101 protein-coding genes (2 of these 101 cut by a window edge) are annotated in these 115343 nt (G+C 64.8%); 65 read left to right on the top strand and 36 right to left on the bottom strand.

Annotated features, from left to right (window positions below; genetic code table 11):
• Nucleotides 1–854: the 3' portion of an efflux RND transporter permease subunit gene (locus CSQ91_RS08300; protein WP_099387949.1), read on the top strand. The gene continues 2224 nt to the left of window position 1, outside the view; only the last 854 of its 3078 coding nucleotides appear in the window; its start codon lies off the left edge, out of view; its stop codon occupies nucleotides 852–854.
• A 211-nt stretch (nucleotides 855–1065) separates the two neighbouring features.
• Here CSQ91_RS08300 and CSQ91_RS08295 read toward each other — a convergent pair whose 3' ends face one another.
• Entirely contained in the window at nucleotides 1066–2103 is a 1038-nt protein-coding gene (locus tag CSQ91_RS08295; RefSeq protein ID WP_070256960.1) for a helix-turn-helix transcriptional regulator, read from the bottom strand.
• Nucleotides 2104–2311: 208 nt separating this feature from the next.
• Here CSQ91_RS08295 and CSQ91_RS08290 point away from each other — a divergent pair, with 208 nt between their 5' ends.
• A complete protein-coding gene (locus CSQ91_RS08290) occupies nucleotides 2312–4321 on the top strand; it encodes a glycoside hydrolase family 3 protein (protein ID WP_099387948.1) in 2010 nt (669 codons plus the stop codon).
• A 14-nt stretch (nucleotides 4322–4335) separates the two neighbouring features.
• Here the strand turns inward: CSQ91_RS08290 and CSQ91_RS08285 are convergent, their stop codons facing one another.
• Nucleotides 4336–5454, bottom strand: a complete 1119-nt coding sequence (locus CSQ91_RS08285; RefSeq protein ID WP_099387947.1) for a Gfo/Idh/MocA family protein — start codon at nucleotides 5452–5454, stop codon at nucleotides 4336–4338.
• A 33-nt stretch (nucleotides 5455–5487) separates the two neighbouring features.
• Entirely contained in the window at nucleotides 5488–6681 is a 1194-nt protein-coding gene (locus CSQ91_RS08280) for a phytanoyl-CoA dioxygenase family protein (protein WP_099387946.1), read from the bottom strand.
• Between the two features lie 105 nt (nucleotides 6682–6786).
• On the opposite strand from CSQ91_RS08280, the gene CSQ91_RS08275 reads away from it, so the two are divergent.
• The 9 genes from CSQ91_RS08275 to CSQ91_RS08235 all read left to right on the top strand — a co-directional run bounded on the left by CSQ91_RS08275 (nucleotide 6787) and on the right by CSQ91_RS08235 (nucleotide 16942).
• Complete coding sequence (locus CSQ91_RS08275; protein ID WP_099387945.1) at nucleotides 6787–7830, top strand: LacI family DNA-binding transcriptional regulator; 1044 nt, start codon at nucleotides 6787–6789, stop codon at nucleotides 7828–7830.
• A 66-nt stretch (nucleotides 7831–7896) separates the two neighbouring features.
• Nucleotides 7897–9705, top strand: a complete 1809-nt coding sequence (locus tag CSQ91_RS08270; RefSeq protein WP_099387944.1) for a DUF885 domain-containing protein — start codon at nucleotides 7897–7899, stop codon at nucleotides 9703–9705.
• 108 nt (nucleotides 9706–9813) lie between these two features.
• The gene (gene hpaR, locus CSQ91_RS08265) at nucleotides 9814–10305 is read left to right on the top strand and encodes a homoprotocatechuate degradation operon regulator HpaR (RefSeq protein WP_240317709.1); all 492 of its coding nucleotides are present in this window, start codon (nucleotides 9814–9816) and stop codon (nucleotides 10303–10305) included.
• A gap of 337 nt (nucleotides 10306–10642) precedes the next feature.
• Nucleotides 10643–11809 carry a porin gene (locus tag CSQ91_RS08260; RefSeq protein ID WP_306508573.1) on the top strand — a complete coding sequence of 389 codons (1167 nt, stop codon included), beginning with the start codon at nucleotides 10643–10645 and terminating at the stop codon, nucleotides 11807–11809.
• 28 nt (nucleotides 11810–11837) lie between these two features.
• Nucleotides 11838–12362: a sorbitol dehydrogenase family protein gene (locus CSQ91_RS08255; protein WP_257217260.1), complete on the top strand. Its 525-nt coding sequence runs from the start codon at nucleotides 11838–11840 to the stop codon at nucleotides 12360–12362.
• 9 nt (nucleotides 12363–12371) lie between these two features.
• A complete protein-coding gene (locus CSQ91_RS08250; protein WP_099387942.1) occupies nucleotides 12372–13982 on the top strand; it encodes a GMC family oxidoreductase in 1611 nt (536 codons plus the stop codon).
• A complete protein-coding gene (locus CSQ91_RS08245; RefSeq protein WP_052140489.1) occupies nucleotides 13979–15379 on the top strand; it encodes a cytochrome c in 1401 nt (466 codons plus the stop codon). Before CSQ91_RS08250 ends, CSQ91_RS08245 begins: the two co-directional genes overlap by 4 nt.
• Nucleotides 15380–15492: 113 nt before the next feature.
• A complete protein-coding gene (locus CSQ91_RS08240) occupies nucleotides 15493–15945 on the top strand; it encodes an RrF2 family transcriptional regulator (RefSeq protein WP_034786412.1) in 453 nt (150 codons plus the stop codon).
• Nucleotides 15932–16942, top strand: a complete 1011-nt coding sequence (locus tag CSQ91_RS08235; protein ID WP_099387941.1) for an NAD(P)/FAD-dependent oxidoreductase — start codon at nucleotides 15932–15934, stop codon at nucleotides 16940–16942. The genes CSQ91_RS08240 and CSQ91_RS08235 overlap by 14 nt, the downstream gene beginning before the upstream one ends.
• Here the strand turns inward: CSQ91_RS08235 and CSQ91_RS08230 are convergent.
• Nucleotides 16870–17637 (bottom strand): SDR family oxidoreductase, encoded by a 768-nt coding sequence (locus tag CSQ91_RS08230; protein WP_099387940.1) that lies wholly within the window; start codon nucleotides 17635–17637, stop codon nucleotides 16870–16872. The two genes, CSQ91_RS08235 and CSQ91_RS08230, sit on opposite strands and share 73 nt — an antisense overlap.
• 123 nt (nucleotides 17638–17760) lie before the next feature.
• Here CSQ91_RS08230 and CSQ91_RS08225 point away from each other — a divergent pair, with 123 nt between their 5' ends.
• Both CSQ91_RS08225 and CSQ91_RS08220 read left to right on the top strand, forming a co-directional pair.
• On the top strand, nucleotides 17761–18684 hold the full coding sequence (locus CSQ91_RS08225) for a LysR family transcriptional regulator (protein ID WP_099387939.1): 924 nt from the start codon (nucleotides 17761–17763) through the stop codon (nucleotides 18682–18684).
• A 16-nt stretch (nucleotides 18685–18700) separates the two neighbouring features.
• Nucleotides 18701–19453: a DUF4303 domain-containing protein gene (locus CSQ91_RS08220; RefSeq protein WP_099387938.1), complete on the top strand. Its 753-nt coding sequence runs from the start codon at nucleotides 18701–18703 to the stop codon at nucleotides 19451–19453.
• 3 nt (nucleotides 19454–19456) lie between these two features.
• On the opposite strand, the gene CSQ91_RS08215 is transcribed toward CSQ91_RS08220, so the two are convergent.
• The 7 genes from CSQ91_RS08215 to CSQ91_RS08185 form a co-directional block, all read right to left on the bottom strand.
• Nucleotides 19457–20578 carry a metallophosphoesterase gene (locus CSQ91_RS08215; RefSeq protein ID WP_099387937.1) on the bottom strand — a complete coding sequence of 374 codons (1122 nt, stop codon included), beginning with the start codon at nucleotides 20576–20578 and terminating at the stop codon, nucleotides 19457–19459.
• Nucleotides 20579–20649: 71 nt separating this feature from the next.
• Nucleotides 20650–22164 (bottom strand): ATP-binding response regulator, encoded by a 1515-nt coding sequence (locus tag CSQ91_RS08210; RefSeq protein ID WP_092606810.1) that lies wholly within the window; start codon nucleotides 22162–22164, stop codon nucleotides 20650–20652.
• Complete coding sequence (locus tag CSQ91_RS08205) at nucleotides 22151–23974, bottom strand: ATP-binding protein (protein ID WP_099387936.1); 1824 nt, start codon at nucleotides 23972–23974, stop codon at nucleotides 22151–22153. The genes CSQ91_RS08210 and CSQ91_RS08205 overlap by 14 nt, the downstream gene beginning before the upstream one ends.
• A complete protein-coding gene (locus CSQ91_RS08200; protein WP_225317332.1) occupies nucleotides 23971–25065 on the bottom strand; it encodes an ATP-binding SpoIIE family protein phosphatase in 1095 nt (364 codons plus the stop codon). The genes CSQ91_RS08205 and CSQ91_RS08200 overlap by 4 nt, the downstream gene beginning before the upstream one ends.
• A complete protein-coding gene (locus CSQ91_RS08195; protein ID WP_244965231.1) occupies nucleotides 25062–25484 on the bottom strand; it encodes an ATP-binding protein in 423 nt (140 codons plus the stop codon). Before CSQ91_RS08195 ends, CSQ91_RS08200 begins: the two co-directional genes overlap by 4 nt.
• Before the next feature lie 10 nt (nucleotides 25485–25494).
• Entirely contained in the window at nucleotides 25495–25857 is a 363-nt protein-coding gene (locus tag CSQ91_RS08190; RefSeq protein WP_099387935.1) for an STAS domain-containing protein, read from the bottom strand.
• A 7-nt stretch (nucleotides 25858–25864) separates the two neighbouring features.
• Nucleotides 25865–26743, bottom strand: coding sequence for an STAS domain-containing protein (locus tag CSQ91_RS08185; RefSeq protein ID WP_070257095.1), 879 nt, complete (start codon nucleotides 26741–26743; stop codon nucleotides 25865–25867).
• A gap of 227 nt (nucleotides 26744–26970) precedes the next feature.
• Between CSQ91_RS08185 and CSQ91_RS08180 the strand changes: the two genes are divergently transcribed.
• The 5 genes from CSQ91_RS08180 to CSQ91_RS08160 all read left to right on the top strand — a co-directional run bounded on the left by CSQ91_RS08180 (nucleotide 26971) and on the right by CSQ91_RS08160 (nucleotide 32680).
• The gene (locus tag CSQ91_RS08180) at nucleotides 26971–27384 is read left to right on the top strand and encodes a hemerythrin domain-containing protein (RefSeq protein ID WP_034785752.1); all 414 of its coding nucleotides are present in this window, start codon (nucleotides 26971–26973) and stop codon (nucleotides 27382–27384) included.
• 31 nt (nucleotides 27385–27415) lie between these two features.
• The gene (hmpA, locus tag CSQ91_RS08175) at nucleotides 27416–28597 is read left to right on the top strand and encodes an NO-inducible flavohemoprotein (protein ID WP_070280586.1); all 1182 of its coding nucleotides are present in this window, start codon (nucleotides 27416–27418) and stop codon (nucleotides 28595–28597) included.
• Nucleotides 28598–28725: 128 nt separating this feature from the next.
• Nucleotides 28726–29034: a DUF485 domain-containing protein gene (locus CSQ91_RS08170; RefSeq protein WP_034755744.1), complete on the top strand. Its 309-nt coding sequence runs from the start codon at nucleotides 28726–28728 to the stop codon at nucleotides 29032–29034.
• Nucleotides 29031–30713: a cation acetate symporter gene (locus tag CSQ91_RS08165; RefSeq protein ID WP_180278372.1), complete on the top strand. Its 1683-nt coding sequence runs from the start codon at nucleotides 29031–29033 to the stop codon at nucleotides 30711–30713. Before CSQ91_RS08170 ends, CSQ91_RS08165 begins: the two co-directional genes overlap by 4 nt.
• 146 nt (nucleotides 30714–30859) lie before the next feature.
• Nucleotides 30860–32680, top strand: coding sequence for a hypothetical protein (locus CSQ91_RS08160; protein ID WP_099387934.1), 1821 nt, complete (start codon nucleotides 30860–30862; stop codon nucleotides 32678–32680).
• A gap of 97 nt (nucleotides 32681–32777) precedes the next feature.
• On the opposite strand, the gene CSQ91_RS08155 is transcribed toward CSQ91_RS08160, so the two are convergent.
• On the bottom strand, nucleotides 32778–33236 hold the full coding sequence (locus tag CSQ91_RS08155; protein ID WP_034785762.1) for an RrF2 family transcriptional regulator: 459 nt from the start codon (nucleotides 33234–33236) through the stop codon (nucleotides 32778–32780).
• Nucleotides 33237–33576: 340 nt separating this feature from the next.
• On the opposite strand from CSQ91_RS08155, the gene ppc reads away from it, so the two are divergent.
• The 14 genes from ppc to CSQ91_RS08085 all read left to right on the top strand — a co-directional run bounded on the left by ppc (nucleotide 33577) and on the right by CSQ91_RS08085 (nucleotide 52302).
• Nucleotides 33577–36330 carry a phosphoenolpyruvate carboxylase gene (gene ppc / locus CSQ91_RS08150; RefSeq protein WP_218963722.1) on the top strand — a complete coding sequence of 918 codons (2754 nt, stop codon included), beginning with the start codon at nucleotides 33577–33579 and terminating at the stop codon, nucleotides 36328–36330.
• Nucleotides 36331–36495: 165 nt separating this feature from the next.
• Complete coding sequence (gap, locus tag CSQ91_RS08145; protein WP_099387933.1) at nucleotides 36496–37506, top strand: type I glyceraldehyde-3-phosphate dehydrogenase; 1011 nt, start codon at nucleotides 36496–36498, stop codon at nucleotides 37504–37506.
• Between the two features lie 91 nt (nucleotides 37507–37597).
• On the top strand, nucleotides 37598–39058 hold the full coding sequence (gene pyk, locus CSQ91_RS08140; RefSeq protein ID WP_080698726.1) for a pyruvate kinase: 1461 nt from the start codon (nucleotides 37598–37600) through the stop codon (nucleotides 39056–39058).
• 165 nt (nucleotides 39059–39223) lie between these two features.
• Nucleotides 39224–40021, top strand: a complete 798-nt coding sequence (locus CSQ91_RS08135; RefSeq protein WP_083299767.1) for a heparin lyase I family protein — start codon at nucleotides 39224–39226, stop codon at nucleotides 40019–40021.
• Nucleotides 40022–40046: 25 nt separating this feature from the next.
• Complete coding sequence (locus CSQ91_RS08130) at nucleotides 40047–40955, top strand: heparin lyase I family protein (RefSeq protein WP_180278371.1); 909 nt, start codon at nucleotides 40047–40049, stop codon at nucleotides 40953–40955.
• 68 nt (nucleotides 40956–41023) lie between these two features.
• Nucleotides 41024–41281: a hypothetical protein gene (locus tag CSQ91_RS08125; protein ID WP_099387931.1), complete on the top strand. Its 258-nt coding sequence runs from the start codon at nucleotides 41024–41026 to the stop codon at nucleotides 41279–41281.
• Nucleotides 41282–41370: 89 nt separating this feature from the next.
• Nucleotides 41371–41853: a DUF3617 domain-containing protein gene (locus CSQ91_RS08120; RefSeq protein WP_099388613.1), complete on the top strand. Its 483-nt coding sequence runs from the start codon at nucleotides 41371–41373 to the stop codon at nucleotides 41851–41853.
• 135 nt (nucleotides 41854–41988) lie between these two features.
• Nucleotides 41989–42495, top strand: coding sequence for a sigma-70 family RNA polymerase sigma factor (locus CSQ91_RS08115; RefSeq protein WP_034788871.1), 507 nt, complete (start codon nucleotides 41989–41991; stop codon nucleotides 42493–42495).
• Nucleotides 42492–43469 (top strand): FecR domain-containing protein, encoded by a 978-nt coding sequence (locus CSQ91_RS08110; RefSeq protein WP_099387930.1) that lies wholly within the window; start codon nucleotides 42492–42494, stop codon nucleotides 43467–43469. The genes CSQ91_RS08115 and CSQ91_RS08110 overlap by 4 nt, the downstream gene beginning before the upstream one ends.
• A 197-nt stretch (nucleotides 43470–43666) precedes the next feature.
• A complete protein-coding gene (locus tag CSQ91_RS08105; RefSeq protein WP_257217257.1) occupies nucleotides 43667–46126 on the top strand; it encodes a TonB-dependent siderophore receptor in 2460 nt (819 codons plus the stop codon).
• A 75-nt stretch (nucleotides 46127–46201) separates the two neighbouring features.
• Nucleotides 46202–46570 (top strand): hypothetical protein, encoded by a 369-nt coding sequence (locus tag CSQ91_RS08100; protein ID WP_070280560.1) that lies wholly within the window; start codon nucleotides 46202–46204, stop codon nucleotides 46568–46570.
• Complete coding sequence (locus CSQ91_RS08095; protein ID WP_070280558.1) at nucleotides 46567–47223, top strand: hypothetical protein; 657 nt, start codon at nucleotides 46567–46569, stop codon at nucleotides 47221–47223. Before CSQ91_RS08100 ends, CSQ91_RS08095 begins: the two co-directional genes overlap by 4 nt.
• 362 nt (nucleotides 47224–47585) lie before the next feature.
• On the top strand, nucleotides 47586–51293 hold the full coding sequence (locus CSQ91_RS08090) for a PAS domain S-box protein (protein WP_099387928.1): 3708 nt from the start codon (nucleotides 47586–47588) through the stop codon (nucleotides 51291–51293).
• 13 nt (nucleotides 51294–51306) lie between these two features.
• The gene (locus CSQ91_RS08085) at nucleotides 51307–52302 is read left to right on the top strand and encodes a response regulator (RefSeq protein ID WP_070280554.1); all 996 of its coding nucleotides are present in this window, start codon (nucleotides 51307–51309) and stop codon (nucleotides 52300–52302) included.
• An 11-nt stretch (nucleotides 52303–52313) separates the two neighbouring features.
• Here the strand turns inward: CSQ91_RS08085 and CSQ91_RS08080 are convergent, their stop codons facing one another.
• The 4 genes from CSQ91_RS08080 to CSQ91_RS08065 all read right to left on the bottom strand — a co-directional run bounded on the left by CSQ91_RS08080 (nucleotide 52314) and on the right by CSQ91_RS08065 (nucleotide 56557).
• The gene (locus CSQ91_RS08080) at nucleotides 52314–52994 is read right to left on the bottom strand and encodes an RES family NAD+ phosphorylase (protein WP_143450979.1); all 681 of its coding nucleotides are present in this window, start codon (nucleotides 52992–52994) and stop codon (nucleotides 52314–52316) included.
• Between the two features lie 6 nt (nucleotides 52995–53000).
• Nucleotides 53001–53774, bottom strand: a complete 774-nt coding sequence (locus tag CSQ91_RS29155; RefSeq protein WP_257217256.1) for a hypothetical protein — start codon at nucleotides 53772–53774, stop codon at nucleotides 53001–53003.
• 118 nt (nucleotides 53775–53892) lie between these two features.
• Nucleotides 53893–55767, bottom strand: coding sequence for an esterase/lipase family protein (locus CSQ91_RS08070; protein ID WP_099387926.1), 1875 nt, complete (start codon nucleotides 55765–55767; stop codon nucleotides 53893–53895).
• 13 nt (nucleotides 55768–55780) lie between these two features.
• Nucleotides 55781–56557 carry a DUF481 domain-containing protein gene (locus tag CSQ91_RS08065; protein ID WP_034785793.1) on the bottom strand — a complete coding sequence of 259 codons (777 nt, stop codon included), beginning with the start codon at nucleotides 56555–56557 and terminating at the stop codon, nucleotides 55781–55783.
• Between the two features lie 255 nt (nucleotides 56558–56812).
• Between CSQ91_RS08065 and CSQ91_RS08060 the strand changes: the two genes are divergently transcribed.
• The 12 genes from CSQ91_RS08060 to hmgA all read left to right on the top strand — a co-directional run bounded on the left by CSQ91_RS08060 (nucleotide 56813) and on the right by hmgA (nucleotide 69172).
• Nucleotides 56813–57499 (top strand): winged helix-turn-helix domain-containing protein, encoded by a 687-nt coding sequence (locus tag CSQ91_RS08060; RefSeq protein WP_034785794.1) that lies wholly within the window; start codon nucleotides 56813–56815, stop codon nucleotides 57497–57499.
• A complete protein-coding gene (locus CSQ91_RS08055) occupies nucleotides 57492–58844 on the top strand; it encodes a sensor histidine kinase (RefSeq protein WP_099387925.1) in 1353 nt (450 codons plus the stop codon). The genes CSQ91_RS08060 and CSQ91_RS08055 overlap by 8 nt, the downstream gene beginning before the upstream one ends.
• Nucleotides 58845–59009: 165 nt before the next feature.
• Nucleotides 59010–59924 carry a VirK/YbjX family protein gene (locus CSQ91_RS08050; RefSeq protein ID WP_099387924.1) on the top strand — a complete coding sequence of 305 codons (915 nt, stop codon included), beginning with the start codon at nucleotides 59010–59012 and terminating at the stop codon, nucleotides 59922–59924.
• Between the two features lie 112 nt (nucleotides 59925–60036).
• Nucleotides 60037–61011 (top strand): porphobilinogen synthase, encoded by a 975-nt coding sequence (gene hemB, locus CSQ91_RS08045; protein ID WP_034785799.1) that lies wholly within the window; start codon nucleotides 60037–60039, stop codon nucleotides 61009–61011.
• 115 nt (nucleotides 61012–61126) lie between these two features.
• On the top strand, nucleotides 61127–62470 hold the full coding sequence (locus CSQ91_RS08040) for an MBL fold metallo-hydrolase (protein ID WP_099387923.1): 1344 nt from the start codon (nucleotides 61127–61129) through the stop codon (nucleotides 62468–62470).
• Between the two features lie 56 nt (nucleotides 62471–62526).
• The gene (gene msrA / locus CSQ91_RS08035) at nucleotides 62527–63036 is read left to right on the top strand and encodes a peptide-methionine (S)-S-oxide reductase MsrA (RefSeq protein ID WP_034785801.1); all 510 of its coding nucleotides are present in this window, start codon (nucleotides 62527–62529) and stop codon (nucleotides 63034–63036) included.
• A gap of 24 nt (nucleotides 63037–63060) precedes the next feature.
• Nucleotides 63061–63870 (top strand): helix-turn-helix transcriptional regulator, encoded by an 810-nt coding sequence (locus tag CSQ91_RS08030; protein ID WP_099387922.1) that lies wholly within the window; start codon nucleotides 63061–63063, stop codon nucleotides 63868–63870.
• A 224-nt stretch (nucleotides 63871–64094) separates the two neighbouring features.
• Entirely contained in the window at nucleotides 64095–64493 is a 399-nt protein-coding gene (locus CSQ91_RS08025) for a DUF1842 domain-containing protein (protein ID WP_034785805.1), read from the top strand.
• Between the two features lie 140 nt (nucleotides 64494–64633).
• Complete coding sequence (locus tag CSQ91_RS08020; protein WP_257217255.1) at nucleotides 64634–65977, top strand: MFS transporter; 1344 nt, start codon at nucleotides 64634–64636, stop codon at nucleotides 65975–65977.
• 16 nt (nucleotides 65978–65993) lie between these two features.
• On the top strand, nucleotides 65994–67673 hold the full coding sequence (locus tag CSQ91_RS08015; RefSeq protein WP_099387920.1) for an FAD-dependent oxidoreductase: 1680 nt from the start codon (nucleotides 65994–65996) through the stop codon (nucleotides 67671–67673).
• Between the two features lie 12 nt (nucleotides 67674–67685).
• Nucleotides 67686–67871, top strand: coding sequence for a DUF2783 domain-containing protein (locus CSQ91_RS08010; RefSeq protein ID WP_034785812.1), 186 nt, complete (start codon nucleotides 67686–67688; stop codon nucleotides 67869–67871).
• Nucleotides 67868–69172 (top strand): homogentisate 1,2-dioxygenase, encoded by a 1305-nt coding sequence (hmgA, locus tag CSQ91_RS08005; RefSeq protein WP_099387919.1) that lies wholly within the window; start codon nucleotides 67868–67870, stop codon nucleotides 69170–69172. Before CSQ91_RS08010 ends, hmgA begins: the two co-directional genes overlap by 4 nt.
• A gap of 3 nt (nucleotides 69173–69175) precedes the next feature.
• Here hmgA and CSQ91_RS08000 read toward each other — a convergent pair whose 3' ends face one another.
• The gene (locus CSQ91_RS08000; protein WP_099387918.1) at nucleotides 69176–70513 is read right to left on the bottom strand and encodes an LLM class flavin-dependent oxidoreductase; all 1338 of its coding nucleotides are present in this window, start codon (nucleotides 70511–70513) and stop codon (nucleotides 69176–69178) included.
• A gap of 158 nt (nucleotides 70514–70671) precedes the next feature.
• Between CSQ91_RS08000 and CSQ91_RS07995 the strand changes: the two genes are divergently transcribed.
• The 4 genes from CSQ91_RS07995 to CSQ91_RS07980 all read left to right on the top strand — a co-directional run bounded on the left by CSQ91_RS07995 (nucleotide 70672) and on the right by CSQ91_RS07980 (nucleotide 76973).
• Nucleotides 70672–71865 (top strand): sigma-54 interaction domain-containing protein, encoded by a 1194-nt coding sequence (locus CSQ91_RS07995; protein WP_099387917.1) that lies wholly within the window; start codon nucleotides 70672–70674, stop codon nucleotides 71863–71865.
• Nucleotides 71866–72109: 244 nt separating this feature from the next.
• Nucleotides 72110–73189 (top strand): LLM class flavin-dependent oxidoreductase, encoded by a 1080-nt coding sequence (locus CSQ91_RS07990; RefSeq protein WP_099387916.1) that lies wholly within the window; start codon nucleotides 72110–72112, stop codon nucleotides 73187–73189.
• Between the two features lie 34 nt (nucleotides 73190–73223).
• A complete protein-coding gene (locus CSQ91_RS07985) occupies nucleotides 73224–74378 on the top strand; it encodes an LLM class flavin-dependent oxidoreductase (protein ID WP_099387915.1) in 1155 nt (384 codons plus the stop codon).
• A gap of 222 nt (nucleotides 74379–74600) precedes the next feature.
• Nucleotides 74601–76973, top strand: a complete 2373-nt coding sequence (locus CSQ91_RS07980) for a TonB-dependent receptor (protein ID WP_099387914.1) — start codon at nucleotides 74601–74603, stop codon at nucleotides 76971–76973.
• Between the two features lie 50 nt (nucleotides 76974–77023).
• On the opposite strand, the gene CSQ91_RS07975 is transcribed toward CSQ91_RS07980, so the two are convergent.
• Entirely contained in the window at nucleotides 77024–78076 is a 1053-nt protein-coding gene (locus tag CSQ91_RS07975; RefSeq protein ID WP_099387913.1) for an ABC transporter substrate-binding protein, read from the bottom strand.
• 225 nt (nucleotides 78077–78301) lie between these two features.
• Between CSQ91_RS07975 and CSQ91_RS07970 the strand changes: the two genes are divergently transcribed.
• Genes CSQ91_RS07970 through CSQ91_RS07935 form a run of 8 tightly spaced genes read left to right on the top strand, consistent with a single transcriptional unit; the run spans nucleotide 78302 to nucleotide 86088 of the window.
• A complete protein-coding gene (locus CSQ91_RS07970) occupies nucleotides 78302–79051 on the top strand; it encodes a class II aldolase/adducin family protein (protein WP_099388611.1) in 750 nt (249 codons plus the stop codon).
• Nucleotides 79052–79073: 22 nt separating this feature from the next.
• Nucleotides 79074–80147 carry an ABC transporter substrate-binding protein gene (locus CSQ91_RS07965; RefSeq protein ID WP_099387912.1) on the top strand — a complete coding sequence of 358 codons (1074 nt, stop codon included), beginning with the start codon at nucleotides 79074–79076 and terminating at the stop codon, nucleotides 80145–80147.
• Nucleotides 80144–80992, top strand: coding sequence for an ABC transporter permease (locus CSQ91_RS07960; protein ID WP_099387911.1), 849 nt, complete (start codon nucleotides 80144–80146; stop codon nucleotides 80990–80992). Before CSQ91_RS07965 ends, CSQ91_RS07960 begins: the two co-directional genes overlap by 4 nt.
• Nucleotides 80989–81753, top strand: a complete 765-nt coding sequence (locus tag CSQ91_RS07955; protein WP_099387910.1) for an ABC transporter permease — start codon at nucleotides 80989–80991, stop codon at nucleotides 81751–81753. Before CSQ91_RS07960 ends, CSQ91_RS07955 begins: the two co-directional genes overlap by 4 nt.
• The gene (locus tag CSQ91_RS07950; RefSeq protein WP_099387909.1) at nucleotides 81746–83011 is read left to right on the top strand and encodes an MFS transporter; all 1266 of its coding nucleotides are present in this window, start codon (nucleotides 81746–81748) and stop codon (nucleotides 83009–83011) included. The genes CSQ91_RS07955 and CSQ91_RS07950 overlap by 8 nt, the downstream gene beginning before the upstream one ends.
• Nucleotides 83008–83889: an ABC transporter ATP-binding protein gene (locus CSQ91_RS07945; RefSeq protein ID WP_092605058.1), complete on the top strand. Its 882-nt coding sequence runs from the start codon at nucleotides 83008–83010 to the stop codon at nucleotides 83887–83889. The genes CSQ91_RS07950 and CSQ91_RS07945 overlap by 4 nt, the downstream gene beginning before the upstream one ends.
• Nucleotides 83890–83928: 39 nt before the next feature.
• Nucleotides 83929–84987: an ABC transporter substrate-binding protein gene (locus CSQ91_RS07940; protein WP_099387908.1), complete on the top strand. Its 1059-nt coding sequence runs from the start codon at nucleotides 83929–83931 to the stop codon at nucleotides 84985–84987.
• A 48-nt stretch (nucleotides 84988–85035) separates the two neighbouring features.
• Complete coding sequence (locus tag CSQ91_RS07935) at nucleotides 85036–86088, top strand: ABC transporter substrate-binding protein (protein ID WP_180278370.1); 1053 nt, start codon at nucleotides 85036–85038, stop codon at nucleotides 86086–86088.
• A gap of 19 nt (nucleotides 86089–86107) precedes the next feature.
• Here the strand turns inward: CSQ91_RS07935 and CSQ91_RS29150 are convergent, their stop codons facing one another.
• Nucleotides 86108–86233, bottom strand: coding sequence for a hypothetical protein (locus tag CSQ91_RS29150; RefSeq protein ID WP_256608825.1), 126 nt, complete (start codon nucleotides 86231–86233; stop codon nucleotides 86108–86110).
• 161 nt (nucleotides 86234–86394) lie between these two features.
• Between CSQ91_RS29150 and CSQ91_RS07930 the strand changes: the two genes are divergently transcribed.
• Nucleotides 86395–89088 (top strand): polysaccharide deacetylase family protein, encoded by a 2694-nt coding sequence (locus tag CSQ91_RS07930; RefSeq protein WP_099387906.1) that lies wholly within the window; start codon nucleotides 86395–86397, stop codon nucleotides 89086–89088.
• A gap of 2 nt (nucleotides 89089–89090) precedes the next feature.
• Nucleotides 89091–89471 (top strand): immunity 22 family protein, encoded by a 381-nt coding sequence (locus CSQ91_RS07925; RefSeq protein WP_143450978.1) that lies wholly within the window; start codon nucleotides 89091–89093, stop codon nucleotides 89469–89471.
• On the opposite strand, the gene CSQ91_RS07920 is transcribed toward CSQ91_RS07925, so the two are convergent.
• The 5 genes from CSQ91_RS07920 to CSQ91_RS07900 all read right to left on the bottom strand — a co-directional run bounded on the left by CSQ91_RS07920 (nucleotide 89456) and on the right by CSQ91_RS07900 (nucleotide 95504).
• A complete protein-coding gene (locus CSQ91_RS07920) occupies nucleotides 89456–90676 on the bottom strand; it encodes a response regulator (protein WP_180278369.1) in 1221 nt (406 codons plus the stop codon). The genes CSQ91_RS07925 and CSQ91_RS07920 overlap by 16 nt on opposite strands.
• 116 nt (nucleotides 90677–90792) lie before the next feature.
• The gene (locus CSQ91_RS07915; protein ID WP_034782363.1) at nucleotides 90793–91815 is read right to left on the bottom strand and encodes a hypothetical protein; all 1023 of its coding nucleotides are present in this window, start codon (nucleotides 91813–91815) and stop codon (nucleotides 90793–90795) included.
• Complete coding sequence (locus tag CSQ91_RS07910) at nucleotides 91812–92831, bottom strand: hypothetical protein (RefSeq protein WP_099387903.1); 1020 nt, start codon at nucleotides 92829–92831, stop codon at nucleotides 91812–91814. Before CSQ91_RS07910 ends, CSQ91_RS07915 begins: the two co-directional genes overlap by 4 nt.
• A 72-nt stretch (nucleotides 92832–92903) precedes the next feature.
• Complete coding sequence (locus CSQ91_RS07905; RefSeq protein ID WP_034782366.1) at nucleotides 92904–94160, bottom strand: alpha-xenorhabdolysin family binary toxin subunit A; 1257 nt, start codon at nucleotides 94158–94160, stop codon at nucleotides 92904–92906.
• 69 nt (nucleotides 94161–94229) lie between these two features.
• Nucleotides 94230–95504, bottom strand: coding sequence for an alpha-xenorhabdolysin family binary toxin subunit A (locus CSQ91_RS07900; RefSeq protein ID WP_099387902.1), 1275 nt, complete (start codon nucleotides 95502–95504; stop codon nucleotides 94230–94232).
• A 431-nt stretch (nucleotides 95505–95935) separates the two neighbouring features.
• On the opposite strand from CSQ91_RS07900, the gene CSQ91_RS07895 reads away from it, so the two are divergent.
• On the top strand, nucleotides 95936–98008 hold the full coding sequence (locus CSQ91_RS07895) for a TonB-dependent receptor (RefSeq protein WP_099387901.1): 2073 nt from the start codon (nucleotides 95936–95938) through the stop codon (nucleotides 98006–98008).
• Between the two features lie 17 nt (nucleotides 98009–98025).
• Nucleotides 98026–98571, top strand: coding sequence for an RNA 2'-phosphotransferase (locus tag CSQ91_RS07890; protein WP_099387900.1), 546 nt, complete (start codon nucleotides 98026–98028; stop codon nucleotides 98569–98571).
• On the opposite strand, the gene CSQ91_RS07885 is transcribed toward CSQ91_RS07890, so the two are convergent.
• From CSQ91_RS07885 to CSQ91_RS07830, 12 genes are all read right to left on the bottom strand, one after another.
• Complete coding sequence (locus CSQ91_RS07885; protein WP_099387899.1) at nucleotides 98558–99685, bottom strand: aldo/keto reductase; 1128 nt, start codon at nucleotides 99683–99685, stop codon at nucleotides 98558–98560. The genes CSQ91_RS07890 and CSQ91_RS07885 overlap by 14 nt on opposite strands.
• Nucleotides 99686–99697: 12 nt before the next feature.
• Entirely contained in the window at nucleotides 99698–100549 is an 852-nt protein-coding gene (locus CSQ91_RS07880) for an aldo/keto reductase (protein ID WP_099387898.1), read from the bottom strand.
• 92 nt (nucleotides 100550–100641) lie between these two features.
• Entirely contained in the window at nucleotides 100642–101856 is a 1215-nt protein-coding gene (locus CSQ91_RS07875; RefSeq protein WP_099387897.1) for a PepSY-associated TM helix domain-containing protein, read from the bottom strand.
• On the bottom strand, nucleotides 101856–104318 hold the full coding sequence (locus CSQ91_RS07870) for a TonB-dependent siderophore receptor (protein ID WP_099387896.1): 2463 nt from the start codon (nucleotides 104316–104318) through the stop codon (nucleotides 101856–101858). Before CSQ91_RS07870 ends, CSQ91_RS07875 begins: the two co-directional genes overlap by 1 nt.
• A 93-nt stretch (nucleotides 104319–104411) precedes the next feature.
• Nucleotides 104412–105404, bottom strand: a complete 993-nt coding sequence (locus CSQ91_RS07865) for a FecR family protein (RefSeq protein ID WP_218963721.1) — start codon at nucleotides 105402–105404, stop codon at nucleotides 104412–104414.
• A complete protein-coding gene (locus tag CSQ91_RS07860) occupies nucleotides 105401–105910 on the bottom strand; it encodes a sigma-70 family RNA polymerase sigma factor (RefSeq protein WP_099387894.1) in 510 nt (169 codons plus the stop codon). The genes CSQ91_RS07865 and CSQ91_RS07860 overlap by 4 nt, the downstream gene beginning before the upstream one ends.
• A 118-nt stretch (nucleotides 105911–106028) precedes the next feature.
• Nucleotides 106029–107144, bottom strand: a complete 1116-nt coding sequence (locus CSQ91_RS07855; RefSeq protein ID WP_099387893.1) for a HupE/UreJ family protein — start codon at nucleotides 107142–107144, stop codon at nucleotides 106029–106031.
• Nucleotides 107145–107152: 8 nt separating this feature from the next.
• Nucleotides 107153–108364: a hypothetical protein gene (locus CSQ91_RS07850; RefSeq protein ID WP_099387892.1), complete on the bottom strand. Its 1212-nt coding sequence runs from the start codon at nucleotides 108362–108364 to the stop codon at nucleotides 107153–107155.
• Between the two features lie 87 nt (nucleotides 108365–108451).
• Nucleotides 108452–108694 carry a hypothetical protein gene (locus CSQ91_RS07845; protein ID WP_092605044.1) on the bottom strand — a complete coding sequence of 81 codons (243 nt, stop codon included), beginning with the start codon at nucleotides 108692–108694 and terminating at the stop codon, nucleotides 108452–108454.
• A 13-nt stretch (nucleotides 108695–108707) separates the two neighbouring features.
• Nucleotides 108708–110207 (bottom strand): DUF4331 domain-containing protein, encoded by a 1500-nt coding sequence (locus CSQ91_RS07840; protein WP_099387891.1) that lies wholly within the window; start codon nucleotides 110205–110207, stop codon nucleotides 108708–108710.
• A 118-nt stretch (nucleotides 110208–110325) separates the two neighbouring features.
• A complete protein-coding gene (locus tag CSQ91_RS07835; RefSeq protein ID WP_099387890.1) occupies nucleotides 110326–110973 on the bottom strand; it encodes an NrsF family protein in 648 nt (215 codons plus the stop codon).
• Nucleotides 110970–111566 carry a sigma-70 family RNA polymerase sigma factor gene (locus CSQ91_RS07830; RefSeq protein WP_070279775.1) on the bottom strand — a complete coding sequence of 199 codons (597 nt, stop codon included), beginning with the start codon at nucleotides 111564–111566 and terminating at the stop codon, nucleotides 110970–110972. The genes CSQ91_RS07835 and CSQ91_RS07830 overlap by 4 nt, the downstream gene beginning before the upstream one ends.
• A gap of 131 nt (nucleotides 111567–111697) precedes the next feature.
• Here CSQ91_RS07830 and CSQ91_RS07825 point away from each other — a divergent pair, with 131 nt between their 5' ends.
• The 5 genes from CSQ91_RS07825 to CSQ91_RS07805 form a co-directional block, all read left to right on the top strand.
• Nucleotides 111698–112504: a DUF1223 domain-containing protein gene (locus CSQ91_RS07825; protein WP_257217254.1), complete on the top strand. Its 807-nt coding sequence runs from the start codon at nucleotides 111698–111700 to the stop codon at nucleotides 112502–112504.
• A complete protein-coding gene (locus CSQ91_RS07820) occupies nucleotides 112504–113100 on the top strand; it encodes a cytochrome b/b6 domain-containing protein (protein WP_099387889.1) in 597 nt (198 codons plus the stop codon). Before CSQ91_RS07825 ends, CSQ91_RS07820 begins: the two co-directional genes overlap by 1 nt.
• Nucleotides 113101–113111: 11 nt before the next feature.
• Nucleotides 113112–113882: a molybdopterin-dependent oxidoreductase gene (locus CSQ91_RS07815; RefSeq protein ID WP_099387888.1), complete on the top strand. Its 771-nt coding sequence runs from the start codon at nucleotides 113112–113114 to the stop codon at nucleotides 113880–113882.
• A gap of 188 nt (nucleotides 113883–114070) precedes the next feature.
• Entirely contained in the window at nucleotides 114071–114382 is a 312-nt protein-coding gene (locus tag CSQ91_RS07810; RefSeq protein WP_070279771.1) for a pentapeptide MXKDX repeat protein, read from the top strand.
• A 168-nt stretch (nucleotides 114383–114550) separates the two neighbouring features.
• Nucleotides 114551–115343, top strand: the 5' portion of a protein-coding gene (locus CSQ91_RS07805) for an MFS transporter (protein WP_070279770.1). Its footprint extends 428 nt past the window's final position; only the first 793 of its 1221 coding nucleotides appear in the window; the start codon lies at nucleotides 114551–114553; its stop codon lies beyond the right edge, outside the window.

Below are 115343 nucleotides of genomic sequence, written 5' to 3'. Positions count from 1 at the left end.
TGCCAGTCACCGCCGTGCGCGAAGATATCCGCACGGTGCAGGTGGTGGCGCGCGCGGCCGGCGACGTGCGGCTGGATCCGGCGCGCATCGCCGACCTGACCCTGGCCGGCGCGAATGGCGAACGCATCGCGCTGTCGCAGGTGGGGACAGTGGAGGTGCGCTCGGAAGAACCCGTGATGCGCCGGCGCGACCGCCAGCCGACCATCACCGTGCGCGGCGACATCGCCGACGGCCTGCAGCCGCCGGACGTTTCGGGCGCCATTTCGACCCGGCTGCAAGCCGTCATCGACAAGCTGCCAGCCGGCTACCGCATCGAGCAGGCCGGGTCCATCGAGGAATCGGCCAAGGCAATGCAAGCCATGCTGCCGCTGTTTCCCATCATGCTGGCGCTGACCCTGCTGATGATCATCCTGCAGGTGCGTTCGATCTCGGCGATGGTCATGGTGCTCCTCACCAGTCCCCTGGGCCTGATCGGCGTGGTGCCCACCTTGCTGCTGTTCCAGCAGCCGTTCGGCATCAATGCGCTGGTCGGCCTGATCGCGCTGTCGGGCATTTTGATGCGCAATACCCTGATCCTGATCGGCCAGATCCACCAGAACGAAGTGGCCGGCCTGGCGCCGTTCGATGCCGTGGTTGAAGCGACCGTGCAGCGCGCGCGTCCCGTGATCCTCACGGCACTGGCGGCCATCCTGGCGTTTATCCCGCTGACACATTCGGTTTTCTGGGGCACCTTGGCCTACACCCTGATCGGCGGTACGTTTGCCGGCACGGTATTGACCCTGGTGTTTCTGCCCGCCATGTATGCGATCTGGTTCCGGATACGGCCGCAGGTAAAGGTGGTGGCGCAGCCCTAAGGGTGTAGAGCTTGAAACAGCGGGCCGGAGACGCGGGCCTGAGAAAATGCCGATGGCGGGTACATGCGTACTGTCTGCGTCGCTGCGCCTTGCCCTCGACATTTTTCAGGCCCGCTTGGCCCGGGGAGCCTGTCTCCCTGACTTGGGCCGTTTCGTGGTTTGCAGGTTTTCTTGTTTCTTGTTTCTTGTTGCTTGCCACTTGTCTCTTTCTCTAGGCGCCGGCGGCATCCTGCCGGTAGCGCGCCGGCGGCAATTCGAACTGGTTCTTGAAGAAACGGGTGAACGCGCTTTGCGAGGAAAAGCCCAGGCGCTCGCCGATTTCCACCACGCTCAGGCTCGTTTCGCGCAGCAGCCGGCGCGATTCGCGGCTCTTGGCGCGCAGTTCCAGCGCGCGGAACGACGTCTGCTCCTGCTGCAGCTGGCGCTGCAAGGTCCAGCGGTTCATCGCCAGGCCGTCGCACAGGGCCGGCAGCAGCGAGGCGCCGTCGGCATCTCCTGCACCTTGCCGGCCCAGCAAATCGATGATGGCTTGCTCCACGCGGGCCGAGAACAGCTGCGCGCCTTGCAGCTGCTGCAATTGCCCCTGCGCGTGCCGCAGCGCGTGCGGCGCCAGCATGGCGTTGAACTGGGCGAAAGGCCGGTCCAGCAGCGGCGCGTCAAACGTCAGCGTGTTGCGTGCCTGGCCGAAGGTGGCGGCGGCGCCGAAGCACTCGGAAATGGCCGGCGCGAACCACGGCGCCTTGCCCTGGAAGCCGGCATGGAAGGCGGTGGGCGCGCCATCGTCGTAGGCGCGCGCCACCAGCGACAGCATGCGGAAATTGGCCAGCGCCTGCATGGCGCCGCCTGCCGGGCAGAACTCGGACAGGTATTCGATCTCGATGCGCGTGCCATTCTCGCTCATCAGCATGAAGTCGAATTCGCCGATCAGGCCCCGCAAGTGCAGCAGCTCGTGCAGCGCGCTGCGCAGGGTGGGGCGGTTGAAGCAGACGTGGGCGATGCCGGAGTAATGCGCGAACCAGTGCGTCACGTCGAGGTCGAGAAGGGCCCGGTGCTGCGGCAGTTGCTGGGCGTAGGCCGTCATGCGGCGGTGCCGCTCGGCGTTGATGCGCCCGCCAGGTTCCGTAAGCTGCGCCGGCGTGATGCCCGTTTGCTGAAAAAAGTCGGCGGGATCGTGTCCATCGGCCTGCATGGCGCGCGCGCATTGCTGCGCGATCCGGTTCGAAACCGTGCGCGTATCGGGTTTGTGCAAGGGTGTCTCCTGCTTGTTGTAGTAATTTTTCACAAATATTAGCACTTTGTAGGAGATTGTTGGTTGTCGTGCCGTCTAACCAAAAATTGTTCTCGCGGGTATAAAACGCGTGCTGCGCGGTCAAGAAACTCACGCATTCTCACGCTATATTGTTTTCGGCCGGCCTTGCTGCCGCGCCTTGATACCTACAAAAACAGTCTTGGAGATAATGATGAATTGCACTTTGAAACCGATGGCCCGCATGGTCGCCGGCTGCGTCGCCACGCTTGCCCTGGCCGCCTGCGGCAACGACACCGTCAGCGAGGAATACAAGCAGCCCGTGTTCGGCGCCACCACCTACGCCCAGCTCAAGGTCGACGGCTATGCCTTCAAGGACATGAACCGCAACGGCAAGATCGACCCGTACGAAGACTGGCGCCTGTCGGCCGAGGCGCGCGCCGACGACCTGCTGTCGCGCATGAGCCTTGATGAAAAAGCGGGCCTGATGATGCACGGCACCGCGCCCACCGTGGCCGACCCCACCGGCATCGGCCAGGGCGGCGCGTACGACTTGACGGCCCTGCAGGACCTGATCGTCAAGCAGTACGTCAACACCTTCATCACGCGCATGGCGGGCGACGCGGCCAACATGGCGACCCAGTACAACAAGGTGCAAGCCCTGAGCGAAACGTCGCGCCACGGCATTCCCGTCTCCATCAGCACGGATCCGCGCCACCATTTCCAGTACACGGTGGGCGCCAGCGCCGGCACCAAGGGGTTCTCGCAGTGGCCGGAAACCCTGGGCCTGGCCGCCATCGGCGACGATGCGCTGGTGCGCCGTTTCGGCGATATCGCGCGCCAGGAATACCTGGCCGTCGGCATCACGCAGGCGCTGTCGCCGCAGGCCGACCTGGCCACGGAGCCGCGCTGGTCGCGCATCAACGGCACCTTTGGCGAAGACGCGGACCTGGCCAAGCGCATGGTGCAGCACTATATCGAGGGCTTCCAGGATGGGAACACGGGCTTGCACGATGGCAGCGTGGTGGCCGTCGTCAAGCACTGGGTCGGCTACGGCGCCACGAAAGAGGGCTTCGACGGCCACAATTACTATGGCCGCTACATGACCTACCCGGGCAACAACTTCGCCTACCACGTGAAACCTTTCGAGGGCGCCTTCACGGCCAAGGCGGCCTCCGTCATGCCGACCTACGCTCTGCCTGATGGGAACATCACCATCGACGGCATCACCCTGGAACAGGTGGCGGCCGGTTTCAGCAAGACCATGCTGACGGATCTGCTGCGCGGCAAATACGGTTTTGACGGCGTGATCCTGTCCGACTGGGGCATCACGTCGGACTGCGACGCCAATTGCCGCAACGGCACGGCGCCTGGCGTGGCGCCGTCCTTCATCGGCTTCGGTACGCCGTGGGGCATGGAGGACGCCACCAAGGCCGAGCGCTATGTCAAGGCCGTGACGGCGGGGATGGACCAGTTTGGCGGCGTGACGGAAGCGCCGTACCTGACGCAAGCCGTGCAGCGGGGCCAGTTGACGGAAGCGCGCATCAACGCCTCGGCGCGCCGCATCCTGGTGCAGAAATTCAAACAGGGCCTGTTCGAGCATCCGTTCGTCGATGCGGCTGCGGCGGCCACCACCGTGGGCAAGACGGACTTCATCGAGGCGGGCCTGGATGCCCAGCGCCGCTCGCTGGTCCTGCTGGAAAACAAGGACAAGGTCTTGCCGCTGGCGGCCAGTGTCAAGAAGGTCTACCTGTACGGCATCGATGCGGCCGTGGCGAAGCAGTATGGCTACACGGTGGTCGCCACGCCCCAGGAAGCGGACGTGGCTCTGCTGCGCGTGGCCGCGCCATTCGAGATACTGCACCCGAACTACATCTTCGGCAGCATGCAGCACGAGGGGCGCCTGAACTACGCCGATGGCGATGCGGACTACGAGGCGATCAAGAACGCGGCGAAGTACGCGCCGAAGACGGTGGTCACCGTGTATCTGGACCGCCCGGCCATCCTCGGCAACGTGCAGGACAAGGCCAGCGCCATCCTCGCCAACTTTGGCGTGAGCGACGGCGCGCTGTTCGACGTCCTGACGGGCAAGGCCAAGCCGCAAGGCAAGCTGCCGTTCGAACTGCCATCGTCGATGGCCGAAGTGCAGGTGCAGAAATCGGACGTGCCGTATGACACGGCCCATCCGCTGTACAAGTTCGGTTACGGCCTGGCGTACTGATAACGCTCCTGCTGTCAGCGCAGCGTGATCCAGCTGCGTTCCTGCACGGAACGCAGCGCCGCGTCGATCAACCGGTCCACCTCGTAGCCGTCGCGGAAGGTGGGCCAGACCGGCTGGCCGCTGGCGATCGCCTGCAGAAAATCGCGCGCTTCGATGACGATTTGCTCGTTGTAACCGGTGCCGTGCCCGGCGCCCTGGCTGAATGCCAGGTAGTCGGGGTGGGCCGGTCCCATCAGCAGGCGCTGGAAACCTTGGCGCTGCGCGGGGCGGCTGGCGTCGTACAGCCATAGTTCATTCTGGTTTTCCTGGTCGAAGGCGATCGCGCCTTTCGTCCCCGTGATGCGGTAGGTGTAACCCATCTTGCGCCCGGCCGCCACGCGGCTGAAGGTCAGGGCGCCCAGCGCGCCGCTGGCAAAGCGCAGCATCACATTCCCCTGGTCGTCATTTTCCACCGCCTCCATGCCGTCCGGCCCTTGCCGTTGCGCGTGCACGGTGTTCATGTCCGCCACCAGCGAGTCGACGGGGCCGCCCAGGCGCAGGGCCAGGTTGAGCAGGTGCGAGCCCACGTCGGCCAGCGCGCCGGCCCTGGTCGCCGTAGCTTCGCGCGTGCGCCACGAGGCGGGGGCGCGCGGATCATGCAGGTAGTCTTCCACGTGTTCGGCGGCGACATGGATGATCTCGCCGATTTCGCCCGACTCGATGATCTGTCGCGCCAGCTGGCTGGCCGGTGTGCGGATGTAGTTATAGCCGACCATGTTGGCCACGCCCGCTGCTTCCGCCGCCTGCGCCAGTAACAGGGATTCGGCGGCCGTCATGCCCAGCGGCTTTTCGCAAAATACGGGTTTGCCCAGGGCCAGCGCCGCCAGCACGATCTCCTTGTGCGTGGCCGGCGGCGTGGCGACGACGATGGCGCCGATGGCGGGATCGGCCACTAGCGCGCGCCAGTCCCCCGTGGAACGCTGCCAGCCCAGTTCCTGAGCGCTGCGGGCAGCGCCTGCTTCGCTGCTGGTGCTGATGCAGGCGCACACGGGGTTCAGTGACGTGTGAAAAATGCTGCGCACGGCTTTATATGCGATGGTATGGGCCTTGCCCATGTAGCCGGCGCCGATCAGGCCGATGTTGAGGTCTTGCATATGAGCTTGCTCCGGAAGTGACGGGGGATGGGATCAGGCTTGCTGGCGCCAGGCATGGCTGTCCAGGGCATCGAGGAAGCGGGCAGCGGGCCAGTGTTGTCCCAGCGCTTCGTGCATGAGCTGCTGCTGCGTGGGCGGCGCCATGCCGCCGATGGGCTGGTCGCGGTCCAGGTTGCTGGGGAAGGCATAGCCCTCGGCGCAGGCGGCGATCGCGTGGCTGGCGCCACGCTCATCCAAGTCGCCCTGCGCGCGCAGCGCCTGCAGCGCAGGGTATAGCGCTGCGCTCATGGCGCGGCGGTCCAGCGCTTCCATGGCGCGCCCGAATGGCGACGATACCTGCAGCAGGTTGGCCATGCGCCGGATATCGGACGAGCGGTTGTGGCCTGCCGCATGGAATAGGGCGGGGTTGAAGAAGACGGCGTCGCCTTGGGACAGCGGCAGCTGCACGCAATGCTGTGCGAAGTAATCGCGGAAAGGCTGCTGCTGCCAGGCGAGAAAGCCGGCCGGGTAGCGCTGCGAATAGGGCAGGTACAGGGTGGGCCCCGATTCGAGCGGCATGTCGCAGTGGGCGACGGCGCCCTGCAAGGTCAAGAGGGCCGACATCTGGTGCACGGGCGCGGGATAGGCGGCGCAGCTGGCCCCGCTCTGGAAACCCAGGTGGTAGTCGCGGTGCGGCGCCTGGGCCGCTCCGCCGGGATTGACGACGTTCACTTGCGCCGTCATCTGGTAGGCGGGCCCCAGCCAGGCCTCGGCTATCCAGGCGAAGACGGGATTGGCGTAGTAGCGCGCGAATGCCTCGGGCGCGCGCAGACACAGTTTTTGCTGGGCGTTCCAGATGCGGTCATTCGCGCCCGGTTTGGCGAAGTGGTCGCCGCCCGCCTGGCCGCTGGCATGCTGTTCGGCGATCAGCGCGCGAAACACGCCGCTGACCTGTTCCAGAGTCGCCTTGTCGTCGACGGCGTGTTGGAGCACGATGACGCCGGGACCATCCATCAGCGCCTTGCCCCATTCTGCCTGCAGCGCGCGCAGCGACGCCGCACTGGCGGCCAGCGCACGCACGGCGTCGCAGTCGTAGACGAGGATATTCGCATCGACCGACGCGGCGTGCGGATAGTCGGCCAGCGCCGTGCGTTGGCTGACGGTACGGATGAAATCATCGAGCCGGCAGTCTTGCTGCGACAGCCAGAAGGGGCTGGGCGGTGCTGAGCCGGCGTTTGTGGTGGGCATGCGGTGTCTCCTGATGTTGTATGTTGTAGTATCAGTATAGGGATGAAAATCCGCATTTTTCATCAAGAAATCCATCAAAAAACCATCAATTAGATTGGACATGGCATGACGCATCCGTTTCCCGTCAAGGTCGTGGCGCTGCAGGCCGGCGTCAGCGTGGCCACGGTCGACCGCGTGATCAAGCAGCGCGGCGGCGTGCACGCCAATACCGTGCGCCGCGTGATGCAGGCGCTCGATGAGCTGGCGCGGCAAAGCACGCAGGTGGGGCTGGCCGGCAGAAAATTCATGCTCGACGTGCTGATGGTGGCGCCGCAGCGCTTTACGCACGCCGTGCGCGTGGCGCTGGAAACGGAACTGCCATCCTTGCATCCGGCCGTGCTGCGTTCCCGCTTTCACCTGCATGAAACGCTGGACGTGGATAGCATCGTCGAACTGCTGGAACGCATCCGCAAGAACGGCAGCCACGGCGTACTGCTGAAAGCGCCGGACTTGCCGCCGGTGGCCGAGGCGGTGAGCCGGCTGGCGGCGGCCGGCATTCCCGTGGTGACCCTGGTGACGGACTTGCCAGCTTCCGCGCGCCGCAGCTATGTGGGCATGGATAACCGCGCGGCGGGCGAAACGGCCGCCTGCCTGATCGGCCAGTGGCTGGGCGCGGGCAAGCGGCAGCAGCAAGTGCTGGTGACCCTGAGCAGCAACCGTTTTCATGGCGAGGAAGAGCGCGAGATCGGCTTTCGCCGCGCGCTGCGCGAACGGCACCGCCATTTGAACATCGTCGAAGTGAGCGAAGGCCATGGCATCGATGGCGCCACGGGCGCGCTGGTGCGGCAAGCCCTGGCAGATCATCCGGATATCGCCGCCGTGTATTCCATCGGCGGCGGCAATGCCGCCATCGTGCAGGCATTCGCGCAGGCGGACCGGCCTTGCCAGGTCTTCATCGGTCATGACCTGGACGCGGACAACGTGGCGCTGCTCAAATCGGGCGCCATCCAGGCCGTGCTGCACCATGACCTGGGCCAGGACATGCGCCGCGCCTGCCAGGAAATCCTGCGGGCGCAAGGCGCGCTGCCGGCATTGGCGCAGGTGCCGCCATTGTCCGCGATCCAGATCGTTACGCCGTGGAACCTGCCCGCGCTGAACGGCCTGAATTGACAGGCATGCGAGGCTGGCCGATACTCGCCGCTTCGCTCATCGCTCACCTCAGGAAGGAATCCCCCGATGTCCGTCACTCCGCAATTGACCACGACCGTGCTGGTAGCCGCACTTTCCGTCTCGTTTGCCATGCCCGCCATGGCCGCCGCCCCTGCAACTGCCAGCGCTTCATCGGCCTGGGTGGAAGCGAGCAACCGCAACGCGGCCATCGTGCTGGCGGCCCAGGCGCAGTTCTCGCCCGAAGACGCCTCCGACACGGGCCTGGCCCAGTACGACGGCCTGGCCGCCGACCTGGGGCCGAACATCACCGAGCGCCATGTGGCGGCCATGCAGAAGGCGCGCGCGCAATTGCAGCAAAAGCTGGAACTGGAACGCGACGAGCGCATCCGCCAGGATCTGGAAATCTTGATTGGCGCTGTCGACCAGGAAATCACGGACACCCGGCTGGAAGCCAAGTACACATTGCCGTGGGTCGATGTGCCGCAAATGGTCTTTGGCAGCATGCAAAGCCTGCTGCAGGAACAGCGCCCGGCCGCGCGCCGCGCCAAGGCGCTCGAACGCCTGCAGCGCTATGTGGGCCAGTTCCCGGGCAGCACGCCGATCACGCAGCAGGCCAAGGCGCGCTTCACGGAACAAATCGGCCAGCCTGGCCTGGCGGGACCCGTGCGGCTGCAGGTGGAGCAGTCGCTGGAAAACGTGCCGACGTATATCGCCGGCATCCGCAAGCTGTTCGCCGACATGAAAATCACTGGCGCCGGGCCTGCGCTGGCGGCCATGGAGCTGCAGTTGAACGAGTACGCGGCGTGGGAAAAGCAAGTGGTGCTGCCCCTGTCGCGCACGGATTTCCGCATGGCGCCCGAGCTGTACGCATTCCGCCTGAAGCAGGTGGGCATCGATATCGAGCCGCGCACGCTTGTCGAACGGGCGCAGGTGGCTTACCTGGAAACGCGCGCCGCCATGCAGGCGCTGGCGCCCGTGGTGGCGGCCAAGCTGGCCTTGAAGGGCGTCGACGGCAGTGATTACCGCCAGGTGCTGCGCGCGCTGAAGGCCGATTCCATCCCCAACGAGCAGCTCGAGGCGCACTACAAGGGCGTCAATACGCAGCTGGAGCAGCGCATCGCCCGGCAGCGCGTGGTCGATATTCCTGCGCGCGCCATGACTATGCGCCTGGCATCCGCCGCCGAATCGGCGGCCCAGCCGGCGCCGCATATGCGTCCGCCTCCGCTGATCGGCAATATGGGCGAGCACGGCCAGTTCGTCCTCCCCGTCAGCAATCCGGCTGCCAGCGGCAAGGGCGAAGCCTATGACGATTTCAATTTCGCCGGCGCCGCCTGGACCCTGAGCGCGCACGAAGGCCGCCCTGGCCACGAGCTGCAGTTCAGCGCCATGGTGGAGCGGGGCGTGTCGCAGGCGCGCAGCCTGTACGCGTTCAACAGCGTCAACGTGGAAGGCTGGGCGCTGTACGCGGAGGCGGAGATGATTCCCTACGAACCGGCCGAAGGCCAGTTCATCGCGCTGCAGTTCCGCATGCTGCGCGCGGCGCGCGCCATGCTCGATCCGATGCTGAACCTGGGGCAAGTCACGCGCGAAGAGGCGGGCCGTATCCTGACGGAAGAAGTGATGCTGTCGAAACCGATGGCGCGCCAGGAGCTGGACCGCTACACCTTCAATGCGCCGGGCCAGGCGGGCAGCTATTTCTATGGCTACACGCGCATCCTGCAGCTGCGCGCGGAAACGGAGCTGGCGCTGGGAGACAGATTCGACCGCCTGGCATTCAATAATTTCCTGCTGGGGCAGGGCTTGCTGCCGCCGGACTTGCTGGCCAAGGCCGTGCGCGAACACTTCATCCCGGAGCAGAGAAAAGCCAGGGGCTGACGCGATGGCAGGGGATGGCACGCCGCATGCCAGCGGCGAACGGCGCGCGCCATCCGGAGCGGCATGGAGGGGGAATTTTGCCGCTATTGTCCCCGGGCGAGTCGTATAATGACGCTCATTGTGCTGGCCACCCAGGAGTTCCACTTGCAGCTACCGATCCGTTATCCGAACATGCCGCAACTGCTGCTGAAGGCCCGCGACAGCCTGCTGCAGCATTTCCGACCCATCCTCAATCACTTCGGCGTGACGGAGCAGCAGTGGCGCATCATGCGCGCGCTGAATGAAAGCCCGACCCTGGAACCGCGCGAGCTGTGCGAGATCTGCCAGATTTCCAGTCCCAGCATGAGCGGCATCCTGGCGCGGATGGAAGAAATCGGCCTGATCGGGCGCAGCAAGTTCGAAGGCGACCAGCGCCGCCGCAAGGTGCACCTGTCGGAAGCGGGCGCCAGTTTGCTGATGCAGATGGGGAAACTCATCGACCTGCAATATGCCCACCTGGAAGCGGCGTATGGCAAGCAGGTGTTCGAAGACATGCGCCGCACCCTGGAAGCCTTCATTGCCCTCGAAACCCTGCCGGTGGCGCCCGCCATCCTGCGCTGACCTTCCCGGTTCCCCCGTTTTTCTGCCCGCCTGACTATCCACCGGGGGCGTGTTTTCCGACACGCGCCGCCGCTGCTTTCCCCATATCTGTTCCCCGCATTTCCGCGCGTTGCGGGGCATGCGGCCGTACTCCTGCCGATTTTGCTATAAGACACAAGAAAGTTTTGCTATAAGACTATGCCTTACAGTCAATCACTTACATGTGAGTAAATAAGCGTATAATTTGCCTCACTTGATCCAAATCAAGAAGAACAGCGGACGCCCGTATCGATGGATGGGGCGGCAACGGGCGCCACGCCCGTATTTCGCCAGATAAAACAGGAAAGTCAGGAAAAAAATGAACACTACATGCATGCGCGCTGCGGCGCTGGCCGTCTCCACGCTCATCGGCGCAAACGTTTGCGCTCAAAGCAACGTCACCATTTATGGCGTGGTCGACGCGGCCACCGCGTACGCGAGCAACCAGGGCGGCAATTCGAATACCTACATGCGCAGCGGCAGCTTGTCTGCCAGCAAAATCGGTTTCCAGGGCGTGGAAGACCTGGGCGGCGACCTGAAGGCGCTGTTCCTGCTGGAAAACGGCTTTGAAAGCGACACGGGCGCGCAAAGTTCGGCCAGCTCCCTGTTCAACCGCCAGGCTTACGTGGGCTTGCAATCGACCGCCTACGGCACTGTGACGGCCGGACGCCAGTACACGCCGTACTACCTGCTCGTGGGTTCCCTGGCGTCGAGCAATGTCTTGACGGGCGCGACCGGCGCCCACCCGGGCGATATCGACGGCCTCGATACGACCGTGCGCATCAGCAATTCCGTCACTTACAGCATGCCCGCATGGCGCGGCCTGCAGGCCAGCGCGCAATACGGCTTTGGCGAGGCGGCCGACGGCAATGCCGCGGGCAGCAGCTTCAGCGCCGCCGTCAAGTACAGCACCGCGCCAGCCGAATTCGCGCTCGGCTACCTGAAACTGAAAAATGGACAGAATGGCGCCGGCTGGAGCGACAACGCTTCGGGCAGCTTCGGCATCTCCGCCATCAACCAGGGCTATGCCTCGGCGGAAAGCATAACGTTCATCGCCGCCAGCGCGCGCTACACCATGGGCAAGTGGATGGTGGGCGCCAATGCCAGCAACGTGCAGTACCAGGCGGGCAGCCGCTCGGCCTTCCGCGACACGGCCATCTTCAACACGGCCGGCCTGATCTCCAGCTACCAGCTGACGCCGCAGTGGTTCCTGTCCGCCGGCTACAGCGACACCTTCGCCAGCCACGCCAACGGCGTGTCGGACCGCGCGCGCTACCGCCAGCTGTCGTTCGAACAGAATTACGCGCTGTCGAAGCGCACGGCGATCTACCTGATCGAAGCGCGCCAGCTGGCGCGCGGCCAGACCCTGGGCCAGGACGGCGGCATCGTCAACGCCGTCGCCTCGGTCGGCGATTCGCAAAACGGCACGCCGTCGTCGAACGGCGGCCAGACGGTGGTGATGGTCGGTCTCAAGCATTCTTTCTGAACGGTTGCTGAACTCACGGGAGCTTCAATTGGACGCTACACACAATAAGGAGGGCTGCGGCCCTCTGAATCCCGGCCGCCGCATGGTGCTGGCCGGTTTGCTGTCGGCTTCGGCCGCGGCGCTGATCCCCTGGGCGCTGGCCGAACCGGTCGCCAGTGCGGAGCAGGGCGCATTCCTGGGCGTGTCGGCCATGCTGGTGGGGCGCCAGGTGCTTGACCCCGTGCTGGCCAGGCGTCTGTATGACGCGCTGGTGGCGCAGGACGCGGCCTTCCCCGTGAATGTGCGCGCGCTGCTGGCCCTGATCAATGCGCAGGGCTTGCAGGCGGCCGGCCTGCAGGAAGCGCTCGACGGACTCGATCCGGCCCAGTCGCCGCTGGCGGCCTTGCCGCGCCAGATCGCCAGCGCCTGGTACCTGGGCATCGTCGGCACGGGCGAGGCGGCCGTCTGCGTCGCCTACGAGCAGGCATTGAACGCGGCCGTCGTGGCCGACGTGCTCAAGCCTCCCACGTATTCCTACGGCGCCTACGGCAGCTGGGCCAGAAAACCAATTTAAGGAGCCATCATGGCTGAAGAACTCTCCGCCGATTACCTCGTGATCGGCTCCGGCATCATCGGCTCGCTGGCCGCGCGCAAGCTGGCGCTGGCCGGCGCCTCGGTGCTGATCCTGGAAGCGGGGCCACGCGTGTCGCGCGGCGAAATCGTCGCCCGCTTCCGCAACACGACGCGCCGCAGCGACTGGATGTCGCCGTATCCCTCTGTGGCCACGGCGCCGCACCCGATCTACCAGCCGAAGGATAACGGCTACCTGGTGCAGGCCGGCCCGTATCCGTACCCGGCCGAATACATCCGCCAGTTTGGCGGCACCTCGTGGCACTGGGCCGCGCAGGCGTGGCGCAATGTGCCAAACGACTTCCGCATCCATACCCTGTACGGCGTGGGCGTCGACTGGCCCATCAGCTACGCAGACCTGGAGCCGTTCTACCAGGAAGCGGAAGACATCATGGGCGTTTCCGGTGCGGACAATACGGGTTCGCCGCGCAAGCAGGCCTTCCCGATGGACCCCGTGACGGAGCCGTACGCCATGCGCCGCATCCGCGAACGCCTCGATCCCACTTTCAAGGTGGTCGGCAACACGGTAGCGCGCAACAGCGTCAGCTACGATGGCCGTCCGGCCTGCTGCGGCAACAACAGTTGCCAGCCGATCTGCCCCATCGATGCGCAATACCACGGCGGCATCGCCGCGCGGCAGGCCGAAGACGCGGGCGTGAAGATCGTCTGCAATGCCAACGTCTACAAGCTGGAGCACGACGCGCAGGGCCGCATCACGGCCGCCCTGTACTACGACGTCGACAAGAAGAGCCACCGCGTCACGGCCAAGACCTTTATTTTGGCGGCCAACGGTATCGAAAGCCCCCGTCTGCTGCTCGTTTCCGCCTCGGACAAATACCCGAACGGCCTGGCCAACAGCAGCGACATGGTGGGCCGCAACCTGATGGACCACCCGAGCACCTCGATCACCTTCGACGCCGATGAAGACCTGTGGCTGGGCCGGGGCCCGCAAAGCCCCAACTCCATCAACACCATGCGCGACGGCGACTTCCGCAGCCAGCACTCGCCGTACCGCCTGGATTTCACGAACATCTCGCGCGTCGACGGGGCCACCAAGGAACTCATCGGCAAGGGCGTGTTTGGCGAGGAATTCGAGCAGCAACTGCGTTTCCGCTCGGCCCGCGAAATGAGTTTGAAAAACGTGCTGGAAGTGCTGCCGAACCCGGAAAACCGCATCGCCCTCAGCAGCGAAAAGGATGCCATGGGCATTCCCAAGCCGCAGGCGCACTATGCGATCGACCAGTACACCAAGCGGGGCCACGAGCGCTCGAAGCAGGATTTCGAGCAGATTGCCAAGCTGATGGGCGGCACCAATCTGCGCCACAGCAAGGAAGGCGTGTTCGCCAACAACCAGCACATCTGCGGCACCCTGTCGATGGGTTCCGATCCCGCCAAGGCCGTGTGCGACCAGTGGGGCCGCACCTTCGATCACGCCAACCTGTTCCTGTGCAGCACCGGCGTGCTGCCCACGTCCGGCACCTGCAATTCGACGGAAAACGGACTGGCCGTGGCACTGCGCACCGTCAAGCACATCCTCGACGAACAAGAGGGAGGCACAGCATGATGGCAGCCTTCAGACTGGCGGCCGGCGCCGCCTTGCTGTCCCTCGCGGCCTTGCCGGTGCTGGCGGCGCAAGCCCCTGGCGCGGACGTGCAGGCGATCGAACGTGGCCGCTACCTGGCCACGGCAGGCGACTGCATCGCCTGCCATAGCGTGCCTGGCGGCAAGCCGATGGCGGGCGGCCTGGCGCTGGCGACACCGCTGGGCGCCATCGTCGCCACCAATATCACGCCGTCGACAACGCATGGCATCGGCAATTACACGCTGGCGCAGTTCTCCGCCGCCGTGCGCCATGGCGTGCGGGCCGACGGCGCGCGCCTGTACCCGGCCATGCCCTACACGGCCTACGCCAAGGTGACGGATGACGACACGGCCGCCCTGTACGCCTACTTCATGCATGGCGTGGCGGCGGTGGACACGGCGCCGGCGCAAAAGACGGACTTGCCATTCCCGTTCAATATCCGCCTGTCGATGGCGGGCTGGAATCTGCTCTTCCTCGACAAGAAACCGTTTGTGGCAGATACATCGAAAAGCATGGAGTGGAACCGCGGCGCCTACCTGGCGCAGGGGCTGGCCCACTGCAGCACTTGCCACACGCCGCGCAACGCGCTGATGGCGGAACAGCTGTCGAAGGAACTGGGCGGCGCTGACCTGGGCACCTGGCATGCGCCGAACATCACGTCGGACGTCAACAGCGGCATCGGCGGCTGGAGCCAGCAGGAACTGGCCGGCTACCTGCGCACGGGCCGCGCGGCCAACAAGGCGCAGGCGGCCGGACCGATGGCCGAAGCCATCGACCATAGCCTGAAGCATCTGAGCGACGCGGACTTGAACGCCATCGCGCATTACATCAAGAGCGTACCCGCCATCCGCGGCAAGGCGGACGTGAAACCGGTGACGCAATGGGGCCAGGCGGGCGACGAGCTGAACGCCATCCGTGGCGTGCCGCTGCCGCAAAACCTGAACCAGATGTCGGGCGCGCAGCTGTACGATGCGCAGTGCGCCAGCTGCCACCAGGCCAGGGGCGAGGGCAGTTTCGACGGCAGCTTGCCGCCGCTGTTCCATAACTCGGTGACGGGCCGCAGCAACAGCAACAACCTGGTGATGGCAATCCTCGATGGCGTGGAGCGGCAGGATGGCAGGGGTGCCCATGCGGGTCATTTGATGCCTGCCTTCCGCCAGACCCTGTCGGACGAACAGATCGTCACCCTCGGCAATTACGTGCAGAAGATGTACGGCAATCCCGCCATCAAGGTGACGGCGGAACAGGTGACGACCTTGCGCAATGGCGGCGCGCCGTCAAACCTGATCGGCCTGGCCCGCGCGGGCATCATCGTCGGCGTGCTGGTGCTGCTGGCCTTGCTGGTATGGTGGCGGGGACGGCGGCGCAAGCCGGTGTAAGCGTGAATTGATCGCATAAGCTGGGGCCAGGCCGCAAGGTCTGGCCCTTTTTTTATGCCGCAAAAATTGCAACTCAATTGCATCTGCGCAGATTATGTACTATCATTAGTTACATGAGACGCGACAGCAAACTATCATCGATCCTCCATGTGCTGCTGCACATGGCCCATGCGGGACGCCCGATGACGTCCGAGGAACTCTCCGGCTACCTGGACACCAACCCCGTGCTGGTGCGGCGCGTGATGGCAGGCTTGCGCGAGCGCGGCTACGTGGCGTCGGGCAAGGGCCATGGCGGTGGCTGGCGCATCGTTTGCGACCTGCACCGCGTGACCCTGCAAGACATCTACGTGGCCGTGGGTTCGCCCACCATCTTCGCCATGGGAAACCGCGTCGACCAGCCGGGCTGCCTGGTCGAGCAAGTGGTCAACCAGTCGCTGGCCGGCGCCTTCGACGAAGCCGAAGCGCTGCTGATCCAGCGCTTTGGCGCCGTCACCCTGGCCGACCTGGCCGACCGTTTCAGCCAACAATACGCCAACCACAGAGGAGCACCGCATGCACATTCCTGAATTCCAAGGCGCGGGCAGCGGCACGCCTGCCGCCCCGTTCGACGCCATCATCGTCGGCGGCAGCTACGCCGGCCTGTCCGCCGCCACGCAACTGGCACGTGCCCGCCGCCGCGTGCTGGTGCTCGACGGCGGCCAGCGCCGCAACCGCTACGCCAGCCATTCCCACGGTTTCCTGACCCAGGACGGCAGCGGGACGGCCGCCATCGCGGCCGAAGGCAAGGCGCAGCTGCTGGCGTATGCCACCGTCACCTGGCTGGACGGCACGGCCACGCAGGCAGCCGCCAGCAGCGATGGCGATGGCTTCGGCGTGACCCTGGCGGACGGCAGTGTCGTTCACGGCCGCCGCCTGGTGCTGGCCACCGGCGTGATCGATGAACTGCCGCCCGTCGATGGACTGGCCGAACGCTGGGGCGGCAGCGTCTTTCACTGCCCGTATTGCCACGGCTATGAACTGGAGCAGGGCGCCATCGGCGTGCTGGCCACCGGCCCCCTGTCCATGCACCATGCCCTGATGCTGCCCGACTGGGGCACGGTCACTTTTTTCCTGAATGGCGCATTCGAACCCGATGCGGCGCAGTTGGTGCAACTGGCCGCGCGGGGCGTGACGGTGGTGCGCGCGTCCGTGGCGCGGATCGACGGCGTGGCCGACGTGGTCATGGCGGACGGCAGCCGCCACGTCATGGCCGGCCTGTTCGTGGCGACCCGCACCCGCCTGGCCAGTTCCCTGGCCGGCGAATTGGGCTGCTTGCTGGAAGACGGTGCCATGGGACCGTTCGTGCGCACCGACGAGCAAAAGGCCAGCAGCGTGCCCGGCGTCTTTTGCTGCGGTGACGCGGGCCGCATGGCTGGCAGCGTGGCGTTCGCGGTGGCCGATGGCGCCATGGCAGGCGTGGCAACACACCGCTCGCTGATGTTCGGACTGGATCAGGCGGCAAAACCACCATCGATCTTCAGTCCGGCACCCGTGACGAACGCCGCTTCCGGGCTGGCCAGGTAAGCCACCATGCCGGCGATTTCATCGGCCGTGCCGTGGCGGGGCAGGGCCATCAGGCCGTGCATCAGGTCGGCGAAGTCGCCCGTGGGCGGATTCATGTCCGTGGCGACGGGGCCCGGTTCCACATTGTTGATGGTGATGCCGCGCGGGCCCAGGTCGCGCGACAGGCCTTGCGTCAGGCCGCTCAGCGCCGATTTGCTCATGGCGTAGGCAGCCGCGCCGCCGAACGGCATGCGGTGCGCATTCGTGCTGCCGATATTGATGATGCGCCCGCCCGTCTGCATGTGCGCCACGGCTGCCTTGATGGCGACGAAGACGGCGCGCACGTTGACGTTCAAGGTCTTGTCGAAGTCTTCCAGCGAAAAATCATCGATGGTGCCGGGCAGAAACACGCCCGCATTGTTGACGAGGATGTCGATGCCGCCAAACTGCGCCGCCACCTTGTCGATGGCCTCCGTCAGGGCCGTGGCATCGGCCGCATCGGCTTGCACGCCCAGGGCCTTGCCGCCTGCGGCCTCCACCTTGCCGGCCAGCGCCTGCGCTTCGGCGGCGGAGCTTTGATAGGTGAAGACGACGTTGGCGCCCTGGCTGGCCAGGCGGCGCACGATGGCGGCGCCGATGCCGCGCGAGCCGCCCGTCACAAACGCGATCTTGTCTTGCAGTGGCAAAGAGGTGCTGGTGGTGGCTGAGGTTTGCATGATGTGCTTTCTAAGTGAGGAGTCGAGGAGTTCAGTATCTGCCTTTCATTCCTGCCGCGCTAGCCATGAATCGCTACAATTACTTTCAACCATTACTATCAGATGAGCGGGTAGAATAGGCGCATGGACGCTCTCAATCACTTGCAATCCTTCGTGCTGTCTGCCGAGCTGGGCAGTTTTTCGGCCGCCGCGCGCCGCCTGGGGCTGACGCCGGCCGCCGTCAGCAAGAACGTGGCGCGCCTGGAAGCGAGCCTGGGATTGCGGCTGTTCCAGCGCAGCACGCGCCGCCTGACCCTGACGGAAGGGGGCGAGCGCTTCCTGCAGCAGATAGGCGGCGCCCTGTCCACCTTGCGCGAGGCGATCGCCGGCGTGGCCGAAGAGGGCGGCCAGCCGGCCGGCATACTGAAAATCAGCATGGCGCCGTCGTTCGGACGCAGCTATGTGGTGCCGCTGCTGGGCGACTTCATCGCCCGCTACCCGGGCGTCATTCCCGACTGCCATTTCGATAACCGGCAAGTGGACCTGATCGGCGAAGGGTTTGACGTGGCCATCGGCGGCGGCATCGAGCTGACGCCGGGCGTGGTGGCGCGCGAACTGGGCCACGCCCACATCGTCGCCACGGCGTCGCCGGCCTTCATGCAGGGCAAGGCCATGCCCGTGCATCCGTCGGACCTGGCCCACTTCGACGGCGTGGCGCGCCGCTCGGCCGGCAGCGGCAGATTGCGCAGCTGGATACTGCGCGACGGTTCCGGCGGCGAAGGCGTGGCCGAATGCCGGCCGCGCGCCATCTTCGACGATCCGGAAGCGATGGCGCAGGCGGCCATCCTCGGCATCGGCGTGGCGCTGCTGCCCATGCCGCACGCGCTGGCCCATCTGCGCAGCGGCGCCCTGGTCCGGCTGCTGCCTGGCTGGCATGCCGATTCCGGTCCCCTGTCCGTGTACTATCCCAGCAAGAAGCTCTTGCCCGCGAAGACGCGCGTGTTCGTCGATTTCCTGCTGGAGCAGTTCCGCCAGCGCGATTTCGCCGCGCAGATACGGCCCGATTAAACGATGAACAATTCCCATGCATAGTAACTACAGCCTGTTTTACACCTTTGACGGCGATCAGCCGGCCCGCTTCCGGGAAGCGCGCCTATTCGGCACGAGCGTCTGGACGGCCAGCGGCGCGGCCATGACCTGGGGCGCGGAGACGCGCAACGACTATGCCAGCGAGGCGCAGGCGCACGCCGGCTACCTGGCCCACTGCCATGCAGCGCTGGCCGACGGTTATGCCGTGGCGCGCGCCATGCTGATCGACCCGGCCGTCTTCGATTTCGCGCTGCTGCAAACCCTGGTGGCGGATGCCGCGCGCCTGGCTGTCGAAGCCGCGCGCCGCGCCCATCCGGACCAGCACATCGACGCCTTCGCCCTCGTGAGCGACGACAGCGCCATGACCATCGGCCCCATGGCCAACAGCCGCGAAGCGCTGGCTGCCTCGGAATACGGCGAAGAGATGCTGTGGAACCCGGCCGAATGGGCGTTCGACGAAGGTGGCGCGTACTTCGATAGCGCCTACCGCTTGCTGCTGCAGGCGCACCGCGACTTGCCGTTTGACGTGGATTTCGCCACCTTTCGCAGTGGCGTGTTTGACGCCTGCATCGCGGCGCTGGCGCAGCTGGACGCCGAAGGCATATTCGGTGCGGGTGCCCGGCGCGACGGGAGCGTGCTGCTGTTCGAGGTCAGCGACAGCGAAGCAGTGGACGGCGCCATGGCGCGCTTGAATCCGCCGGCGGTGGTGGCGCGTTTCGCGGCGTGGATGGCCAGTTGGGCCGACTAGGTGCTATGCCGCCACCAGCCTGAGTAGCGTAATCTCCGCCGGCGCGCCGATGCGTTTCGGCGGCCCCCAGTAGCCGGTGCCGCGGCTGACGTAAATCCACAGCCGGCCTTGCCGGTGCAATCCCGCGACATAGGGCTGCTGCAGCGGCACGAACAGGTTCCATGGCCAGAACTGGCCCCCGTGCGTGTGGCCCGACAGTTGCAGGTCGTAGCCAGCCGCTTCGGCCTCGGGCGCGCTGCGCGGCTGGTGCGCCAGCAGGATGCGGGCGATGTCGGCCGGTGCCCCGGCGATGGCGGCCTGCGGGTCGCTTTTCTGGGCAGGGTCGAAGGCGGCGGCATTGAAATCGGTCACGCCGGCCAGCGCCAGGCGCGCGCCGTCGTGCTCGAGCACCGCATGTTCGTTCATCAGCACGCGCAAGCCCAGGCGGCGAAATTCCGCCACCCACGGCGCGGCGCCCGAATAGTATTCATGGTTGCCGGTGACGAGGAAGACGCCATGGCGCGCGCGCAGCTCGCCCAGCGGCGCCGTATGGCTGCCCAGTTGCGCCACCGTGCCGTCGACGACGTCGCCTGTGATGGCGATGATGTCGGGCTGCAGGCCATTGGCGCGCGCGACGATGGCCTGCACGTAGGCGCGCTTGATGGTGGCGCCCACGTGGATGTCGCTCAGCTGCACGATGGTCAAGCCCTGCAAGGCGGCCGGCAGGCCGGCGATGGGCACGTCGACTTCGCGCACGCGCGCCACGCGGCGGGCATTGATGAAGCCGACGACGGTGGCCAGCAGGGCCAGGAGCAGCACGGCCACGGCGGACGCCTGCGCGTGCTGGCGGGCGGCGGGAATCAGCAAGGTGAGTTCGCGCAGCACGGTGAGCACGAACAGCGAGGAAAAAAAGCCCATGCACAGCGAGCCGGCCCAGATCAGGCGGTCGGCCAGGCGCGCATCGTTGGTGACGGCGCGGGCGAAGATCGTCATCGGCATGAGCATGGTCGACGCCAGCAAGACCAGGCCGCCCAGCAGCCAGCCGGCCAGGCCGACGGGCAGCGAAGGCAACAGCAGCCAGCCCAGCAGGGCGTGCAGGGCGCCCAGTATCATGGTGATGCGCAGCAGCGGCGTGCGGGTGGTCATGTCATGGTTCCAGAGGTGAGGCGGCCGCCGATTATAGCCGACGCCTTGGCCGCAGGCAGCCGCCACCCTGTTCAGGGGGCGATATGCAATCCCAGCATGGCCAGCTTGCCGAAATCGACAGGCTTGGCGAAGTGCTCGTTGAAACCGGCCTGCAGGGCCGCCTGGCGGTCGTGTTCCTGGCCGTAGCCGGTCAGCGCGACGAGCAGGAATTGCTGCGGTATCGGCAACTGGCGCAGTTTGACGGCCACGTCGTAGCCGCTCATGTCGGGCAGGCCGATGTCGAGAAAGACGATGTCGGGCTTGAATTCCAGGGTGCGCTCGGTGGCTTGTATCCCCGTGTAGGCCGTGCGCACCGTGTGGCCGTACATTTCCAGCAATTCGGCCAGGGTGTCGGCCGCATCGCAGTTGTCGTCGACGACGAGGATGCGCTGGCTGCCGCCGGTGGCCGCCTCCGGCACTGGCGCGGCCGGCAGCGGCACGTTGGCGTCGAGCGGAAGGATGACTTCGAAGGTGCTGCCCAGTCCCACGCCGGGGCTGTGCACGCTGACCTGGCCGCCGTGCAAGGTCACCAGGTTGCGCACCAGCGACAGGCCGATGCCCAGGCCATCCTGCACCCGGTCGGGCGAATGGCCGCTTTGCTCGAACAGGCCGAAGATGCTGTCGATGCTGGCGGCGGCGATGCCGATGCCGTTGTCGCTCAGGCGGATGCGCACGTTGTCGCCTTCGCGCCCGGCGCTAATGGCGATGCGCCCGCCCGGCGCCGTGAACTTGGCCGCGTTGAGCAGCAGGTTGGCGACGATCTGCGACAGGCGCACGGCGTCGCCGCAGACCCACAGTTCTTCCTGGGGCAGGTTCACGTCCAGCGCATGGCCGCGCGCCTCGACGCTGTGCGAACTCGTTTCCAGCGCGCTGCGGATGACGCTGGCCAGGCTTACGCTTTCCCATTGCAGCGAGATTTTGCCCTGTGAAATGCGCGACACGTCGAGCAGGTCGTCGACCAGGCGCACCAGGTGGTCCGTGTGGCGGCCGATGGTGCGGCGCGCATTGTCCTGCACGGCCGGCACGACGGGATCGAGCTTGCACAGCAGGGCCAGCGCCGTGCGGATGGGGCCCAGCGGGTTGCGCAATTCGTGCGCGAGCGTGGCCAGGAATTCATCCTTGCGGCGGTCCACGTCGCGCAGCGCGCGCTCGACCCGTCCCAGGCGCAGCAGCGCCTTGACGTTGGCGATCAGTTCATCGGCCTCGATCGGCTCGACCAGGTAATTGTCGGCGCCGCCGTCGAGGGCGCGGATCTTGTCGGCCGAGCCGATGCAGGAAGCGGACGTCTGCAGCACCAGGATGGTGTTCGTCTCGGTGCCGCCCTTCAATTGGCGGCATACTTCCAGGCCGTTGATGTCGGGCAGCTTGACGTCGAGGAGGATCAGGTTGGGGCGGTCCTGGCGGGCGCGCAGCAGTGCGTCTCCCCCGTTCGAGGCTTCGATGACCTTGAAGCCGGCGCGTTTGAGGATGCGCGACTTGGCGTAGCGTGCGCCGTCGCTGTCATCGACGTTCAGGATCAGAGCATCGCTGTTGTTATCCGGTAGCATGCGCATTGTCCCAGGTGGTTGTGCCTTGCGGCGGAACCGGCTCTTGCCGGTGGTGTGGGTTGCCAATCAGCGCGCGCAGGGTTGCCAGCAATTGCTGGCGCGACAGCGGCTTGACGTAGTAGGCGTCGGCGCCCAGGGCCAGGCCCTTGCGCACGTCGTCGATCTCGGTGGCGACGATGACGGGCACCTGGCGCCGCAGCGGGTCGTTTTTCAGCTCGGCCAGCCAGTGCCAGGCCGTTTCGCCGTGCAGCATGATGTCGAGGATGACGGCGGCCGGGCGCTGCTGCTCCCAGCGCTCCTGCGCTTCGCGCACGCTGCGCGCGGGGACCACGCGAAATTCGCTGCCGGCCAAAAATTTTTCATACAGCAGGCGCACGGGTGGATTGTCTTCCACCACCAGCACGCCGATGCGCTGGTCGTTGCCGTTATCGTTGGCTGGCGCGCTCGGCGGCAGGCTGCCTTCGGGCGCATGGTAGCTGGCGGGCAGGACGACGGAAAACAGCGAGCCCTCTCCCGGCGTGCTTTCCACGCTCACCGTGCCATTGAGCAGGGTGGCCAGGTTGCGGCACAGGGGCAGGCCCAGGCCCGTGCCCTTGACCTTGCGCTGCATGTGGTTTTCCACCTGGCTGAATTCTTCGAAGATCAGCTGCACGTCTTCGGCGGCGATGCCCAGGCCCGTGTCGGAGACGGAAAAGCGGATGGCATCCTGCTCCGGCAAGGGCGTGGCGCTGACGATGATGGCGCCCGCTTCCGTAAACTTCAGGGCGTTGGCGATGAAGTTGCGCAGGATTTGCGACAGCTTGCCTTCATCCGTGTGAATGTGCAGTGCCGGGTCGGGGTCGATGAAGGTCAAGGTCAGCGACTCGGACACCAGCAGCGGACGCAGCATGCCGCGCAGGGCGCTGAACAGGTCGGCCACCTGGAAACTGTTGGCATGCACGTCGACCTTGCCGGCCTCGATCTTGGCCAGGTCCAGCAGGTCATTGACCAGCTCGCTCAGGCTGACGGCGCTTTGCAGGATGAACCGCACCTGCTTTTCCTGTTCCTCCGACAGCTCGCCGTCGATGCGGTCGAGGAGCAGCTTGGACAGGGCGCGGATGGAACTGAGCGGGGTGCGGAATTCATGGCTCATGTTGGACAGGAAGCGCGATTTCATCTGGTCGGCGCGGCGCAGGTGGTCGGCTTTCTCGTCCAGTTCCGCGAATAGCGCCACCACGCCCCGATTGGTGTCTTCCAGTTCGCGCGTCAGCTGCAGCAGGTCGTCCTGGCGCGTCTTCAGTTCGGCCAGGGTGCTCAGGAGTTCGCGGTTCTGCTGCTGCACTTCGGACAGCGTGATATCCGGCGGCAGCGCCTGCAGGCTGCCGGACAGCACGCCGATCGTGGCGCCGTCGAGCAGGGGCGCGTCGCGGGGGAACAGCTTGTGCAAGGTGATCTGCGTGCCGTCGCCCGGCGTGCTGTGGATATGGCAGCGGTCCATCAGGCGCTGGGCGCCCAGGATGCCCAGGCCCATGCCTGTCGGCGAGCGGTAGGTGCCGGCCAGTATCTTGTCGAGCTGCGCGATGCCGGGGCCCTGGTCCTCGATGCGGATGCTGAGCACCTGCGGCGCCGTCTGGCCATCGATGGCGAAATGCACCTTGCCGCTGCCGGCGTAGTTGTAGACGTTGCGCGCCAGTTCCGATACGGCCGTGGCGATGCGCACCTGGTCCTGCACGCCGAAGCCGCACAGGGCGGCGATCTGCCGTGCGCGCTGGCGCGCACCCACCACATCGAGTTCGCTGCCGATATGGGCTGTCAATATGCGTTGTGTCATGCCGCACCTGTCCCTTCCGCTGTTTCAGCTGTTACAGCCTGGTGTTCCTCATGTTCGCGCAGCACCACCACCGTGACGTCGTCGCGCCCGCGCGCAAAATCGCGGTACAGCACGGCGGCGACGAGGCTGGGGTGGCATTGCGCCAGGCCCGGATAACGTTCCAGGTCCCAGCGCGTGTGCAAGCCGTCCGAATGCATGATCAGTGTCGTGGCCTGCTGCCATGGAAAGCAGAACTCCTGCACCTTGCGCAGATTGCTGCCGACGATGCCGTTATGCGACAGCAGATGCCGGCGCTGCTGCGCATCGAAGGCGCAGGCGGCGATATTGCCCACGCCGGCGTAGCGCAATTCGCGGCGTGCGCTGTCGATATGCGCCACCGCCAGGGCTGCACCGCGCGTGGCACGCAGGGCGCCGTGGGCCAGTTCGATGAAGGAGGCGGGCAGGGGCGGCAAGCCGGGCGTGCTGTGTTCCAGCAGGGCGCTGGCGCATTCCGAAGCGCGCGCCGCCAGCGGGCCGTGGCCCAGGCCATCGGCCACCATCAGGCTCAGTTCATGGCCTTCGCAGACGACGTTCCAGGCGTCGCCGCACACCTGTTCCGAGGCCAGCGGCAGGCATACGGCGCCGATCTGCCAGTTCGGACTGGCAGGAATGGCGCTGCTGGCGTGCTGTCCCCATACCACCATCATCAGCACCGTGCCCTTGCCGGGCGCCGTGTACAGGTCGAATTCCTGGCTCAGGCGGCGTATCGCGCCCAGCCCCACGCCGTAGGTGCCCGTGGTGGAATGACCGTCCTGCATGTGCTGGCGCACGTTGGCCATGCCGGGACCGTTGTCGATGGCCAGCACTTCGATGCCGCTGGTACCGCCGCGCAGCACCTTGCGCAGCAGGATTTCGCCGCGCTGCGCGTGCTTGACGATGTTGGTCGCCGCCTCGCTGATGATGATGGCCAGCTGGCCCGTGCGCACGTCGTCGAAGCCGATGCGGCGCGCCAGTTCGTTGCCGGCGCGGCGGGCCGCGGCGATCTCGCTCGGTTCGCCGATGGGAAAACTGCGTTGCCTGGCAATGTCAGGGGCTTGGTCGAGGTGGTTCAAAACAGCTTCCATTTCGCGATGGTGACAGTGGTGCCCGCGCCGGGCGCCGTGTCGATGTGAAATGCGTCGGCCAGGCGCTTGGCGCCGCCCAGCCCCAGTCCCAGCCCGCCGCCGCTGGTATAGCCATCGGTCAGCGCCAGGGGAATATCTTCGATGCCCGGTCCCGCATCGACAAAGCGCAGCTCCAGTCCCTGGCGCGCGCCATCGCTGACGCGCGCGATGCGCGCTTCGCCCCCGCCGCCGTAGCGCAGGGTATTGCGCGCCAGTTCGCTCGCCGCCGTGATGATCTTGGTCTGTTCGATCAGGCCAAAACCCATGGCGACCATGCTGTCGCGTACCTGCTTGCGCAACCGTACGACGTCTTCGTCGCTGTGCAGGGGCAGGATCTGCGCGCTCTCGTGTGCCTGCGCGCCTAGCACGGCGCCCCCGTCATGCGCATGCGCCGCCCCGTTCCAGCAGCTTGATGCCCAGCTCCACGTTGAGCGCCGTGCTCACGCCTTCCAGCGTCAGCCCCAGTTCCACGAGGGTGATGGCGACGGCTGGCTGCATGCCGACGACGACGGTGCGCACGTCGAGGATTTTCGCCATCGCCGCCGTATTGCTGATCATGCGGCCGATGAAGGAGTCGACGATGTCGAGCGCGGAAATGTCGATCAGCACGCCCGTGGCGCGGTCCGTCACGATGCGGGTGGTCAGGTCATCCTGCAAGGTCATCGCCAGGCGGTCATGCATGTCCACCTGGATCGTCACTAGCAGCAGCCGGCCCATGCGTAAAATGGGGATTCTTTCCATAGGCGCCTCAGTGTTGTTGCTGCTGGTAGGTGATGCTGGACCCCGTGCGTTTCAGGGCCACGACGAATGCGTCGGCCAGCGTGGCCTTGGTCATCACGTCTTCCAGGTTGACGCCCAGGTGCACGATGGTTTGTGCGATCTGCGGGCGGATGCCGCTGATGATGCAGTCGGCGCCCATCAGGCGCGCGGCGGCGATGGTTTTCAGCAGATGCTGCGCCACCAGGGTGTCGACGGTAGGCACGCCCGTGATATCGATGATGGCGATCAGGGCGCCCGTGTCGACGATCTTTTGCAGCAGGCTTTCCATCACCACCTGCGTGCGCGCGCTGTCGAGGGTGCCGATCAGGGGCAGGGCCAGCACGTTTTGCCACAGCTGCACCACGGGCGTTGAGAGCTCCAGCAATTCCTGCTGCTGGCGCAAAATCACCTGTTCGCGCGCTTTCTGGTAGATGGCGATGGTCAGCAGGCCCAGTTCATCGAACAGCTTGCTGGTGCTGACGATGGCGTCGCCCAGTTGCTCCGGATGCGCCGTGATTGCCTTGCGCAGGTAGGCGAACAGCGGCTCCTTGAGGGCAAACATGAAGCTGGCCGTGTCGATCGGCGAATAGCCCTGGCGCACGCGCGACTGCGATATCTCCGCGATCAGCTGGCGCGTATCGTCCCAGGCGCCGCCTTCGATGTCGAACGAGTCGCCGCTTTCCAGCGCGCCCGCCAGCAGCGGCAGGAATTGCGATGCCTGCTGGCGCAGCTCGTTCTCGGCGATCTTGTCGCGCCGCACCAGGCGGGCGATCAGGCCGGCCATCCAGCCGTCCAGCAGGTCCGTGTGGTGCTCGTTGATGATGCCTGCCAGTTGCTGCGCCTGGCCCGTGCCCGTCTTGTTTTTCATGCTCATCCTTGGCTGGAGTGGAGGGTGCGGCACGGCCGCAAACGGGCCTGTGCTGTGATAAATAAATTATAGGCAGACATGGCCGTAGCTTGTGTTCTCTGGCGCACATAGTGGCGCATGTCGTTTCAGATTCCTTCAGGAAACACTTATGCATTTAAAGATGCATGTAATTTGCATGTTTAAGCGAGTTCCGCTACACTGGGAACACTCAACAAGAGAAACACGCCATGAATATCGACAAATTCAAACAGCAGCACCTGGACATCCTGGCCGCCATTGACGACTTGCGCCGGCTGGCGCGCGGCGGTGTGGCTGCGCAGGCGCAAGCCATTGCCGAACAGATCATTGCCATGAGCGGCTTGATCAAGCTGCACCTGGCCGTCGAGCAGCGCTACCTGTATCCGGCTGCGCAAGCGTCCGGCGTAGCCAAGGTGGCACAACTGGGACGCCGGTACGAAAACGAAATGCAAGGCATCGCCGGCGCCTACCTGGATTTCGCCGGCCGCTGGAATACGCCCGTGCGCCTGGAAGCCGAACCGGAAGCCTTCCGCAGCGAAGCCAATACCGTGCTGCACGCGCTGTTCCAGCGCATGCGGCGCGAAGACCACGAGTTATATCCAGCCGTTGAAACGCTGGCCTGAGACCGCTTACACATATACACAGGAGTTTTACATGCTGACCCAAGAACAACGCGCCATCATCACGGCCACCGTCCCCATCCTCGAGCAGGGCGGCGAAGCGCTGACGCGCCACTTCTACAAGAATCTGTTCCGCGACCATCCCGAAGTGCTGCCGTACTTTAACCAGGCGCACCAGCACAGCGGCGACCAGCAGCGGGCGCTGGCCAATGGCGTGCTGATGTATGCCAAAAATATCGACAAGCTTGCGGCGCTGGGCGACCTGGTGGCCACCATCGTCAACAAGCACGTGGCCCTGCAGATCCGCGCCGAGCACTATCCGCTGGTGGGCGCCAGCCTGCTGCAAGCGATACGCGAAGTGCTGGGCGCAGAGGTCGCCAGCGATGCCGTCATCGACGCCTGGGGCGCGGCGTATGGCCAGCTGGCCGACATCCTGGCCGGCGAAGAAGGGCGCATCTACAAGGCGCAGGCCGCCGCACCGGGCGGCTGGAGCGGCGCGCGCGATTTTTTAGTGCGCAGCAAGACGGTGGAAAGCGGCGAGATCACGTCCTTCCTGATGGCGCCCGCCGATGGCCAGGCCGTGCTCGACTTTGCGCCAGGCCAGTATATCGGCGTGCTGGCCACCGTCGATGGCGTGCCCATGCGCCGCCAGTATTCCTTGTCTGCCGCCAGCAATGGCCAGACGTACCGCATCAGCGTCAAGCGCGAAGAGGGCGGCAAGGTGTCGAATTTCTTCCACGATCACGTGCAGGCGGGCGACACCGTGCAGCTGACGCCGCCCTCGGGCGACTTCGTGCTGACGGATAGCGACAAGCCGCTTGTGCTGATCAGCGGCGGCGTGGGCATCACGCCGACCCTGGCCATGCTGACGGCGGCCCTGCGCGGCAAGCGTCCCGTGCATTTCATCCACGCGGCGCGCAACCAGGGCGTGCATGCATTCCGCGCGCAGATCGACGCACTGGCCGCGCAGCACCCGCAGCTGCAGCGCTATTACTGCTACGCGGAACATGGCGGCGAACAGGATGCGCCGGACGCCGTCGGCTTGCTGAATAAGGAGCAGCTCGGTCACTGGCTGCCGGTTTCGCGCGACGTCGACGCCTACTTCCTGGGACCGCAGCCATTCATGCGCGCTATCAAGCAGTACTTGCGCGAGCTGGGCGTGCCGGAACAGCAGACGCACCACGAGTTCTTCGGACCGGCGGCCGCACTGAATTGATTTTTTTCTGCATTGTGTTGTCCCCGCGAGAAAAAACACTGCCGTAAGGGGCGGGTAAGCCTCGCACTGTACTGTGAATCCAAGCTCGAAAACAAAAGAGCAGCTTTTACATAACAGGAGGCAACACAATGCATGACGATCTGGTTCAAAAAATCAAGAGCGACCCCAGCTATCATCAGCTGGTCAAGGTGCGTTCCCGCTTCGGCTGGGCGCTGACGGGCCTGATGATGCTGGTGTACTACGGCTACATCCTGCTCATCGCCTTCAACAAGGAATTCCTTGCCACTAAAACGGGCGCCGGCGTGATGACCTGGGGCATGCCGATCGGCCTGTTCGTCATCGTGTTTACCGTGCTGGTCACCGGCATCTATGTGCGCCGCGCCAACAAGCAGTTCGACGACCTGAGCAACGCCATCCAGGCACGGGTGCAAGCATGAGCGCCGCCAAGCATGCGCTGCGCGGCCTGTCTTGCCTGAGTGCCCTGACGCTGCTGGGTGCCAGCAATGCCGCGTTCGCGGCCGGCGCCGACCTGGGGCAGGCAGTCAAGCAGCCGACCAACTGGACGGCGATCATCATGTTTGCCGCCTTCGTTATTTTTACATTGTTCGTCACCAAGTGGGCGGCCAAGAAGACCAAGTCGGCCTCCGATTTCTACACGGCCGGCGGCGGTATCACAGGTTTCCAGAATGGCCTGGCCATCGCGGGCGACTATATGTCGGCCGCCTCCTTCCTCGGTATTTCCGCGGCCGTCTTTTTGAACGGCTATGATGGCCTGATCTACGCCATCGGCTTTCTCGTCGGCTGGCCCATCATTACCTTTTTGATGGCCGAGCGCTTGCGCAACCTGGGACGCTTTACCTTTGCCGACGTGGCCGCCTACCGCTTCAAGCAGGCGCCGATCCGCATCTTTTCGGCTTCCGGCACCCTGGTCGTCGTGGCCTTTTATCTGATCGCGCAGATGGTGGGCGCGGGCCAGCTGATCAAGCTGCTGTTCGGCCTCGAATACTGGATCGCCGTCGTCCTGGTCGGTACATTGATGATGATCTATGTGCTGTTTGGCGGCATGACGGCCACCACCTGGGTGCAGATCATCAAGGCGGTGATGCTGCTGGGCGGCGCCACCTTCATGGCCGTGGCCGTGCTGGCGCAATTCAACTTCAGCCCGGAAGCGCTGTTCGCCAAGTCGGTGGACGTGCACGCGACCAAGGAAGCCATCATGGGGCCCGGTTCTTTCATCAAGGATCCGATCTCGGCCATCTCGTTCGGCATGGCGCTGATGTTCGGTACGGCCGGCTTGCCGCACATCCTGATGCGTTTCTTCACGGTGCCGAGCGCCAAGGAAGCGCGCAAATCCGTGTTCTGGGCCACCACCTGGATCGCTTACTTCTATGTGTTGACTTTCATCATCGGCTTTGGCGCCATCGTGCTGGTGAGCACCAATCCCGAGTTCAAGGATGCTGCCGGCAAGCTGCTGGGTGGTAACAACATGGCGGCCGTGCACCTGGCCAAGGCCGTGGGCGGCAACGTCTTCCTCGGTTTCATGTCGGCGGTCGCGTTTGCCACCATCCTGGCCGTCGTGGCGGGCTTGACCCTGTCGGGCGCGTCGGCCGTGTCGCACGATCTGTATGCCACCGTCATCAAGAAAGGCAAGGCCACGGGCGCCAACGAATTGAAAGTGTCGCGCGTGACGACGGTCGTGCTGGGCATCATCGCCGTGGTGCTGGGCATCGCCTTTGAAAAGCAGAACATCGCCTTCATGGTCTCGCTGGCATTCGCCATCGCCGCCTCGGCCAACTTCCCCGTGCTGTTCATGTCGGTGCTGTGGAAGGATTGCACCACGCGGGGCGCCACCATCGGCGGCTTCCTGGGCTTGACCACGGCTGTCGCGCTGACGGTGGTGTCGAAGTCCGTATGGGTCGACGTGCTCGGCCATGGCGAAGCGCTGTTCCCTTACGCGTCGCCGGCGCTGTTCTCGATGACGGCCGGCTTCGTTGGCATCTGGCTGTTTTCCGTGCTCGACAAGAGCCCCCGCGCGCGCATCGACCGCGCCGGCTACGAAGCGCAGCAAATGCGTTCGGAAACGGGTATCGGCGCGGCTGGAGCCAGCGCGCATTGAGCATTTGAATCGCTCTACACCTTGAACACCCCTTTCGCAGGGGTGTTTTTTTGTCTGCGATTTGCACGATCTGGCCGGCCGGTGTACTCTCGCGCAGAGAAGGTCCGCTTGTTGTTACTTATAGTAAGTGCAACTTGAAAGAGCCAATGAAGCACACATACGCGGTAAAAAAACAGGAACGCCAGGATCGTTTCGTCGCGCCCGGCGCTGGCAGCGGGGCAGGGCAGCTGGCCGCGGCATTCCGTTCCGGCAGTGAGCGGCCGCAAGCCACAGGCTCGCGTAAATGGCCGGGCATGGTGGATGGGGCTGGCGGTGCGGGCAGCCATGCCATGCATGGCACGGCCGATCCATCCCGCGTGCACGATATGCTGGCCAGGGCCCGGCAAGGCAGGCTGCGCGATGGCGAGGTGGAAATGACGCAGCGGCCCGACGTCGGTGCCATGCACCTGCGCGATCTCGCGCAATCGCTGGAAGCGACGGCCACTGCGCCTGGCAGGCCGGTGGCGGACGCCTTGCAATCGGGCTCGGCCAGCATCGGCAATGGACGGGTGCGGATGCCGGGCATCGGCGGCGCAGGCAATCCGGCGGCGATCGCCCATCAACTGGGCGTGCTGCGTCCGCAGGCAACGCGCATCGTGCCTGTGCCAAACGGGCGCTTCGAGGTCCAGGCAAAACTCAACCCGTGGGTGTCCGTGGCGACGGGACGCGCATTGCCGGAATTGGACGAAAACCCCAATATGATCGGCCCGCAGATGCAGTACAAGGATGGCGATCAACATCCGATCGAGCTGGGCGTGGAATGGCGTAGCGTGGCTCCCCAGCACCAGCCGTTGCAACCGTACCATTCCGAAGACACGTATGGTGAATTCATGCAGGCGCTTGCCGCGGTCGATGGGTCGAACATGGAGGCAGAGCAAAAACAGGCGAAGAAAGTGCGCCTGCTGTCTGATTTTTATCATCAATTGAAAAGCTTGTCAGCAGCGCAATTGGAGGAACTTGGAAGCCTGCTTGAAAAAGATATCGATAAGCATGAGGCTAGCGATACGCTTGACAAGGCATTTGAAGAAACCCGGCTTGTCTACAGAACCTGGCATGCGCCAAAACATATTTCCGTCTCAACCGGCCTGGGGGTGTCACAGGCCGACGGGAGGGAACTTGTTGGCGCCGATAATCTCAACACCGTGCTCGACCCCGAGAAATTCAGGCATTACAAGGAGCAAAGCAAATTGCCAGGGTCGGTACTGCCGTCGCTTGGCGCTTCTCCTTCGTCATTGCTTTACCCTGATGCTGATCAACCTAATATTGTATTTTTAAAGGAACGCGGTACAGCAGCAGCCCTTTTGCCCGAGAATCTGAATGCCGGCTTCGCCGCTTACAATGAGGCATCCAAATCCTTGCTTCGCGGGAAGACAAGCGAAGAATTGGCAGGTGAATTCAGCAAACTTCATTATCATGCCAAGAAAATGCGGTCCAGCGTAACGCGGCCGCTATTTTTTAATAGCGACGATCTTCAATCGAATACGGATGCTTTCATACACCCGGACAAACCCGGTGACCGCCCCCACGTCCGTAAAATCCATAATGGGCTGCATGAGGAGCACAACCCATTAAGGCAAAGCTTCGATCGTAAGCTGGCAGACCCGTTCCGCACCAACGCCATTTTCTACCAGACATTCTCTCAGCATTCAAAACCAGACACTTATGCCGAGCAATGGAATGAGATGGTGGTCAAATACCGGCAAAAAGGGCATATGGCAGGCCTTTTCAAAGAGATCAGGGATTGGGTGCCCGAGTTGAAGGATTATCCAGGGATTGTGGATGAGTTAATAGATAGCGGGAAATTTAATGCGGATTTTGCGAAGGCGATTGCCGGGAAGAAGGAACCCGCCACCAGTGCCAAGAGCAGCGGTTCAAAAACAAAGTCGAAAAAGCAGACAAAACAGGCAAAGCAGAAAAGTAAAAAATAGCAGGCATGCTCTGATGCGCAGCCCCCTCACCACGATGCAGCGTGGCGCACATCGCGCCTATCGCCCATCCGGACTGCCTGCCTGGTCCTGACAATTATCAGGTATTTTCCACGTGGAGGCGGATCACGCCTGCCATCGGCGCTGGCGCGCCCGGCGTCGCTTCGAGTATCGATGCCAGGGTCACCGTGTCGAGCACGGCCAGGAAGGCGGCCGTGGCCTGGCCCAGCTTGGCCTTCAGCAGGCAATCAGGCGTCAGCGGGCAAGTGTTGTTTTCCTTGTTAAAACATTCCGCCATGAAAAAATCGCTTTCCGTCTCGCGCACGACGGTGCCGATATTGATCTCGGCCGGGTCGCGCGCCAGGCGCAGGCCGCCATTTCTCCCACGTACCGTTTCCACGATGCCTGACAGGCCCAGCTGATGCACCACCTTCATCAGGTGATTCTTCGAGATGGAATGCAGGTCGGCGATGTCCTGGATGGTCACGAGGCGGTCGCGGTGCACGCCCAAGTACATCAGGGTGCGCAGGGTGTAGTCGGTATAGGCAGTCAGTCGCATGGGTATCATTCATAAGATGTGGATTACATCCTTGTTTGAACCGCAGCATACAGGAGAGCGCCGGCCCTGTGTGTTGCGCCGTCACTTTTCAGCCTCGAAAGACAAAAGTTGATTGCCTTTCGCTCAAATGCGTAGTAAATTTTCATATTGTTGCCGTGGCAAACAGCTCGTTAGCCCTTGCCTGCCCTTTGGGTGGGATTTTTGTTGATGGAAATCAAGAGGATGGTGAAGCAATAAGGTAAATTTACTACAAATTGGACGATGGGCGTTTCCCGGGCCGGGAAGCGCGTACTACGCAATCTGTGCGGTGCCGCCGTGGCCGCCCCAGGAAATGAATACCATGCAAATGAATGAAGTGAAAGACGAGCTGCTGAGCAGCGATATCCGCCAGCTGGGCCGTCTGCTGGGCGACGCCATCCGCAACCACCTGGGCGACCCCGCCTTCGAACGCATCGAACATGTGCGCCAGCTGGCCATCCGTTTCCGCCGCGACAATGATGAAGCGGCGCGCGCGCAGCTGTCGGACGCGCTGCAAGCGCTGTCGCAGGAAGAAACCACGCAGTTGACGCGCGCTTTCAGCTATTTCTCGCTGCTGGCCAATATTGCAGAAGACCAACATCACATCCGCCGCACGCGCGCCCATCTGATCGCCGGCTCGCCGCCGCGCCAGGGTAGCCTCAGCCATGCCGTCGGCAACGTGTTTGACGCCGGCAAGGCCGATGCGCTGGAAACGTTCTTTGAAGATGCGTTTGTCAGCCCCGTCTTCACGGCGCATCCGACGGAAGTGCAGCGCAAGAGTATCCAGAATTGCCAGATGGCCATCGCCCGCCTGTTGAGTGAGCGCGACCGCGTGCAAATGACGCCGGAAGAGGCCGAGCAAAACGAAGAAGCGCTGGGCCGTGGCATCGTCACCCTATGGCAGACGCGTCTGCTGCGCACCAGCAAGCTGTCCGTCATGGATGAAGTGGCCAATGGCCTGTCGTTCTACGACCATACGATCCTGCGTGAACTGCCGAAATTGTATTCCTCGCTGGAAACCATGCTGGCCCAGCGCGATGCCCGCTGGGAAGATGCGGAATTACCCAATTTCATGAAAGTCGGCAGCTGGATAGGCGGCGACCGCGACGGCAACCCGTTTGTCACGGCCGACATCCTGCGCAGTACCCTGCAAACGCAGGCTGACAAGGTACTCGATTTTTACCTCGGTGAATTGCGCAAGCTCGCTTCGCAACTGTCGCTGGCGCAAATACTGAACGCGTGCAGCGAGCCGCTGCGCGCGCTGGCCGAGCGTTCGGCCGATGCGTCGCCGCACCGGGTCGACGAACCGTACCGCCGCGCCCTGCACGGCATCCATGCACGCCTGGACGCCACGCGCGTGGTGCTATCCGGCAAGGGCAAGCAGGCAGACGGCGTGCAGCCCTACGCTGCCGCTGTTGAACTGCTGGCTGACCTGGACGTCGTTCAGCATTCGCTGGTCAGCAATGGCTTGCGTGCGCTGGCGCGCGGCCGGCTGCGCCAGCTGCGCCGCGCCGTCAAGGTCTTCGGCTTTTCGCTGGCGCCACTCGACTTGCGCCAGAATTCCGACGTGCATGAGCGCGTCGTGGGCGAACTGTTCGCGGGTGCCCAGCCGGGCCTCGTCTACCTGGACCTCGATGAAGAGCAGCGCATCAGCTTGCTGCTGGCCGAGCTGGAGTCGCCACGCCTGCTGACCTCGCCGTATGCGCACTACTCGGAAGAAACGACGTCCGAACTTGACATCTTCCGCGCCGTGCGCGAGGCCCATGTCAAATATGGCAAGGAATCGGTACCGAACTGCATCATCTCGAAGGCGGCCAGCGTCTCGGACTTGCTGGAAGTGGCCTTGCTGCTCAAGGAAGTAGGCTTGCTGCGCCAGGATAGCCGCGAAGTCGATGTCAACATCATTCCCCTGTTCGAAACCATCGACGACTTGCGCGCGGGCCCCGCCATCATGGCGCGCGCCTTCGGCTTGCCGTTCTACCGCGGATTGCTCGCGTCGCGCGCCGACCAGCAGGAAGTCATGCTTGGTTACTCGGACAGCAACAAGGACGGCGGCTTCTTGACCTCCGGCTGGGAACTCTACAAGGCCGAGATCGAGCTGGTGACGGTGTTCAAGCAATACCAGATCAAGCTGCGATTGTTCCACGGCCGCGGCGGTTCCGTCGGCCGTGGCGGCGGACCCAGCTACGAAGCCATTCTGGCCCAGCCGGCCGGCGCCGTGCAGGGACAGATCCGTTTGACGGAGCAAGGCGAAGTCATCACGGCCAAGTATGCGAACCCGGAAGTAGGGCGCCGCAACCTGGAAGTGCTGGTGGCGGCCACCATCCAGTCGACCCTGCTGCCGCAGGCGCAGCTGCAACCGAAGGCCTCGGCTGGCGCGGGCCATCTGGCCGCGATGGAAGAGCTTTCGGGCACGGCCCTGAACGCCTACCGCGACCTCGTCTACGGCACGGAGGGCTTTGAACAGTATTTCTGGGAATCGACGGTGATCGCGGAGATTGCCGCCCTGAATATCGGCAGCCGTCCCGCCTCGCGCAAGAAATCCACGTCCATCGAGGATTTGCGCGCCATTCCCTGGGTCCTGAGCTGGGCGCAATGCCGTTTGATGCTGCCGGGCTGGTTCGGTTTCGGTTCTGCCGTGCAAGCCTACCTGGCGGCCCATCCTGCCGATGGCGCGGACGTGCTGCGCGGCATGTACACGGACTGGCCATTCTTCACGTCCTTGCTGTCGAACATGGATATGGTCCTGGCCAAGAGCGATATCGCCATTGCCGGCAAGTATGCGGAACTGGTCAAGGACAAGGCCTTGCGCGACGCCATTTTCACGCGCATCCGCGCCGAATACGCGGCCACCCTCGACGCCTTGAAACTGATCACGGGCCAGGAAGAGTTGCAACAAGCCAATCCGCTGATGCAGCGTTCGATACGCAACCGTTTCCCGTATATCGATCCGCTCAACCACGTGCAGGTGGAGCTGCTGAAACGCTTCCGCGAGGGTAAGCAGGACGCGGCGGCGCGCACGGGCATCCATTTGTCGATCAACGGTATTGCGGCGGGGTTGCGCAACAGCGGTTAGATGGCACCGAACCAAACCTACTGCGCGTCGTGATTTGCGGCCTGCGATGCTCACTGTGCTCAAGCACAGTTCCGCTTCTCAGCCACAACTCCCTTCCGCTCGCTACGGTTTTGTTCGGCGCTGTACGTATCAGGTGAATCATTTAAATAATATCAAGGAGACAGCATGACCATCAAAGTTGCTATCAATGGCTATGGCCGCATCGGCCGCAATGTCTTGCGCGCGTTTTATGAAGGCGGCAAGCAGCAGGATATCGAAATCGTCGCCATCAACGACCTGGGCGACGCCAAGTCGAATGCACACCTGACGCGCTACGACACGGTACACGGCAAGTTTCCCGGCGTCGTCACCATCGACGGCGAGAACATGATCGTCAATGGCGACCGCATCCGCGTCTTCGCGCAGCGCGACCCGGCCCTGATACCGTGGGGCGAACTCGGCGTCGACGTGGTGCTCGAATGCACGGGCTTCTTCACGACCAAGGAAAAAGCCTCGGCCCACCTGAAGGGCGGGGCGAAAAAGGTCATCATTTCCGCGCCGGGTGGCAAGGACGTGGACGCCACCATCGTGTTCGGCGTCAACCAGCATGTGCTGAAAGCCTCGGACACGGTCATCTCGAATGCCTCGTGTACGACGAATTGCCTCGCGCCATTGGTGAAGCCCCTCAACGACGCCATCGGCATCGAATCGGGCCTGATGACCACCGTGCACGCCTACACGAACGACCAGGTATTGAGCGACGTGATGCATGAAGACTTGCGCCGCGCCCGTTCGGCCACGCATTCGATGATCCCCACCAAGACGGGCGCCGCCGCCGCCGTCGGCCTGGTCTTGCCGGAACTGAATGGCAAGCTGGACGGTTTTGCCGTGCGCGTGCCGACGATTAACGTCTCGCTGGTTGACCTGTCCTTCATTGCCAAGCGCGATACCAGCGTCGAGGAAGTCAATGCCTTGCTGAAAACGGCGTCGGAAGGCGCCCTGAAAGGTATCTTGACGTACCAGACGGAACCGCTCGTCTCCATCGATTTCAACCATAACCCCGCTTCGTCGAACTTCGATTCGACCCTGACCAAGGTCTCGGGCCGCCTCGTGAAAGTGTCGTCGTGGTACGACAACGAGTGGGGCTTCTCGAACCGCATGCTCGACACGACGGTCGCCCTGATGGCGGCCAAGTAAGAACGTAGTACCGCTGATCCAGCGCACCAGGACGGCCGGCCCACAAGGCCGGCCCTTGTAGCAGCACGAACTTTATAGAAAGCAGCACACCATGACCATGCAAGTACAGCAACGCGCCACCAAGATCGTTTCCACCATCGGCCCCGCTTCCAACGATATCGATACTCTGGTCCGCATGTTCAAGGCCGGCGTCGACGTCGTGCGCCTGAACTTTTCGCATGGCAAGGCGCAAGACCATATCGACCGCGCCCGCATGGTGCGCGAAGCGGCTGCCCTGTGCGGCCGCGAAGTGGCCATCATGGCCGACTTGCAAGGCCCGAAAATTCGCGTCGGCAAGTTTGAAGAAGGCAAGATTTTCCTGGAAAACGGCGCCAAGTTCATCCTCGACGCGAAATGGGGAGAAAACGGCGAATTGGGCAATATCGAGCGCTGCGGCCTCGACTACAAGGAATTGCCGCGCGACTTGCGCACGGCCGACGTGCTGCTGCTGAATGACGGCCTGATCGTCTTGACTGTGGACAAGGTCGTCGGCAGCGAAATCCACACCACCGTCAAGATCGGCGGCGAATTGTCGAACAACAAGGGCATCAACCGCCAGGGCGGCGGCCTGTCCGCTCCGGCCCTGACGGCGAAAGACATGGAAGACGTGAAAACGGCGATGAGCTTCCAGGCCGATTACGTGGCTGTGTCCTTCCCGAAAAACGCCACCGACATGGTCATGGCGCGCCAGTTGGCGAATATCGCCGGCGAAGCGTGGGACCACAAGCCGATGATGATCGCCAAGATAGAGCGTGCGGAAGCTATTCCTGCGCTGCAAGAAATTCTCGACGCGTCCGATGGCATCATGGTGGCCCGTGGCGACCTGGCCGTGGAAGTGGGCAACGCGGCCGTACCGGCCTTGCAAAAGCGCATGATCAAGATGGCGCGCGCCTCGAACAAGCTGGCCATCACGGCCACGCAGATGATGGAATCGATGATCGTCAACGCCGTGCCGACCCGCGCGGAAGTGTCCGACGTGGCCAATGCCGTGCTCGATGGCACGGATGCCGTCATGACGTCGGCGGAAACGGCCTCGGGCCGTTATCCGATCGAAACGGTGGAAGCGATGGCCGCCATCTGCCTGGACGCGGAGAAATGGGACACCTGCAAGCTGGACGCCGATTTCCTCAACGCCACGTTCTCGCGCATCGACCAGTCGATCGCGTATGGCGCGCTGTTTACGGCCCATCACCTGCGCGTGAAAGCGATTGCCACCCTGACGGAATCGGGTTCCACGGCACTGTGGATGAGCCGTTGCAATATCGACATCCCGATCGTGGCCCTGACCCCGAGCGTGGGCACGCGCCGCAAGCTGGCCCTGTACCGCAACGTCAGCACCCTGGAACTGACGTCCGGCACGGACCGCGACAAGGTCTTGCAGCAGGCGGAAGATTTGCTGGTGGAACATAAGGTCGTGGCCAAGGGCGACACCGTCGTGCTGACCTGGGGCGAGCCGATGGGCAAGGTCGGCGGCACGAACGCGCTGAAAATCATGAAGATCGGCCAGCACTAAATCGTCCACTGGTGCCGGTTCCCGCCTGGCGGACCCGGCATCATCCTGCTTTGCCCCGTATATCCAGTAATATTGTAAAAATATATTTATTAATTGTGAAAATCAATAGATTTAAATACAATTGCATGCATCGTGTTTTCGATAGCCCATCCATAAAGGCTTTGCATGCAGTTATTCCGTCTTGCCGCCATCTCCTTGTTGACTGCTGCTGGCTTGCCGGCCCATGCCGTGGCGGCCGTCTTTCCTGCTGCTGCGGCGGCGGACATCGCACAGCATTTCACTGATTACTATGGCGTGCGCCAGCATGCGCAGCAGCGTGTCCAGGTGATGACGGCGACGCTGGGCGGCGTCACGCGGCCGGTGGTGCGCGCGGACTGGTACAGCACGGACGCCACGCCGCACAGCGATGCCTATCTGTTCAGCGAACAGCATCCCGTGCAATCGACGCGGCGCTGGTATGCCATGAGCGTCTTCCTGCCCGCCGACTGGATCACCACCAGCGTGCCCGTCACCGTGGCGCAGGTCGACAACGGCAGCGGGGCAGGTGCATTGGCGCCGCCGCTTGCACTGCAGATACGTGGCGACCAGCTGATGCTGAACATGAATTTCAATCATCGGACGAGCGATATCACGCCCGCCAATTCCGCGCGCCGCACGGTGCTGGCCGGGCCGGCAACCCTGGGCAGCTGGCATTGCATGGTGGTGCGCGCCGACTGGTCTGCGGTGGCCGGCACCGGTGAATTGCGGGTGTACATGGATGGCAGTGCGAAGGAAACTTTCTTTGCCCGCTCAAGCCACAACAGCTATGCGGGCGCGCTGCATGTGCCGCGCGTGGGCTTGAGCGTGCCGGAGGGAGCTGCGCCCGGGCATCGCGTGATGTATGCCGACTTTATATGGGTGGGCGATGCCGCCGCATCACTCAATGACTTGACGCAAAAGACGCCTTGCCATGCGGCGCCCTGAGCAATCCCTGAAACAAAGGTTTCCCATGCGCTCATCTATCGCCACCGCCATGCTGGCATTGCTGGCTGCCACGCCGCTGCACGCGCAGGTCGTCAACAGCATCGGCGGACCCGTGACCACCATGGCGCCGACCAGCCTGCCCAGGCCCGCCAGTTTCGACAATGTGACAACACGCTATTTCAGCTGGCTGTACGGCATCAGCGCCGGCAATCCTGCCGGAGTGGAATTGGTGGGTGATCCTGCGGTGACGCAAGGCGTTGAGACGCGCAAGGTATTTCGCATGACGGTCAATGCCAGCGATCCTGACGAGTATGGCAAGCGCACAGAGGTAACGCCATCGTATGAGCGCATGCCCAAGGGGCGCCGCTGGTATGCGGGCGGCGTGTATTTTCCCGCCGACTGGGATTTGACGGGCAAGGATGGCTGGATCGTCGTCTTCCAGGTGCACAGCGCCAGGGGCATCGTCGTGACGTCGCCGCCGTTCTCGATCATCGCCGATGGACCCGACTTGGTGATGGAGACGCGGGCCAATCACCGCGATACCTACACGCTGAAGGACGGCGTGATGGTGGCTGATGCGACCGCGAACAACACGGTGCAGCAACGTCTGATGTTGGGAAAAATTGAACGTGAGAAATGGTATTGCGTGGTGCTCGATGCGGATTGGCAGCATGCCTCAGGCACGGGCGCATCGCGCCTTTGGCTCAATGGCAAGTTGGTGTATGAGGGAAGCAATTTCCCGACCCACTATATGAATGTGGACTTGCCGTCGCGCGGCAATTATCCGAAGACGGGCGCCTACCTGGGCGGATTTCACGACACGCTGCAGGGCAAGCGTGTCCTGTACACGGATTTCATCCATCTGGGCGGCGGCGCCAGTACCTATGCGCAAATGGCCGCTGAGACGCCATGCCCCGTGCCGCCGGCAACGTAGTCAGGGCAATGAACTGCAGTCTTAAGAATGGCTGAAAAAAACGTGCTCAGCGGCGCATTGCGTGGCAGATGCCCAATCAGCCATTGCCGTGGCCACATTTCCGTGTCAGCATGGTTTTCCTGCCTTCCAAGGCGCATCCGGAGTTCATGATGACTGCATACTTGCCTGCCTTGCTCTGGTCTTTGTCGGCCTTTGCCTGCATGTGCATTGCCAAGCGCCGCCAGATCAGGACAACGGCCGTCCGGGCCGTCCTGGTGACCTTTTTGGGGCCGTTTGCCATCCCCTTCGTGCTGGCCGCAAAGCCCGGGAAACCCTATCCGGCGTAAATCCACGCGGCCGTCATGCACGGCTAAGCGTGTGGCCTGCGGGCATTTCTCTTTGCTATATTCAAGTTTTTAGCCGAAAGAGCATGCCCATGAAGCGCCGCGCGACCTTGTTTCTGATAACCATCCTTCCCCTGTGCGCGGTCACGTTCGCCTCGGCGGCCGAGCCGGTGCAGCGCTTGCAGCGCGCCACGGGGCTGTGGAAGGTGACGCCCGCCACCTCGCCATTTTCCTGGGAAATCTGCGTCGACCAGCCGCGCGACCGCTTGATCGACGACGATCTGTGGTCCGGTTTCGAGCAGGAATGCAAGATCGAGTCGCAAAGCCGCCAGGGCGACAGTTATCAATTCGAGGCCGCCTGCCCGGACGCTAGGCTGGCTGGTGTCTTCAAGGGCGACCTGGCCAAGGCATATACCCTGAGCGCCGACACCACCGTGCAAGTCAATGGCAAGAACGAAGTGCAGCACACGGAACTGGCAGCCGTGTTCCAGGGCGCTTGTCCGGCAGGGCTGGCGCCGGGCGCGAAGAAAATGCGCGGCGGTATGGTGATGAAGAGCCTGTACATCAAGCGCTAGAGGATTGCGGCCGCGTTGAAACAACAGTTTCCACGGATAGGCAGGCGCCGGCATTGACGGCGGAGGCAATGATTTGTGATAATGAGAATTATTATCAATTGGCCGCGCCTTGCCTTGTGCGCATCGGAGTCCCTAGTGAACATTGCGCAGTCCAGCGAGTCGATAGCCGGCATCTACAGCAGCCACCACGGCTGGCTGATGCGCTGGCTGCGCGCCAAGCTGCAGTGCGCCGACCATGCGGCCGACCTGGCGCAGGATACCTTCGTGCGCCTGCTGACGGCGCCGCCTGAGGGCCGGCAAACCTTGCACGAGCCGCGCGCCTATCTGACGACCGTGGCGCAGCGCCTGCTGATCGACCATTACCGGCGCCTGTCGCTGGAACAAGCCTGGCTGGAAACCCTGGCGCAGCAGCCCGATCTGCTGATGCAGTCGCCGGAAGAGCGTTTGCTGGTGCGCGAAGCCCTGCAGCGCATCGATGCCATGCTCGACGGCTTGCCGCCGCCGGTGCGCAGCGCCTTCCTGCTGGCGCATGTCGATGGTCTCGCGTATGGGGAAATCGCCCGGCGCCTGGCCGTGAGCGAGCGCAGCATCAAGCGCTACATGGTGCAGGCGTTTGAGCGCTGCATCCTGCTGATCCTGTGAGTGCCAGCACGGCTGCCATCGATCCCCGTGCCGCGCGGGCGGCGGCGCAATGGCTGGTGCGCCTGCACGGGGGCGCCTTGACTCCAGGCGAGCAGCAAGCGTTCCAGGCCTGGCGCGCCAGCGATCCCGCGCACGAAGCGGCCTGGCAGCGTGCCGAACTCGTGTGCAGTACCCTGGCCAGCGTGCCGTCCGCGCTGCGCCAGACGGCGGACGCGGCGCCGCAGTCGCCGCACCGGCGTGCCGTGCTCTACGGCCTGGCCGGGCTGATCGCGGCCGGGCCGGCGCTGTGGCTGGCCAGCCAGTCGGCGCCGTGGCAGGCGTGGCGCGCCGCCATCCGCACGGCGAGGGGGGAAATCCGCCACATGACCTTACCTGACGGCACGCGACTGGTGCTTAACACGGACACGGCCATCGATGTGCATTTTGACGGCGCGGCGCGGCTGCTCGTGCTGCATGCAGGGGAAATCCATGTCGGCACGGCGCACGACGGGGCCGTGCCGGCGCGCCCCTTCCTCGTGCGCAGCAGCAATGGTGCCGTGCGTGCGCTGGGCACGCATTTCAGCGTGCGCCACGCTGGCAGCGTGCTGGCGCCGCGCACCGAGGTGAGCGTCAGCGAAGGCGCCGTCGAGATACAGCCACGGGACGCTCCCGACGCCTTGCGCAGGATCGATGCGGGCCGGCAGGGCAGTTTCGACGACCGTGCCGTTTCTGCCTTGACGCCGCTGGCGCCGCGCGCTGCCGGCTGGCTGCAGGGCGTGCTGATCGCCGAGCGCATGCCGCTGGGCGAGGTGCTCGAACAGGTGGCGCGCTACCGCTATGGCGTGCTGCGCTGCGATCCCGCGCTGGCGGCCATGCCCGTGGACGGCATCTTCCAGTTGAACGACCCGGACAACATCCTGCTCTTGCTGCAGCGTTCCTTGCCGATCCGGCTGGCGCGCCGCACGCGCTACTGGATCAGTGTCGAATCGGCTTGAGATTGTCGGCTTACGCGTGGCCTTGCCACGCTAAGCCGACCTACGACTTAGCCCGCAGGGCGTAAGCCGACATGCCCCAATTTACTTTTTGCCTGTCCCTTTTTCCGGATTGCTTCGTCATACAAGGTAGAGAACGAACAATCCGAACCATCGAAAGGGTCCACATGGCTTTGCAGCACCGCATTACCGCAGCACGAATGACGCTCCATCCCACCACCGGCGCCGTGCGCGCCGCGCTGGTCCTGCTCCTCGCCGTGGGCGCCGCCGGCACCGGTTTGCCGCAAGCGGCGCTGGCCGCCGAGTCCAGTCCGGCCGCCAGCGTGCGCGACTACAGCATTCCCGCCGGCAGCCTGCGCAGCGCGCTGGCATCGTTTGCCATCGCCGCCGGCGTCAACCTGTCCACCCAGGGCGTGGCGCTCGACGGCCTGGTGACGCCGGGCTTGCAAGGGCGCCATGGCATCTCTGCCGGCCTGCAAAAACTGCTGCAAGGCAGCGGCCTCGAAGTGACGGACGGTGGCAATGGCAATTACCTGTTGCGTAAAATCAATATCGGCACGGCTGATGGCGGCCTGGCCAGCATGCCCGCCGTGGTCGTCAGCGCCGAGGCGGACCGCGCCACGGAAGGCACGGGCTTATATACGGCGCGCAATATGTCGACAGCCACGGGCCTGAACCTGTCGCAGCGCCACACGCCGCAAACGGTCAGCGTCATGTCGCGCCAGCAAATGGAAGATTTTGATTTGACCACCTTGCAGGACGTGGCGCGCGCCACGCCCGGCCTGTATGGCAAGACGCAGGGCGTGTCCGACCAGGAAACCACGTATTTCGCCCGGGGCTTTGCCTTGAGCCACGTCAACGTGGATGGCTTGCCGCTCGATGTGACGGGTTTCAATGAGCGCAACGTTTCCGCCGACATGCTGATGTACGACAGGGTGGAAGTGGTGCGCGGCGCCACGGGCCTGATGGAAGGGGCGGGCGCACCGTCGGGCAGCATCAACATGGTGCGCAAGCGCCCCACGGCCACACCCTTGCTGAACGCCTCGACCCACCTGGGAAGCTGGAAGGACCGGCAATTGACGGTGGACGCCAGCAATGCACTGAACGAATCGGGCAGCCTGCGGGGTCGTGTCGCGGCCAGCTGGCGCGACAGCGACAGTTTTGTTGACGTCGTCAACAATACCAACGGCACCGTGTATGCGATCGTCGAGGCGGATCTGACGCCGTCGACCACGGCCGGCATCGGTTTTTCGCGCCAGCACAGCCGCACCGACGGGGTGTTCGTCGGCTTGCCGACCTTGCCCGATGGCCGTCACATGGACTTGCCCCGCTCGACCTTCCTGAATAATGCCGATTCCTTCCAGAAACGCGACAACAATGTCGTTTTCGCCGACCTGGAAACGAAGCTGGACAAGGGCTGGCGCAGCCGCTTCGCCATCACGCGCATCGATGCCTCGTCGAGCACGCGCAACACCACCAACAGCCGCGTCGATGGCGAAACGTATCTGCTGGAACAGTCGGAAACGGGCTGGAAGTACAACACGGAACAAGTGGTGGCCGACTGGCGCTTGAGCGGCCCCGTCACCTGGTTCGGCCGCCAGCATGACCTGATTGTGGGCGCCAGCTACCGCCATGACGATTCCGACGCCGGCCAGAGCTGGGAAGGCGCCGGGAAGCGCGTGATCGATATCCGCCACTGGAATCCGCGCGCCTACCGCATGAACGGCGCGCCGTTCGAGCCATATAACTGGGGCCGCAAGACGGACGAGAAGGGCCTGTATGCGGCTGGTAACTTCAGCCTGGCCGATCCGCTGCGCCTGGTGCTGGGCGGGCGCTTCGGCTGGTATGCGCAGGATGTCACGGGCTGGTATTCCACCAACCCGGTCTGGCGCCGCAGCCTGACGGAAAACGCGAAATTCACGCCATACGCGGGCCTCGTCTACGACCTGGACCAGCACCATTCCGTGTATGCGAGCGCCACGCAGATCTTCCAGCCACAAAGCGAGCTCGATGTGCGCGGCAATACCTTGCCGCCTTTGAGCGGCACCAACCTGGAAGCGGGCGTCAAGGGAGAATATTTTGGCGGCAGGCTCAATGCCAGCGGCGCCTTGTTCCGCATCAGGCAAAACAACCGCGCCATGGCCGACGAGGTCAATTGCCCCACGGGCGGCGCCATCTATTGCGCCCGCGCGGCCGGGCAGGTGCAGAGCGAAGGCATCGACTTGCAATTGTCGGGCTCGCCATTGCCGGGCTGGCAGATCGCGGGTGGCTACACCTATGTCCTGGCCAAGTACACCAAGGACAGCGTAGCGGCCAACATCGGCCAGCGCATCGCCACGGATGAGCCGAAGCAATTGTTCAAGCTGTACACGAATGTGCAGCTGAGCGGCAGCCTGGCGAAATGGAACCTGGGCGCCTCCGTGTATGCGCAGGACAAGATCTACCGCCGCGAAACGGGCTTCGATACGCGGCAGGGCGCTTACGCCATCGTCGGGCTGACGGCCGGCTACCGGATCAGCGAGCAGCTGCAGCTGCGCGTGAATGTGGACAACGCGCTCGACCGCCGCTACTACCAGGGACTCGGCTATTCGTGGTCGGGCGGGCTGGAACGCTACGGCGCGCCGCGCAGCGTGCTGCTGTCCTTGAACTACAAGATGTAGCCATTGCGCCAGCAGAGCGCGTCCCGGGCGGGCGCCTCTGCTACACTGCCGCCGTCCCCATTTTTGACTGTTCCCATGTCCGCCACACCTGTCCTCACGCCCCTGAAAAGCGCTTTCCAGCAATCGCGCGCCGAGAATAATATCGAGCTGATCCTGCCCGAACTGCTGACCGCGCAATTACACGTCGTCATCGGCGGACAAAGCGAACAGATCGACCTGTTCCTCGTGCCATCGCCCAATCCCGAGCGCCAGTGCGTGACGGTGGCGGAAGACATGGCCTTCCTGGCTGGCATCAACTTTCCCAAGATTCCCGTGACGGGCGCGCAGCTGATCGCCTCGATTCCACCCGACATCGAAATCGTCCTCCTGCATGGCGATGGCGCCAATTACCTGACGCGCGAGCAGCTGGCGTGGTTCCGCGGCATGCTGGCACCGACCGCTTGAGCGGGGAGCTGAGACCCACGCTGAAGCCGGCGCGCGCCGAATGGATCCGTTTTTCGCCGGCCGACGATGCAAGCTCGCATGCGGCGATGATGGCCAATCTGCGTCCCGTGCTGTGGCGCAGCGTGCTGCTGGGCGGCTGTGCCCTGATCCTCGCTTTTGTCCTGCAAGCCGTCTGGCGCGACGTGCCGTACGCGGGCGAGGCAGTGTTGTTCTCTCCGCTGGCGCTGGCCGCCTGGATCGCGGGCCTGGTGCTGTTTCCGGGACGCGCTTTGCTCTTTCATGTGGAACTTGACGATGCGGGCCTGTTGCTGCGGCGCCATGCGCGGCGCCTGCCCGACTGGGATAAAAGCGTGCAGCTGGACTTGTCGCAGCTGCAGCGGCTGGACGTGGTCACGTATGGGGGCGCATTGCAGGTCTATCGGACCCCGGCACCGCTGGCGCGCGTGGAGCTGCTGCTCTACACGACTCTCGCGGACTATCCGCTGATCCGCGTGGTGGGCCTGAACTTGCCCGTGCCGCAGCGCTGGACGCTGTGCCAGATCAAGGAGGAACTGAGCCGCCGCTGTAGACTGGCCGGTATCCCTGTCAGCGAGACGGCCGGGCCGATCAGCCAGGAATCCGCGGCCATCCGCGCGCGCTGGCCGCAGGCGTAGGCGCAGACGGGCCAGTGTCGCATCGCCGCCGCAATAACTATCATTTTTGATAACTGTATTGCTGAAGTCCTATGAATATGTTCGCAAAGCAACTATACTCATGGCTCTTTAAAAAATCATCGTCACGCTGGCGGCCAGCCATCCGCGCCAGAGTTCGTACGCATTCCGCTTTTTCACTCTGTAAAAAGCACCTTTCCCCCGCGCGGCAGGCGCGGGCGTGATGACCGAGCCTTGCCCTGGTCGACTGCTACCGTTGTCATTTCCGCTGTGTTGCCGCTTTAGTAAAAAGCGTGGCGCCAGCGCGCGCGGTGGGCCGTCATGTTTTGCTACGTCACGTTTCACTCACCTTATGCCACGACAGTATGTTTAGTTCCATCTTTGCCGTATCGAGCGATACCATGCAGTACATCTACGGCACGCACAATGCGTGGCTGGTGCTGTTTTCCGTCGGTATCGCCATCTTTGCCTCGTTCATGGCCTTGCAGATCGCCGGTATGGCGCGCAGCAGCGAGCGCGGCTTCCAGCGCCAGACGGCCATCATCACGGGCGCCATCGCGCTCGGCGGCGGCATCTGGTCGATGCACTTCATCGGCATGCTGGCCTTCGACATCTGCACGCGCGTATCCTTCGACCCCAGCCTGACCCTGCTGTCGATGCTGCCCGGCGTGGCCGCTTCATGGGTGGCGCTGCACCTGCTGGCGCGCCCGAGCATCAACTGGCGCCAATTGGTGGTGGGCGGCGTGCTCGTCGGCGTGGGCATCGGTTCCATGCATTACAGCGGCATGGCTGCCATGCAGACTTCGCTGACCCTGCATTACCAGCCTTGGCTGTTCGCCCTGTCGCTGGTGGTAGCTGTCGTCATGGCCATGCTGGCGCTGTGGATACGCTTTGGCTTGAGCGCCATGCGTTTGCGCCTCACTCCCCTGGCGTCGTTGCTGGTCAGCAGTGTTGTCATGGGGCTAGCCATTTCCGGCATGCATTACACGGGCATGCTGGCGGCGCGCTTTTCCGGCACGCCCACGGCGGGCGAGAACACGATTACGGTACAGGCCTCGTTCGTGGCCCTGGCCGTGGCCCTGATCACCGTCACCCTGACCGTCTTCGTGGCCGCCGCGAACGGCTTGCTGCGCTACCGCCAGCTGCTGCGCCACGCCAGCGCCAGCGAATCGCGCCTGCGCGCCATCGTCGATACGGCGGCCGACGGCCTGATCACCATCGATGGCCAGGGCAAGGTGCGCTCCTTCAATCCCGCCGCGGAAAGCCTGTTCGGCTGGCGCGAAGCGGAGATCGTGGGGCGCGACGCCAGCGTGCTGCTGCAGCCGTCCGACGCGGCCGAGTACGAAGGCTATCTGCGCGACTACCTGGAAACGGGCGCCTCGCGCATTCTCGACAGCGGACGCGAACTCGATGGCTGCCACAAGGATGGCGCCGTGCTGCCCATGCGCGTGGCGATCGGCAAGATCGACACGCCGGGCCAGCCCCTGTTCGTGGCGTTTGTCACGGACATGCGCTCGTCGCGCAGCATGGAGCAGGCGCTGAAGGACAGCGAGCGCCAGTACCGCACCCTGATCCGCAACATCCCCGGCGTGTCCTTCCACTGCAGCTTCGCGCCCGAATGGAAGATGATCTTCATCAGCGATGCCGTCTTCAACCTGACGGGCTGGATGCCGCAGGACTTCGCCGAAGGGCGCGTCAGGCTGTTCGACCTCGTGCACCCGGACGACCGCCAGCGCGTCAACGACACCTGCGTGCAGGCGGCCGGAGAAAAGCGCGACTTCGAGAACGTCTACCGCATGATCCACCGCGACGGGCGCGAGCGCTGGGTGCGCGAAAGCAGCGGCCCCGTGCTCGATAACGACGGCGTGGTGCGCTGGATAGATGGCGTCATCCTCGACATCACGGAAAGCGAATTGCGCAACGCCGAATACGAAGGCAAGGTGACGGCCATCTCGCGCGCGACTGCCGTCGCGGAGTTCGACCTGCAGGGACGCATCCTGGCGGCCAACGAGAACTTCCTCGACCTGGTCGGCTACCAGCTCGACGATGTGCTGGGGCTGCACCACAGCATCTTCTGCGAACCGGGTTATGTGACCTCGCCAGACTACATCGCGTTCTGGCAGCAGCTGGCCAGTGGCCAGTTCAATACGGGCGAGTACAAGCGCATCGGCAAGGATGGCAAGGAAGTGTGGATACAGGCCTCGTACAATCCGATCTTCAACACGGATGGCAAGCCGTTCAAGGTGGTCAAGCTGGCCACCGACGTCAGCGAGCGGCGCGCCATGCAGGAAAACCTGCGCGCGGCAAAAGACCGCGCCGAGCTGGCCGCCGAATCGAAGACCAGCTTCCTGGCCAACATGAGCCATGAAATCCGCACGCCGATGAACGCCATCATCGGCTTTACGGAAGTGCTGCTGGGGACCGCCCTGGACAGCCTGCAGCGCCGCCATCTGGGCACGGTGCGCCAGTCCGCCCGTTCCCTGCTCGAGCTGCTCAACGACATCCTCGACATGGCCAAGCTGGAAAAAGGCGCCACCGAACTGGAACTGGTGGACTTTTCGCTACCCGACCTGGTCGACCATGTGGCAGCGTCGCTGCGCATCACGGCGCATGCGCGCGATCTGGTGCTGCATGTCGATGTCGATCCGGGCATGGGCCAGTTCTTCCTGGGCGACGCGCGCCGGGTACAGCAGGTGCTGACGAATCTGATCGGCAACGCCGTCAAGTTCACGGAAGTGGGCCATGTGCGCGTGGCCGTCGGCATGCAGGGCGAGCAGGTGCATATCGCCGTGCACGACACGGGCATCGGCATCCCCGCCGACCGCCTGGACAAGATATTCGCCCCCTTTACGCAAGCCGATTCCTCGATGAGCCGCCGCTTTGGCGGCACGGGCCTGGGCACGACGATTTCACTGCAATTGGTCGAGCTGATGAAAGGCACCATCACGGTGGAGAGTACCCTGGGCGTGGGCAGCGTGTTCCACGTGCTGTTGCCGCTGGCGCCGGGCAAGGCCGTGGCGCGCCGCAGCGAGCAGCCTGTGGTGGCCTTGCCGCCGCTGCGTATCCTGGCGGCCGACGACGTGCCGCAGAACGTGGAGCTGCTCCTGATCAGCCTGGGCGCGGCCGGCCACCAGGTGATCGCCGCCAGCGATGGCGAGAGCGCCGTGCGCGAGTTCAGCAAGGGCAGCTTCGACATCGTCCTGATGGACGTGCAGATGCCGCGCATGGACGGCCTGGAAGCGACGCGCCTGATCCGCGTGCACGAGCGCGAGCAGGGCTTGAAGGCGACGCCCATCATCGCCCTGACGGCCAGCGTGCTGGAACAGGACCGGCGCGCCGCGCAGACGGCCGGCATGAACGGCTTTGCTTCGAAGCCGCTGGAAATGCACAAGCTGACGGCGGAAATCGCCCGCCTGCTCGATATCGCCGTGGCCATGCCGCCGCCGGCGGCTGGCGCGGCGGCGCGTGCCGCCGCCGGCCAGGTCGACTGGCAGCGCGGCATCGCCCTGTGGGGCGGACGCGCGGCCTTGCAGCGCGCCATTGCGCGCTTCGTGCAAGCCAATGGCGACTGCGCCGCCATGCTGGCGGCGGAACTGGAACGCGGCGGCAGCAGCGTGGCGGGCCACCTGCTGCACCGTATCAAGGGCGCGGCGGGCAACCTGTGCCTGGTGCAGGTCGAAAGCCTGCTGGGACGCATCGAGCAAGCCATCGCGCGCCAGTTGCCGGTGACCGAATTGCTGGTGCAACTGGCGGCCGCCTTCATGGCGCTGGCCGGCGAGCTGGAAGAGGTGGATATGCCGGCCGTCGCCATGGAAGCGCCGGCCGCCAGCGCGCCCATTGATGCCGCCGCCGCCGGCGCCTTGCTGCGGCAAGCCATCGCCAGCCTGGAAGGCGGGCAGCTGGACGACGCCCTGATGGCGCAGATTGCCGCCATGCTGGCGCCGCACGGCCAGCAGCCGCGCCTGCAGGCACTGGCCAACGCCATCGACGACTTTGAATTTGCGCGCGCCGCGGGCGTGCTGCGCCAGTTGCTGGCATGGCTGGAAGCACCAGCGCCTGCCGACCTTTCCTGACCTTGGGCTAACGATGACCTTACACGAAGACAAACCGATCCTGCTGCTGGTTGACGATGAAGCGACGAATCTGCAGGTGCTGCGCCAGATTTTGCAGGACGATTACCGCCTGCTGTATGCCAAGGATGGCGAGAAGGCGCTGGAACTGGCGCAACACAATCCCGTCGAACTGATCCTGCTCGACATCATGATGCCCGCCATGACGGGCTATGAGGTATGCAGGCAGCTCAAGGCCATGCCGGCTACCGCGTCCATTCCCGTCATTTTCGTCACCGCCCTGTGCGACGTGAAGGACGAGGCGGATGGCTTTGACGCGGGCGCCGTCGACTACATCACGAAACCCGTCAGCCCGCCCATCGTGCGCGCCCGCGTGCGCACGCATCTGTCGCTGGTCGACGCCGAAGAGTTACGCCGCTCGCGCCTGCAGGTGATCCAGACCCTGGGCCAGGCGGCCGAATACAAGGATAACGAGACGGGCATGCACGTCATCCGCATGAGCTATTACGCGCGCCAGCTGGCGCTGGCGGCCGGCTACAGCGCGGCCAGGGCGGAAGACCTGCTCAACGCGGCACCCATGCACGACGTGGGCAAGATCGGCATCCCCGACGCCATCCTGCAAAAGCCGGGCAAGCTCGATGCGGATGAATGGCAAGTCATGCGCAGCCACGCGGAAATCGGCGCGGCCATCATCGGCGAGCACGCGGGCGGCCTGCTGAAAATGGCGCGCACCATCGCCCTGACGCACCACGAAAAATGGGACGGCAGCGGCTATCCGCAAGGCTTGAAAGGCGAGGAAATCCCCCACGAAGGCCGCATCGTCGCCATCGCCGACGTCTTCGACGCCCTCACCAGCGAACGCCCGTACAAGCGCGCCTGGACGGTCGACGAAGCCATCGCCACCATGCAGCGCGACAGCGGCACGCACTTCGATCCGCAACTGCTGGCGCTGTTCATCGAACAGCTGCCGGCCATGCTGGAAATCAAGGACCAGTGGCGCGAGCCGGCGTAGGGAGTGCCAGGTCAGGGTGGGTCCACGCGCAGGCGGTCGGCCAGCAACCGTGGATAGGCAGGACTGTCTCCGAATGCCCGCTGTGAGCACGCCATGGCCTGGCCCAAGCTCGCCATGTGGCGCGAGGATATGGCGTAGGCCAGCTTGCCGGGCTGCCGGCGCGACGGGTAGATGAAGCCGTGAATCGCGCATGCCTCTTGCGCAATGATCTGATCCAACTGCCAGCCCAGCCATTGGCACCAGCCGTGATCGGGGCTGCGCAATTGATCATAGATGCCCAGCCGGCTGGCGGCCAGGCCTGTCAGGTCGAGCAGTCGCAGTGGCATGCTGAATGACAGCGTCGCGATCAGCGCTTGTTCCGCTCTGTGCGCCATGTAAAAGGTGCCCGGGCGCGTGACATCGTTGCAGCAAAGCTGGGCTTCCCAGGCCGCCGTGTCGGCATCGTCCGCGATATATATCCAGTGATAGGGGAAACCGCCCGGACGAGCCAACTCGGCGGGCGGGCCGAAGCGGTACGTGCGTTCGACTTTCCGCGGCCAGATGGACGCCTCGTTCCACGCCGCGCGCACGAGGACCTGGCCGGCCTGAAGGATGATGATATTGCTCAATAATTCAGTGCGCAGCGATGCCAATGCCGGCAGGCGTGCGGCCATGTCTGGCGGAATTGGTGTTTCTTGCAGTTCAGGCGTCATGCGGGACTAGCCTATGATGTCAGCCATCCCCCTATGCTGCCACTTTGCCGATGCAATGACCTTGCGTAATCTCTCGCTGGCCGGCAGATCCAGCAGCGCCTGCTGGCTGGGATGCACTGCGGGCCGCGTTTCAAACGATTTGCCTGCGAGCATCTCTGCTGGCGAAAGTTCGTTGAGTTCGTCTGCGCTGCTGATCCAGAAGGCATGGATTTCACTACTCGGCTGGCCGGCCAGGATGGCCAGCACGGGCGCGATCAGTTCCGGCACGGGCTGGACAAATTGCCAAGCCGGAAACTCCTTGCCGATACTGCGTCCCTTGGGCGTCACGCAATAAAACCGCTGGCTTTCCACCGCGCGATACAGGGAGGCCTGCGACAGTTCCACCCATCCCTGGCCAATTACTTCTGAAACCTTGAGTTTTGACACGGGAAGCTGGAGCGGCGTGAGCGGCGGCGGGGCGCCCAGCAAGGCGCGCGCTTGATGGAGCGCGCGCGTGGCCACGTCGATCAGGCGCTCGCGCTCGGGACCTTGCGCCAATATGTCGAGTTGTGCGCTCACCAACTGCGAGAATTGTTCCACTACCCGCAGGTCCTTGTCTGTCCATTCCTGAAGGTCGGGCGCCAGAGCGCTGGGAGTCAGATGTGCTGTCATGTTCACTCCTCGGGTAAATGCGGCTGACATCTCATACATAAGATTATCATGTTTCGCAACTTTATCAAGCGCGAAGCGCATTTTTCCTTTACCAGGCAGCGCAATATGCGGTCGTTCGGTCATACGCATTGGTTTCTTGCATTTTTGCCGGCGCCGTGGCGATGCTGATGAGCAAAGGCTAGAGACAGGTAGGCCGGGTGGGCCGGATTGCGTCGGGCTTTGCCCCGCTAATCCGGCCCGCGCTGGCTTATTGCAATGTATCAGGCAGCCGCAAAATCCGCCGTATCTCCAGGATCGCCTGCGGGCTTTCCTGCACGCTGTGCCAGGACGGGATGACTTTTTCCGACAGGGCGCCATCGAGGTGGGCGCTGGCGTAGGGGACCACGCCGTCGCTCGATTCGGCCAATGGCAGGTCCGGCGTGTCGTTGCCCATGATGGAGTAGTAGCGCACTTTCGGGCTGATGGGCAGGTCTGCCACCAGGCGCACGAACGGGTCCTTGTCGCTGAGGTTATCGATGCTGTTGGGGATGCGCAGCGGTTCGCTGCTGCCCGTGTCGAGCTGCGCCAGGCTGCCGGCCGCGTCGGACAACTGGTCGAGCATGTTGATGGGCAGTGTGATCAGGTTGGCGATCCAGCGCGCCACCTTGTGGTTGGCGAACGAGGTGCCGCGGTGCGGCGCGGCGATGAAGATGGCGCGGTTCACCTGCGGCATGGCCGTGAAATTCAGGTAGGGCGCCAGGCCGGCGCGCACTTTTTCCGCCTTCTTGCCCTTCAAATTGTATTCTTCCGTGATGGCGTCGAGCAGGGTATTGCTGGCATCGGAGACCATCAGGCGCGCCAGCACGCCGCCCATGCTGTGGCCGATCAAGACCATGTCGTTCGCGGCATCGGCCTTGGCCGAAGGGTCGAACTGCGCCAGCGTCGCGTTCAGCGCCTGGCGGATGGCGGCGTTGTTGGCCGCCAGCGGCGCATTGCTCGGGTAGTACACTTGCCAGATCTGATAGCGGCGGCGCAGCTGTTCGTCGCCCATCAGCTCATTCGCCACGTTGATCCACGCTTCCGGACTGCTGGCCAGGCCGTGCAGCATGACGATGGTGCGCTTGTTCGGGTCGTAGGGCTGCATCAGATGCACCTGCGGGCGCGAAATGCCGTCGGCACGGCCGAACAGGGTGCGCAGCGCCTGCACGCCGAAGCCGGAGCGGGCCAGCCACAAACCATAGCCGGCCGTGAAATTGGCTGCCACGGGCAGTTCCTGTCCCGCCATGCGCGTCGATTCGCTGCGCGTCGGGTCGACCAGCATCACCAGCAGCTGTTGCGTGGCCAGGACTTCCTGCAGGCTGTTGCCGTCGAAGCGGATCAGCGCCGTAACGACGGGGAAACGGGTTTCCTGATAAGGGACATACTCGCCTTTCGACGCCCGGGGCTTGGGCATGACGGCCACCAGGTCGGCGCCGAAGCCGTCGCGCCGGTACACATTGCGCAGGCCGGAAAACGACAGAGAGGTGGCCGGCAGCAGTTCATCGGGCAGGGTGCCGTCTTCGGGCAGGCGCAGGGCCGACAATTCGCTGTCGATTTCCCAGCCGGCGACGCGGATCACATGGCCGTCGGGGCGGTATTCGCCGCGGTGGCGGAACAGGTTGCCGACGGCCTTTTGCACGGCATAATTATAGTAGTCGCGGATTTGCGTCTGGCGCTCCTCGAAGGCGCGCTGGCCCGGCGTGCGCGTCGTGTAGAACAGGTAGGCATACGCATAGCGGGCCGATTCGAGCCAGGCGGCCAGCCGCTCGGCACTCGGGTGGCCGCCCTGTTTTTCTTCCGCCAGGGCGCTTTCCAGCCACAATTCGGACAGGGTGGCCAGGCGCTGCTCGTCGCTGAGCAGTTCGGAGCGGGCCAGATCGGCGCGGCAGCTGCCCGTATTGGCTTCGCAGGCGGCGATGTCGCTGCCGATGATGCGCAGCACTTCGCTGGCCGAGGCACTGAGTTTGCCCGTGGTGAGGATGTCGCCGCGCCGCTGCTGCAGGTAGTCGGCCGGCGAGATCGCGCTGACGGTGACGGCGGCGCAGCCGCTCAGCAGCGCCGCGGCGCACAGGAGGGCGCATACGCGCAGACGTCGCATCAGCATGGCCGGTCCGCGTCTAGAACGAGTAGACCAGCGTCAGCGAGGTTTGCGTATCCGTGTTCTTCTTGTCGTCCGGCACGCGCGTATCGTTGCGGGCGCTGAAGGCGGCCTTCATCTGCATGGTGCCGTTGATCTTGGTGCTGAGGGCTGTTTCGGCGATCGAGTGGGTGTTCGAGGTACCCCGCTCCACGCTGACCGTTTGCGTAAACATGGCCGACTGGCTGATTTTCCACTTCATGGCGGCCGCGCCGCGCACCGTCAGGCCGTGTTCCGATTCGCCCGCATCATTGGTGCCGCTGAAATAGCCTGGACCGACTTCCACGTCGATGCTCTTGTCGCTGGACTGGTACCAGCGCGAGCCATGACCGATGGCCAGGGTTGAGTACTTGGTGTAGGCGCCGAACTTGTCGTTCACGTGCGAGGCCAGCACGAACAGTTTTTCATGGTCGGCCATCAGCTTGTAGGCGGCCTTGGCGGAGGCGGAAAAGCGCTCGGCCGAGCGTTCGCGCACTTTCTCGCCGTCGTCGTTGGTCGTTTCGTCTTCCTTGAAGTAGCCGCTGAAGATGTACTGGTTGCTCCAGTCATCGAGTTCCTGGCGCGCGTCGATCTTGCCCGTGACGGAGGTGCCGACCGTATTGCCGGAGGTGGTGATGGCGCCCAGTTCGGCGGACGTGCTCCAGCTGCCGATGGGGATTTCATCGAACAACAGGCTTTGCTTGGTGTCTTTGGCGGCGGCGCTGCCGCAGGTGATGGCCATGGCCAGCGCCAGTGCGAGAGAGTGGGTCGATTTCATGGCTGTATTGGTCTGTGGCGCGCGCCTGGCGCGCCTGATATTCGTTAATGGCAGTGGTGGCTATGCAGGCCGCGGCAAGCCGTGAGGCGCCGATAAAACCTGCGCACATGCGCGCGCGGGCGCGGCCAAAAATTGTCGAGGCTGTATTGTACCCGACCCTGTCATCGCGCGCCGCACGTCGGCGGGGCTGGCAAGTGGCGCGCGCCTGGCGTATGCTGCGCCTATCTGCTGCCCTGATTTTTACAAGGAACTCCCGTGCGCTGCCTGGTCATCGAAGACGAAGCTGAAACTTCCCGCTATATCTGTGCCGGCCTGCGCGAGGCTGGCCACGACGTCACCGCTTGCGACAATGGCATCGACGGCATGCGCCTGGCCTGCGGCGAAGACTGGGATGCGCTGGTGCTCGACCGCCTGCTGCCCGGCGAGATCGATGGCCTGGCCATCGTCGCGCGCCTGCGCGGCATGGGCCGCAACACGCCCGTGCTGGTGTTGTCGGCCCTGTCCAGCGTCGACGAGCGTGTGCGCGGCCTGCGCAGCGGCGGCGACGATTATTTGTCGAAACCGTTCGCCATCGCCGAACTGCTGGCGCGCATCGAAGCGCTGCTGCGCCGCGCTGCGCCCGTACCCGAATCGACGCAGCTGCAGGTGGCCGACCTGGTACTCGACATGCGCACCATGCGCGTGACGCGCGCCAACCGGCAGATCGCCTTGCAGCCGCGCGAATTTCGCCTGCTGGAATACCTGATGCGCCACCAGGGCCAGTCCGTCACGCGCGCCATGCTGCTCGAAGCCGTGTGGGACTACCATTTCGACCCGCAGACGAACGTCATCGACGTGCAGGTGAGCCGTTTGCGCACCAAGGTAGACAAGGAATTTTCGCCGCCGCTGATCCACACGGTGCGCGGCGTCGGCTACACCCTGGGCGTGATCGACAGTGCGTAACTGGCACCGCTCGATCGCGGCCCGCCTGGCGCTCGGCTATGGCGTGCTGGTGGTCGTCTCGATCAGCATCGTCTGCGCCGTGTTCTATTTCGGCACCATCGGCGTGCTCGATCGCAGCGTGGACCGCAAGCTGACCCTGCTCTCGGAGCGCCTCGCCGCCCTGTACCAGCAGGACGATGCCAGCCGCACGACGGCGGAAATCGCCCATTTGCTGACAGACCGCACCGACAGCGACACGGAGATTTTTTTACTGGTGGGCGCCGATGGCAGCCGCGTGGCGGGCAATCTGTCGTCCTGGCCCGACGTGGGCAGCCCCGTGGGCCGTTTGCTGCACCGCGACGTCACGCGCGAAGGGCGCAGGGTGCCCGCGCGCATGCTGATCCGTGAATTGGAGGGCGGCGCGCGCCTGTTCGTCGGGCGCGACATGGAAGAGGGCAAGTCGATCCGTTCGCTGGTGCTGCGCTCGCTGGCCTACGGCGGCGGGGTCGCCATCCTGCTGGTGGTGGCGGGCGCCTGGCTGTTCCGCCGCCAGCTCGAGGCGCGCATCGGGCAGATCCGCCGCACGGCGGGGGAAATCGAGGCGGGAGACCTGAGCCGTCGCATTCCCGTTTCCAGCGAAGACGAATTCGGCTTGCTGAGCCGCGACATCAACCGCATGCTTGACCGCATCGAGCACCTGATGGAAGGCGTGCGCCACGTGTCGAACGCCATCGCGCACGACTTGCGCACGCCGCTGGGCCGCATCCGCAACAAGCTCGATGGCGCCCTGCGCCAGCAGCAGGGCGTGGCCGGCTACGAGAGCGCGGCGCAGGCGGCCATCGACGACATTGACGACCTGACGCGCGTGTTCGACAAGCTGCTGCAGATCGCGGCAGCCGAATCGGGCATGCGTCCCGAGAATTTCAACGACATCGACCTGCAGCAGATCGGCGCCGACATCGTGGAAATGTACGAGGCCACGGCCGACGAGCAGGGCGTGCTGCTGGTGCAGATGTATGGCGAAGGCGTGCCGGCGCGCGGCGACCGCAACCTGCTGGGCAGCGCGCTGGCCAGTCTGGTCGACAACGCCATCAAGTATGCGGGGCGGGGCGCCACGGTGGAAGTGTCGGCCGGCAGCGATGAGCAGGGCAGCTGGCTGGCCGTGCGCGACAACGGCCCCGGCGTGCCAACGGAGGAACTGCCGAAGCTGACGCAGCGGTTTTACCGGCTCGACAAGAGCCGCCACTTGCCCGGCAACGGCCTGGGACTGTCCATCGTCGCAGCCATCGCCGCCCTGCATGGCGGCAGCCTGGAGATCGAGGATGCGGCGCCGGGCTTGCGCCTGCGTTTGCGGCTGCTGCGCTAGCATGGGCCGGCAACACATTACCAACTTGTAACCCCCTTCATTTTCGCCTCCCCCTATCATCCGTTCTACCCGGCGTAGAGCGGCTGCGTGCGCGCAGCCGCCTGTTCCGGGCTGCCCGCGGCCTGCCGCGGCTTGCCTGTTCCGACCCGTCGCAGAGCTGTTTTCATGCATACTTTTACCGCCACCGCCACCGCCACCGGCGACAACGCCGCGCCGCAACAGGCGCCACTGCACCAGCATGGCCACCGTATCAAGGCCGCGCTGGGCGCCATCGTCTTTCCCCTGCAGCGCGCGCGCTGGCAAGCGTTCATCGCCGGCACACCGGGCCTGACGGCGCTGGCACAAGCCCATCCCAGCCTGCGGTACAAGATTTATCGTCCCTACGCCAGCCGCCAGTTGTGCTGCGCGGCGAGGGTGGCGCTGCTGTGCGGGCATTACCGCTTCCTGTGGCAGGCGGGCGCGCGGCCGCTGGTGGAATACGCGGCGCGCCGCGCGCTGGTGCTGGCCGCCATCGAGGGCAAGGATGGCGCCAGCTACCGCTTGCAGCTGACGGCCATCCACGACAGCCACCGCGAAGGGGAGCTGTGCCTGCGCCTGACGCGCGATGGCGTTCCGCTGTACCTGGCCAGTTTCCTGTTCCGGCCGCAGCCTGGCGGCGCCGTCATCCAGCTGGGCGCCTTGCAGGGCTTGCGCTCGCCCGCCGGCGCGCAGGCGGTAAAAGAGGCCACGCGGGCGCTGCACGGCTGCCGGCCGAAAAACCTGATGGTGGCCGCCTTGCGCGACCTGGGCGACTTTTTCGGCTGCGACCACCTGGACCTGGTCAGCAACGCCAACCGCATCGCGCTGAACTGGCGCCGGCGCCGCCATATCTCGTGCGACTACGACCAGGCGTGGCGGGAACTGCACGCGCTGCCCACCGGCGATGGCAATTACCGCCTGCCTTGCGGCCCTTGCCGGATGCCGGAGCTGGAGCTGGTGCCGTCGAAAAAACGTGCGGACGCGCGCCGCCGCGGCGCCATGCTGGTGCAACTGGCGGCCGACATGCGCTGGCAAGTGGCGGCCCTGCTGCACGCGCAATGACGGCGCAGGGCGGGGTTTCTTGACCTGCGCGGCTTTTTTGCCGGGCAGCCCGGCGCAATCGGCGTGATCGGCGTATACTAATCGGCGTTGTTAACCTGAAGCCAGTCACCCCATGCCAGCACAATTCCCCACTTCGCGCATGCGCCGCCTGCGCGCGACCCCGCAACTGCGCGAGCTGTTCCGCGAAACCGAGATCAATCCGCGCGACCTGGTCCTGCCGATCTTCGTCGACGAAGGCAGCAGCGATTTCATCGACATCAAGTCCATGCCTGGCGTGCGCCGCATTCCCGAAGCGAAGCTGGCGCAGGAAGTCGAGCGCTACGCGCGCGCCGGCCTGCGCTCCGTCATGACCTTCGGCATTTCGCACCACAAGGATAGCCACGGCACGGACACGCTGAATCCGGACGGCCTGGTGGCCCGCATGTCGCGCATCATCAAGGATGCCGTACCGGAAATGGTGGTCATGTCCGACACCTGCTTCTGCGAATACACGGACCATGGCCATTGCGGCATCCTGCATGGCGACACGGTCGACAATGACAGCACGGTACTGAATTTGGGCAAGCAGGCCGTCATCGCTGCCCAGGCGGGCGCCGACATCATCGCCCCATCGGCCGCCATGGACGGCCAGGTGGCGGCGATCCGCAGCGCGCTCGACGCGGCCGGTTTCCACGACACGCCCGTGATGGCATATTCGACCAAGTTCGCTTCCGGCCTGTACGGCCCGTTCCGCGATGCGGCCGGCAGCACCCTCAAGGGCGACCGCAAGACGTACCAGATGGACCCGATGAACCGCCGCGAAGCGGTGCGCGAGTCCTTGATCGACGAAGCCGAAGGCGCCGACGCGCTGATGGTGAAACCGGCCGGGGCGTATCTGGACATCATCCGCGACCTGCGCGAAGTGACGCGTTTGCCGATCGGCGCCTACCAGGTCAGCGGCGAATACGCGATGATCAAGTTCGCCGCCGAGGCGGGCGCCATCGACGAGCGCCGCGTGGTGCAGGAAACCCTGGGTGCCATCAAGCGCGCGGGCGCGGACATGATCTTTACGTATTTCGCGATGGATGTGCTGAATAATCCGTACTGAGGCAAGTTGGCGGCGTACCACCAGCAATCCTTCTTCAACCCAAAAGCAAAGTCTGGGGTCGGACCCTCAGGGTCCGACCCCGGTACCCGCTGTTGGGTCTACTCCGATTTCCCCCATGCCCCTGAAAATCTCCCGCATCCTGCACGCCAGCTACGTCTTCGAATGCGAAGGCACGGCCATCGCCTTCGATCCCATCGTCGAAAACCCGTTCAGCCGCAACTGCCACGCGTTTCCGCCCGTGCGCTTCGACCTTGACGCCGTGCGCCGGCTGCGCTGGGATGCCGTCTTCATCTCGCACTTCCACGACGACCACTGTTCGCTCGACAGCCTCGATGTGCTGGACCGCGCCACGCCCATCTACCTGTACTGCGTCTTCGATGAACTGTTCGCGATGCTGCGCGCGCTGGGTTTTACCCACGTGCAGCGGCTGCACGTCGACGTGCCGGTGCGGGTGGGCACGATCGAAGTGATCCCGCGCCGCGCGCTGGACGACGATGTCGATTCGCTGTTCCAGGTGCGCGCGGCCGGGCTGAATGTGCTCAATGTCGTCGATTCCTGGATCGGCCCGGAGACGCTGGCGCAGCTTTCCGCATTTGCGCCATGGGACATGGTGCTGTGGCCATTCCAGACCATGCGCGAGATCGCCGTCATCGCGCCGTCGCAGGCGCAGCCTGGCCCGGTCGACCTGCCGGACGACTGGGTGCCGCAGCTGCGCGCGCTGGCGCCCCGTTACATCGTGCCCAGCTCCTGCCAGTTCGTGCAGGAAGACTGGTCCTGGTACAACCACGCGATGTTCCCGATTACCTACCGCCAGTTTGCGCAGGAAATCGGCGCCGCGCTGCCCCAGGCGCACATCTTCCGCCTCGACCCGTCGACGGCCGTGCTGCTCGACGCGCACGGCATGGCGCCGGCCGCGCCGCTGCCCTGGGTCATTCCCGTGGGCCCGCAAGACGTCGATTTCGACTACCGCCCCGAGGCGCTTGCGCCCGCCACGGCGGACATCGCGCGCCACTTCGCGCCCTTGGACGATGCCGATGCGGTGCTGGTGCTCGATTTTTGCCGGAACGGCTTGCTTGAGCGCTACCGCGACATGGAGCTGCCCGAAGACAGCTATTTCCAGGCCCCGCGTGTGTGGCGGCTGTCGCTGTACGGCCACGACGGCGCGGCCACGGTCCTGCATTACCGCACGCACGGCGATTTGATCGATCTCGTGCCGGACACGGGCGAGGCGCCAGGCTGGACGACGGAAGTGCCGCTGGTGAAATGCCATGCGGCGCTGGTGCTGGGCGAATCGCTGACGTCGATGTACATGCGCATCAACGATGGCCCGTTCGATGCGGCCACGCGGGAAGAACTGATGGAAGCGGACATCGTCGACGACCCCTTGATCCGCTGCCTGTTCAACGACGCCATCGGCGCCTACCAGGCGGCGCAGCTCAAGCGCTTGCTGGCCCGCTGAAGAAAGTCGCGCGACAGAGTAAGATAGCTGCTTCTGACTAGAACGGGAAAGACACCATGGCACAAGACAATGAAACCGCGATCCTGGCCGGCGGCTGCTTCTGGGGCGTACAAGACTTGCTGCGTCGTTATCCGGGCGTGATCGCCACGCGCGTGGGCTACAGCGGCGGCGACGTGGCCAACGCCACCTACCGCAACCACGGCACGCATGCGGAAGCCATCGAGATCATTTTCGACCCGAACACCATCAGCTACCGCAAGATCCTGGAATTCTTCTTCCAGATCCACGACCCCAGCACGCCGGACCGCCAGGGCAATGACCGCGGCAGCAGCTACCGCTCGGCCATCTATTACACCAGCGATGAGCAAAAACGGGTGGCCGAAGACACCATCCGCGACGTCGACGCTTCCGGCCTGTGGCCCGGCAAGGTGGTGACGGAAGTGGCGCCGGCCGGCCCGTTCTGGGAAGCGGAACCCGAGCATCAGGATTATCTGCAGCGCTTGCCGCACGGCTATACCTGCCATTACATCCGGCCAGACTGGGTCTTGCCGCAGCGGCAGCAATAAGCCCGGCGGGCAGGGTAGACGGCCATGCGCTATTGGCAGGTGGAACGGCGGCAGACGGAGGGACAGCTGGATCTGGGGCGCGCCCTCGATCTGGTGGCGGCCATCGGCCATGCCGACGTCAATGCCATGGCAGGCGCCATCCTGAAAACCGCCGGCGCGGCCGCCTCCATCGCCCAGTGCACGATCTTTGCTTATGAGTTTGGCAACCGGCCCCGCACGGTGGCCGTGGCCGACCGGCGCGGCGGACGCTTTTTGCAGGATATCGCCGACAGCTACGCCCGCCATTACTATGCGCTCGACGGCAACCAGAGCGTCATCGCGCCCACGCGCCAGCCGAAGCTCGATCCTGCCATCGTGCTGCACCAGCAAGCCAGCGCCGAAATCCACCATTCCGGCTACCGAGCCGCGTGTTACCAGAAGCCGAATGTGTCGGACCGTTTGTCGCTGCTGGTGCAGCCGGCCAGCGATATCTGGCTGTCCGTCAATTTCTACCGCGACAGCAGCCAGGGGCAGTTCCAGCCCGGCGAAATCGCCGCCATCGAAACCTTGTCGCCGCTGTTCGCCTATGCGGCCAGACACCACTACAGCCTGAGCGGCCAGCCCGCGCAAGGCGTCTCGCCCATGATGCTGGCCCGGCTGCGCCAGCATGGCCCGCAATTGAGCAAGCGCGAACTCGACGCGCTGCGCGGCGTGCTCGAAGGCTTGACGGCCGCGGAGATCGCCGACACCATGGGCGTGCAGCCATCGAGCGTGATCACGTATCAAAAGCGCGCCTATAAGCGCCTGGGCATTGCCAGCCAGCGCCAATTGTTTGCGCTATGCCTAGGGGTATAGGCCGGATAAATGCTAGCGGTGGGCGCATGCTTGGGGCTGCATAAAATTGCCGAAATTCAAGGCAATAATGTGAGCATATTGCTACGAAAATACTGGCTATGCTATCTGCAGAGTGCTGATGTGCCGAAGCATAACGGCCATCGGCAAGGCTGATAGCCAGTGCCTGTCGCGCCCGCGATCTCCGGTATTCATGGCTCAGGAATCATTCCCCGAAGGAGTCCATTGTGTCCTCAACTGAATTGAATGCGGTAGAACACGTCTATCTGATCGCCGGCAATCTGGGCCTGCCTGGCGCCCCCATCCTGAATCTGGCCCTGTTTTACAATCCCGACGACGGCACCGTCAGCGGCGAAGCCCTGATCACGCAATCGGTCACGCCACCGCATGGCCGCGTGGTGATCCGTCCCGTCAGCGGCCCCGTGCATGGCCTGGGCCTGGGCAACGCCACGCGCGTCTTCAGCCTGAGCGGCGAATATGTCGTGTCCGTGCCGCCACCGGCCATCGGCAGCTACCTGGCCAAATTCGAAGCCACTTTTGTTACCGACAACAACTGGAGCGGCCACGGCTCCTTCAGCTATGACCAGCAGAAGGTCAAGAACGTGCCCATCAAGAAACGCGGCTAGTCCTTTTGGCCGATGGTTGTCCCCAAAATGGGGACAACCATCGGCATAGTCGTCTGCATACTGTGTCGCACGCCGGAGCATCCGGCCGCTCTCACCCAATAACAATAGCAAGGGGAGGGCGACACCTTATGGAGACCAGTATGACCATCGCCCACGCGGCCACCCCCGCCACCCCGGCGCCCGTCCTTGACGCGGCCACCGTTCAACTGGAACAGCAAGTGATGCGCAAGGTGTCGCGCCACCTGCTGGGATTCTTGTTCCTGCTGTTCGTGTTTTCCTTTCTTGACCGCATCAATATCGGCTTCGCCGGCCTGACCATGATGCAAGACCTGGGCCTGTCCGGCACCCAGTTCGGCTTTGCCACCACCCTGTTCTACATCGCCTACATCGCATGCAGCATTCCCAGCAACATCGTGCTGGCGCGCATCGGCGCCCGTAAATGGATAGGCAGCATGATGATCGCCTGGGGCCTGGCCTCGACGGCGACCTTGTTTGCCAGCGGCCCGGCCAGCCTGTACGCACTGCGCTTTCTCGTCGGCGTGACGGAAGCGGGCTTTCTGCCCGGCATGCTGCTGTATCTGACCTATTGGTTTCCCAGCGCCTACCGCGCGCGCGCCAATGCCTTGTTCATGATCGCCATGCCGGTCACGGCCGCCATCGGCTCGGCCCTGTCGGGCCTGATCCTGGGGCTGGACGGGCACTGGGGCTTGAAGGGCTGGCAATGGCTGTTCCTGCTGGAAGGCATGCCATCCGTGCTGCTGGGCCTGGCCGTGTATGGCTACCTCGACGACTCTCCCAGCAAGGCAAACTGGCTGGGCAAGCTGGAACAGCAGGTGCTGGCGCGCATGCTGGCGGCCGAGCACAAACCGGTGGCAGCGAAGGGAAAAGGCTCGGTACTGGCGGAAATGTGCTCGCCTACGGTATTGAAATTCGGCATCGCCTATTTTTGCCTGGTGAATACTTTGGCCATGGTGGCCGTGTGGACGCCGCTGATCGTGAAAAGTTTCAGCGGCGACGCCAGCAACACGCAGATCGGTCTGCTGGCGGCCATCCCGCAAGTATGTACCGTCATCGGCATGATCCTGTGGGGGCGCCGCTCGGACCGGATGCAGGAGCGCCGCTGGCACATCGTCTGGCCCATGCTGCTGTCGGCCCTTGGTTGGCTGTTCACCGCGTATTCAGCCAACCCCATCGTGCAATTGCTGGGCGTGTGCATGGCCTCGACGGGCGCTTACACGGCCATGTCCGTCTTCTGGACGACGCCGGACCGGGCTCTGAGCCTGGGGGCGCGCGCCATCGGCATCGCCGTCATCAATGCCACGGGCAATATCGGCTCGGCCCTGAATCCTGTCGTCGTGGGCTGGCTGAAGGATTTGACGCACAGCTTTGCCACGGGCTTGCTGTACGCCAGCGTGCTGCTGGTGGCGGGCGCGGCCATCGTGCTGACCCTGCCGATTGCGCGCGGCGGCAAAGACCATACTTGATCGAAGAGGACCCATCATGAGCGACACGTTCCACCCTTATCCCCATGTGCCGAAGATGTATCCACCCGGTAAACCGGCAGGCGCCGCCACGCAGCGCGTCCCGGTGCTGATCGTCGGCGGCGGTCCCGTGGGCCTGGCCACGGCCCTGGGCCTGGCCCGCCACGGCGTGCGCTCCGTGCTGATCGAAGCGGACGATGGCGTGTGCACGGGCAGCCGCGCCATCTGCATCTCGCGGCGGAGCCTGGAGATCATCGAACGTCTGGGCGCGCTTGACGGATTTCTGGCCAAGGGCTTGCCGTGGGCGGGCGGACGCAGCTTTTACCGCGACGAGGAAGTGCTGCACTTCACGATGCCGCAAGACGCGAACCAGAAGCTGCCGCCCATGGTCAACCTGGCGCAATACCATATCGAGCAATTCCTGCTCGATGCTGCCGAGCGCCAGCCGGAGCTGATCGATATCCGTTGGCAAACGCGGGTCACTGGCGTGGACCAGCGCGCCGACGGTGCCACCGTCACCGTGGCCACGCCCGATGCGACCTACCAGATCGAGGCGGACTGGCTGGTGGCGGCCGACGGCGGGCGCAGCGCCGTGCGCGAGGCATTGGGCTTGAAACTGCAGGGCACCAGCTATGAAGGGCGCTATGTGATCGTCGACATCCACTTGAAAAGCGAGCGCCCGACCGAGCGCCTCGCGTATTTCGACCCGCCGTCGAATCCCGGCTCGACCGTGCTGGTGCACAAGCAGCCCGACGATATCTGGCGCATCGATTACCAGTTGCGCGACGACGAGGATGCGCGGGACTCCGTGCTGCTGGAAAACGTGGCGCCCCGCGTGGACAGCCTGCTGGCCATGATGGGAGAAACGGCGCCGTGGCATCCCGTGTGGATCACCATCTATAAGGCCAACGCGCTGACCCTGGAAAAATACCGGCATGGCCCCGTGCTGTTCGCGGGCGATGCGGCCCACCTCGTGCCCATCTTCGGCGTGCGCGGAGCCAATTCCGGCATCGACGACGCGGACAATCTGGCCTGGAAGCTTGCCTACGTGGTCAAAGGCCAGGCACCGCATGCCCTGCTGGACAGCTATTCGGACGAGCGCGTATTCGCCGCCCGTGAAAACCTGCGACACGGCACGAAAAGCACGGAATTCATGGCGCCGCCCACGTTCGCCTTCGACCTCATGCGCACGGCCGTGCTGGGCCTGGCGGGCAAGCATGCGCATGTACGCTCCCTGATCAATCCGCGCCAGACCAGCGCCATCGCGTATGCGCAATCGTCCCTGAATGCGCCGGAATCGGGTGTGTTCTTCGCTGGCCCCGCGCCGGGCACGGTCTTGCCCGAGTGCCCGCTGGCGCTGCAGCAAGACGGCGCGCAGCAAGCGGGGTATATTACCGATTTGCTCAACCGCAAAGATGGCCATTTCACGGGACTGTACTTCAGCGAGGATGGGTCTGTACCATCCGCACTGGCGGCGCTGGGCGACACCTTGCCGCTGACGACCGTGGCGATCGCCCGCAGCGGGGAGCAAGGGTGCGCCTGGGACCACACGGCGCAGGTATTCTCGCTATTCGACGCGCAGCCAGGCAGTTTTTACCTCGTGCGCCCGGACGGCCACGTGCTGGGGCGTTGGCGGCAGGTGCAGGCGGGGCAGGTGGCGGCTGCGCTGGCGAGGGCCGGCATCGCCCGATCAAAGTAACAAGGAGATAACATGACCGACATCGAACTGGATAATCTTTACACCGAGTTGTGCCACACCATGGGTGGCCTGGGGGAACAGCGTTCGCCCTTGTTCCTGGCCCGTTTCGCCTTGCTGGCCATGGGCGCCATCGGCAAGGCCGACGTGGTGCAAGGCTTGCTGCGCGACGCGGCCGACGGACTGGGGGAGCGCGCATGATAGGCGCCGGCTACCAAAGCGGCTTCGGCAACGAGTTTGCCACGGAAGCCGTGCCCGGCGCCTTGCCGCAGGGGCAGAATTCGCCGCAGCGGGCGCCCCTGGGCCTGTACGCGGAACAACTCTCGGGCACGGCCTTCACGGCGCCGCGCGCGCAGAACCGGCGCTCGTGGCTGTACCGTATCCGCCCCGCCAGCCAGCATCCGCCATTCACCCTGGCTGAAAATACCCGCATCGTCAGCGATTTCCACTCCATGCCGCCTACGCCGCCGAACCAGCTGCGCTGGGACCCGCTGCCGCTGCCAGATAGCGGCACGCCGGTGGACTTCATCGATGGCTGGCAGACCATGGCCGGCAACGGCAGCGCCGAAGCGATGAGCGGCTGCGCCATCCACGTGTACGCGGCCAACCGGTCCATGCAGCGCTTCTTTTATTCGGCCGATGGCGAATTGCTGGTCGTGCCGCAGGAAGGCCGGCTGGCTATTGCCACGGAGCTGGGCTTGATCGAGCTGGAGCCGCAGGAAATCGCCGTCATCCCCCGCGGCGTGCGCTTCCGCGTGACCCTGCCGGACGGCCAGGCGCGCGGTTATGTGTGCGAAAACTTCGGCACGGCCTTCCGCCTGCCCGACATGGGCCCCATCGGCTCGAACGGCCTGGCCAACAGCCGCGATTTCCTCACGCCGCACGCGGCGTATGAAGATATCGACGGCGAATGCGAACTGCTGGCCAAGTTCGGCGGCCATTTGTGGCGCACCACGCTGGACCATTCGCCGCTGGACGTGGTGGCCTGGCACGGCAATTACGCGCCCTATAAATACGATTTGCGCCGCTTTAATACCATCGGCTCGATCAGCTACGACCACCCGGACCCGTCGATCTTCCTCGTGCTGCAGGCGCCCAGCGAAAACCCGTTATTCGGCGCCATCGATTTCGCCATCTTCCCGCCGCGCTGGCTGGCCGCCGAACATACCTTCCGGCCGCCGTGGTTCCACCGCAACGTGGCCAGCGAATTCATGGGACTGATCCACGGCGTGTACGACGCCAAGGCGGCCGGTTTCGTGCCGGGCGGCGCCAGCTTGCACAACTGCATGTCCGGCCACGGCCCCGATGCGCAGACGTTCGAACGCGCCTCGCACAGCGACACGTCCGCGCCCGTGAAGGTGGCCGACACCATGGCCTTCATGTTCGAGACGCGCACCATCCTCAAGCCCACGCCGTTCGCGCTGGACGGCGGCCTGCTGCAAAACGACTATTTCGCGTGCTGGCAAGGCTTGCGCAAGCATTTCGACCCGGAGCAGGGATAGCCGTCACGCGGCCCGCGCCCGCGCCACCGTATGCGGGTTGGCGGGCCGCGCCAGTCCGAGATTGCCGCGCAGGGAGCTGGCCGCATATTCCGTGCGGAACAGGCCCCGGCGCTGCAGTTCCGGCACCACCAGCCTTGTAAATGCCTCGAAGCCTTGCGGCAGCAGCGGCGGCACGACGTTGAAACCATCCGCCCCCCGTTCCACGAACCACTGCTCCATCAGGTCGGCCACCGTCCTGACGGAGCCGATGGCTTGCAGGTGACCGCGCGCGACCCTGAAGCGCAGCACCAGCTGGCGCAGGGTCAGGTTCTCGCGACGGGCAAGCTCCAGCTGCTGCTGGAAACGCCCCTTGCCGTTCTCGCCCGCCTGGTAGGGCAGGTCGGGCAGGGGGCCGTCGAGCGGATAGCCGGACAAGTCAAAACCGCCAAATTCCAGGTTGCTGAAGTCGACCAGGTCCTGCAGTGCGCCGAATTGATCCTGCGCCTGCTGGTCCGATTCGGCCACCACCACCGACAGGCCCGGCGTCACCTTCAATTGATCTTCGGCGCGGCCATACTTTGCCATGCGGCCCTTCACGTCCGCGTAATACGCCTGCGCCACGGGCAGCGACGTGGCGGAGCAGTACACCATCTCGGCCAGGCGCGCGGCAAATTCGCGCCCTGTCTCTGAATTGCCCGCCTGGACCAGCACCGGGTGGCCCTGCACGGGGCGGGGCAAGTCCAGCAAGCCTTGCGAGGCAAAATATTCGCCGTTGAAGTCCAGCGCATGGCCCGCTGCCGGTTGGTAGAACTGGCCGGCGGCGCGGTCTGGCCGGTCGAAGGCATCGTCATCCCAGCTATCCCACAGTGCCCTGGACAGGGCGACGAATTCGTCGGCCCGCGCATAGCGCTCCGCATGGCTGCGCGGTGCATCGATGCCGAAATTGCGCGCCGTATGCTCGCCAAACGATGACACGACATTCCAGCCCGCGCGCCCGCCGCTCAGGTGGTCGAGCGAACTGAATTTGCGCGCCACGTGGTACGGGTGCTCGTAATTGGTGTTGACCGTGGCGATCAGGCCGATATGGCTGGTGACGGCGGCAATCGCCGACAGCAGGGTAAACGGCTCGAACGGCAGGCCGATGGCGGCGCGGCCAGTCTCGGGCGTGACGTCGCCGGCGCGGCCGATGAAGTCGGCGATGAAGAAGCTGTCGAACTTGGCCGCCTCGGCCAGCCTGGCGGCGCGCAGCCACCAGGCCAGGTCGGGCCGGCCGCTGGCGCTGGCCGATGGATGGCGCCAGGCGGCCGGATGGTGGCCGTGGCGTTGCAAAAAAACATTCAGGACAAGCTGGCGTGCTGGCATGGGGAGGTGCTCCGTGGTGCGCAGGCGACATTGCCTGCTCCCCAGCCTGAGCAAACTCCGGGCCAGCATGGGAGCAGCGCCTGCATATGCAAAATCCGGATAAGCTAGCGCGGCACCATTCGTTCACGCCTGGAGATGGTGCGCGGTATAGTCGGCTCATGGAACTCTTAGCCCACAACTTCAGCAGCGATTTCGCGCGCAGCGCCCACCTTGCCCGTGGCGCCGGCGATGACGGCGACAGCGAGGCGCTGGTCGCCTTCCGCGACCCGCAGCAAATGAGCTTGCTGGTGCGCGCCACGGCCTTTGTCTTTGCCGACCCCCGCTCACGCCAGCTGCACGAGCTGATCGAACGCATCGCCCCCAGCGAGGCGACGGTGCTGATCACGGGCGAGACGGGGACGGGAAAAGAACTGATTGCGCGCCACGTGCATGGCTTGAGCGGGCGCGCCGAACAGACCTTCGTGGCGATCAACTGCGGCGCGTTTTCCGAAACCCTCGTCGAGAGCGAACTGTTTGGCTATGAAAAAGGCGCGTTTACGGGCGCGCAGCAGGGCAAGCCCGGCTGGTTCGAGACGGCCAGCGGCGGCACCCTGTTCCTCGATGAAATCGGCGACCTGCCGCTAGCGATGCAGGTCAAGCTGCTGCGCGTGCTGCAGGAGCGCGAAGTGGTGCGCCTGGGCGCGCGGCGCGCCATTCCCATCGACGTGCGCCTGATCGCCGCCACGAATGTAGACCTGGCCGAAGCCGTGCGGGCCGGGCGCTTCCGCGAAGACCTGTATTACCGCTTGCAGGTGATCGGCCTGCCGCTACGCCCCTTGCGCGAGCGCCCGGGCGACATCATGCCGCTGACGCGCCATTTCATGGCCATCTATGCGCAGCGATTGCACCTGGGCGAGGTGGAGCTGGGCCCCGACGCGCAGCAAGCCTTGCTCGCTTATCCATGGCCGGGCAATATCCGCGAACTGGAAAACGTCATCCATCGCGCGCTGCTCGTGTGCCGCAGCGGCGTCGTGCGCGCCGAGGACTTGAGTTTGTCAGGCTGGCACAGGGCGCCTGCTGCAGCACCGGCCGCTATACCTGTTCCAGACGCCTGGGCCGGCGGTGCCGATATCGCCTATGCCGCCCACGGCGCGTCCGGCCAGGACGATTTATTGGCGGCCGAGCGCTTCGCCCGCGCCTGGCAAGCCTTGCTCGACTCGGGCGAGGCAGTGGAATTCGAAGCAATGCAGCAGGAACTGGTGCGCGCTGCGTGGGAGCGCAATGAGCGCAACCAGGTGCGCACGGCCAGGCACCTGAACCTGAGCCGCAATATCCTGCGCACCTTTTTGAAAAAGGCGGGCGCCATCGATTAGGCGGATGATGCACCTCCCGGAGCCGGACCCGCAGCGATGCGGCTCCGGCTTTTTTCATGGCTGCTGCACGCGCAGCATGCTGCTGCCCTGGCTGCAGCCGGTTGCTGCGTAAGCAGCAGCTTCGGGCGTCGATGGGTATCCAGCGCATGGCATGTTTTCTGCGAGGAGGGAAGGGCAGGCCGCTGCGCGCAGGTATCCAAGGCGCATAGCGGTGTTTTCTTCGACCCACGACAGGAGTCCATGCATGACCATAGAATTCATCTGGCAATTGCCCACCAGCGGCGATGGCCGTTACGCGGCACCCGGCATCACGCGCAGGGGCGAACGGGCCGCTGGCGCGCCCAGTCCCCTGCAGGCGGGCGTGAGCGACCCGCGCGGCGCGCGTCCGCCCTTCAATTATTTCGATTACCTGCACCAGATCGCCCGCGCGGCCGATCTTTCCGGCTTCGACGGCATCCAGATACGCCACGATACGCAGGGCGATGAAAGCTGGATCGTCGCGGGGTATTTGGCGCGCAGCACGCGCCATTTAAAACTGATCGCCGAATTCGACGCCGCCTGGGGTTCGGCCGTGTATGCGGCAAAGAACGCCGTCAGCTTCCAGCGCTTCACGGGCGGACGCTTCGCCTGGCAGATCGGCCATGGCGGCGATGCGGCAGCGCGCCGGCGCCAGGGCGATGCGGCGCCGGAGGCCGACATCCTGCCGCGCATCGATGAATTCATCACGGTGGCGCGCGGCGTGCAGAATACGTCGCCGTTCAGCTTCAAGGGCAAGTTCTTCGAAGTGCAGGACGGCGGCTTCAAGGGGCCGCTGGCGAACCATCCCGTCAACGGCATCTATCTGACCGGCGAGTCGCCTGAAGCGCTGACCTTGTCGGCACGCCAGGCCGACGTGCACGTGTTCGATGCGGCGCCGCAGGCGGATTTGCAGCCTGCCATCACCAGCCTGCAAGCGCAGGCGCGCCAGCTGGGCCGCGCCGTGACGGCGGGTTTGCGCATCGACGTGCTGGCGCGCGAAACATTCGACGAAGCCTTGCGCGACGCGCGCCGCTACCGCAGCGGGGCAGGGCTGACCGACGATGCGCCATTCGACGGCAGTGCCGCAGCCTTCTGGCCCGGCTTTGCGCAAGCGCAAACGGGCGCCCGCGGCGCCCTGGTCGGCAGCTATGCACAGGTCAGCGCCGCGCTGGAGGCGTATGCGCAGGCCGGCGTGTCCAGCTTCGTGCTGGCGGCCATCCCCCATTTCGAGGAAGCCTACCGCATCGGCGAGCACGTGCTGCCCCGCGTGCGGGCAGCGTTGCGCGCGCAGCTGCAAGCGGCTTGAGTTCCTGTATCCAACCTATTGAAGGAGTACCTGTATGGCTATCGATTTCTTCTGGCGCATCCCCACGCATGGCGAACCGAGTTCGCATCGCGCCCGCACGCCGTTTCGCGGCGACTGGTTTCCCGGCAATGACAACTTGCGCCAGTCCGGCCTCGGTGGCGGCGGCGCCGACGGCTTTACCTACATCGACTACCTGGCCGAGATCGCCCGCGCCGCTGAAATATCGGGCTTCCAGGGCGGTTTGATCCCGTCCTTCCCCATGACGGACGAGCCGTGGGCGATTTCTGCGCTGCTGGCGCGCGAGACGAGCACCTTCCGCTTCATGATCCCGTTCCAGCCCGGCTTTTTGAATCCCGTGGTGGCCGCGCGCATGACGGCCAGCCTGCAGCGGGCCACGGGCGGGCGCGCCCTGTACAACGTGATCACGGGCGGCGGCGGTCCGGCGCAGCTGTGGTGGGGCGATTCGGCCGGCCACGACGACCGCTACACGCGCACGACGGAATTTCTCGACGTGGTGCGCGGCGTGTGGCGCGGCGGGCCGTTTTCCTACCAGGGCAAGTTCTACCAGGTGGAAGATGCGGGACTGGCCACGCCGCTGTCGGAGCAGGATTTCCCCGAGATCTATTTTTCTGGCTCGTCCGATGCGGCCCTCGGCTCGGCGTCCAAGCACGCTGACTACTACCTGACGTGGCTGGAACCGTTCGAGCAGCTGCGCGAGAAATTCGCCCGCGTGCATGAAAAGACGGCGCTGCTGGGCCGCAAGATCAAGTGCGCCGTGCGCGTCGACATCGTGGCCCGCGCCACGGAAGAAGAAGCATGGGACGAGGTGCGCAAGGGCTTTGACGCCGTCGATCCCGCCACACTGCGCCAGTTCCTCGGCGCCGATGGCGGCGACTCCGTGGGCGCGGCGCGCCAACGCGGCAACCGCCCGACCACCCTGAACAGCTACAAGGACTTGATCACGGCGCCGAACATCTGGTCCGGCTTCAATCTGCTGCGCGGCGGGCAGACGCAGGGCATTGTCGGCAGCTACCAGCAGGTGGCCGAACGCCTCGACGAACTGGTGCAACTGGGCGCCGACGCCTTCATCCTGGCCAGCACGCCGCACCTGGAAGAAGCCTATCGCGTGGGCGAAGAAGTGCTGCCCCTCGTGCGCGGGCATACGGCGGCACTCTTGCGCGCCGCCTGAGGCATTCCCCTGTTGCCGCGACAGCAGCGCCACCGCCTGCTGTCGCGCAGGCAGCACGCGGCAGCGCCGCTGCTGCCAAATCAACAGCACTATCATCACGATAGTCTTCCTTTGAAATCAATCACTTGACTTCCATTTTGCTGCGCTGCGGCAGCGGGCATGCCCCTTGCAATACCAGTCATCACCATCTCGCGTTTTGACTTTACTCAAGGATAATCACCCATGCGCCGTTCGACTGCCCCCGCCGCCTTCTCCCCATCTTCTCTTCATTTGACGCCAGTGCGCCGCGCGCTGCGCTCGGCCTTCGCCATCGGCGGGCTGATGCTCGTCCACGGCATGGCGCATGCGGAAACGCCTGGCGCCGATGTCATTGCCGCGGCCGACGCGAACGGTGGGGGCGAGGGCGCCTCCCTGCAATCGGTGACGGTGACGGCGCAAAAGCGCGAGGAATCGGCGCAGAAGGTGCCGAGCGCGATCACTGTATTGGGCGGCAAGGAGCTGCTCGATACGGGCATCGGCCGTTCGGCCAGCGAAATCCTCAACTACGTGCCAAACGCCTCGGCCGGCACGCAGCAGCATGGCCGCCCGCGCTGGTGGATACGCGGCGTCGGTGCGGGCCAGCAGCAAATCGATTTTCCGAACCCCGTCGGCTTCTACCTCGACGACGTCTACATCAGCAATTCCAGCGCCACGGGCTTTCCCCTGTTCGACCTGGACCGGGTCGAAGTGCTGCGCGGGCCGCAAGGCACCTTGTGGGGCAAGAACACGACGGGCGGCGCCATCAACGTGATTTCGCGCAAGCCCTCGTTCAAGTCCAGCGGCTACGCCAAGCTGGACTACGGCAGCTACGACACCAAGCTGGCCGAAGGGGCCATCGGCGGCGCGCTGGTCGACGAAGTGCTGGCGGGGCGCCTGTCCTTCCACACGGAGCAGCAGGACAAGGGCCGCTTCCACAACCAGTTTACGGGCGAGCGCGATGGAAAGCTCAAGGATAGCGCCATCCGCGGCCAGCTCAAGGCCCTGATCGGGCGCGACCTGACGGCAAACCTGAACCTGCATTACCGCGACTACACGACCAAGGGCGCCACCACCACAGTGGCCAGCTATGGCGCGAATGGCGTCTACCGCAACGGCTACATCCCCAGCACCAATCCCGATGACGTGAGCACGAATGCGCCGGCCGACAGCGACGTGAAACAGGGCGGCGCGCAGCTGAACCTGGAATACGCGCTGGGCGAGCTGACCCTGACGTCGATCACGGGCTATGAAAACTTCCGCAACGAAGCCACGGGCGACAGCGACAATACGCCGCTGGAAGTGGGCCGCAGCCGCTCGAAGGCCAGCAGCCGGCAAGTGTCGCAGGAGCTGCGCCTCACATCGCCGCAAAACGGCGCCGTGAGCTGGGTCGCGGGGCTGTTCTACTTCAATGAAAAGATCGATTCCGATTCGGCCGGTGCGCGCCTGCCCAACGGCACCGTGCCGGCGCTGGCCGGCAGCACGCAGCCCGTCGGCTACAACCGCACCATCTACCAGCACAAGGCGCGCAGCGCGGCCATCTTCGGCAGCACGACCGTCAACTTCAGCGAGCAGTTCCTGTCCACGTTTGGCTTGCGCTGGACGACGGAAACCAAGGATCTCGATTTGCGGCGCGTGCAGGCCGCATCGAACACGGTGACGTTTGGCGATGCGGCCAACTGGTGGAACACGGTCCGGGGCGGCAATTACGCGGCCGCCTCGGTGGCCAACAACAATTTCACGTCGAATCCGTCCACCACGTGGAATGCGCTGACCTACGACGTGACGCCCGAATACCGCTTCAGCCGCACCCTGCGCGGCTACCTGAAATACGCGCACGGCATCAAGTCCGGCGGCTACAACACGAGCGCCACGGACGTGCGAGCATTGAATACGGTGAAGCCGGAAACCCTGAACTCGTTCGAGGCGGGCATCAAGTCGGAATGGCTGGATGGACGCCTGAATTTCAACGCCAACGTTTTTCACTATGATTACAAGAACGTGCAGGTCAATATCACGGGCGTGTATAACGGCGACCCCACGCAAAGCGTCAATTACCTGCAAAACGTGCGCAAGGCCCATGTGAATGGCGCGGAATTCGAGATCGAGGCGCAGCCGACGGACAACCTGCACATCAACGCCAATATCGGCCTGCTGCGCACGGAATTCGACGATTTCGCCATCCAGAACAATGGCGGGGACCGCTCCGGCAATGAATTCGTGCGCTCGCCCCACGTGACGGCCCTGCTGGCGGCCGATTACCGCTACCCGCTGGGCAATGGCGCGCAGCTGGTCTTCAGCGGCGACGTGCGCTATACGTCCAGGCAGTACTACTATGTCGACCCGCAAAGCGACGCGCGCGGCTTGCTGAACCAGGGCGGCTTCGCGCTGGCCAATGCGCGCCTGTCGTATGTGCTCCCGGGCGGCAAGCACCGCATCACGGCGTATGCGAACAACCTGGCCGACAAGGTCTACCGCAACCATACGCTCACCAGCTTCGTGCCGGGCGCCGTCAATGGCGACACCGTCATCATCGGCCAGGGCCGCACGGTGGGGGCGTCGTACACGATCCAGTTCTGAGCGTGGCCGCCTGATGTAAAAAGGCCGGCGAATTCGCCGGCCTTGTGCTTTTATGCCGCCGCTTGCAGCAGCGCGTCCAGCCGCCGCTGCGCTTCCGCCAAAGGCCGGCGGTCGATCCACGCCTCGATATCCACGTCGCGGTCGAGGAAACCGTGCTGCAATTGAAAATCCTTTTGCTGGCGGAACAGCGCCACCTTCTCGTCGGACAGGTCGGGCGCCAGCGTCAAATGAAAACCGTCGCGGTAGGCTTCGGCCACGGCGTCGGCCCCGGCCCGCGTCTCGCCCTGCAGGATGGCCAGCACGTCGGCCTGGTGGCTGCGCGCCCAGTGCGCGGCGCGCAGGGTTTGCGTCAGGAAGCGCACGACCAGTTCGAAATGCTGTTCCAGCATCGTTTCATGCACGGTGATCGGGCGTGGCGTGCCGTTGTTTACGCGGAAGCGCCGGTCGGGCAGGGCGTCGATATCGATGCCCACTTCCAGTCCCGCCGCGCGGGCCGCTTCGGCCGCCGCTGCGCCTTTCACGTAGACGGCGTCGACCTCGCCACGCAGCAGCGGCGCGATGCCTTGCCACAGTCCCGCACCCAGATTGGCCGATGCCTGGGCGTCGGCGCCCACTTCCACCAGTTGCACATCGTCGAGCGTGAGGCCGGCCGACGCCAGCACGCCCTTGTAGCCGGCCAGGCTCATGCCGCGCGCGATGCTGCGCCCGCGCCGGTTCTCGCGCAAGTCCTCGGCGCGGAACACGGGCAGCGCCAGGCGCTTGCCCTGCAGCTGCGCGGGCTTCGTGATGCCGGAACCGGGGCGCACGAGGATGGCTTGCCATTCATCGATCCACGTCAGGCCGATCAGGCGCGTGGGCGCCCCCTGCGCGCGTGCCGGCAGGGCCAGCAGGTTGCCGCCTTCGCGCACGAGCGTGGACAGGCCGTGGTCGTAATGGTGGCGCGCCAGTTCGCCGCCCACTTCCTGCAGGGTTTTCAGGGCGATGCCGTCGCGGGCGAATTCCTCGTCCAGCCAGCCCAGTTTATAGGCCAGGCCCGTGGCCGTGGGCACGGGGCAGCGGGTGAACCAGACGGTATCGACAGCAGGGGATGGTGCGGTGGTCATGGGATTCCTTGGTGGTGGGTGGAGCCTTGAACCGTGCAGGAAACGTGCCTGCGCCGCTTGCTGGTTTGCCGACAGCGCGTGCGCACGCCGCTGCTGCCTCGCCAGCAGCCGCTGTTGCGCAGGCAGCAGGCCTCCACCATTTGACTGGCCGCGGCGCTGGCACGCGTCTTGCGAAAGTAGAGGCAGGACTGACCCGTATCCCAACCTCAAAGAATGGAGCATGACATGACGGACGTGGCACAAGCGGAAGCACAACAAGTACAGGTGCAGGAATTGACGGCGGCCGAACTGGCCTTCGTGGAGCAGGTGCGCCGCGATGCGCAGATCGCTTTCGACGGCTTGCGCGAAACGGGCAGCCTGACGGCCAACGGCACGGTGGGTTTCGTCGAGCGCACGCCCGGTGGCGACAAGGTGGTGGTGGTCAACGATCCGGGCCCGTTCCGCCGCGGCCAAGCCCTGAAGGCGGCCGTGCTGGCGCTCGATGGCACGGTGCTCGTGGGCGACGCGAACAACGGCGGCGCGCGCTATCTGAAACTGTTCCGCGAGCGGCCCGAGGTCACGTCGATCTCGCACGTGCATTCGCCGTCGCTGGGCGCGTGGGCGCAGACGCACCGCACCCTGCCGATCCGCTACGTGCCCGTGCAGCGCTACCAGCTGGTGCGCGAAATTCCCATCTATATCGACCGCCGCCAGCCCGAAGTCGATTTCATCCTCGGCGAAATCGCCCGCAACACGCATGCGACGGCCATCCTGGAAGCGAACGGCGGCGCCACCGTGTGGGGCAAGCAGGGCTTGCTGAAGCTGGCCGAGTTCATCCTGCTGCTGGAAGAGGGCGCGAAGATCCAGATCGCGGCCGAAGCCATCGGCGGTTCGCGCGATTTCGGCCCCGGCGTGCTGCTGCAGCAATGGAAGATGAGCAAGCTGATCGACACGGCGCGCGCGCTGTCGCTGCTGCCCGCCACCGACCTTGTGTAACCCTTTCACGAACAGGCCCGCAATGTCATTGAAATTCTTACGTTTGAGCTGGCGCAAAGTGCTTGCCGCCGCCGTGGCGGCCAGCCTGCTGGCGCCAGCGATGGCCGCCGCCGCCGAAGCACTGCCGGCTGCCGTGCGCATCGCCGTCGTGGCCCGCACGGCGCCATCCGGCAAGACCGTGTTTGCCGGTTCGGCCGCTCAGGTGGCGTCAACGGGCTGGCTGGCGGCCGAGCTGGGCAAGCTGGGCGTGAAGCTGGAGTGGGTGCCCGTCACCACCAATTCCGTGGCCACGCAAGTCAACGAAGCGTTTGCCAACCGTTCGATCGACCTGGCCCAGTATGGCGACTTGCCGTCGATTATCGCCAATGCCTCGGGCTTGCAGACGCGGCTGATCCTGCCCGGCGGCAGCGCCAACAACACCTACCTCGTGGTGCCGAACGGCTCGACGGCCAAGTCGATCAAGGATTTGAAGGGCAAGAAGATCGCCCTGCACCGTGGCCGGCCGTGGGAATACCCGTTCGCCCGCTTGCTGGAAGCGAACGGCATGACCTTGCGCGACGTCAAGATCCTCAACCTGAATCCGCAGGCGGGCGCGGCAGCCGTGGCGACGGGCGGCGCGGATGCCTTCTTTACGCTCAGCGACGCTTTCCTGCTGGAAGATAAAAAGGTGGGCAAGATCATTTGGTCGAGCAAGGCGCCGCCGCAGGACTGGAAGATGCGCGCCGAACTGTGGGCCGACAGCGGTTTCCTGCAACGCTGGCCGCAACTGGCCCAGCTGGTGGTGACGGCGTATGTGCGCGAGCACCACCGGGCCGCCGGCGCCGGCGGCGAAGACGAATACGTGCGCGCCGAGGCGGCGGCGGGCCAGGTGGAAAGCGTCGTGCGGCGCGAACTGGCGGGCGACCATACGCCATGGCAGGCGCGCTGGTCGCCCCTGTTTACGGCCAGCCTGCGCCAGCATTACGTGGGCGAGGCGGCATATGCGAAGAGCGCGGGCCTGATTGCGCGGCCCCTGCAAGTCGACAGCCTGTTCGCGCCCCAGTTCGTCAACCAGGCGCTGGCGCAGCTGAAATTGCAAACGTACTGGGCGCCATGACTTCCCTCGCCATCGCCTTGCCCCGCGCCCCTGCGCCAGCGCGTGCGGCCTCCATCCCCTGGCTGCGACGCTTCGTGCGCTCGCCCTGGTCCGTGTGGGCCTCGCCGCTGGCCTTGCTGCTGTTGTGGACGGCGGCCACCACGTTCGAGTGGATGCCTGCGCACATCTTGATGTCGCCCTGGCAAGTACTGCTGACGGCCCGCGACCTGGCCGAAAGCGGCGAACTGGGCCAGCACCTGGGCATCAGCCTGTTTCGCCTGCTGGCCGGTTTCGGCCTGGGCGCCAGCTGCGGCCTGGCCTTTGGCGTCGTGCTGGGCCTGTCGCCTGGCTTGCGCAGCTACGTCGACCCCACGTTCAACGTCTTGCGCCAGTTGCCGACGGTGGCCCTGATCCCCCTGTTTATCTTGCTGTTCGGCATAGGCGAGAGTTTTAAAGTGTTTATCGTGGCCAAGGCCAGTTTCTTCATCGTCGCGCTGGCCGTGCATGACGCCATCCGCAACTTGTCGCAGCGCTACTTTGAGGTGGCGCAAGTGTATTGCTTCTCGCGCTGGCAGCGCATCCGCCTGATCGTCTTGCCAGCCATCGTGCCGGCTGCGCTGACGGGCATGCGCATCGCCCTGTCGCGCTCGTGGATGGTGCTGGTGGGCGCGGAATTGCTGGCCGCCGACAGCGGCCTGGGGCAGATGATGGAAATGGGCCGCCAAATGTTCCGCCTCGACGTGGTGATGGTGGGCGTGGTGCTGACGGGCGTGATCGGCTTCGGCCTGGACCGGCTCTGTCATGCGCTGGAAGCACGGCTGATGCGCTGGAAACGTAGCGGCGATGGCAAGGGAGGCGCCGCATGAAGCAGCGTTTGATACTGTTCATAAAAGGCGCGCTGCTGCCGCTGGCCTTGCTGGGCGCCTGGCAATGGGCTTCCGGCCAGGGCGCGGCCGCCGCCTACATCTTTGTGTCCCTGGGCGACCTGGCGCACAGCCTGCGCGACTTGCTCGTCACGGGCGAGCTGTGGGTGCATTTGCAGGCTAGCCTGGGCCGCACCCTGGCCGGCCTGCTGCTGGGCGGCAGCGCCGGCATCGTCACGGGCGCGCTGATGGCGCAGTCGCCGCTGGCGGACCGGCTGATCGGCCCGCTGTTCCACAGCATCCGCCAAGTGCCGCTGCTGGGCCTGATACCCTTGCTGGGACTGTGGGTGGGCAATGGCGACGGCGCCAAGCTGCTGGTGATTGCCATCGCCGCCTTTTACCCAACCGTGCTCAACACGTATGCGGGCATGCGCCAGGTGGAAGGACGCTTGCGCGAAGTGGGGCAGGTGCTGACCCTGACGCGCTGGCAGACCCTGCGCCAGATTCTGTTGCCGGGCGCCATGCCGGCCATTGTCACCGGTGTCACGCATGCGCTGGCGTTTGCCTGGCTCGCTTGCCTGGGCGGCGAACTGTTGTTTTCAGCCGGTCCCGGCATGGGTTCGTTGCTGCTCAATGGCGAAGTGTCGGGCCGCATGGACGTCGTCCTGCTGGCCGTGCTCGTGATCGCCTTGCTGGCGCAGGCGATGAATGTGGCGTTTGCGCGCCTCGCGCACCTGCTGGTGAAGGGGCGCAGCAGTGAGTGAATCCCTGCCATTCCAGCCAGACGCGGCTGTCAGCGCCCGCGAAGGCGAGCTGCGCGCCTTCTTGCTGCGTTTTATCGGCCTGACCCTGCTGTCGGGCGTGACCATCGGCATGAACAAGGTGCTGGCCACCTTGCTGGGGTTACATTTGCACGTGAGCAACTTCCAGCTGGCCGCGATCAGCAGCGCGGAAACCCTGGCCATGGCGCTGGGTACCATTCCGGCCGGCTACATTCTTTCACGCGGCAACCCGAAGCATCTGTATGCGGGCGTCAGCCTGAGCCTGGCGCTGGCCTTTTGCGTGCTGCCGTGGCTGCCCGGCTGGCAATGGGTGGCCTTGCTGATGTTTCTCGTCGGCCTGTGCATCTCGCTGCGCATCGTGGCCATGAGCACCGTGTTTCTCGTGCGCCTGCCGGAACTGGGGCAGGGCAAGGCGGGCTGGTACAAGGGGACCTTGATCCTCGGCATGCAGTTCCTCGGCCCCTTGTGCGGCAACTACCTGATCGCCCAGCTGGGGCTGAAGGCAGGCTTCTTGATCTCGGCCGTGATGTTCGCCATCCTGGCCGTGCTGGGCTGGCAAGTGCTACCGAGCAATACGGCGCCGCGCAAGCTGGAAGGCCAAGCCTTGCTGCCCGGCGCGGCCAGCTTGCGCGAACTGTTGCGCCTGCCCATCGTGCGCGTGACTTACCTGTTCGAGATCCTCGCCAGCTTCACGGCGTCCAGCGTGGGCGTGTTTTCCATCCTGCTGGCCATCCGCGTGCTGCACTGGCCCGCGCATCATTCCGTCTGGCTGATGGCCGTGCAGGGACTCAGCTGCGTGCTCGTGCTGCTGTTCCTCGGGCGCTTCGTGCTGGCCAGCCGCTACCGCGAGCAATTGTATGGCGGCGCCCACCTGGCCATCATGGCCGCCTTGCTGATCCTCGGCTTGTGGCCCAGCAGCATCGCCTACCTGGCCGCCTCCGTGCTGCTGGGCCTGGGCCTGGGCGTGAATAACCTCGTCAATACAGACAATATCGCCCGCGCGCCCGTCGACAAGGCCAGGGTCTCGGCCCACTTGACCCTGTTCGGCATGGTGGGCGGCACGGCCGGCGCGCTGGCGGCGGGCCGCCTGGCCGACATGACGGGCTTGCGCAATGTATTCCTGATCTGGCTGGCGCCGTGGCTGGCCGCCTGGCTGGTTTTCCACGGCAGCCGCTGGTTGCGCCGGGCGCCGCCCGCCGCCATTCCTTCCCTCGCCCCCACCGCAGAAAGTGCGCCATGAATGATTTCGTTTCCCCTTCGGCCTTGTCGCCGCAACAGCAGCATCTGAGCGGCGGCTTGCAGGTGCAGCACGTGAGCAAGTCGTTTTCGCTGAAAGGTGCGCCGCTGCTGGTGCTCGACGATATTTCGCTGACGATTGCTCCGGGCGAATTCGTCGCCATCGTCGGTGCGTCCGGCTGCGGCAAGTCCACCTTGCTGCGCCTGCTGGCGGGCCTGGACACGGACTACACGGGCTTGCTGCTGCACGATGGCGTGCCCATCCGTGGCACGGACTTGCACCGGGGCCTCGTGTTCCAGGATCACCGCCTGTTTCCCTGGCTGACGGTGCAGCAGAACGTGGCCGTGGCGTTCAGCAATACCCGTGTGCCCTTGGCCGAGCGCGCATCGCGCGTGGCGGCGGAAATTGCGCGCGTGGGCCTCGACGGCTATGCGGATGCGTATCCGCATCAATTATCGGGCGGCATGTCGCAGCGGGCTGCGATTGCCCGCGCCCTCGTGGGGCGGCCCGACGTGCTGCTGCTGGATGAGCCGCTGGGCGCGCTCGACGCGCTGACCCGCTTGCGCCTGCAGCAGGAACTGCGCCGCCTGTGGCAGGACGAGGGCATCACCATGGTCATGGTCACGCATGACATCGATGAAGCCGTGTACCTGGCCGACCGCATCGTCGTGCTCGATGCGCGTCCGGGCAAGGTGCGCCGGGTGCAGGACGTGCCGCTGGCCCACCCGCGCCAGCGGGGATCTCCGGGCTTTGTCGCCATCCGCGACGGCTTGCATGCGGATTTCAGCGACCTGGACGACACGCATGCGCCCGTGGCGCAGGATGTAGATCCCAGCAGCTCATGGGATGGCAATGAATGGGCGCGCAGGATGGCGCTGTAGTTTCCTTTTTGACCGGTCCACCCACTCTGGAGATACAAGATGAGCAATAACAATGCACTCGACACCCTGTGGTACACGCGCTGCCCCGTCCCCACGAGCCTGGGAATTTCTCTGCAGCAGGGCTGGCTGGAAGAGGCCTTGCGCGCCGACGGCACCAGCTTGCGCTCCTTGCGCGAGTCGGACCAGGAAGCCGTGCGCGAATCGCATTTCGACCACACCCTGCAGAATTCCGTGCGCCACGGCGGCAATATCCCGGCCCTGTGGGCGCGCGCGGCGGGACGCGAGACGCGCGTGATCGGCCTGTCGTGGTCGGATGAGACGCAGCTGATATTGACCTTGCCCGGCAGCGGCATCCAGACGGTGCGCGACTTGAAGGGCCGGCGTTTCGGCTTGCCATTATGGAGCAAGGCGCAGATCGACTTTGCGCGCGCGCAAGCCTTGCGCGGGCTGGAGAACGCGCTGAGCCTGGAAGGGCTGGCCGTGGCGGACGTGGAACTGGTCGATTATGTGGTCAGCACGGGCCAGAGCGAGGTGGCGCAGGAGAAGGGCGCGGCCACAAACCTGTTCAGCGGCGCGCGGCGCGGCGGCCAAAGCCCGGAACTGCTGGGGCTGCTGCGGGGCGAAGTGGACGCCATCTTCCTGAAAGGCGCCTCGGCGGCCCAGCTGTCGCAGCAGTTCGGCTTGCACACGGTAATCGACACGGGCATCCATCCGGAACCCTTGATCCGCGCCAACAACGGCACGCCGCGCCCCCTGAGCGTCGATGCGCACCTGCTGGACAACCATTTTGCTTCCGCGGTGACCCTGGTCGACCAGGTGCTGCGGGCCGAAGCGTGGGCGCGCGGCCATGCGGACGAGACGCGGCGTTTCCTGGCGCGTGAATCGAATGCCAGCGAGCACTGGGTGCAAGTGGCTTACGGCAAGGATGCGCATCTGCGCCTGGACACGGACCTGGCAGAAACGTCAGTCGCGGGCTTGCAGGATTTCAGCGACTTCCTGTTCCGCTGGAACTTCCTGCCCAGCAAGGTCGACGTGCGCGCGTGGATCGATCCCCGTCCCTTCGAAGCGGCGCTGGCGCAGACGCGCCGGGCGACTTGAGCGGGAAGCACGTCGACAGTGGCCATGCTTGATGATGAGGAGAATGCGATGCGGCGACGCACGGTGATGGGCGGGCTGGCCTTGCTGCCCCTGGCGGGACAGGCGGTATCTGCGGCGAAGGCGGGGGCGCCGCCGGCGGCCTTGCGCATCGCCTCGACGGGTTTTGCGGAAAACGGCAAGGCGGAACTGGGCGGCATCGCTTACCGGGTGCAGCAGGAAGACTGGCTGGCGCGCGAACTCAAGCAGCGGGGCGTGCGGCTGGAATGGCTGCCCGTCACGGGCGACACGGGCGCCACCATGAATGAAGCGTTCGCCAGCGGGCGCATCGACATGGCTGCGTATGGCGACTTGCCGTCCGTTATCCTGAACGCGGGCGGCGTGCGCACGCAGGTGATCGTGCCGGCGGGGCGGGGCACGGACCAGTTCCTGCTGGTGCCCACCAGTTCGCGCGCCACGTCATTGGCCGAACTGAAGGGCAAGCGCATCAGCGTGCACCGGGGCCGGCCATGGGAACTGGGCTTGCGCCAGCTGATCGCCGACCAGCGCATGTCGCCCACGGATTTCCGCCTGATTAATATGGACCTCAAGCCGGGCACGGCCGCGCTGGCCACGGGCGCCGTCGACGCCTTGTTCATGATCAATGGCTATCCGCTGGAAGACAAGGGCATTGGCCGCATCATCTGGTCCAGCAAAGGACTGCCGGAACGCAAGATGCGGGCGGAACTGTGGGCGCGGCGCGACTTTACGCAAGCCCATCCCGACATCGCGGAACTGGTGGCCACGGCCTGGTTGCGGGCCCAGCACTGGGCGGCGCTCGACGGTAACCGCGAGGCGATCATCAAGGATGGCACGCGCAACGGCACGCCCGACAGCGTGGTGCGGCGCAGCTATGACGATCCGGGCTTGCAGTGGAAGGAGCGCTGGTCGCCCCTGTACGACGACGCCGTGTACCGCCATTACCGCCGGGTGCTGGCGTTTGCGCAGGAACAAAAATTGATCCGCCTACCGTTGACGGCGGAAGAATTGCTGGAACCGCGCTTCGTGGCGGCAGGCTTGAAAAAGCTGGGCCTGGCCAATTACTGGGAGCCGGCCAAGGTGTAGCGTCAGCGCGAGGCGTGGCTCAGTGCGGCAGGCACACGCGCCCGGCCACAACGTTGTCCGTGCCATCGCCCGCATGCGCGCGCAGTTGCAGCAGCATCAGGGCCACGCCCAGCATCAGCGCGGCTGCGCAGAGTTTCTTGTGCATCGTCTTTTCCGTTTTCACTATCTATGGAGGTGTTCAGCGATATTATTGCCCAAATTCAGCGTGCGGGCTGAGCTTGTGCCTAGCGTGCTTTACAATTATGCATCGGGCGCATCCGCGCCATCTGAATTCTATGCATAGTATGTGAAGGGAATGACAAGCCTGTGACTTCCAAGCCGATCAAGATCGCCGCCACCGTCGTCGTGGCACTCGCCGCTGGGGCCGGCATTTATAGCTACACCCGTCCCGCCGCCACTGCCACGCCGGGCGCCCCCGCCTCTGGCAGCCCGGCCGCCGCGACCCAGTCGACCGTCGATACGGCCGCCGTGGCCGCCCAGTTCCGTGACTTGCTGGGCAATTTCCGCAAGATCATCGTGCTGCTGGCCGAGGAGCAAAGCTTGCCGGAAGGCGCGCGCGATGAAGCCCGCAAGGTGGGGCAGGCGCTGTTCCATGAAAACCAGGAGCGCATCGCCAAGCTCGATCTTGTGCTGGATCAATTGACTGCGCCCACCAATCCGGGTCGCTTCGAGGCGCTCGACAGCCTGTTGACGTATATCGAATCCGATCCCGGCCTGTACGACGCGGACCGCCTGGCTTTCCGCGAACTGCTGCAAAGCATGCTGGCCGACGTGGCCAAGGATTCCTCCTTGCCGGCGATCAAGCTGCACAAGCGCATTTCCGAAGACCTCGATGCGCTGGGTGAGATCGAGCGCAATTACGAGAAGGAAATCCGGCAAATCTTCGGCAACCTGGGCCAGCGCGCCATCGAACTCAAGCGCGAACGGTGGGACGATTACGTGGCGCAGCTGAAAAAGCTCTACAGCCGCGAACAGATTCTCAAGGAAAACGGCATCGTCGTGCCGTATGCAACACCGCCGGCTGGTTCCGTGCCCGAAGCCAAGCCGGTGCCAAAAAAAGATGAGGCGGAAATCTTTGGCCTGGGCTTGCCGAAGAAAACCATCGTGCTGACCTTTGACGACGGCCCGCACCGCCGCTACACGGAAGAAATCAGCGCCATCCTGAAACAGTATGGCGTGCCGGCCGTGTTCTTCAACGTGGGCCGCAACCTGGGCAGCCTGGACGCGGAAGGCCACGCCAAGCTGAACGCGGGCGCGGAAGTGAGCCGCAAGCTGATGAAGGAAGGCTATGCCGTGGGCAACCACAGTTTCAGCCACGCACAGTTGTCGAAACAGACGGGCGACAAGCTGAAGGGCGAAATCCTCGGCACCGACACCCTGTTGAAGGCGATCAGCCCCGAGCGGGCCGCGCTGTTCCGTTTTCCATATGGCGCGCGCAACAGCGAAGGCATGGCCGCGCTGGCCGATGCGCATTTGAAGTCCGTGATGTGGAATATCGATTCGCTGGACTGGGCCGACCCCGTGCCCAGCTCGATCACGAACCGCGTGCTGGCGTCCGTCGACAAGGCGGGACGGGGCATCATTCTGTTCCACGACATCCACGAACGCACGGTGAAAGCCTTGCCGGCCGTGCTCGACAAGCTGATCGCCGAAGGCTATCAATTCGCGGGCTGGGATGGCACGAGCTTCCAGGTGGCGAAAAGTTCGGCGCCTGCGCCGGAAAAAGTGCCCGTGACCACCGGTTATGCCAATTCCTGGGCCGTGGTGATCGGCATCGATGACTACGCGAAATGGCCGAAACTGCAATATGCGGTGCGCGACGCCCAGGGCATCCGCGAAACGCTGATTGAAAAGTTTGCCTTCGCGCCCGAGCGCGTCGTCACCCTGAAGAATGGCGAAGCGACGCGCAACAATATCCTGGCCGCCTTCCACGACAAGCTGGCGCATGGCGGCGTGCAAAAGAATGACCGCATCTTCGTGTTTTTCGCCGGCCACGGCGCCACGCGCAAGCTCAGTTCCGGGCGCGACCTCGGCTACATCGTGCCCGTCGATTCCGATCCGGCGCAGTTCGCCACGGATGCGATCCCGATGACGGAAATCCAGAATATCGCGGAAAGCCTGACGGCCAAGCACGCGTTCTTTGTCATGGACGCCTGCTACAGCGGCCTGGGCCTGACCCGCGGCGCCGGTTCCAGCTCCTTCCTGCGCGACAATGCCAAGCGCATCGGCAGGCAAATGCTGACGGCTGGCGGCGGCGACCAGCTGGTGGCCGATGGCGGGCCGAACGGCCATTCCGTGTTCACGTGGACCTTGCTGCAAGGCTTGGCGGGCAAGGGCGACCTGAACGGCGACGGTCTCATTACGGCGACGGAACTGGCGGCCTACGTGGCGCCGGCCGTGTCCAGCGTATCGAACCAGACGCCCGCGTTTGGCAGCCTGCCGGGCTCGGAAGGGGGCGATTTCGTGTTTGAATTGCCGGGCGAGACGGAGTTCCTCAGCCCGAACACGACACAGCTGTCGACGGAAGCCATTGCCCTGAACAGCAAGCTCGACGCCAAGCCGGCGGCTGCCAGCGTGACGGTGAAGGATTTGCAGGGCGGCGAACAGAAGATCGTCACGCCAGGCGCCGTGCCGACGTCGGCGCGCCAGCTGGCGCAGCGGGCCAACGACCGTGGCTTGCAGCTGTACAAGGAGAAACAATATGCGGCGGCGGAAGCGCAATTTACGGAAGCGCTGAAACTGCGGCCCGATTTCGCGCTCGCGGCGAACAACTTGGGCTTTGTCTTCTACAAGCAGGAAAAATACCGCGAAGCGGCCCGCTGGTTTGAAAACACGGTCAAGATGGATCCGTCGCGCGCCATCGCCTATCTGAACCTGGGCGACGCGTATGCCAAGGCCGGCGATGGCGTCAAGGCGAAAGCGGCCTATAAAACCTATCTGGAACTGGCGCCGACGGCTGCCACGGCGCCGGCCGTGCGGCAAAAGATGGAGAAGCTGTAAGCTTGTCTTCCACCATGCCGACCGTCCACGTGTTTGCCTGCAACGGGCGCTTTCCCGGCTGGGAAGCGCTGCAGGCCTACCTGGCGCCCACATACACGGAGGATGGCGAGACCGTGCCGTCGCCATTCTTCCTGGAAACGGGTCTGAGCCAATACGAACCGGCGTGCTTTGAAAGCGCGATGCTGGCGTCGCCAGTGCCGCTGGCGCAGTTGCTCGATGGCGTGTCGTATGGCGACAGCTGGCTGGCGCAGGCGTGCGCGGACGCGGAGGCGCAGGGCGTGCTGGCCGACACGAGCGTGTGCGTGTTTGCGCCGAATCAGCTGGCGCACCCGCAGCGCAGTTCGCTCCATTACGTGGGCAGCTACCGTTACAGGGTGGATTGATCGCCGTCCTGGCGTTCCTCATGCAATAGCTTGTTGACGGCCGCCAGCAGGCTGGTGCCCGATGTGGTGATGAAACGGGCGCCGGCCGCTTCCGCTTCCGTGCCGTAGCTGGCGACCGTATCCTTGCTGCAATACACGATGATGGGCAACGCGGGCTGGGCCTGCCGCACTTCGCGCACCGTGTGCACGCCCGCATCCTTGATGCGCTGGCGGTTCTCCACCCGCGCCATGTCCGTGATGAGCAGCGCATAGTGCTTCTGTTGCAGCATGGCCAGCGCCTGCTGCGTCGAGACCGCCTGGTCCACCTTGATGTTTTCCCGTTCCAGCTGTTCCACCAGCAAGGTATTGTTGCGCGGATGGTCGTCCAGCCACAGCACCAGGCCTGCCTGCTTTTTCTCCGCCGGCATGCCGGCCAGGGCCGTGACGGCCGCGCCCCCGTCCGGCGGATGGGCCAGCAGCAGCTGCGTCACGGCTTCCTGCATGTCTTCGAGCGATTTTTGCTGCAAGCGGCTCAGTTCCGTCACTTCGATTTCCTTGCCGCTCTCCAGGCGCACGGAGTCGTTCTTGACCATGCTGTCGGCCCGCTTGATCATGATGGACAGGTAAATGCGCGTGAGCAGGTAGCCGATCAAAAAACCATGCACGGAAAAGAACAGCATGATGCCGCCCACGATGGCCATGGCGGTCGGCGTGTCGGTGGCCAGGCTGGGCGCGATGAAGGCGGCCATGCTGCGCGTGCTGCCGGGCAGGCTTTTGAGCTCGATCAAGCCCACGCCGACGATGATTTTCGTCAGCCAGTCCGACACTTCCACCAGGTTCGAATTGACCTCCATGGGCGTGGGCGTGCCCAGGAACAGGGTGTTGCCGGCGTTGCCCGCTGCCGCATCGGCTCCGGCGGCGGGCGCTTCGTCCGTGGGGCGGCCCTTGCCATTGGCCCGCTCGTCGGGCGGCGCCGCGTTGACGGTGCCCGATGGCAGGCTGCGCGGTATGCCGAACAGGAATCCCAGCAGCATGCCGCTGACGCAAAAGCCCAGGCTCCACAGCAGAGCCGGCACGGCATGGTAGTGGGGTGCCAGTACCGCCCCTCCTATCACGGCCAGCAAGCCCGCCAGCAGGATGTATAGCAGGATGAATGGCAGCGCATCTTTCTTGCGCACCGCTGCCGGCATACTGGCGCCGGCGTTGCTGGTATCCGATTTGCCCACGGCCCCTCCAAATGGATGCGGCATTGCACAAGCAGCATATGCTCATCATAGGAAGCAGGGCGGCCGTGGCATTGAGATGGCGCAAAGCGGCGCCATCCTGGCAGTGTCAGTCTTTGTCAGCCGCCTCCTTGCGCCAGCGCCGCTTCGCGCGCCACCCGCGTATAGGCATTGGCCAGGTCGTGCCATTGCTGTTTCGCCGCATTCAGGTGCAGCCGCTCGAGGAAACTGCCCAGCTTGTCGTTCTGCGCCGCCTTGAGCAGGTCGAGGATGGATTGCATGTCGGTCTGCGAGGTGACGACAGCGCCCAGCAGTGCGGCCAGGCCGGTCTCGGCGCCGCGGCTGCTGTTATCGAGCTGCTGGAAAGCTGCCGAAATGCTCTGGATCGAGCGTTTGAAGTCGTCGCGGATGGCATTGAACTTTTGCGGCAAGCCATCCTGACAGTGATGCGACTGGGCCGCCTGTTCAATCTGTCGCAGCGCTTCCTGGGCCGAGCGGTCGGCACCCTCGATGGCCAGGCGGATCTGTTCTCGATAGGCGCTTTGCTGCTGCAGCGACACCGCCAGCGCCTGCGTGCCCGCCTTCAGCTGGGCCGAACTGCGCTCCATGTCGCTGCTCAGCTGTTGCAGCGCCTGCGTCGCCGTTTGCCGCTGCTGGTCGTTGGGTCCGATTCCCTGGCGAATCTGCTCCTGCACCGCCAGCACGCGGTCGGCGTTCGCGTCAAAGGCGCGGCTAAAGGCCGGCAAGCTGTCTATCCACGCCTGGGTGGGAGCATATGCCGCGCCCAGGTTGCCCGCATCGCGTTCGGCGCGGGCCAGCACTTGATCGAGCTGGTTGCGCGTCCATGTGAAATCGACATTCTGCGACCATGTTTCCGTGGTCGTCTTGGTGCACATGCCCAGGCCCCACCACGCATGCTCGCTGCACCAGCTGCACTGCGTGTACAGCGGGTACGGCCCCAGAGGCTGGCGCACGGCATTGCGCATATTCGCCACTTCGCGCTGGAATTGCGCCAGCTGGCGCAGCGCGTTTTCCAGCGCGGCGGTGTTGCTGTTTTGCGCCATGGCGGGCGCATGCAGCAGCCCCAGCGCCAGGGTGGCCATGGCCAGCAGATGCAGCAGGCGTGCGGCGGCGCGCTTCATGGCTGCCGTCCCGTCGCGTCAGGCGGCGCGGGGAAGTCGACCAGCGCGTTGCTGGCGTAGCGTTGCGCGGCGGTGATGAGCGCCTGCCACAGGGGAAAGGCCATGGCGGTGGCCAGTGTTTGCGCCAGCCAGCTGTCGTTGCCCAGTTCCGCGTCGCTGGCGTCGGCCGCCAGCTGGGTCGTACCGGAGCCGAGAGCGCTCCACGCGGTGCGCAAGCCGTCCAGCCAATGGATCAGCTCATCGATGGCCGCTTCCAGCCAGCCGCCATTGGCCAGCAGCAGGTTGACGCCTTCCAGTTGCAGCCGCAGCTGCTCGGACAGCGCCGTGTCGCGCGTCAGCTGCTCGCGCAAGGCGTGCAACTGCGCCTCCAGTTCCTTTTTCTTGTGCCCGCTGAACAGGCCCAGGTGCGCCAATTGTTCCTCTAGCGATGCGATGGCTGCCAGCAAGCGCCCCAGCGCTTCTTGCTGTGCCTGCAGATCGGTGCCCGTCTGTGCTGCCAGCCGGGCCAGCGCCGCATTCGCCGGCAAGACGCCATCCTTCCATTTGTTCAAGCCTTGCAGCAGGGGAGCAATGGACGCGCGCGCTTCTTCCACCATCGGTCCCAGCGCATGCAGTACTTCGCGCCTGTCGCCGGCGCCAACACCCGCCTCCAGCAGTGATTGCTGATACGACAGCATGCTGGCAGCGGAATTTTTCAGGCGCAAGACAAACCACACCAGGCACGCGTACAGCATGGCCGGCGGCGTATTCTGCGCCAGGGCGTCAGGCGATGTGGCCAGCAGGGCGCGCAAGCTTTGCGGCGTGCCAAAGCGGGCCGCCTCGTCCGCTACGGCTTGCGCCGCCGCTGCCAGCGGCTGGTCCGGGCCGGGCTGCAGCTTGTCCGCCTGGACCAGGTAGTACGTGAGGTGATCCCAGGCGCTGCCGCCTTCAAACGCCAGATGGGGATTGCCATCATCAACAGCTTGCCGCAGCGCCGCCTGTTGCACTGCCAGCGGATATCCGAATTGTCTCGACATGGTGTTTGCCTTTCTAGAAGCCAACGATCGGTATGTTTGCCCCCCGGTGCCTGAGCCGGAGGGCAACTGTCATCAAGCGGCGCGCTGGTTTTCCGACAGGTGCTGGCCGAATGCGAGGTTGTCGTAGTCGACCAGCGATTGCACGGTGAATTGCTTGGCGCTGTCATCGATGGCTTGCCAGGAATCGATGGCCAGCTTGGCTTTCGCCTTGACGAGGAAAGGCATGCTGCCCACGTTCGATTCCGTGATGCTGTTGCCCAGCGTGATCATGTCCGTATTCATCTGCACCCACACGCCTTCCACCGTTTGCAGGTTGCCGAGGAATTTGGACATGGCCGGTCCCACGCGCGCCATCTGCGTGTTGAAGTCGCCCAGGTCGCTGCGCAGCCGCTGTTTCTTTTGCAATTCCTGCGTCTGGCTGCTGATCTGTGTGCAATATTCGTTGTAGGCGGCGCGGTTCTGCGCCGCCTTGATGCCCAGCCCGACGCCGGCGGCGATGGCGGCTGCGCCGCCCACCAGCAGCGAGACGCCGCCCGTGAACGGCGCCAGCAGGCCGCCGATCAGCGCGCAGCCGACGGAGGCCGTGACGGCGGCGATGGTGAAGTCGCGCCAGGCCTTGTAGGCGGCATCGCGCAGTTTCTCCAGCTCCACGATCTTCGTTTCCAGGCCGCCGATGGTGCGGTTGACATTGGCGATCATCGTCGACGAACTGCTGGTAAATGCCTGCAGTTTGCTGTTGTATTCATTCATTTTCTGTTCGAACAGACCCAGCTTCCTGATCAGTGCCGCCACTTCGGCCGACATTTTTTGCGCCAGCGGTATCGGCCCCATGGTCTGGTCGAACAGATAGGCTTTCAGGTTCTCCACCTGTTCCTTGGGCGGCAGGCCCGGCAGTTCATCCAGCACGCTTTGATAGCCGCTCACCAGCTTGGTCGAGGTGTCATGCACGCGCTGGCCCAGCCATACTGTGTGCGTGTAGATTTCCGTCGGCGGCGTCGGCGTGGCCAGCAGGCCGGGATTCTTGATCAGGGCCGCGCGCAGGCTTTTCGGGTTGCCGAATTCGGTGGAGGCGTTTTGCACGCTTTTCATTGCGCCGATGCAATCGAGTACCGTCTGCGAGCCATCGACGGCGCCGTACTTGCTTTCGAAATCGCCTTTGGTGATGGGCAATTCGGTGGCCGAGCCCACATAGGCTTGCAATTCGATCCAGCTGTCGCTGAACAGGGCAAACTGGCTCTTTTGTCCGGATTGGGGATTGGCCGGCGTGGTCAAGCCTGGCGGCGGGTCGATCGATGGCGTGGCGGCGGTATTAATAGCGGTAACACTCATGGTAGTTCCCTTCAGTGATCAGGTCAGACTGCGTGGAAGTACGGAAAACAGCTACTGAAAACGCTGGCGTCAGGCGGCAAGCCTGGCCGTCAGTTGCTGCTGCCAGTCGGGCTGGTCTGGCGGCAAGCTGGCGCCAAAGCCGATCAGATTGGCATCGACAAAGGACCCGGTAACAAACGCCTTCAAGGCGTTGTCGAGCGTGCGCCAGCCATCGGCAGCCTTGACCATCTCGGCTTCGCGCAGCCATGGTCCGGTGTGCAGGTTGTCCACGCTCAAATCGCTGGCGCGCGCGCCCAGTTCCCGCGCCGATGCGCTCCAGGCCGCTTGCACGCTGCGCAACTGGCCCAGGATGCCGTTGGATGCCGGCAGCGAGAATTTCATCAGTTCATCGAGCGCGCCCAGGTCGCTGCGGTAACACGCGCGCTTGGCGAGGAAGGCGCTCTGCTCGTGCACTTCCTGTACCAGGCCATCGTATTTGCCGCGCGCCACGCCGGCCGCCGCGCCCAGCGCCGCTGCGGAGAGGGCCACGCCGCCGCCCGTGACGGCCGAACCGATGGCAAAGCTGCCGCCGCCCGTGGGCACGGCCAGGATCACCATGATGGCAATGCCGATGATGCCGATGACGGCGGGCACGATGCAGGCGGAAATAGTCAATGCCAGCCATTTCGAATAGGCGGCGTCGCGCGCGCGCTCCAAGTCTGCGATTTTCTGTCCCAGGGCGCCGATTTCCTTGTCGAGTTCAGTGCGCGTCTTGGATGAGCGTTCGGTGAAGGTGCGCATCAGCAACTGGGCGTCGTCCAGCGCTGTTTCGATGTGTTCGAACTCCGCGATCAACTCGCCGATTTTCGCGATGGTGTCCTGCATATTGTCGAGTATCTGGCCATTGTCGAGGAACAGGCTCCTGATGCCGGCCGTGGCGTCGGCCGCCGATTCGTGGCGCGCCATCTCCGGGATGCTGCGCAAGGTCGACGACAGCGTAAAGGCATCGCGGTGCGCCCGCTCCACGGTCCAGACGGTGGCTGAAAAGGCATCGTTTTTCGGGCGCGTGCCGTTGGCCAGGAAATTCGGGTCGTGCAGGATCTTTGCCCGCAGGCTGCTGGGACTGCCGTAGCGCTCGGCCGTCTGGCGCAGCTTGCGCATGGCGTCGAAGCATTCCTTCATTTGCGAACCGGACGAAGCGTCGCCGTAGCGCTGTTCGTATTCGCCGATATCCGACGGCAGGGCCAGCACGGCCTGGATGCGCGTCTGCAAGTCGATCCATTGCTGCGAGGCCAGCACGAAGCGCTGGCCATCCGGATTGTCGCCCGGTGTCAGCAGAGTGGAAGAGGGCAGGAACAATGTCATGTAGTTCTCCAGTTCAAAGTGGTCGCCAGGCCGCGCCGTGCAGGCGTGCCGGTGTCTGACAATATGGAAAAAACCAAAGACTTTGCCGCAGCTGCGCCAGCCTGCGTGGTCGACATGGCAGGGCGTCGCGTAGACGGCGAAATCACAGCGACAGCCCTGATGCGCGCGGCGGAGCGGCGCGGGCGAAAGAGCGGCAGGCATGGCAGGAGATGCTGGCGGGCCGGTCTTGTGCGCGGATTCTGACAGGTAGTATGCACTTTTTATATGGCGACATTCTCTCTAAAGATAACTCGCCGCGATTTATTTCATTGTTTGAAAACATGTGTTTTGCAGCTTGATTTTGCGCAAATGTTTGAATCCGGACGCCGGTGTTTTGCGTATCTTCAGGGGCGAGCCACAAGCAGTTGTTTTCAGGATGAACGGGAGAAGAGATGCAATCCAGGAAAATCCCTTTGGCATTGGCCTGGCTGGCCATCCAGGCCAGCGCATGGGCGGAGCCGCCTGCCGCCGCGGTGTCCGATGCCGTTGCCAATGAAGCGCGCACCGTACGCGTGACGGGCCACTACGACAACGCCGTCGGCACGTCGGACGCGGCCAGCCAGGGCGTCATCACCAGCGAACTGATCGTCAACCGGCCCGCCTTGCGCACGGGGGAGCTGCTGGAATTCGTGCCGGGGCTGATCGTTACCCAGCACAGCGGCGACGGCAAGGCCAACCAGTATTTCCTGCGCGGTTTTAACCTCGACCACGGGACGGATTTCGCCACGCACGTCGATGGCATGCCCGTCAACATGCGCACGCATGCCCATGGACAAGGCTATTCCGACCTCAATTTCCTCATTCCCGAACTGGTGCAGCGCATCGACTACAAGAAGGGGCCGTATTTCGCCAGCGAAGGTGATTTTTCCTCGGCAGGCAGCGCGCGCATCCGCCTGGCCGACAAATTGCCGGAGGGCCAGGCCAGCGTGTCCGTCGGCCAGCATGGCTATGTGCGCGGCGTCGTGGCCGATTCCTTTGCTGCAGGACAAGGCACCTTGCTGTACGGCCTGGAAGTCAACCGTAACAACGGCCCCTGGGACGTGCCGGAAAGGGTGCGCAAATATAGCGGGGTGCTGCGCTACAGCCAAGGCACGCCGGACAACGGTTTCAGTGTGACGGCGATGGCGTACAAGAATGGCTGGAACGCCACCGACCAGGTGCCGCTGCGGGCCGTGGCGTCCGGCGAGATCGGCCGCTTCGGCTCGCTGGCGCCCAGCGACGGCGGCGACACGTCGCGCACCAGCCTGTCATACGCCATGCGCCAGCGCACGCAGAACCGCTTGTTCGAGCTGGACGCTTACCTGATCCGCTCGCAGCTGGAACTGAACAGCGATTTCACCTACTTCCTGGCCAATCCGGCCGCCGGCGACCAGTTCCAGCAAAGCGAGCGGCGCACGGTGGCGGGCGTGAACGCGGCCGAAAGCTGGAACACGGAGCTGGCGGGGTTCCCCATGCGCAACAAGCTCGGCGTGCAGGCGCGCTACGACCGGCTGTCGCCCGTGGGCCTGTACAACACGGTGGAGCGCATGCGGCAAGGCACGCTGCGCGAAGACCGCGTGCGCGAGGCCAGCATCGGCCTGTATGGCGAAAACACGGTGCAATGGCTGCCGTGGCTGCGTTCGGTGGCGGGCTTGCGCTACGACGCCTACCGTTTCAAAGTCGACAGCAGCATAGCCGGCAACAGCGGCGCGGCGAACGACCATGTGGTCTCGCCCAAGCTGTCCCTGATCCTTGGCCCATGGAACAAGACGGAATTCTTCCTGAACTATGGAAAAGGTTTTCATAGCAACGATGCACGCGGCACGACGCAGACGCGCCTGCCCGATGGCGAGGCCGCCATGCCCGTCACCCCTCTGGTGCCGAGCAAAGGCATGGAACTGGGCGCGCGCACGGAATGGCTGCAGGGCCTGCAAAGCTCGCTGGCCCTGTGGCGCCTCGATATCGCGTCGGAGCTGCTGTTCGTGGGCGACGCGGGCGTAACGGAAGCGAGCCGTGCCAGCCGCCGCCACGGCATCGAGTGGAACAACCATTACATTGCCGCGCCGTGGCTGCTGTTCGACCTGGACCTGGCCGCCTCGCGCTCGCGCTATACGGAAAATGATACGGCCGGCAATCATATCCCCGGCGCCATCGACAAGGTAGCCTCGTTTGGCGTGACGGTGACGGACCAGGGGCCGTGGTCGGGCGCCTTCCAGCTGCGCTATTTCGGCCCCCGTCCCTTGATCGAGGACAATAGCGTGCGCTCCGCCTCGACCACCTTGGCGTATGCGCGCGTGGCATACCAGCTCAACCGCAAGACGCGGCTGTCGCTCGACGTCTTCAACCTGTTCAACAAACGCGCCAGCGACATCGATTACTACTATGCGTCGCGCCTGCCCGGCGAGGGGGCGGACGGGGTGAATGACCGGCATTTTCATCCGGTGGAACCCCGTTCCGCGCGCCTGACCTTGTCATATGCGTTCTGATAACGGTAGACTGGGGCATGACAGATCATTTGGTAAATACCAGCAAATTCCTTTCCCTCATACTGCGCCACGCCCCTGAAAAAATCGGCCTCGCGCTCGATCCCCACGGCTGGGCCGATATCGGCCAGCTGCTGGCGCTGGCGGCCCAACATGGCCGCCGGATTTCCCGTGAACAATTGGATGACGTGGTGGCGCACGACAGCAAGACGCGCTACGCCATCAGCGACGACGGCTTGCGCATCCGCGCCAACCAGGGCCACTCGCTGGCGGCCGTCGATATCGCCTTGCCGCCCACCACGCCGCCCGCCATGCTGTATCACGGCACGGCCAGCCGCTTTGTCGAGGCGATCCGCGCCGGCGGCCTGCTGCCGGGATCGCGCAACCATGTGCACCTGTCCAGCAAGCGCGAAACGGCCGTGGCTGTCGGCGGGCGCCATGGCAAGCCCGTCGTGCTGATGGTGGATGCGGCCGCCATGCGGGCGCAGGGCCACGTGTTTTACGTGTCCGACAACGGCGTGTGGCTGACTGACGCCGTGCCGCAGACCTTCATCACTTTTCCCTGAGGGGCGCTTCCACGCCCGAATAGGCCTGCACGGCGTCGGGCAGGCGCGCGCCCCGGATAGCAATGGCCGCGACAGCCTGGTTCAGCTCGGCCACTTCTCCCGACGTCAACCGCACGTGCGCCGCACCGATATTGTCCAGCAGGTGCGCCATCTGTGTGGTGCCGGGAATCGGCACGATCCACGGCCGCTGCGCCATCAGCCAGGCCAGGGCGATCTGCGCCGGTGTCACCTGCTTGCGCGTGGCCCAGCTATTCACCAGGGCCGCCAGCGCCAGGTTGTGCGGCAGGTTTTCTGGTGAAAAACGCGACTCGATCTTGCGGATGTCGCCATCGGCAAAGCGCGTCCTGGCGTCGATGGCACCCGCCAGGAAGCCCACGCCCAGCGGGCTCCACGGCACGAAGCCGATGCCGAGTTCCTGGCACAGGGCCAGCACGCCGTCTTCCGGCCCCCGCCACAGCATCGAGTATTCGCTTTGCACGGCACTGACGGGCAGGGCCGCATGGGCGCGGCGCAAGGTGTTCAAGCCCATTTCCGACAAGCCCCAGTGCAGCACCTTGCCTTCTTTCATGAGGTCCTGCACGGCGCCGGCCACGTCCTCGATCGGCACTTGCGGGTCGACCCGGTGCTGGTACAGCAAGTCGATGCGGTCCGTGCGCAGGCGTTTGAGCATGCCTTCCACGGCCAGCTTGATGTGCGCCGGACGGCTGTTGCGGCCGGGCCGCCGCTCGCCTGTTTCCAGGTCGATATCCCAGCCGAATTTGGAAGAGATGACGATCTGGTCGCGGAACGGCGCCACGCCTTCACCGAGGATGCGTTCCACCTCGTGCGGACCATACGCCTCGGCCGCGTCATAGAAGGTGACGCCGCGCTCGAATGCCGTGCGGATAATCTTGTGCATCTCTGGACGGCTGGGCACGGTTGTCTGGTAGGTACGGCTCATGTTTTGCACGCCCAGGCCCAGGCTCGATACTTCCAGCGTGCCCAGCTTGCGGCGCCCGGCCACTGTCGTTTGCACCACCTCGTCTTGCGTCGAGCTGATCAATGGCGTGGCGGCCAGGCTGCCGGCCGCCAGCAGGAAGCCGCGGCGGCCCGTGCTTGTATCTTCTGTTGGCATATGTGCTTTCCCTTAAATATCAAGCGTGCGTTCGGCCATCCACTGGACAATGGCCGGGTCGCGGTGCGAAAAGAAGCTGCTGGTAGCCGTTTCCACGGTGGCGATGGCGGCCATGTCCGCTTCGTCGAGGTCGAAATCGTCGATGGCCAGGTTTTCCGCCATGCGCTCGCGGCGCACGGTCTTGGCCAGCACGGCGATGCCCCGGTGCGTGAGCCAGCGCAGGACGACCTGGCCCACGGACTTGCCGTGTCTGGCGGCGATGCCCAGCAGCAACTCATTGTGGAAAAGGTTGTTGCGGCCCTCGGCAAATGGCGCCCACGCTTGCGGCTGCACGCCGTGCTCGAGCATGAAGGCCACGCTGTCCGCCTGCTGGTGGAAAGGGTTGATCTCGATCTGGTTGACGGCGGGCGCGATGTCGTTGAAGGCGATGATGTCCATCAGCCGGTCGGGCTGGAAGTTGCTGACGCCAATGGCGCGCAGCTTGCCGCCGCGATAAGCGTCCTGCATGGCGCGCCAGGAACCGTGCACGTCGCCAAACGGCTGGTGGATCAGGAATAAATCGAGATAATCGAGCCGCAAGCGTTGCAGCGACTGCTCGATGGCGTCGCGCGTACGTTCATAGCCCGTGTCCTGCACCCACAGCTTGCTGGTGACGAACAGCTCTTCGCGCGCCACGCCGCTGTGGGCGATGCCCTTGCCGACGGCCGCCTCGTTCATATAGGACGCGGCTGTGTCGATCAGGCGGTAGCCGGCGGCGATGGCGTCGATCACGCTGCGTTCGCATTCCGCGGGGTCGGGAATCTGGAAGACGCCGTAGCCGGCGACGGGCATGCTGATGCCGTTATTCAGGGTGACGCGGTTCATGGCTGGCTCCTTCAATCATTGACAGGAGCTACTTTACGGCGTCAGCCACGCGTTGATAAGCCGCTGGAATCGGCATGGTCTTATTAGTCAGGCTAATGAATGAGGGCCCTGGCCCTGGCTTGCCCCTGGCGCTTGCGGCGCCAGATCAGCACGCCCGATATGCTCAATCCGGCCACCAGCAGGCCCATGGCGCAGATGAACATTTTAAAAGGCCAGCCCCACATCGAGGCCATGTGCAGGGCGCTGATCCAGCTGCGGATGGTGTCGCCGCTGGCCGCGCCCGTGGGCAGCCAGGCGGCCAGCTGCCGGCCGCTGGCAGCGTCGAAAAAGACGGTGGTGAGGCCCTTGTGGGCGCGCACGTCGCGGCTGCTGCGCACGCTGTAGCTGTACACGCCCGGCGCGCGTTCATACGCCAGTGCGTTTTCCTCGAGGATGGCGAACGCGTGCCGGCGCGCCAGTTCGCCCATCAACAGGCGGCCCTGCGCGCGCGCGGCCGGCCAGTCCAGCGGCGGTCCCGCTGACGGCGCATGCCGCGCGACGATGTCCTCGGCCCCCTGGTGCGGAAACAGCGGCTGCATCACGGCCGCATATGCGCCGTACAGATTGAAGGCGACACCGCTCCAGGCAAACACCAGCAGCATGGCCCACAGCCACAGGCCGCCTGCGCGGTGCAGGTCGAATACCAGTTTATAGCTGCCGCCGTGGCGGCGCAGCAGCCACGAGGGGCGCCAGCGCAGCAGCCACGGTTTCGTGCCCGGCGAGCGTTTCTTCAGGCGCGCGGGGAAGGTCAGGGCGGCGCCGATGAAGCAATCGATGGTCCACAGGATGGCGATCAGGCCGAACACCAGCAAACCCGTGTCGCCCAGCGCCAGCGCGTAATGCAGGCGCTCGATGAAGGGCAGCAGGTTGATGGCGCCCTGGCCGATCTCGCCCCAGCGGCGCTGGCCCTGCAGCGCGCCCGTGTAGGGATCGACGAACGCTTCATCGCTGGCCAGCGGTGATGCGTCGCCCGGGCGCAGGTAAAACACCATGCTGCGGCCGGGCGGCGCCGACAGGGGCGCGTACGTGACGCTCGCCTGCGGGAAGCGCGCGGCGACCATGTCGCGCAGTTGCAGGGCATCGAGCGGCACGGCGCCCGGCGTTAGCGGCGCCGCGCGGAAGACGGCGGGCAGCAGGGCCGCCTCCAGTTCATCCTTCCACGCCAGCAGGCTGCCCGTGACGCCGGCGACGATGAGGAAACCGGCCATCAGCAAGCCCGCGTAGCGGTGCATGGCCGCCAGCGCGGGGCGCATGTGCAGCGCTGGCATCAGAAGCGGTACATGGCGCTGACGTTGGCCGTGCGTTCGGCATTGCGGTAGCACAGGTTCGGCAGGTAGCCGCAGTCATACAGGGTCTGCTTGTTGAGCACATTGTTGACGTTGAGGGCAAACTGCCACGGCCCGCGCGACACGCCCAGCGCCGCATCCCACTGCGTCAGGCCGCCATTGCGGATGTTCAGGTTCTCGCCGTCGGAGTTCGAGCGCATGGCGCCGAGGAAGCGCATGCCCAGCGCCGCGTACGCGGGCAGGCTGCCGGCCAGCGCGAACGACTGGCGCGCCCACGCCGAGGCGCTGTGGCGCGGCGCGCCCGACTGTTGCAAGCCCAGGTCGCCGTTATTGCTCTGCCTGACCTCCGTATCGAGGTAGGTGTACTGGGCGATCAGGCTCAGGCGGCTGGCGAACTCCGTGCGCGCTTCCAGTTCCAGGCCGCGCGAGCCTACCTGGCCCGTCTGCTGCAAACGGCCTGGATTGCCGATGTCGGAGGTAGTGACGTTGTCGCGCACGAGGTCGAATATGGCCGCCGTGTAGCTGGCGCGCTGGCCCGCGGGTTCGTAGCGCACGCCCGCTTCGAGCTGCTTGCCGCGCGACGGCTTCAAGGCGTCGCCGTTGGCCGTGATGCCCAGCTCGGGCGAGAACGAGGTGGCGTAGCTGACGTACGGCGCCCAGCCGCCATCGAACAGGTAGACGGCGCCCACGCGGCCCGTGGTGGCCGATGGCGACTGGTGGAAGTCGGGTTTCACGCTGCCGCTATGGAGGTCGGTGACGTCGCGCGACTGCGTCGCCTTGTCGCGGCGCAGGCCCGCCGTGATGACCCAGCGGTCCCATTTCAATTGGTCCTGCGCGTACAGGCCCAGCTGGCGCGACGGGGCATCGGCGCGGGTCGGCGCCTTGGCCGGAACCAGGGGCTGCCTGCCATACACGGGCTGGTACAGGTCGATCGGCTCGATAAAGCCTTTTTGATGGCGGTATTCGTCCGTGTTGCGGATATTTGCGTAATCGGCGCCCAGCAGCACCTGGTGCTCCAGGCCGCCCGTGGCAAACTGTGCCTGCATCTGGGTATCGGCGAACAGGCTTTTCGACGCCGTATCGACGGGCATGAAATAGCGTTCCACCGTGCCATCGTCATTCAGGCCCAGGGGAAACATGTCCGTGCGGTCGTTCTTCAGGCGCGTGTAGCGCAGGTTCTGGCGCAGCGACCAGGTGTCGTTGAATCTGTGCTCGAACTCGTAGCCCAGCATGGTATTGCGGCGCTTGAAGCGGTTATCGTCGCCCATCAGGTTGAGACTCGGGTCGACCTGGCCGCGCGGGCCAGGCTGCAGCAGCTGATTGGGAAACGCGTACTGCTGGTTGTCCTGCTCGTAGCGGGCCAGCAGGGTCAAACGCGTGGCGGGTCCTGCCTGCCACGTCAGCGAGGGGGCGAAGTACAGGCGGTTGTCGCGGTCGCGATCGAGCCGCGTGTCCGCTTCGCGGCCCAGCATGACGACGCGGTACGTCCAGGCGCCTGGCGCGTCGAGCGCGCCGCCCACGTCGGCTTTCAGCTGGCGGCGCCGGTAGCTGCCGTACTCAATCCCCACTTCGCGCACGGCATCCATGCTGGGGCGCTTGCTGACGGCGTTGACCATGCCGCCCGGCGGAATCTGCCCGTACAGCACGGAGGCGGGGCCGCGCAGCACTTCCAGGCGTTCCAGGCCATACGGTTCGATCGATGCGCCAAACGTGCGGCCCGAATTGCGCAAGCCATCCTGCAGGATGCCGTTCGTCTCGATGGTGAAGCCGCGCAGCAGCGAGGAATCGTCGCTGCCCAGCGGGCGCTGGTTCGGCGTCACACCGGCCGTGTAGCGCAAGGTCTCGTCGAGCGATTCGGCGTTGCGGTCGCTGATTTCATCGGCCGTGACGACGGACACGGATTGCGGGTTTTCATTCAGGGCCGTATCCGTCTTGGTGGCCGAGCCGGCGCGCCACGCCACATAGCCGCGCACGGGACCTGTCGCCGTTTCGCGTTCGCTGCTGGCATTGATGGTGACGGCGGGCAGGGTGGCGCTGGCCTGGGTCGGCGTGCCTGCCGGTGCCGTCTCCGCCTGCAGCGCATACGCGCCATTCGCCCCAGCGACCACACGCACGCCCTGGCCGCGCAGCAGTTCCTCGAAACCCTGGCGCACGGTGTAGCTGCCCGCTAGGCCGCCGCTGCGCTTGCCCTGCAACAGGGCCGCGTCGGCCGACAGTTCCACGCCGGCCGCGCTGGCGAACGTGGTCAGGGCGCGCTCCAGCGGTCCGGCGGGAATCGCGTAGGGGCGCTTGGCTTGCGCATGCTCCAGCGCCTGGGCGCGGGCGGCCGGCGCCGTGACGGCCAGGGAGCCGGCTGCGGCGCCAGCCAGGAACAGGGCCTGGATGGCGGCGGCAAGGGGAAACGGACGCAGCTTGCGTGCGGGTGCGGTCAGGCGAGGGGGCATGGTGCAAATCCTAGGAAAGTGGCAGGAAAAAATCGGTTCTTCCCGTATTCCGAACGAAAAGCCAAAACCCTCAATTTTTTTTCATTTATTTTTTCAGGAGGCGGGACGCGGCCCCACGCTGACCCAGTAACGCGTGCGGTAACGTACTTGCACGGGCAGGCTCAGGGCCAGGTTGGCCAGCGAGCGGTCCGTGTCGCGCAGCGAATACACGCCCGTCACGCGCAGGCCGGCGATGGACTCGTCGCAGCGCAGCACGCCGTGGCGGTAGCGTCCCAGCTCGGCCAGCAGCTGATCCAGACGCATGCGCTCGGCCACCAGGCTGCCATCGGTCCAGGCGGCGGCGCTGTCTTCCACCTTGCCGATGTCTTGTACGGCATGGCGCGTGTAGACGGCCTGCTGGCCCGCCTGCAGGTGCAGGGAGGGCGCGCCTTCCTTCACCGGTTGCAGCACCACGGCGCCCTGGAACACGGCGACACGGCTTTCGCCGTCATCGAGGCGCACGCTAAAGCGCGTGCCCAGTGCCGTGGCCGTGCCTTGCGGCGTTGCCACCAGCAGCGGACGATACACAGGCGCCGCTTCGTGCGCGCTGGTGACGAGGATGGCGCCGGCGCGCAGCACGATGCGCCGTTCGCCGGCGCTGTATGCCACGTCGATGGCGCTGGCCGTGTCGAGCACCACTTGCGTGCCGTCGGCCAGCACGATGGCGCGCGTCTCGCCCACGGTAGTGCGGTAATCGCTGGCGGCGCGCTGCCACAGGCTGGACTCGTGCGTCAGCAGGGCTGTGCCGCCGCCCGCCGCGATCAGGCCCAGCAGCTGCAAGGCGCGCCGGCGTCCGGCAGCGTGGCGCGGCGCCGGCGCCGGCGCCAGCGCCCCGCGCGCCACCTCGCGCGGCAGGGTTTCGAATTGTCGGGCAAAGCGCTGCAGCCGGGTCCAGGCCCGTTCGTGTTCGGGGTCGTCGGCGCGCCAGGCGGCGCAGGCATCGGCGTCGGCCGCGCTGGCGTCTTCCGCCCACAGCCGCGCCATCCACTCGGCGGCGCGCTGCAGCACGGCGGGGGCGATGGGGGGGCTATCGGGCTGGGAGTTCATGCGCATTGCGCCATGCAGCAGGCCAGCAGGGCGCGGGCGATGTATTTTTCCACCGACGAGACGGAAACGTCGAGGCGCGCGGCGATGTCAGCGTAGGCCATGCCTTCCAGCTTGCACAGCAAAAAGGCGTCGCGTACCCTGGCGGGCAGGCTGGCCAGGATGGCGTCGATTTCCATCAATGCCTCGACGATCAGCGCGCGCATTTCCGGCGTGGGCACCAGCGCTTCCGGCTGCGCGGCGATGGCGTCCGCGTAGGCTGACTCGATATGCCGGCGGCGGAACAGGTCCACCACCAGGCCATTGGCGATTTGCGCCAGGTGCTGGCGCGATTCGTCCGGCTCGGGTGCGCGGCCGCGCGAGATGATGCGCAGATACGTGTCGTGCGCCAAGTCGGCCGCATCGAAGGCATTGCCCAGCTTGCGGCGCAGCCAGCCTTGCAGCCAGCCGTGGTGGTCGCTATAGAGGACTTCGATTTGCCGGTGCAGTTCCAGTTCGGGGCGTAGCATGCAACCTTTCCATGCCATGGTCTGCGGGACAGAGTGGCCTTGATGCGATTGAGAATTGTTCGTATTGTAGCCCGGTTGCGCACCGTTGTGGTTGGCTAGTGGCGGAGCAGCAACGCCATCAGGCTGAAATCAGCTTGATGTCGGCTACCCGCTCCACCAGCCACACGCAAGCCACCAGCGCGATGGCCAGCGAGCCGACGGTCAGCACTTGCCGGTACAGCCAGGTCTTGCGCAGCAGCCAGGCAATGGGCAGGAAGGCGGCGACGATGGCCAGCTGGCCCAGTTCCACGCCCACGTTGAAACCCAGCAGGCTGGCCAGCAGCGAGCCTTGCGGCAGGCCCAGGTCGCGCAGCACGCTGGCAAAGCCGAAACCGTGGATCAGGCCAAAGGCGAAGGCGGCCACGGGGCGCTTGCCGTGGAACAGGGGCAGCAGGTTGTTCAGCGCGGCCAGGATCACGGAAGCGGCAATCGCCGATTCCACCCAGCGCGACGGCAGCGAGACGAGCGACAGGCTGGCCAGGGTCAATGTGATGGAGTGGGCCAGGGTAAATGCCGTGACGACCTTCAGCACGTCATGGAAGGCCGCCTGCAATCCTTGCCGCTGCTCGCGCAAGCCAGGCAGCAGCACGGCCGGCAGCAGCAAGGACAGCAAAAACAGAATATGGTCGTAGCCGATCCAGATATGCCAGATGCCGTGTTTCACATACGCGCCGAACTGCGCCAGGCGGTCGGGCGCGGCCAGGGAAATCGTCTGGCGTGGGCTATCCGGGTCGAAGATGGCCGTTTGCGTGGCCCCGCCGCTGGCGATCTTGAACAGGCCCTTGTGCTGCGGATCGAGGTCGGCGAACAGCGTGTAGCCGATGCTTAAGGTGGCTGGCGCGGCGTTGCCGGGGCAGCTGGCCGCAAAGCGCAGCACGCTGTAGGCGCCGTCCGTATGCTGGTCGATCAGTTGCTCGACGGCTTTCAAGGGGCAGACGCCCTCGTCGCTGGCCAGCTGCAGGCGCTGCAGCGCGTAGGCGGCGATGGCGTCGTGGCGCGCGCGGATTTCATCCCAGGTCAGGGCGCCGTCGCCATTGCCGTCGAGCCCGATGGCGAAATCGAGGTCGCGCAGGGCGATGTCCCATTGCCCTTCGATCTGCTGGCCGTGCACGGCCAGGCTCAAATAACTGTCGCTTGGCTTGTGCGCCTGCGCGGGGGCCAGCCAGGCGGACAGGGTGAGCAGCAACGCGAGCATGCGGGTGTTCACAGCGCACCTGCTTTCTTTGCGGCGCTAAGCTTTTGCGCATCCTGCGGCCCCAGCTGCCTGGAGAGCCGCTGCAGGGCCACGTCTTCCACGCCATGCGCCGCCACCCAGGCCAGCACCGGTTGCGCCGCCGCGTAGTTGCGCGCGGCCAGGGCCGCTTCCAGCAAGATGCGCATGTCGGACACTTCCTTCTGGATGGCCCAGTTCTTCTGCGCCAGTTGCAGGGCAGCCGGCACATCCTGTTGCAAAAACAGGGCGAAGCGGGCCTGTTCGCGCTGGTGCACGGTGTCGCCGCGCTGCATGGCGGCGTTGAAGCGGGCCGCGAGTTCCGCCTTGGCCGCCTGGAAGGCCGTCTGCTGGCCGGGCAACGCTTGCAGGGCCAGTGCGTAACGCAGCAGCAGGGCGTCGATGCGCTGCTGCTCCTTCAGTAACCGGGCGACTTCCTGCGGGCGCTGGCGGTCGAGCAGGAAATCCGCGTAGGCGCCCAGCAGATAGCTGTCGCGCGGCTGCTGCGCCAGCGCCCTGGTGTAGCGCGCTTCGGCCAGCGTCGACTCTCCGCGCCGCGTGGCCATTTCCGCCAGCAGGGTTGCGGCCCAGCTATCGAGCTCGGGTGCCGCGCCGGCGCTGCGTTGCCGGGTCAGTTCCAGCAGGCGCTCGCTGCTGGCGGCGCGGCCCGTGACGCTGGCGATATTGGCAAGGCAGGTGACGGTGGCCAGCTGTGACGTCAATGCCGACAGCCGGGCGCAGCTGGCTGTCGCCTGGGTGTAGTCGCCCTGCACGGTGAGGACGGTGGCGCGCGTCAGCCAGGCCTGGGCGTTTTGCGGCTGCTGCGCGACGACGGTGTCGAGGTCTTGCAGGGCCGGGCCGAACTGGTGGGTGCTTTGCAAAATGGTGGCGCGCAGCAGGCGCACGGGGACGGGCGGCGCCGCCTGCCGCCACCAGGGCGCCAGCGCCGCTTGCGCATAGCCCAGGTAGCGCGGGTCCGTCTCGCTGCGGGCCAAGGCGATGTAGCGCTGGGCCAGGCTGGTGGCCAGGGCCAGGTCTCGCGGCGTGTCATTCAGTTGCTGGCGCAAGCCGCGCAAGGCCAGCTGCGCGGCATCGGCGCGGCGCGGCAGCTGTTCGACGACGGCGCTGCCGTCTTTCGGCGTGTAGGGCGCGGCCCATGCCAGCACGGGCAGGCAGGCGCACAGCAGGGCAATCGGTGTTTTCATTGTGGGCGCCATCGACGGTGGAATGGGGCGGCAAGGGCGGGCTGCCGGAGAACTTGGTCTCCGGCGCCCGCGCTTGCATGCTGCGCGTTACAGCGGTACCGGCTCCGTATTTTCCGGAGAGGTCGCCATGATGGCGTCGATGGCCACGCCGTCCTTGTCATCGCTGGTGGTCAGGATGACGTTGCTGACGGCCACATAGAAGGCGTCGAGCAGGACCACGGGCGGCGGCGTGGTGCCACCGTTGTCGCCGCCGTGGCTGCTACCGCCGCCACCGCAGCCGGCCAGCATGGCCGTGAGCGCCAGGGCGCTGATTGCATGGAGCTTTTTCATCGCATTCTCCTCGTTACAGCTGCGGCGAACCGGCCACGGGATTTTTCAGGTAGGGGAAACCTGCCGTGAACGCGGTTTCGTCAAGGAAGGCGCCATCCGTGAAGTGCAGGCCGCCAGCCGGGGCATCGGCCGGAGCGCAGCCGATGTTCAGGGTGCACAGCTTGCCCATGGCCACGCGCAGCACCACGTCGACCACATCGTCGCCGGGGCGGCGGCCGTTCGGAAAGCCCGCGTTATCGCCGCCGATGACGCCGAGGCGGTTTTGCGCGCCGACATTGGTGGCCGCGATCGAGGTGTTCAGGCGCAGCATTTCCGACGCCGTCACGGTGACGGGCTGGTTTACGCCCTTGATGCCCGTCAAAAAGGTGGCCACCAGGTCGTTGCGGGGGAAGTTGGTGGGTGCCTTGGCGCCTGCCGAGCCGAACAACACTTCCACCAGGGCCGGCGCCGTGGGATTGGTGACGTAGTCGGCAAACTGCGCATCGCCCGACGGCTTGCTGGCGTTGAAGCGGTCCTTGTCCTTCAGGCCGATGACCAGTTCATTCACCAGCGGCATGCCCAGGCGCGACACTTGCACCCACGCGCCGCCTTCCTTCGACGCCGTGGTGGCCGTGCCCGGCGCCGGGTTCAGCAAACGTCCCTGGCGCAGGCTGGCCGTGGTCCAGCCGCCGATGACAGGATCGCTGCCGGCCGTCAGGCAGGCGGTCGGTACTTCCATCTCGATGGCCGTGACGTTCTTGCGCGCCAGGTCATCCTTGGCGGCGGACTCCGCATTCGCGGCAAACTCCGTGGCGGGCGCCTTGATGTTGATCAAGTCGAACGTTTCGCCCAGGTTCACGACGAACGGGTCCTTGCGCTGGCCGACGAACAGGCGCGCGGGCGTGGCGCAGCCGGGAATGTTGACGGCGTACACATGCTGCGCGGCATACGCGGCGTAGTTGGGGATGGCCTTGTTGCCGATATTGTCGACGGGCTTGTCGAAGGTCGTGCCGCCGCCGCTGGCGTTGGTGACTGCGCTCCTCGTGCCTGTGCGGCGGTCGCCGCGCACCACCGTCACGCTATACGTTTCGCGCACGTTCAGGCCGGCCGGGTTGACGCTGTCGATGGCGCCGCCGTTGATGACGAGCGGAATCGAGACTTTCTTGCCGCCCACGGTGAACTGGCCATCCTTGATGGTGTTGGTGAAGCGGAACTGGAAGGTGAGGTCTTCCTTGCCGTCGCCATTGTTGTCGATATGGATTTCGTACAGGGCGGCGGGGTCCATGGCGAAGTAGTTCGGGCCGCCGTAGGCGTCTTGCAGGGGGATATAGTCGGCCACCAGCGTGGTGTAGGCGCCGCGGCCCGCCTCATAGCTGCGGAACATATAGAAGTCGGTGGCGTCGACTTTGGGGTTTTGCGTGATGAATGGCGCTTCGCGGTGGCTGGAGGCATAGGCCGCTGGCGCGATCGCCAAGGCCAGCAGGTTGCCCAGGAGTGCGGCGCCCAGTGCGGTTTTCGAGTGTGACAAAGACATTTCGATTCTCCCGATTTTTGTTAGCGTTGACAGACAAGTCCAAGAAACTGCAGGCTGCCTCACTTGTACGCGCGGAAGAAGAAAACGGATTCACTCCTGGGAAAAGGATGTCATTGGCTTACCAGGCCAGTACTTTCGGCCCTATGGCCGCGCCGATGGCGGTCGGCACCAGCATGCCCAGTACATACCAGAAGCCGACGAAGCTGGCCGCCAGCTCCGGGCAGTGCAGGCAATACACGAGCGCGGCCATGCCGCCGGCGGCAAAGCCGGCAGCGGCGCCCGCCAAGCGCAGTCGCGTGGGCGCCAACTGGCGCATCAGGCGCAGCACGGCGGCCAGGATGGGCAACGAGAGCAGCGCGATCAGCAAGGGGCAGCTGCGCCAGGTGGCGCCCCAGAACAGCTCGGCGCGTTGTTCGGGCGGGGCTTCCTGCAGGATGATGGCGCCCAGCGTCCACATCAGCAGCAGAGGCATGGCGAGCAGCAAGGGCAGGGCGCGGGTGGCGGCGCCGGGCACGCACAGGCGGCGGCTGACGTGCCAGGCCGCCAGGCAGAGGCAGACGACAAAGCCCACCTTGATCCAGAAGTCGGGCAGCTGGGCCAGTTGTTCCAGGTTGGGCCGCACGCCCAGCAGCATGGCCATCAGCGCCACGCTGGCCAGCAGACCGGCGCCCAAGGTACCTGCGGCGCGCCAGCGGGCGCCCGGTGGCGGCGCGGCAGCCACGTCGGGGCCGCTGGCCAGCATGGCGATCAAGTCATCGGTTTTCATGGTGCAATCCCTTCATTGCCTGTTCTTAAATTGGCCGCCAGTGCCTTCAAGCCGCGATGCACGGCCACTTTGACGCTGGCTTCCGAAATCTGCATGGCCGCCGCCGTGTCGCGCACGGACCAGCCGTCGAGCTTGGTATGCACGATGGCGTCGCGCTGCTGTGCCGGCAAGCTGGCCAGCAGCTTGCCCAGGTCGCGGCTCGCTTCGGCCGCCTCGGCGTCGGCGCTGGAAAACAGTTCCTGCGCGCCATCTTCTTCGTCATACGGCAAGTGCTGCGCCTCGCGCCGCGCATGCCGGCGCAGCCAGTCGATCAATTTGTAGCGCGCGATCGCATGGATCCACGACGTCAGCGGCACGCCCGTATCGTACGTCAGACGCTGGTTGTGGATAGCCAGCAAACACTCCTGCACCAGGTCTTCCACCTCGTCCGGCCAGCGCTGCAGGCGGCGCCGCAGGAACGCGCGCAAATGGCCGCTGGTGGCTTGCAAGAAACTGCGATAGGCCGCCGCATCGCCATCGAGCCCGCGCAGCATCAAGCCATGCAGCCGCAATTCCGTGCCATGCAGGTGTTCGCTTACAGGTATTCGTTGCATGCAGGCCTTTGGTGACAGGCATTGAAAAAAATAAATCCCGGATTATTTTGCTGGCGGCTGTAACCAATCGGCCTGCGGCGGCGAATTGACTGGCAAGCACGCTTCTTAATTCAATATACCGGTGAAAGACCATGGACATCAAGCACCGCCTTGCAACACTGCTTTTCCCCGTGCTGGGCACGGTCCTGGCATCCCCGGCCATGGCGCAGCTGGCCGCCGGCCAGCGCTGCGCCGTGCAAAGCGGGCCGCAGACGGCGGCGCTGGTGGAGCTGTACAGCAGCGAAGGCTGCTCCAGCTGCCCGCCCGCCGACCAGCGCCTGAGCGCCTTGCGCAAGGAAGCGGGCTCGGCCAGCCTGATCGTGCCGCTGGCCCTGCACGTCACCTACTGGGACCAGATCGGCTGGACGGACCCGCTGGCGCAGGCGCAATTCGATGCGCGCCAGGCCGAACTGCTGCGCCACCAGCCGCGCCACGTGGCCTACACGCCGCAGTTTTTCGTGGGCGGCACGGAATTGCGCAGTTGGGATACGCAGCTGCCGGCCGCCATCCGCCGCATCAACGCGACCGCCGCGCCCGTCAATATCAGCCTGTCCGCCACGCCCGGGCCTGGTGGAAAATTATTGCTGGAAGCCAATGCCAGCGCGCCGGACGTACAGACGGGCGGCCAGCTGTACGTGGCCATCAGCGAAAGCGCCATCGTCTCGAAAGTGCTGCGCGGCGAAAACCGCGGCGCCACCCTGCATCACGATGCAGCCGTACGCCTGTGGCTGGGGCCGGTGTCTCTGGCGCAAGGCCGCGCCCAGCTGCGCCGCGCAGTCAACCTGCCCGCCAGCTGGCGTCCGGAGCAGCTGCAAGTGGTCGCCTTCGTGCAGCGGGCCGACAGCAGCGCCATCCTGCAAGCCGTCAGCACGGCATCCTGCGCGAAAGGAGTGATGTGATGAACGGACAAGCGAGCGTGATTCACCCCGCCTGGCTGCGCCTGACGCACTGGCTCAATGCCGTGGCCGTCGTGGTGCTGGCCACCAGCGGCTGGCGCATCTATAACGCGGCGCCATTTTTCCCCTTCGAGCTGCCGCGCGCGCTGACCCTGGGCGGCTGGCTGGGTGGCGCCCTGCAATGGCATTTCGCCGCCATGTGGCTGCTGGTGGCCAATGGCTTGCTGTATCTGGCGATTAACATCGTTTCGGGACGGCTGCGGCGCCAGTTCTTTCCCCTGACGCCGCGCTTGCTGCTGGCCGATTTCATGGCGGCCCTGAAAGGCAAGCTGGCCCACGCGGATCCGCGCCACTACAACATGGTGCAGCGCGCCGCCTACCTGTTCGTCATGCTCGACTGCATCGTGCTGGTGCTGTCCGGCCTGGTGCTGTGGAAGTCCGTGCAATTTCCCCTGCTGCGCGAGCTCATCGGCGGCTACGAGAGTGCGCGCAGGGTCCACTTCATCGCCATGGCGCTGCTGACGGGCTTTGTCGGCGTGCATTTGCTGATGATGGCGCTGGTTCCACGCACCCTGGTCGCCATGCTGCGCGGCCGCTGAAGGAGACGATCATGAAAAAAACCATTCTCGTGCAAGAAGAGGGCCAGGCCATGCTGGACGACGCCTTGCGCCAGATCAAGCAACCGTCGCGCCGTTTGTTCCTGCAGCGCAGCCTGACCCTGGGCGGCCTGTCCTTGTTGACCGGTTGCAACGTCAGCGACCCATCCGGCATCGAGACAGCCCTGACGGCCGTGTCGCGCTTCAACGACAAGGTACAGGGCTGGCTGTTCGATCCGACCAAGCTGGCGCCAACGTATCCCGATTCCATGATCACGCGGCCGTTTCCCTTCAACGCGTATTACGGCGAAGATGAAGTGGAAGAAGTCGATGGCGACGCCTGGCGCCTGGAATTGAGCGGCTTGATCGCCGACAGGAAGCCATGGAGCTTGCCGCAATTGCGCGCCTTGCCGCAGGAAACCCAGATCACGCGCCACATCTGCGTGGAAGGCTGGAGCGCCATCGGCAAGTGGGGCGGCGTGCCGTTTTCCCACTTCCTGAAGCGGGTCGGCGCCGACACGACGGCAAAATACATCGGCTTCAAGTGCGCCGACGATTATTTCACCAGCATCGACATGGCCACGGCCCTGCACCCGCAAACCATCATGGCCCTGAGCTACGACGGCCAGGAGTTGCCGCCCAAGTACGGCTACCCGATGAAACTGCGCATGCCGACCAAGCTGGGCTACAAGAATCCCAAGCACATCCAGGCCATTTTCGTCACGAATACGTATCCGGGAGGGTATTGGGAGAATCAGGGCTACAACTGGTTCGGCGGTTCCTAGGACGGCCGGAGAGGCGGCCAGTGCGGCGTTGCATTGCCTTGTCGTACTAATCGTACTGCCTGCGGCAATGCGCCTGGCCCTGACCACCTCCCGGCCTTCCTATTATTTATCAGCAAGCAGCACCCGTAGCACCGCAGTCGCTTTCACACCGGGCATTTGCCCAACTAACCCAGAGACAAGGACTTATCATGAAAACCACGATCACCACCTTCGCCGCCATCCTCGCTTCCGCCATCCTCATGTCGGGCGCCGCGTTCGCCCAGGATGCCATGAAGAAAGACGCCATGGCCAAGGACGCCTCGGCCGATACCATGCACAAGGATGCCATGGGCAAGGACGGCATGCACAAGCCGATGGCGAAGAAGCACATGAAGAAGGACCACATGGCCAAGGATGGCATGGCGAAAGATGCCATGGCAAAAGACGGCATGAAGAAGGATGACATGAAAAAGGATGACATGAAAAAGGATGGCATGGCCAAGGATGCGATGGCCAAGTAATACGGGCGTCCGGCGCCGCCTGCGTGGGGGCGCCGGGCCTGGCTTGCGCTTCCCCTGCGTTTGCGTCATGTTAATCTTGCAATACTATTATTCTTGCCGCGCTTCAAGATGCGAAGCAGCCAATTGGTGTAAGCTGGCTGCCTCGCGTTTTCCCCCGCTTGCAGAATCATGACCGAACCATCGCTTGCCGCGCTTTCCCCCGAAACACCCCCCTCCGACAAATCGATCCGCCGCCGCTCGCTGTTCGCCGCCTGCAGCGCGCATGCCGTGCATGACGGCTTGACGGACGTGATCTATGTGCTGCTGCCCATCTGGCAGGCGCAGTTTGCCATCAGTTACGCCATGGTGGGCCTGTTGCGCGGTTCCTACTCGGGCATGATGGCCGGTTTCCAGTTGCTGGCCAGCCGCCTGGCGAAGCGCTGGGGGCGCGAACGCATGCTGGTGGGCGGCACGGCACTGGCCGGCGTCGCCTACCTGATCGCGGGGCAGGCAGGCGGACTGGCCGTGCTGCTGTTCGCCCTGCTGCTGGGCGGCCTGGGCGCCAGCACCCAGCATCCGCTGGCCTCGTCCATCGTCACGGACACGCACGAGGCGGGCGGGGGCGTGAAGGAAGCGCTGTCGCACTACAACTTTGCCGGCGATATCGGCAAGACCCTGATTCCCGCGCTGGTGGGCTTGCTGTTATTGGTGTGCAGCTGGCAAGCCAGCGTCTCCTTGCTGGGTTTGCTGGGCCTGGCGGCTGCCGGCTTGCTGTGGTGGCTGCTGCCGAAACCGGGCGAGCTGCAGGCGGGCGCGAAGAAGGCGGGCAAGAGCATCGCCGGCAGCGGCTCCAAGGGAAGTTTTCGCGCCTTGCTGGCCACGGGCACCCTGGACAGCGCCGTGCGCATGGGTTTTCTGACCTTTTTGCCATTCCTGCTGAAAAGCAAGGGCGCGGGCACGGCCGGCATTGGCGTGGCCTTAT

The organism is Janthinobacterium sp. BJB301 (assembly GCF_002735685.1).
Classification (GTDB): domain Bacteria; phylum Pseudomonadota; class Gammaproteobacteria; order Burkholderiales; family Burkholderiaceae_D; genus Janthinobacterium; species Janthinobacterium lividum.
The sequence above is the reverse complement of the archived record's forward strand: the minus strand, read 5'-3'. Positions and strand labels throughout refer to the sequence as shown.

Coding starts and splice junctions, on each gene's coding strand:
- CSQ91_RS08160 (WP_099387934.1), top strand. CDS start 30,860: ATGAAGCACACATACGCGGTAAAAAAACAGGAACGCCAGGATCGTTTC.
- CSQ91_RS07835 (WP_099387890.1), bottom strand. CDS start 110,973: ATGAAAACCGATGACTTGATCGCCATGCTGGCCAGCGGCCCCGACGTG.
- CSQ91_RS08100 (WP_070280560.1), top strand. CDS start 46,202: ATGTCCGCCACACCTGTCCTCACGCCCCTGAAAAGCGCTTTCCAGCAA.
- CSQ91_RS07830 (WP_070279775.1), bottom strand. CDS start 111,566: ATGCAACGAATACCTGTAAGCGAACACCTGCATGGCACGGAATTGCGG.
- CSQ91_RS08120 (WP_099388613.1), top strand. CDS start 41,371: ATGAAGCGCCGCGCGACCTTGTTTCTGATAACCATCCTTCCCCTGTGC.
- CSQ91_RS08050 (WP_099387924.1), top strand. CDS start 59,010: ATGCATACTTTTACCGCCACCGCCACCGCCACCGGCGACAACGCCGCG.
- CSQ91_RS07810 (WP_070279771.1), top strand. CDS start 114,071: ATGAAAACCACGATCACCACCTTCGCCGCCATCCTCGCTTCCGCCATC.
- CSQ91_RS08275 (WP_099387945.1), top strand. CDS start 6,787: ATGACGCATCCGTTTCCCGTCAAGGTCGTGGCGCTGCAGGCCGGCGTC.
- CSQ91_RS08135 (WP_083299767.1), top strand. CDS start 39,224: ATGCAGTTATTCCGTCTTGCCGCCATCTCCTTGTTGACTGCTGCTGGC.
- CSQ91_RS08240 (WP_034786412.1), top strand. CDS start 15,493: ATGAGACGCGACAGCAAACTATCATCGATCCTCCATGTGCTGCTGCAC.
- CSQ91_RS08270 (WP_099387944.1), top strand. CDS start 7,897: ATGTCCGTCACTCCGCAATTGACCACGACCGTGCTGGTAGCCGCACTT.
- CSQ91_RS07895 (WP_099387901.1), top strand. CDS start 95,936: ATGCAATCCAGGAAAATCCCTTTGGCATTGGCCTGGCTGGCCATCCAG.
- CSQ91_RS07965 (WP_099387912.1), top strand. CDS start 79,074: ATGTCATTGAAATTCTTACGTTTGAGCTGGCGCAAAGTGCTTGCCGCC.
- CSQ91_RS08190 (WP_099387935.1), bottom strand. CDS start 25,857: ATGGAAAGAATCCCCATTTTACGCATGGGCCGGCTGCTGCTAGTGACG.
- CSQ91_RS08000 (WP_099387918.1), bottom strand. CDS start 70,513: ATGCCAGCACGCCAGCTTGTCCTGAATGTTTTTTTGCAACGCCACGGC.
- CSQ91_RS08065 (WP_034785793.1), bottom strand. CDS start 56,557: ATGAAATCGACCCACTCTCTCGCACTGGCGCTGGCCATGGCCATCACC.
- CSQ91_RS07855 (WP_099387893.1), bottom strand. CDS start 107,144: ATGCTCGCGTTGCTGCTCACCCTGTCCGCCTGGCTGGCCCCCGCGCAG.
- CSQ91_RS08185 (WP_070257095.1), bottom strand. CDS start 26,743: ATGAAAAACAAGACGGGCACGGGCCAGGCGCAGCAACTGGCAGGCATC.
- CSQ91_RS07865 (WP_218963721.1), bottom strand. CDS start 105,404: ATGAACTCCCAGCCCGATAGCCCCCCCATCGCCCCCGCCGTGCTGCAG.
- CSQ91_RS07910 (WP_099387903.1), bottom strand. CDS start 92,831: ATGTCGAGACAATTCGGATATCCGCTGGCAGTGCAACAGGCGGCGCTG.
- CSQ91_RS07850 (WP_099387892.1), bottom strand. CDS start 108,364: ATGAAAACACCGATTGCCCTGCTGTGCGCCTGCCTGCCCGTGCTGGCA.
- CSQ91_RS08165 (WP_180278372.1), top strand. CDS start 29,031: ATGAGCGCCGCCAAGCATGCGCTGCGCGGCCTGTCTTGCCTGAGTGCC.
- CSQ91_RS07935 (WP_180278370.1), top strand. CDS start 85,036: ATGCGGCGACGCACGGTGATGGGCGGGCTGGCCTTGCTGCCCCTGGCG.
- CSQ91_RS07970 (WP_099388611.1), top strand. CDS start 78,302: ATGACGGACGTGGCACAAGCGGAAGCACAACAAGTACAGGTGCAGGAA.
- CSQ91_RS08180 (WP_034785752.1), top strand. CDS start 26,971: ATGAATATCGACAAATTCAAACAGCAGCACCTGGACATCCTGGCCGCC.
- CSQ91_RS08105 (WP_257217257.1), top strand. CDS start 43,667: ATGACGCTCCATCCCACCACCGGCGCCGTGCGCGCCGCGCTGGTCCTG.
- CSQ91_RS07820 (WP_099387889.1), top strand. CDS start 112,504: ATGAACGGACAAGCGAGCGTGATTCACCCCGCCTGGCTGCGCCTGACG.
- CSQ91_RS08155 (WP_034785762.1), bottom strand. CDS start 33,236: ATGCGACTGACTGCCTATACCGACTACACCCTGCGCACCCTGATGTAC.
- msrA (WP_034785801.1), top strand. CDS start 62,527: ATGGCACAAGACAATGAAACCGCGATCCTGGCCGGCGGCTGCTTCTGG.
- CSQ91_RS07905 (WP_034782366.1), bottom strand. CDS start 94,160: ATGAGTGTTACCGCTATTAATACCGCCGCCACGCCATCGATCGACCCG.
- CSQ91_RS07815 (WP_099387888.1), top strand. CDS start 113,112: ATGAAAAAAACCATTCTCGTGCAAGAAGAGGGCCAGGCCATGCTGGAC.
- CSQ91_RS07955 (WP_099387910.1), top strand. CDS start 80,989: ATGAAGCAGCGTTTGATACTGTTCATAAAAGGCGCGCTGCTGCCGCTG.
- CSQ91_RS07990 (WP_099387916.1), top strand. CDS start 72,110: ATGACCATAGAATTCATCTGGCAATTGCCCACCAGCGGCGATGGCCGT.
- CSQ91_RS07960 (WP_099387911.1), top strand. CDS start 80,144: ATGACTTCCCTCGCCATCGCCTTGCCCCGCGCCCCTGCGCCAGCGCGT.
- CSQ91_RS08235 (WP_099387941.1), top strand. CDS start 15,932: ATGCACATTCCTGAATTCCAAGGCGCGGGCAGCGGCACGCCTGCCGCC.
- CSQ91_RS07880 (WP_099387898.1), bottom strand. CDS start 100,549: ATGAACCGCGTCACCCTGAATAACGGCATCAGCATGCCCGTCGCCGGC.
- CSQ91_RS07980 (WP_099387914.1), top strand. CDS start 74,601: ATGCGCCGTTCGACTGCCCCCGCCGCCTTCTCCCCATCTTCTCTTCAT.
- CSQ91_RS29150 (WP_256608825.1), bottom strand. CDS start 86,233: ATGCACAAGAAACTCTGCGCAGCCGCGCTGATGCTGGGCGTGGCCCTG.
- CSQ91_RS07845 (WP_092605044.1), bottom strand. CDS start 108,694: ATGAAAAAGCTCCATGCAATCAGCGCCCTGGCGCTCACGGCCATGCTG.
- ppc (WP_218963722.1), top strand. CDS start 33,577: ATGCAAATGAATGAAGTGAAAGACGAGCTGCTGAGCAGCGATATCCGC.
- CSQ91_RS08020 (WP_257217255.1), top strand. CDS start 64,634: ATGACCATCGCCCACGCGGCCACCCCCGCCACCCCGGCGCCCGTCCTT.
- CSQ91_RS08015 (WP_099387920.1), top strand. CDS start 65,994: ATGAGCGACACGTTCCACCCTTATCCCCATGTGCCGAAGATGTATCCA.
- CSQ91_RS07975 (WP_099387913.1), bottom strand. CDS start 78,076: ATGACCACCGCACCATCCCCTGCTGTCGATACCGTCTGGTTCACCCGC.
- CSQ91_RS29155 (WP_257217256.1), bottom strand. CDS start 53,774: ATGCGTATGACCGAACGACCGCATATTGCGCTGCCTGGTAAAGGAAAA.
- CSQ91_RS08250 (WP_099387942.1), top strand. CDS start 12,372: ATGGCTGAAGAACTCTCCGCCGATTACCTCGTGATCGGCTCCGGCATC.
- CSQ91_RS08010 (WP_034785812.1), top strand. CDS start 67,686: ATGACCGACATCGAACTGGATAATCTTTACACCGAGTTGTGCCACACC.
- CSQ91_RS07915 (WP_034782363.1), bottom strand. CDS start 91,815: ATGAAGCGCGCCGCCGCACGCCTGCTGCATCTGCTGGCCATGGCCACC.
- hmpA (WP_070280586.1), top strand. CDS start 27,416: ATGCTGACCCAAGAACAACGCGCCATCATCACGGCCACCGTCCCCATC.
- gap (WP_099387933.1), top strand. CDS start 36,496: ATGACCATCAAAGTTGCTATCAATGGCTATGGCCGCATCGGCCGCAAT.
- CSQ91_RS07995 (WP_099387917.1), top strand. CDS start 70,672: ATGGAACTCTTAGCCCACAACTTCAGCAGCGATTTCGCGCGCAGCGCC.
- CSQ91_RS07875 (WP_099387897.1), bottom strand. CDS start 101,856: ATGCCAGCGCTGCACATGCGCCCCGCGCTGGCGGCCATGCACCGCTAC.
- CSQ91_RS08260 (WP_306508573.1), top strand. CDS start 10,643: ATGAACACTACATGCATGCGCGCTGCGGCGCTGGCCGTCTCCACGCTC.
- CSQ91_RS08070 (WP_099387926.1), bottom strand. CDS start 55,767: ATGCTGATGCGACGTCTGCGCGTATGCGCCCTCCTGTGCGCCGCGGCG.
- CSQ91_RS08245 (WP_052140489.1), top strand. CDS start 13,979: ATGATGGCAGCCTTCAGACTGGCGGCCGGCGCCGCCTTGCTGTCCCTC.
- CSQ91_RS07985 (WP_099387915.1), top strand. CDS start 73,224: ATGGCTATCGATTTCTTCTGGCGCATCCCCACGCATGGCGAACCGAGT.
- CSQ91_RS08215 (WP_099387937.1), bottom strand. CDS start 20,578: ATGACCACCCGCACGCCGCTGCTGCGCATCACCATGATACTGGGCGCC.
- CSQ91_RS08290 (WP_099387948.1), top strand. CDS start 2,312: ATGATGAATTGCACTTTGAAACCGATGGCCCGCATGGTCGCCGGCTGC.
- CSQ91_RS07940 (WP_099387908.1), top strand. CDS start 83,929: ATGAGCAATAACAATGCACTCGACACCCTGTGGTACACGCGCTGCCCC.
- CSQ91_RS08170 (WP_034755744.1), top strand. CDS start 28,726: ATGCATGACGATCTGGTTCAAAAAATCAAGAGCGACCCCAGCTATCAT.
- hmgA (WP_099387919.1), top strand. CDS start 67,868: ATGATAGGCGCCGGCTACCAAAGCGGCTTCGGCAACGAGTTTGCCACG.
- CSQ91_RS07860 (WP_099387894.1), bottom strand. CDS start 105,910: ATGCTACGCCCCGAACTGGAACTGCACCGGCAAATCGAAGTCCTCTAT.
- CSQ91_RS08090 (WP_099387928.1), top strand. CDS start 47,586: ATGTTTAGTTCCATCTTTGCCGTATCGAGCGATACCATGCAGTACATC.
- CSQ91_RS08085 (WP_070280554.1), top strand. CDS start 51,307: ATGACCTTACACGAAGACAAACCGATCCTGCTGCTGGTTGACGATGAA.
- CSQ91_RS08285 (WP_099387947.1), bottom strand. CDS start 5,454: ATGCAAGACCTCAACATCGGCCTGATCGGCGCCGGCTACATGGGCAAG.
- CSQ91_RS08205 (WP_099387936.1), bottom strand. CDS start 23,974: ATGACACAACGCATATTGACAGCCCATATCGGCAGCGAACTCGATGTG.
- CSQ91_RS08220 (WP_099387938.1), top strand. CDS start 18,701: ATGCATAGTAACTACAGCCTGTTTTACACCTTTGACGGCGATCAGCCG.
- hpaR (WP_240317709.1), top strand. CDS start 9,814: ATGACGCTCATTGTGCTGGCCACCCAGGAGTTCCACTTGCAGCTACCG.
- CSQ91_RS08040 (WP_099387923.1), top strand. CDS start 61,127: ATGCCCCTGAAAATCTCCCGCATCCTGCACGCCAGCTACGTCTTCGAA.
- CSQ91_RS07900 (WP_099387902.1), bottom strand. CDS start 95,504: ATGACATTGTTCCTGCCCTCTTCCACTCTGCTGACACCGGGCGACAAT.
- CSQ91_RS08280 (WP_099387946.1), bottom strand. CDS start 6,681: ATGCCCACCACAAACGCCGGCTCAGCACCGCCCAGCCCCTTCTGGCTG.
- CSQ91_RS07870 (WP_099387896.1), bottom strand. CDS start 104,318: ATGCCCCCTCGCCTGACCGCACCCGCACGCAAGCTGCGTCCGTTTCCC.
- CSQ91_RS08230 (WP_099387940.1), bottom strand. CDS start 17,637: ATGCAAACCTCAGCCACCACCAGCACCTCTTTGCCACTGCAAGACAAG.
- CSQ91_RS07885 (WP_099387899.1), bottom strand. CDS start 99,685: ATGCCAACAGAAGATACAAGCACGGGCCGCCGCGGCTTCCTGCTGGCG.
- CSQ91_RS07825 (WP_257217254.1), top strand. CDS start 111,698: ATGGACATCAAGCACCGCCTTGCAACACTGCTTTTCCCCGTGCTGGGC.
- CSQ91_RS08210 (WP_092606810.1), bottom strand. CDS start 22,164: ATGCTACCGGATAACAACAGCGATGCTCTGATCCTGAACGTCGATGAC.
- CSQ91_RS07945 (WP_092605058.1), top strand. CDS start 83,008: ATGAATGATTTCGTTTCCCCTTCGGCCTTGTCGCCGCAACAGCAGCAT.
- hemB (WP_034785799.1), top strand. CDS start 60,037: ATGCCAGCACAATTCCCCACTTCGCGCATGCGCCGCCTGCGCGCGACC.
- CSQ91_RS08080 (WP_143450979.1), bottom strand. CDS start 52,994: ATGACGCCTGAACTGCAAGAAACACCAATTCCGCCAGACATGGCCGCA.
- pyk (WP_080698726.1), top strand. CDS start 37,598: ATGACCATGCAAGTACAGCAACGCGCCACCAAGATCGTTTCCACCATC.
- CSQ91_RS07890 (WP_099387900.1), top strand. CDS start 98,026: ATGACAGATCATTTGGTAAATACCAGCAAATTCCTTTCCCTCATACTG.
- CSQ91_RS07840 (WP_099387891.1), bottom strand. CDS start 110,207: ATGTCTTTGTCACACTCGAAAACCGCACTGGGCGCCGCACTCCTGGGC.
- CSQ91_RS08125 (WP_099387931.1), top strand. CDS start 41,024: ATGCCCAATCAGCCATTGCCGTGGCCACATTTCCGTGTCAGCATGGTT.
- CSQ91_RS08225 (WP_099387939.1), top strand. CDS start 17,761: ATGGACGCTCTCAATCACTTGCAATCCTTCGTGCTGTCTGCCGAGCTG.
- CSQ91_RS08130 (WP_180278371.1), top strand. CDS start 40,047: ATGCGCTCATCTATCGCCACCGCCATGCTGGCATTGCTGGCTGCCACG.
- CSQ91_RS08030 (WP_099387922.1), top strand. CDS start 63,061: ATGCGCTATTGGCAGGTGGAACGGCGGCAGACGGAGGGACAGCTGGAT.